The organism is Streptomyces similanensis (assembly GCF_039543625.1).
GTDB classification, from domain to species: domain Bacteria; phylum Actinomycetota; class Actinomycetes; order Streptomycetales; family Streptomycetaceae; genus Streptomyces; species Streptomyces similanensis.
This window is the reverse complement of the sequence record NZ_BAABKC010000070.1, coordinates 85,661-174,037: the sequence shown is the minus strand read 5'-3', so window position 1 is coordinate 174,037 and position 88,377 is coordinate 85,661. Positions and strand designations below refer to the sequence as shown.

At 72.5% G+C, this 88,377-nt stretch carries 70 protein-coding genes, 1 tRNA gene and 4 pseudogenes; 35 read left to right on the top strand and 40 right to left on the bottom strand.

Annotation, left to right across the window (positions count from 1 at the left end):
- Nucleotides 1–65 precede the first annotated feature (65 nt).
- Nucleotides 66–1,052, bottom strand: coding sequence for a heme o synthase (locus tag ABEB07_RS23605; RefSeq protein ID WP_425589064.1), 987 nt, complete (start codon nt 1,050–1,052; stop codon nt 66–68).
- A 444-nt stretch (nt 1,053–1,496) separates the two neighbouring features.
- On the opposite strand from ABEB07_RS23605, the gene tkt reads away from it, so the two are divergent.
- From tkt to pgl, 5 genes are read left to right on the top strand one after another with little or no spacing between them, the layout of a single operon-like run.
- The gene (gene tkt, locus ABEB07_RS23600; protein ID WP_345670164.1) at nt 1,497–3,584 is read left to right on the top strand and encodes a transketolase; all 2,088 of its coding nucleotides are present in this window, start codon (nt 1,497–1,499) and stop codon (nt 3,582–3,584) included.
- Between the two features lie 34 nt (nt 3,585–3,618).
- On the top strand, nt 3,619–4,737 hold the full coding sequence (tal, locus tag ABEB07_RS23595; RefSeq protein WP_176148503.1) for a transaldolase: 1,119 nt from the start codon (nt 3,619–3,621) through the stop codon (nt 4,735–4,737).
- Between the two features lie 4 nt (nt 4,738–4,741).
- On the top strand, nt 4,742–6,280 hold the full coding sequence (gene zwf, locus ABEB07_RS23590; RefSeq protein WP_164583848.1) for a glucose-6-phosphate dehydrogenase: 1,539 nt from the start codon (nt 4,742–4,744) through the stop codon (nt 6,278–6,280).
- Nucleotides 6,277–7,335 (top strand): glucose-6-phosphate dehydrogenase assembly protein OpcA, encoded by a 1,059-nt coding sequence (opcA, locus tag ABEB07_RS23585; protein ID WP_345670162.1) that lies wholly within the window; start codon nt 6,277–6,279, stop codon nt 7,333–7,335. Before zwf ends, opcA begins: the two co-directional genes overlap by 4 nt.
- Nucleotides 7,332–8,114, top strand: a complete 783-nt coding sequence (gene pgl, locus ABEB07_RS23580; RefSeq protein WP_345670161.1) for a 6-phosphogluconolactonase — start codon at nt 7,332–7,334, stop codon at nt 8,112–8,114. The genes opcA and pgl overlap by 4 nt, the downstream gene beginning before the upstream one ends.
- 233 nt (nt 8,115–8,347) lie before the next feature.
- Here the strand turns inward: pgl and ABEB07_RS23575 are convergent, their stop codons facing one another.
- From ABEB07_RS23575 to uvrC, 10 genes are all read right to left on the bottom strand, one after another.
- Nucleotides 8,348–9,571 (bottom strand): MFS transporter, encoded by a 1,224-nt coding sequence (locus ABEB07_RS23575; RefSeq protein ID WP_345670160.1) that lies wholly within the window; start codon nt 9,569–9,571, stop codon nt 8,348–8,350.
- Between the two features lie 136 nt (nt 9,572–9,707).
- On the bottom strand, nt 9,708–10,043 hold the full coding sequence (locus tag ABEB07_RS23570; RefSeq protein WP_006349936.1) for an RNA polymerase-binding protein RbpA: 336 nt from the start codon (nt 10,041–10,043) through the stop codon (nt 9,708–9,710).
- A gap of 246 nt (nt 10,044–10,289) precedes the next feature.
- Complete coding sequence (gene secG, locus ABEB07_RS23565; protein WP_176151902.1) at nt 10,290–10,520, bottom strand: preprotein translocase subunit SecG; 231 nt, start codon at nt 10,518–10,520, stop codon at nt 10,290–10,292.
- Nucleotides 10,521–10,688: 168 nt separating this feature from the next.
- Nucleotides 10,689–11,465, bottom strand: coding sequence for a triose-phosphate isomerase (gene tpiA / locus ABEB07_RS23560; RefSeq protein WP_164586660.1), 777 nt, complete (start codon nt 11,463–11,465; stop codon nt 10,689–10,691).
- 6 nt (nt 11,466–11,471) lie between these two features.
- Nucleotides 11,472–12,683 (bottom strand): phosphoglycerate kinase, encoded by a 1,212-nt coding sequence (locus tag ABEB07_RS23555; protein ID WP_345670156.1) that lies wholly within the window; start codon nt 12,681–12,683, stop codon nt 11,472–11,474.
- Between the two features lie 235 nt (nt 12,684–12,918).
- Nucleotides 12,919–13,926 (bottom strand): type I glyceraldehyde-3-phosphate dehydrogenase, encoded by a 1,008-nt coding sequence (gene gap / locus ABEB07_RS23550; RefSeq protein WP_164588666.1) that lies wholly within the window; start codon nt 13,924–13,926, stop codon nt 12,919–12,921.
- A 1,129-nt stretch (nt 13,927–15,055) separates the two neighbouring features.
- Entirely contained in the window at nt 15,056–16,045 is a 990-nt protein-coding gene (gene whiA / locus ABEB07_RS23545; protein WP_176148508.1) for a DNA-binding protein WhiA, read from the bottom strand.
- Complete coding sequence (locus tag ABEB07_RS23540; RefSeq protein ID WP_345670155.1) at nt 16,036–17,130, bottom strand: gluconeogenesis factor YvcK family protein; 1,095 nt, start codon at nt 17,128–17,130, stop codon at nt 16,036–16,038. The genes whiA and ABEB07_RS23540 overlap by 10 nt, the downstream gene beginning before the upstream one ends.
- Nucleotides 17,127–18,131, bottom strand: coding sequence for an RNase adapter RapZ (rapZ, locus tag ABEB07_RS23535; RefSeq protein WP_176148510.1), 1,005 nt, complete (start codon nt 18,129–18,131; stop codon nt 17,127–17,129). Before rapZ ends, ABEB07_RS23540 begins: the two co-directional genes overlap by 4 nt.
- A gap of 14 nt (nt 18,132–18,145) precedes the next feature.
- Entirely contained in the window at nt 18,146–20,224 is a 2,079-nt protein-coding gene (gene uvrC / locus ABEB07_RS23530; protein WP_345670154.1) for an excinuclease ABC subunit UvrC, read from the bottom strand.
- A gap of 371 nt (nt 20,225–20,595) precedes the next feature.
- Here uvrC and ABEB07_RS23525 point away from each other — a divergent pair, with 371 nt between their 5' ends.
- Complete coding sequence (locus ABEB07_RS23525; RefSeq protein ID WP_176148512.1) at nt 20,596–21,543, top strand: hypothetical protein; 948 nt, start codon at nt 20,596–20,598, stop codon at nt 21,541–21,543.
- Between the two features lie 52 nt (nt 21,544–21,595).
- On the opposite strand, the gene ABEB07_RS23520 is transcribed toward ABEB07_RS23525, so the two are convergent.
- Nucleotides 21,596–22,018 carry a Rieske (2Fe-2S) protein gene (locus ABEB07_RS23520; RefSeq protein WP_176148513.1) on the bottom strand — a complete coding sequence of 141 codons (423 nt, stop codon included), beginning with the start codon at nt 22,016–22,018 and terminating at the stop codon, nt 21,596–21,598.
- 233 nt (nt 22,019–22,251) lie between these two features.
- On the opposite strand from ABEB07_RS23520, the gene ABEB07_RS23515 reads away from it, so the two are divergent.
- Nucleotides 22,252–23,163 carry a carbohydrate kinase family protein gene (locus ABEB07_RS23515; protein ID WP_345670153.1) on the top strand — a complete coding sequence of 304 codons (912 nt, stop codon included), beginning with the start codon at nt 22,252–22,254 and terminating at the stop codon, nt 23,161–23,163.
- Between the two features lie 112 nt (nt 23,164–23,275).
- On the opposite strand, the gene uvrA is transcribed toward ABEB07_RS23515, so the two are convergent.
- Nucleotides 23,276–26,287: an excinuclease ABC subunit UvrA gene (gene uvrA / locus ABEB07_RS23510; RefSeq protein ID WP_345670152.1), complete on the bottom strand. Its 3,012-nt coding sequence runs from the start codon at nt 26,285–26,287 to the stop codon at nt 23,276–23,278.
- A 234-nt stretch (nt 26,288–26,521) separates the two neighbouring features.
- Between uvrA and ABEB07_RS23505 the strand changes: the two genes are divergently transcribed.
- Complete coding sequence (locus ABEB07_RS23505; protein WP_176148516.1) at nt 26,522–27,208, top strand: maleylpyruvate isomerase family mycothiol-dependent enzyme; 687 nt, start codon at nt 26,522–26,524, stop codon at nt 27,206–27,208.
- A gap of 43 nt (nt 27,209–27,251) precedes the next feature.
- Complete coding sequence (locus ABEB07_RS23500) at nt 27,252–27,908, top strand: MBL fold metallo-hydrolase (RefSeq protein ID WP_345670150.1); 657 nt, start codon at nt 27,252–27,254, stop codon at nt 27,906–27,908.
- 240 nt (nt 27,909–28,148) lie between these two features.
- Here ABEB07_RS23500 and aroQ read toward each other — a convergent pair whose 3' ends face one another.
- The 7 genes from aroQ to ABEB07_RS23465 all read right to left on the bottom strand — a co-directional run bounded on the left by aroQ (nt 28,149) and on the right by ABEB07_RS23465 (nt 37,552).
- A complete protein-coding gene (gene aroQ / locus ABEB07_RS23495; protein ID WP_345670149.1) occupies nt 28,149–28,622 on the bottom strand; it encodes a type II 3-dehydroquinate dehydratase in 474 nt (157 codons plus the stop codon).
- Between the two features lie 111 nt (nt 28,623–28,733).
- Nucleotides 28,734–29,834, bottom strand: coding sequence for a calcium:cation antiporter (locus ABEB07_RS23490; protein ID WP_176148518.1), 1,101 nt, complete (start codon nt 29,832–29,834; stop codon nt 28,734–28,736).
- A 160-nt stretch (nt 29,835–29,994) separates the two neighbouring features.
- Complete coding sequence (locus ABEB07_RS23485; RefSeq protein ID WP_164589367.1) at nt 29,995–31,008, bottom strand: TerC family protein; 1,014 nt, start codon at nt 31,006–31,008, stop codon at nt 29,995–29,997.
- Between the two features lie 263 nt (nt 31,009–31,271).
- Nucleotides 31,272–33,473, bottom strand: coding sequence for a TerD family protein (locus ABEB07_RS23480; protein WP_345670148.1), 2,202 nt, complete (start codon nt 33,471–33,473; stop codon nt 31,272–31,274).
- 123 nt (nt 33,474–33,596) lie between these two features.
- On the bottom strand, nt 33,597–34,175 hold the full coding sequence (locus tag ABEB07_RS23475; RefSeq protein WP_164585307.1) for a TerD family protein: 579 nt from the start codon (nt 34,173–34,175) through the stop codon (nt 33,597–33,599).
- A gap of 154 nt (nt 34,176–34,329) precedes the next feature.
- The gene (gene uvrB / locus ABEB07_RS23470) at nt 34,330–36,486 is read right to left on the bottom strand and encodes an excinuclease ABC subunit UvrB (protein ID WP_164585306.1); all 2,157 of its coding nucleotides are present in this window, start codon (nt 36,484–36,486) and stop codon (nt 34,330–34,332) included.
- A 49-nt stretch (nt 36,487–36,535) separates the two neighbouring features.
- Nucleotides 36,536–37,552, bottom strand: coding sequence for an MHYT domain-containing protein (locus ABEB07_RS23465; RefSeq protein ID WP_345670147.1), 1,017 nt, complete (start codon nt 37,550–37,552; stop codon nt 36,536–36,538).
- Nucleotides 37,553–37,844: 292 nt separating this feature from the next.
- On the opposite strand from ABEB07_RS23465, the gene ABEB07_RS23460 reads away from it, so the two are divergent.
- Together ABEB07_RS23460 and ABEB07_RS23455 are read left to right on the top strand one after the other, a co-directional pair.
- Entirely contained in the window at nt 37,845–38,717 is an 873-nt protein-coding gene (locus ABEB07_RS23460; RefSeq protein WP_345670146.1) for a glycerophosphodiester phosphodiesterase, read from the top strand.
- Nucleotides 38,718–38,785: 68 nt separating this feature from the next.
- Nucleotides 38,786–39,361 carry a methylated-DNA--[protein]-cysteine S-methyltransferase gene (locus tag ABEB07_RS23455; RefSeq protein ID WP_345670144.1) on the top strand — a complete coding sequence of 192 codons (576 nt, stop codon included), beginning with the start codon at nt 38,786–38,788 and terminating at the stop codon, nt 39,359–39,361.
- A gap of 44 nt (nt 39,362–39,405) precedes the next feature.
- Here the strand turns inward: ABEB07_RS23455 and ABEB07_RS23450 are convergent, their stop codons facing one another.
- Entirely contained in the window at nt 39,406–39,849 is a 444-nt protein-coding gene (locus ABEB07_RS23450; RefSeq protein WP_176148523.1) for a VOC family protein, read from the bottom strand.
- Between the two features lie 98 nt (nt 39,850–39,947).
- On the opposite strand from ABEB07_RS23450, the gene ABEB07_RS23445 reads away from it, so the two are divergent.
- Nucleotides 39,948–40,853, top strand: coding sequence for a pseudouridine-5'-phosphate glycosidase (locus ABEB07_RS23445; RefSeq protein ID WP_345670143.1), 906 nt, complete (start codon nt 39,948–39,950; stop codon nt 40,851–40,853).
- Nucleotides 40,838–41,794, top strand: coding sequence for a carbohydrate kinase family protein (locus ABEB07_RS23440; RefSeq protein ID WP_345670170.1), 957 nt, complete (start codon nt 40,838–40,840; stop codon nt 41,792–41,794). The genes ABEB07_RS23445 and ABEB07_RS23440 overlap by 16 nt, the downstream gene beginning before the upstream one ends.
- Before the next feature lie 278 nt (nt 41,795–42,072).
- Here the strand turns inward: ABEB07_RS23440 and ABEB07_RS23435 are convergent, their stop codons facing one another.
- Nucleotides 42,073–42,708 (bottom strand): nucleoside/nucleotide kinase family protein, encoded by a 636-nt coding sequence (locus ABEB07_RS23435; RefSeq protein WP_345670142.1) that lies wholly within the window; start codon nt 42,706–42,708, stop codon nt 42,073–42,075.
- Between the two features lie 277 nt (nt 42,709–42,985).
- On the opposite strand from ABEB07_RS23435, the gene ABEB07_RS23430 reads away from it, so the two are divergent.
- Together ABEB07_RS23430 and ABEB07_RS23425 are read left to right on the top strand one after the other, a co-directional pair.
- On the top strand, nt 42,986–43,681 hold the full coding sequence (locus tag ABEB07_RS23430) for a DUF2293 domain-containing protein (protein WP_345670141.1): 696 nt from the start codon (nt 42,986–42,988) through the stop codon (nt 43,679–43,681).
- 314 nt (nt 43,682–43,995) lie between these two features.
- Entirely contained in the window at nt 43,996–45,483 is a 1,488-nt protein-coding gene (locus tag ABEB07_RS23425; RefSeq protein WP_345670139.1) for a glutamate synthase subunit beta, read from the top strand.
- Between the two features lie 74 nt (nt 45,484–45,557).
- On the opposite strand, the gene ABEB07_RS23420 is transcribed toward ABEB07_RS23425, so the two are convergent.
- From ABEB07_RS23420 to ABEB07_RS23410, 3 genes are all read right to left on the bottom strand, one after another.
- Entirely contained in the window at nt 45,558–46,388 is an 831-nt protein-coding gene (locus tag ABEB07_RS23420; protein ID WP_345670137.1) for an SAM-dependent methyltransferase, read from the bottom strand.
- A 135-nt stretch (nt 46,389–46,523) separates the two neighbouring features.
- Nucleotides 46,524–46,799, bottom strand: coding sequence for a DUF397 domain-containing protein (locus tag ABEB07_RS23415; RefSeq protein WP_176148529.1), 276 nt, complete (start codon nt 46,797–46,799; stop codon nt 46,524–46,526).
- Nucleotides 46,800–47,660 carry a helix-turn-helix domain-containing protein gene (locus ABEB07_RS23410; protein ID WP_164587975.1) on the bottom strand — a complete coding sequence of 287 codons (861 nt, stop codon included), beginning with the start codon at nt 47,658–47,660 and terminating at the stop codon, nt 46,800–46,802.
- A 202-nt stretch (nt 47,661–47,862) separates the two neighbouring features.
- Between ABEB07_RS23410 and ABEB07_RS23405 the strand changes: the two are divergent.
- The 3 genes and pseudogenes from ABEB07_RS23405 to ABEB07_RS23395 form a co-directional block, all read left to right on the top strand.
- A pseudogene (locus ABEB07_RS23405) lies at nt 47,863–48,367 on the top strand (ATP-binding protein); the annotation flags it as partial.
- A gap of 508 nt (nt 48,368–48,875) precedes the next feature.
- Nucleotides 48,876–49,418, top strand: a complete 543-nt coding sequence (locus ABEB07_RS23400; protein ID WP_345670136.1) for a hypothetical protein — start codon at nt 48,876–48,878, stop codon at nt 49,416–49,418.
- Between the two features lie 253 nt (nt 49,419–49,671).
- Complete coding sequence (locus ABEB07_RS23395) at nt 49,672–51,597, top strand: ABC transporter ATP-binding protein (RefSeq protein ID WP_176148532.1); 1,926 nt, start codon at nt 49,672–49,674, stop codon at nt 51,595–51,597.
- A gap of 61 nt (nt 51,598–51,658) precedes the next feature.
- On the opposite strand, the gene ABEB07_RS23390 is transcribed toward ABEB07_RS23395, so the two are convergent.
- Nucleotides 51,659–51,844: a hypothetical protein gene (locus ABEB07_RS23390; RefSeq protein WP_164589266.1), complete on the bottom strand. Its 186-nt coding sequence runs from the start codon at nt 51,842–51,844 to the stop codon at nt 51,659–51,661.
- Nucleotides 51,845–52,019: 175 nt separating this feature from the next.
- Complete coding sequence (locus ABEB07_RS23385; protein WP_425589063.1) at nt 52,020–52,784, bottom strand: uracil-DNA glycosylase; 765 nt, start codon at nt 52,782–52,784, stop codon at nt 52,020–52,022.
- Nucleotides 52,785–52,839: 55 nt separating this feature from the next.
- Between ABEB07_RS23385 and ABEB07_RS23380 the strand changes: the two genes are divergently transcribed.
- Nucleotides 52,840–53,427 (top strand): RNA-binding S4 domain-containing protein, encoded by a 588-nt coding sequence (locus ABEB07_RS23380; protein ID WP_345670135.1) that lies wholly within the window; start codon nt 52,840–52,842, stop codon nt 53,425–53,427.
- 109 nt (nt 53,428–53,536) lie between these two features.
- Here ABEB07_RS23380 and ABEB07_RS23375 read toward each other — a convergent pair.
- Nucleotides 53,537–53,965, bottom strand: a pseudogene (locus ABEB07_RS23375) (MarR family transcriptional regulator); the annotation flags it as partial.
- A gap of 14 nt (nt 53,966–53,979) precedes the next feature.
- On the opposite strand from ABEB07_RS23375, the pseudogene ABEB07_RS23370 reads away from it, so the two are divergent.
- A pseudogene (locus tag ABEB07_RS23370) lies at nt 53,980–54,300 on the top strand (DUF4097 family beta strand repeat-containing protein); the annotation flags it as partial.
- A 90-nt stretch (nt 54,301–54,390) separates the two neighbouring features.
- On the opposite strand, the gene ABEB07_RS23365 reads toward ABEB07_RS23370, so the two are convergent.
- The 6 genes from ABEB07_RS23365 to rpsA form a co-directional block, all read right to left on the bottom strand.
- Entirely contained in the window at nt 54,391–54,801 is a 411-nt protein-coding gene (locus ABEB07_RS23365; protein WP_176148535.1) for a DoxX family protein, read from the bottom strand.
- A 63-nt stretch (nt 54,802–54,864) separates the two neighbouring features.
- Complete coding sequence (locus tag ABEB07_RS23360; RefSeq protein WP_164588402.1) at nt 54,865–55,557, bottom strand: class I SAM-dependent methyltransferase; 693 nt, start codon at nt 55,555–55,557, stop codon at nt 54,865–54,867.
- A 144-nt stretch (nt 55,558–55,701) separates the two neighbouring features.
- Nucleotides 55,702–56,082, bottom strand: coding sequence for a tetratricopeptide repeat protein (locus ABEB07_RS23355; protein WP_164588403.1), 381 nt, complete (start codon nt 56,080–56,082; stop codon nt 55,702–55,704).
- A 116-nt stretch (nt 56,083–56,198) separates the two neighbouring features.
- On the bottom strand, nt 56,199–56,801 hold the full coding sequence (gene coaE, locus ABEB07_RS23350) for a dephospho-CoA kinase (protein WP_345670134.1): 603 nt from the start codon (nt 56,799–56,801) through the stop codon (nt 56,199–56,201).
- Nucleotides 56,802–56,872: 71 nt separating this feature from the next.
- The gene (locus ABEB07_RS23345) at nt 56,873–57,811 is read right to left on the bottom strand and encodes a PAC2 family protein (protein ID WP_164588405.1); all 939 of its coding nucleotides are present in this window, start codon (nt 57,809–57,811) and stop codon (nt 56,873–56,875) included.
- A 232-nt stretch (nt 57,812–58,043) separates the two neighbouring features.
- Nucleotides 58,044–59,537 (bottom strand): 30S ribosomal protein S1, encoded by a 1,494-nt coding sequence (rpsA, locus tag ABEB07_RS23340; protein ID WP_164588406.1) that lies wholly within the window; start codon nt 59,535–59,537, stop codon nt 58,044–58,046.
- Nucleotides 59,538–59,909: 372 nt separating this feature from the next.
- On the opposite strand from rpsA, the gene ABEB07_RS23335 reads away from it, so the two are divergent.
- Nucleotides 59,910–60,728, top strand: coding sequence for a class I SAM-dependent methyltransferase (locus tag ABEB07_RS23335; RefSeq protein ID WP_345670168.1), 819 nt, complete (start codon nt 59,910–59,912; stop codon nt 60,726–60,728).
- A gap of 126 nt (nt 60,729–60,854) precedes the next feature.
- Entirely contained in the window at nt 60,855–63,590 is a 2,736-nt protein-coding gene (locus ABEB07_RS23330) for an ATP-dependent RNA helicase (RefSeq protein WP_345670133.1), read from the top strand.
- Nucleotides 63,591–63,656: 66 nt separating this feature from the next.
- On the opposite strand, the gene ABEB07_RS23325 is transcribed toward ABEB07_RS23330, so the two are convergent.
- Nucleotides 63,657–65,498 carry a lytic transglycosylase domain-containing protein gene (locus ABEB07_RS23325; RefSeq protein ID WP_345670132.1) on the bottom strand — a complete coding sequence of 614 codons (1,842 nt, stop codon included), beginning with the start codon at nt 65,496–65,498 and terminating at the stop codon, nt 63,657–63,659.
- Between the two features lie 282 nt (nt 65,499–65,780).
- On the opposite strand from ABEB07_RS23325, the pseudogene ABEB07_RS23320 reads away from it, so the two are divergent.
- A pseudogene (locus tag ABEB07_RS23320) lies at nt 65,781–66,702 on the top strand (DUF4184 family protein).
- Nucleotides 66,703–67,302: 600 nt separating this feature from the next.
- Here the strand turns inward: ABEB07_RS23320 and polA are convergent.
- Nucleotides 67,303–70,029: a DNA polymerase I gene (gene polA, locus ABEB07_RS23315; protein WP_345670131.1), complete on the bottom strand. Its 2,727-nt coding sequence runs from the start codon at nt 70,027–70,029 to the stop codon at nt 67,303–67,305.
- A 280-nt stretch (nt 70,030–70,309) separates the two neighbouring features.
- On the opposite strand from polA, the gene ABEB07_RS23310 reads away from it, so the two are divergent.
- From ABEB07_RS23310 to ABEB07_RS23270, 9 genes are all read left to right on the top strand, one after another.
- The gene (locus ABEB07_RS23310) at nt 70,310–72,589 is read left to right on the top strand and encodes an FdhF/YdeP family oxidoreductase (protein ID WP_345670130.1); all 2,280 of its coding nucleotides are present in this window, start codon (nt 70,310–70,312) and stop codon (nt 72,587–72,589) included.
- Nucleotides 72,590–72,640: 51 nt separating this feature from the next.
- Nucleotides 72,641–73,123: a hotdog fold thioesterase gene (locus tag ABEB07_RS23305; protein WP_164583395.1), complete on the top strand. Its 483-nt coding sequence runs from the start codon at nt 72,641–72,643 to the stop codon at nt 73,121–73,123.
- 657 nt (nt 73,124–73,780) lie between these two features.
- Nucleotides 73,781–74,044, top strand: a complete 264-nt coding sequence (locus tag ABEB07_RS23300) for a hypothetical protein (RefSeq protein WP_345670129.1) — start codon at nt 73,781–73,783, stop codon at nt 74,042–74,044.
- Complete coding sequence (locus ABEB07_RS23295; protein WP_345670128.1) at nt 74,041–74,946, top strand: hypothetical protein; 906 nt, start codon at nt 74,041–74,043, stop codon at nt 74,944–74,946. The genes ABEB07_RS23300 and ABEB07_RS23295 overlap by 4 nt, the downstream gene beginning before the upstream one ends.
- 2 nt (nt 74,947–74,948) lie before the next feature.
- Nucleotides 74,949–76,184, top strand: a complete 1,236-nt coding sequence (locus ABEB07_RS23290) for a branched-chain amino acid ABC transporter substrate-binding protein (RefSeq protein ID WP_164589231.1) — start codon at nt 74,949–74,951, stop codon at nt 76,182–76,184.
- Nucleotides 76,185–76,296: 112 nt separating this feature from the next.
- Nucleotides 76,297–77,229: a branched-chain amino acid ABC transporter permease gene (locus ABEB07_RS23285; protein WP_164589232.1), complete on the top strand. Its 933-nt coding sequence runs from the start codon at nt 76,297–76,299 to the stop codon at nt 77,227–77,229.
- Nucleotides 77,230–77,234: 5 nt separating this feature from the next.
- Complete coding sequence (locus tag ABEB07_RS23280; RefSeq protein WP_345670127.1) at nt 77,235–79,064, top strand: branched-chain amino acid ABC transporter permease; 1,830 nt, start codon at nt 77,235–77,237, stop codon at nt 79,062–79,064.
- Between the two features lie 5 nt (nt 79,065–79,069).
- Entirely contained in the window at nt 79,070–80,068 is a 999-nt protein-coding gene (locus ABEB07_RS23275; RefSeq protein ID WP_176148543.1) for an ABC transporter ATP-binding protein, read from the top strand.
- On the top strand, nt 80,065–80,781 hold the full coding sequence (locus ABEB07_RS23270; protein WP_164589235.1) for an ABC transporter ATP-binding protein: 717 nt from the start codon (nt 80,065–80,067) through the stop codon (nt 80,779–80,781). Before ABEB07_RS23275 ends, ABEB07_RS23270 begins: the two co-directional genes overlap by 4 nt.
- A gap of 97 nt (nt 80,782–80,878) precedes the next feature.
- Here the strand turns inward: ABEB07_RS23270 and ABEB07_RS23265 are convergent, their stop codons facing one another.
- Nucleotides 80,879–81,553, bottom strand: coding sequence for an ANTAR domain-containing response regulator (locus tag ABEB07_RS23265; RefSeq protein WP_176148544.1), 675 nt, complete (start codon nt 81,551–81,553; stop codon nt 80,879–80,881).
- Between the two features lie 104 nt (nt 81,554–81,657).
- Here ABEB07_RS23265 and ABEB07_RS23260 point away from each other — a divergent pair.
- Nucleotides 81,658–81,732: transfer RNA gene (locus ABEB07_RS23260), tRNA-Leu, on the top strand.
- A 105-nt stretch (nt 81,733–81,837) separates the two neighbouring features.
- A complete protein-coding gene (locus tag ABEB07_RS23255; protein WP_345670125.1) occupies nt 81,838–82,590 on the top strand; it encodes a transcriptional regulator in 753 nt (250 codons plus the stop codon).
- Nucleotides 82,591–82,597: 7 nt separating this feature from the next.
- Here ABEB07_RS23255 and pyk read toward each other — a convergent pair whose 3' ends face one another.
- Both pyk and ABEB07_RS23245 read right to left on the bottom strand, forming a co-directional pair.
- Nucleotides 82,598–84,034 (bottom strand): pyruvate kinase, encoded by a 1,437-nt coding sequence (pyk, locus tag ABEB07_RS23250; RefSeq protein ID WP_345670123.1) that lies wholly within the window; start codon nt 84,032–84,034, stop codon nt 82,598–82,600.
- Between the two features lie 172 nt (nt 84,035–84,206).
- On the bottom strand, nt 84,207–84,938 hold the full coding sequence (locus ABEB07_RS23245) for an SIMPL domain-containing protein (protein ID WP_345670122.1): 732 nt from the start codon (nt 84,936–84,938) through the stop codon (nt 84,207–84,209).
- A 151-nt stretch (nt 84,939–85,089) separates the two neighbouring features.
- On the opposite strand from ABEB07_RS23245, the gene ABEB07_RS23240 reads away from it, so the two are divergent.
- Entirely contained in the window at nt 85,090–86,910 is a 1,821-nt protein-coding gene (locus ABEB07_RS23240) for a bifunctional metallophosphatase/5'-nucleotidase (protein ID WP_345670120.1), read from the top strand.
- A 77-nt stretch (nt 86,911–86,987) separates the two neighbouring features.
- Here the strand turns inward: ABEB07_RS23240 and ABEB07_RS23235 are convergent.
- A partial coding sequence (locus ABEB07_RS23235; protein WP_345670118.1) for a lysine N(6)-hydroxylase/L-ornithine N(5)-oxygenase family protein occupies nt 86,988–88,377 on the bottom strand: 1,390 nt, incomplete at its 5' end.

The following is an 88,377-nucleotide window of genomic DNA, read 5'->3' as shown; positions in this document are numbered from 1 at the left end:
CGAGTTCTACCAGCCCGGACCGGCCCACCATGGAGCCTCGACAAGATCCGAACCCCGAACAGTCCCTAGCGCAGGAAGGGGTCCACCGCGACGGCCACGAAGAGGATCGACACGTAGGTGATCGACCAGTGGAACAGCCGCATCTCCTTCAGCTTGCCGCCCGTCACCTCGGCCTTGGCACGGTTCTGGAGGCCGTGCGCCTCCCACAGCCAGAAGCCGCCGGCCGCCAGCGCCACCACCGTGTAGAACCAGCCGGTGTAACCGAGCGGGGTCAGCAGCAGCGAGACCAGCACCATCACCCAGCTGTAGATCACGATCTGCCGGGCGACCACCTTGTTGGAGGCGATGACGGGCAGCATCGGCACGCCCACGCGCGCGTAGTCCTCCCTGACCTTCATGGACAGCGGCCAGTAGTGCGGCGGCGTCCAGAAGAACATGACGAGGAACAGGACGACCGGCGCCCACGACATGGAGTTGGTGACCGCGGACCAGCCGATCAGGACGGGCAGGCAGCCGGCGATCCCGCCCCAGACGATGTTCTGCGACGTACGCCGTTTGAGGATCATCGTGTAGACGACGACGTAGAAGAGGAGCGCTCCGAGCGACAGCCAGGCGGACAGCCAGTTGACGGTGAACCCGAACAGCAGCGTCGAGACGACCGCCAGCGTGATGCCGAAGGCGAGGCACTCGCGCGGGCTCACCATGCCGGTCACCAGCGGCCGCTGCGCGGTGCGGTCCATCAGCGCGTCGATGTCCCGGTCGATGTACATGTTCAGCGCGTTCGCGCCGCCCGCCGAGAGATAGCCGCCGAGGCAGGTGAGCAGCACCAGACCGAGGTCGGGCACACCCTGCTGGGCGAGGAACATCACCGGAACGGTGGTGATCAGCAGCAACTCGATGATCCGTGGCTTGGTCAGCGCCACGAACGCCTTGACACGGGCCCCGAACGGCCGGTGGCTCGGGCTCTGGCCTGCACCGAGTAGTCCCTCCCCCACGACATTAAGGGTCTGGGAGGGACCCCCAGGACGGGATTCGACGGCCGTCACGCACACCCCTGACAGAGACTCCCAGCGAGCCCCGCCGATGTGCACCGACGGTGAAGGCTCGCGCGTACCACGCCACTGTAGACGTTGCCCAGACCCGGGCATTCGCGGGGGTCGGGTCGTGTTGGCCGCGCCCCGCGCGCCGGTGCCGCCGAGCGGGTCGCCGGACGCCGGAACGCGTGTTCCGGAACGCGGCGGGAACGGTGTTCCGAAGGGCGCGCGACAGCTCGATTGAGCGATCGGATGAGCGGGTCCGTATTCAGTTGCCGAATACGCTCCCGGCCCAGTCGGCAGGCGGATTTCACAGAGTCCCGGCACTCTGGAATGACGCGAAAAAACGCACGTCTTTACGAGGGTAGGCTCAACAACGGCCGGCCGACGCGGAGAACGCCGGCAGCCGGTGCGCGGGCACGTGCACCGGCATCCGACAGTGGAGAGGAGCCCTGAGCCAGGGTGAGCACCAAGCCGACCACCACAGACCTCGAGTGGACCGAATTGGACCAGCGTGCGGTGGACACCGCGCGTGTCCTGGCCGCCGATGCCGTACAGAAGGTCGGAAACGGCCATCCGGGTACGGCCATGAGCCTCGCTCCCGCCGCCTACACCCTGTTCCAGAAGGTGATGCGGCACGACCCGGCGGACACGCAGTGGGTGGGACGCGACCGTTTCGTGCTGTCCGCGGGCCACTCCTCCCTGACCCTCTACACCCAGCTGTACCTGGGCGGCTTCGGCCTGGAGCTGGACGACCTGAAGGCGTTCCGCACCTGGGGCTCGAAGACCCCGGGCCACCCCGAGTACGGGCACACCCGGGGCGTGGAGACCACGACCGGCCCGCTGGGCCAGGGTGTCGCCAACGCGGTGGGCATGGCGATGGCCGCCCGCTACGAGCGCGGTCTGTTCGACCCGGAGGCCGCCCGCGGCGACTCCCCGTTCGACCACTTCATCTTCTGCGTCGCCGGTGACGGCTGCCTCCAGGAGGGCATCTCGGCGGAGGCGTCGTCGATGGCCGGCCACCAGAAGCTGGGCAACCTGATCCTGCTGTGGGACGACAACCACATCTCGATCGAGGGCGACACCGAGACGGCCGTCTCCGAGGACACCGCCAAGCGCTACGAGGCCTACGGCTGGCACGTGCAGCGCGTGGAGCCGAAGGCGGACGGCGACCTGGACCCGGCGGCGATCTTCGCCGCGATCCAGGAGGCCAAGGCCGTCACCGACCGGCCGTCCTTCATCGCGATGCGCTCGATCATCGCCTGGCCCGCCCCGAACGCGCAGAACACCGAGGCCGCGCACGGCTCGGCGCTGGGCGACGAGGAGGTCGCGGCCACCAAGCGCGTCCTCGGCTTCGACCCGGACAAGACGTTCGAGGTCGCCGACGAGGTCCTCGCCCACACCCGCGGCGCGCTGGAGCGCGGCCGCGAGCTGCGCGCCGAGTGGGACAAGTCGTACCAGGCCTGGCGCGAGGCCAACCCCGAGCGCGCCGCCGAGTACGACCGCGTCGCCCGGGGCGAGCTGCCGGCCGGCTGGGACGAGAAGATCCCGGTGTTCGAGACCGGCAAGTCCGTGGCCACGCGTGCCGCCTCCGGCAAGGTGCTCCAGGCGCTCGGCGAGGTCGTCCCCGAGCTGTGGGGCGGCTCCGCCGACCTGGCCGGCTCGAACAACACGACGATCGACAAGACGTCGTCGTTCCTGCCCGAGGGCAACCCGCTGCCCGAGGCGAACCCGTACGGGCGCACCGTCCACTTCGGCATCCGCGAGCACTCGATGGGCGCGGAGCTGAACGGCATCACGCTGCACGGCAACACCCGCGCCTACGGCGGCACCTTCCTCGTCTTCTCGGACTACATGCGCAACGCGGTGCGCCTGTCCGCGCTGATGCACCTGCCGGTGACGTACGTGTGGACGCACGATTCCATCGGTCTGGGCGAGGACGGCCCCACCCACCAGCCGGTCGAGCACCTGGCCTCGCTGCGCGCCATCCCCGGCCTGAACGTGGTCCGCCCGGCCGACGCCAACGAGACCGCCATCGCCTGGCGCGAGATCCACCGGCGCTGGACGAAGGAGTACGGCAAGGGCGCCCCGCACGCGCTGGCGCTGACCCGGCAGGGCGTGCCGACGTACGAGGCGAACGACGACGCGGCCAAGGGCGGCTACGTACTGCTGGAGGCCGAGGGCGGCGAGCCGCAGGTCATCCTGATCGCCACCGGTTCCGAGGTGCACGTCGCCGTCGAGGCGCGCGAGCAGCTCCAGGCCGACGGCGTGCCCACCCGGGTGGTGTCGATGCCGTCCGTCGAGTGGTTCGAGGAGCAGGACCAGGGGTACCGGGAGAGCGTGCTGCCGCCGGCCGTGCGGGCGCGTGTCGCGGTCGAGGCGGGCGTCGGACTGACCTGGCACAAGTACGTCGGGGACGCCGGACGCATCGTCTCGCTGGAGCACTTCGGCGCCTCCGCCGACGCCAAGGTGCTCTTCCGCGAGTTCGGTTTCACCGCCGAGAACGTGGCCGCCAAGGCCCGCGAATCCCTCACCGCCGCCCAGCGCTGACGCTCACATACGACACGTAGGAGATGCATTTTCCATGACAGACGCACTGAAGCGCCTCTCCGATGAAGGCGTCGCGATCTGGCTGGACGACCTGTCGCGCAAGCGGATCACGTCCGGCAACCTCGCCGAGCTGATCGACCAGCAGCACGTCGTGGGCGTCACCACCAACCCGACGATCTTCCAGAAGGCGATCTCGCAGGGCGACGGCTACGACCAGCAGCTGTCGGACCTGGCCGCCCGCGAGGTGACCGTCGAAGAGGCCATCCGCATGATCACCACGGCGGACGTCCGGGACGCCGCCGACATCCTGCGGCCGGTCTTCGACGCCACCGACGGCCAGGACGGCCGGGTCTCCATCGAGGTCGACCCGCGCCTGGCGCACAACACCAAGGCGACGGTCGCCGAAGCCCGCCAGCTGGCCTGGCTGGTGGACCGCCCCAACACGCTCATCAAGATCCCGGCCACCGAGGCGGGTCTGCCGGCGATCGCCGAGACCATCGGCAACGGCATCAGCGTCAACGTCACGCTGATCTTCTCGCTGGAGCGCTACCGCAAGGTCATGGACGCGTACCTGACCGGCCTGGAGAAGGCCAAGGAGCGCGGCCTGGACCTGTCCGAGATCCACTCGGTGGCGTCGTTCTTCGTGTCCCGGGTGGACACCGAGATCGACCGGCGCATCGACGAGATGGGCACCGACGAGGCCAAGGCCCTGCGCGGCAAGGCGGGCGTGGCCAACGCGCGCCTGGCCTACCAGGCCTACGAGGAGGTCTTCTCCTCGGACCGCTGGGACGCGCTGGAGAACGCGGGCGCGAACAAGCAGCGTCCGCTGTGGGCCTCCACCGGCGTCAAGGACAAGGCGTACAAGGACACCATGTACGTCGAGGAACTGGTCGCGCCGAACACGGTCAACACCATGCCGGAGGCCACCCTGGAGGCCACCGACGACCACGGGGAGATCCGCGGCGACGCCGTCACGGGCACCTACGAGCAGGCCCGCACCGACCTGGACGCCCTGGAGAAGATCGGCATCTCCTACGACGAGATCGTCCGGGTCCTGGAGGACGAGGGCGTCGACAAGTTCGAGGGCTCCTGGAACGACCTGCTGAAGTCGACCGAGGCGGAGCTCAAGCGCCTCGCCCCCGCGAAGGGCTGACACCTTGTCATCCCGTTCCGGTACCGGGGCGAACCCGCTCCGTGACCCCGCGGACCGACGGCTCCCGCGCATCGCGGGGCCGTCGGGCCTGGTCATCTTCGGCGTCACGGGCGACCTGTCCCGCAAGAAGCTGATGCCGGCCGTCTACGACCTCGCCAACCGGGGTCTGCTGCCGCCGGGCTTCTCGCTGGTCGGCTTCGCCCGCCGCGACTGGGAGGACGAGGACTTCGCCCAGGTCGTGCACGACGCCGTCAAGGAGCACGCGCGCACGCCGTTCCGCGAGGAGGTCTGGCAGCAGCTCAGCCAGGGCATGCGCTTCGTGCAGGGCACCTTCGACGACGACGAGGCGTTCGAACGGCTGCGCGGCACGATCGACGAGCTGGACAAGGCGCAGGGGACGGGCGGCAACTTCGCCTTCTACCTGTCCGTGCCGCCGAAGTCGTTCCCGGTCGTCATCCAGCAGCTGAAGAAGCACGACCTGGCCGACCAGTCGGGCGGCTCCTGGCGGCGCGCGGTCATCGAGAAGCCGTTCGGCCACGACCTGAGGTCGGCCGAAGAGCTGAACGCGATCGTGCACGAGGTGTTCGCGCCGGACCAGGTGTTCCGGATCGACCACTACCTGGGCAAGGAGACCGTCCAGAACATCCTGGCGCTGCGCTTCGCCAACCAGATGTTCGAGCCCATATGGAACCGGTCCTTCGTGGACCACGTGCAGATCACGATGGCCGAGGACATCGGCATCGGCGGCCGGGCCGGCTACTACGACGGCATCGGCGCCGCCCGTGACGTCATCCAGAACCACCTGCTCCAGCTGCTGGCGCTCACCGCGATGGAGGAGCCCTCCTCGTTCGACGCGGACGCGCTCGCGGCGGAGAAGGAGAAGGTGCTCGGCGCGGTCCGGCTGCCCGACGACCTGGGCGCGCACACGGTGCGCGGCCAGTACGCGGCCGGCTGGCAGGGCGGCGAGAAGGTGATCGGCTACCTCGAAGAGGACGGCATCGACGAGAAGTCGAAGACCGACACCTACGCGGCCGTGAAGCTCGGGATCGACAACCGCCGCTGGGCGGGCGTCCCCTTCTACCTGCGCACCGGCAAGCGCCTCGGCCGGCGGGTCACCGAGATCGCGGTGGTCTTCCAGCGCGCCCCGCACTCCCCCTTCGACACCACCGCCACCGAGGAACTCGGGCAGAACGCGGTCGTCATCCGCGTCCAGCCCGACGAGGGCGTGACGGTGCGCTTCGGCTCCAAGGTGCCCGGCACGTCGATGGAGATCCGGGACGTGTCGATGGACTTCGCCTACGGCGAGTCCTTCACCGAGTCCAGCCCCGAGGCCTACGAGCGGCTCATCCTCGACGTGCTGCTGGGCGACTCCAACCTCTTCCCGCGCACGGAGGAGGTCGAGCTGTCCTGGAAGATCCTCGACCCGATCGAGGAGTACTGGGACGAGCACGGCAGGCCCGCGCAGTACCCGTCGGGCACGTGGGGCCCGACCGAGGCGGACGAGATGCTCGCACGAGACGGACGGAGCTGGCGCCGGCCATGAAGATCGATCTGACGGACACCACGGCCGGAAAGATCAACAAGGCGTTGGTCGAGGGCCGCCGCGCGATCGGCACCCCCGCCGTCGGCATGGTGCTCACCCTGGTCATCGTCACCGACGAGGAGAACGCCTACGACGCCCTGAAGGCGGCCGGCGACGCCTCCCGCGAGCACCCCTCGCGCACCCTGGTCGTCATCCGCCGCGTCTCGCGCACCCTGCGCGACCGCACCACCTCGCGGCTGGACGCCGAGGTGCGGGTGGGCGCGGAGGCCGGCACCGGCGAGACGGTGGTGCTGCGGATGTACGGCGAGGTCTCCGACCACGCCCAGTCGGTGGTGCTGCCGCTGCTGCTGCCGGACGCGCCGGTCGTCGTGTGGTGGCCGGTGGACGCCCCGCTCGACCCGGCCAGCGACCCGCTGGGCGCCCTGGCCCAGCGCCGGGTCACCGACACCTACACCTCCGCGGACCCGGTACGGGAGCTGACGGCGCGGGCCGCGGCCTACGCCCCCGGCGACACCGACCTGTCCTGGACCCGGATCACGCCCTGGCGCTCGATGCTGGCGGCGGCCCTGGACCAGGTGACCTGCGAGGTCGGCGCCGTCGAGGTGGAGGGCGAGGAGTCCAACCCGAGTTGTGAGCTGCTGGCGATGTGGCTCGCGGACCGGCTGGGCGTGCCGGTCCGGCGGACCCTGTCCGCCGGACCGGGCCTGACCGCGGTCCGGATGGACACGAGCTGCGGGGCGATCCGGCTGGACCGTGCCGACGGCCGGCTGGCGACCCTGTCCATCGAGGGCCAGCCCGAGCGCGCGGTGGCGCTCAAGCGCCGCGACACGGCCGAGCTGATCGCCGAGGAGCTGCGCCGCCTCGACCCGGACGACACGTACGCGTCGGCGCTGCGCTTCGGCGTGGACCGGCTCGGCGACGGCGACCGGGGATCCGCCGAGCAGGGGCCGGTGGCGATCGCCACGCCCGAGGAGGACGCGGTGAAGGTGCCCGCGCGCCGGGCCGCCGCCAAGACGGCCCGCAAGGCCCCGACCCGGAAGGCGACGGCGAAGTGAGCACCCCGCAGCTGGTCGTCCACCGCGACAAGGAGCTGATGGCGCAGGCCGCCGCGGCCCGCCTGATCACGAAGATCGTCGACGCGCAGGCGTCGACGGGCTCGGCGGACGTGGTCCTGACCGGCGGTCGCAACGGCAACGGCGTGCTGGCCGCGCTGGCCGCCGCGCCCGCCCGCGACGCGATCGACTGGGGCCGTCTGGACCTGTGGTGGGGCGACGAACGGTTCCTGCCGGAGGGCGACCCCGAGCGCAACGTCACGCAGGCCCGCGAGGCGCTGCTGGACTCCGTGCCGCTGGACCCGAAGCGCGTGCACGTCATGCCCGCGTCGGACGGTCCGTACGGAGGGGACGTGGAGGCCGCGGCGGACGCCTACGCCGAGGAGCTGGCCCGCGCGGCCGGCCCCGAGAACCACGGCGCGGTGCCCGCCTTCGACGTCCTGATGCTGGGCGTCGGTCCGGACACTCACGTCGCCTCCCTCTTCCCGGAGCACCCGGGCGTACGGGAGACCGAGCGCACGGTGATCGGCGTCCACGGCTCGCCGAAGCCGCCGCCCACCCGCGTCTCCCTCACCCTCCCCGCGATCCGCTCGGCCCGTGAGGTCTGGCTGCTGGCGGCGGGCGAGGACAAGGCGAACGCGGTGGCCATGGCCCTCTCGGGCGCCGGCGAACTCCAGGCCCCCGCTGCGGGCGCCCGGGGCCGCGCCCGCACCCTGTGGCTCCTGGACACACCGGCGGCATCCCAACTCCCGAGAAGCCTGTACCCCCCGGCCTCGGCCTGACCAGCCCCCCGCCCCCGCCTCAACAGCCCGTCCGGCGTTTGAGGACGAGGCCGTTCAGGCCGACAGCGGGGGTCTGAGGGCGGTACGCCGTTCCCCGCCCCCGCCTCAGCAGCCCGTCCGGCGTTCGAGGACGAGGCCGTTCGGGCCGAAGCGGGGGTCTGGGGGCTGCAGCCCCCAGGGACGGGACGGGTAGGGGCGGCGGGGGCGGAAACCCCCGCCGCTCCTTCCTCGTCTCAGCCGCCGCCGGCTATCAGCACGGCGACGGACAGCACGAAGAACCCGGCCGCGAGCAACGCCGGCGTGTTCAACCCCCAGGCGGTGGCCACGACACCGCCGAGCACCGCCCCGAGCGGCGCCCCCGCCACGGCGAGCGTCCGAAACGCCGCACTGACCCGCCCCAGCATCCCCGCGGGACTCCGCTGCTGCATCAACGTCGTCGTGTTGACGTTCCACACCATCCCCATCACCCCGAACACCGCCATCGCCCCCACCAGCGCGGCGAGTTGACGCACCGACCCCATGACGACCAGCGCACCGGTCTGCACCGCCCCCGCCACCAGCACGGCCCGGATCCGCCCCAGCCGCGTCACCACCCACCCGTTGACCGCTCCCCCGGCCAGGCTCCCCACCGTGTAGGCGGTCATCGCCGCCGCGTATCCCCCGGGCCCGGCCCGCAGCCAGCCGGTCACGAGCACCACCAGAGCGGCGATGAGGGCGCCCATCCCGACGTTGCACAGGGCGGTGGCGGCGCACAGCGCCCGCAGGGACCGGTCCCGGCCGAGCACCCGCAGCCCCTCGGCGATCTCGCCGCGCAGGGTGCTGCCCCGCGGCCGTCGCGCCCGCTCGGGCGCGCAGACCCGCAGCGAGGCCACCAGCGCCGCGGCCACCAGGAAGGTGACGGCGTCGGCGGCGAAGGGCGCGGCCGCGCCGGCGGCGAGCAGCAGGGGCACCACCGGTCCGCCGAGCAGTCCGCCCGCGACGCGCTGTCCGGTCATCAGCCGGGCGTTGGCGCCGCCGAGCGCCGCGCGGTCCACCAGGGCGGGCAGCAGGGCCGTCGCCGCGTTGTCGAAGAGGGTCTGGAGCGTGGTGAGCGCGAAGGCCAGGCAGATCAGCAGGGCGATCGAGGCGTGGCCGAGGGCGACGGCCACCGCGAAGCCGCCGACCAGCACGGCCCGTACCGCGTCCACCGTCCACATCGCCCGCCGCTGGTCCACCCGGTCGGCGACGGCGCCGCCGAGCAGCCCGAACAGGAGCCAGGGCAGATAGCCGCAGGCGGTGACCGAGACGATGAGCAGCGGCTCGTCGGTCAGGGAGGCGGCGAGCAGGGGCAGCGCGGCCGTGCGCAGCGCGTCGCCGAAGCTGGACAGCACGGCGGCGCTCCACAGCCGTCCGAACGCCCCGCCCCACGCGGGCCGTACCGCGCTCTCGGCCGGTTCAGCCGCGTCGATCGTCGTCACCGTCGTCCCCCTCACGATTCGCCCGATGCGCAAACCGTAGAGGGCACCACTGACAATCAGGCCGCGACGGCCGGCCGCCCGGGGCGGCAAGGAGGTCCGGCGCCACGCCCGTGGGCGTCCGACCGGACGTCAACTCCTAGATCTCGCCGCGCAGTTTGGCGAGGGCCTCGGCGAGGATGGCCTCGCCGTCCGCGTCGCTGCGCCGCTCCCGTACGTACGCCAGGTGCGTCTTGTACGGCTCGGTGCGCGGCGGGTCCGGCGGGTTGTCCTGGTCCTGGCCGGCCGGGAATCCACAGCGCGGGCAGTCCCAGGTGTCGGGGACCTGCGCGTCGCTGGCGAAGCTCGGCTGGGTCTCGTGCCCGTTGGAGCACCAGAAGGAGATGCGCAGGCGCGGGGCGGACTCGCCGCGCTCGGCCTCGCCCATCGGCCCCGCACCGACCCGGCTTCCCCGGATCGCGTTGCCACTTGCCACGGTCGTAACTCCCTGCGTGATGGTGCCGCGAAGCGAGTCGGCGTTTCTCTTCGCTGCGAGCGCCTCAGTCTACGTAAGGCCCAACGCGCGTCCAGTGATGGGAGTTACCGCCTCCCGTACACAGACGCAAGCCCCATGATAGGCCGCGCCCTGGAGCGCGTACCGACCATGGGGCCTTACGTACGGGAATGTGCGGTGTCCGCCGCGCCGTGACGAACCGTTCGGCGCGGTCCGGTGTGCGGCGCGTCAGCCGTTCGACTTCATGACGATGCCGAGCACGATGATGCACGCGAGCCACAGCAGACCGATCACCACGGTGATGCGGTCGAGGTTGCGCTCGGCGACCGAGGAGCCGCCGACGGACGACTGCATGCCGCCGCCGAACATGTCGGAGAGGCCGCCGCCCTTCCCCTTGTGCATCAGCACCAGCAGCATCAGCAGCAGGCTGAAGACGATCAGGGCGATCGAGAACCCCAAAACCACGGCTGGACCAACTTCCTCGGATTCGGATGGACGACAGGGGCCCGGCAGGTGTCACGCGGACCAGCCGCGCGCCGACACGCTTGCCGCGCCCCCGCAAGGGTACGACGGATCGCCGCTACCGCATACTCACAGCTCGGCCCGCCTTCCGGCGCACCGTCGCGCTCACTGCTCGCGGAAGCGGACGATCTTGACGAACTCGTCGGCGTCCAGCGAGGCGCCGCCGACCAGGGCGCCGTCGATGTCGGCCTGGCCCATGATCTCGGCGACGTTGCCCGACTTCACGGAGCCGCCGTACTGGATGCGGACCCGGTCGGCCACGTCCTGCGAGTACAGCTCGGCGAGCTTGCCGCGGATGGCGGCGCAGACCTCCTGGGCGTCCTCGGCGCCGCAGACCTTGCCGGTGCCGATGGCCCACACCGGCTCGTAGGCGATGACGACGGTCTCGGCCTGCTCGGCCGGGAGGTCCTTCAGACCGCCCTCGACCTGGGCGAGGGTGTGGGAGACGTGGTTGCCCGCCTCGCGGACGTCCAGTTCCTCGCCGACGCACAGGATCGGGGTGATGCCGTGCTTGTAGGCGGCCTTGACCTTGGCGTTGACGATCTCGTCGGTCTCGTCGTGGTACTGGCGGCGCTCGGAGTGGCCGATGGCCACGTAGGTGCACTTGAGCTTCGCGAGCATCGGGCCGGAGATCTCGCCGGTGTAGGCGCCGGAGTCGTGCTGCGAGATGTCCTGGGCGCCGTACTTGATCTTGAGCTTGTCGCCGTCGACCAGGGTCTGCACGGAGCGCAGGTCGGTGAAGGGCGGCAGAACGGCGACCTCTACGGCGTCGTAGTCCTTGTCGGCCAGGGCGAAGGCGAGCTTCTGGACGTGCGCGATGGCCTCGAGGTGGTTGAGGTTCATCTTCCAGTTGCCCGCCATCAGCGGCGTGCGGGTGGTCATTGAGGTTCAGTCCTCCAGTGCGGCGAGGCCGGGGAGCGTCTTGCCCTCAAGGTATTCGAGGGAGGCGCCGCCGCCGGTCGAGATGTGGCCGAATGCGGTCTCGTCGAAGCCCAGGGTGCGCACGGCCGCGGCGGAGTCGCCGCCGCCGACGACCGAGAAGCCGTCCGAGTCGACCAGTGCCTGGGCGACCGCCTTGGTGCCCTCGGCGTAGTCGGGGTGCTCGAAGACGCCCATCGGACCGTTCCAGAAGACGGTCGCGGCGTCGGCGAGCTTCGCGGCGTACTGCTCCCGGGTCCTCGGGCCGATGTCCAGGCCCTCCTGGTCGGCGGGGATCTTGTCCGCGTCGACCACGGTGTGGTCGGTCGGCGCCTTGGTCTTCAGGTCCGGGAACTCCCGGGAGACCACGACGTCGACGGGGAGCACCAGCTCCACGCCCTGCTTCTCGGCGCGCTCCAGGTACTCCTTGACGGCCGGGACCTGGTCCTCCTGGAGGAGCGAGATGCCGACCTCGTAGCCCTTGGCCTTGAGGAAGGTGTAGGCCATGCCGCCGCCGATGAGCAGCCGGTCGGCCTTGCCGATCAACTGGTCGATGACGGCGAGCTTGTCGGAGACCTTGGCGCCGCCGAGGGCGACGACGTAGGGCCGCTTGACGTCCTCGGTGAGCTTCTTCAGGACGCCGACCTCGGTGGTGATGAGGTAGCCGGCGTAGTGCGGCAGGCGGGCCGGCAGGTCGTACACCGAGGCGTGCTTGCGGTGCACCGCGCCGAAGCCGTCGCCGACGTAGACGTCCGCGAGGGCGGCGAGGGCGTCGGCGAACTCGCCGCGCTCGGTGTCGTCCTTGGCGGTCTCGCCGGGGTTGAAGCGCAGGTTCTCGATGACCGCGACCTGGCCGGGCTGGAGGCCGTCCACGGCGTCGTGGGCGGCGGGGCCGACGGTGTCCTGGGCGAAGGCCACGGGGGCGCCCAGGAGTTCGCCGAGGCGCTCGGCGGCGGGCAGCAGCGAGAAGGCGGGGTCCGGGGCGCCCTTGGGGCGGCCGAGGTGCGAGGCCACGACCACCTTGGCGCCCGCCTCGGCGAGGGCCTTGACGGTGGGCAGGACGGCGCGGATGCGGCCGTCGTCGGTGATGACACCGTCGGCCAGCGGGACGTTGAGGTCGGCGCGGACGAAGACCCGCTTGCCGTTCACGCCTTCGGAGAGAAGTTCGTCGATCGTCTTCATGGATGGGACTCCTGGAGGAGGTGGCTCTTGATCGTACGAGGGCTGGTCGATCCGCACGCGCGCCGGGGTCGCGCACCGGCTGTGCGAGCGGGCTCGCGCACGGTGCTGGGCCGGCGTCGCGCACCGGCGGCGGGCCGGGATGGTGGCCCGGCCCGCCGCACGCGCGTCAGGGCTCGGGCGGCGCGTGGTGCGCGGCCCGAGCCCTGATCTCACATCGAGATGCCTGCCCTGCCGGTCAGAGCTGGTTGCCGATGAAGACGGTGAGGTCGACGAGGCGGTTGGAGTAGCCCCACTCGTTGTCGTACCAGCCGATGACCTTCACGTTCTTGCCGTCCTGGACCATGGTCAGGGACGAGTCGAAGGTGCAGGACGCCGGGGCGTTGACGATGTCGGAGGAGACGATCGGGTCCTCCGTGTACTCGAGGATGCCCTTGAGCTCGCCCTCGGCGGCCTTCTGGAAGGCGGCGTTGACCTCTTCCTTGGTGACCTCGCGGGACAGCTCGACGACCAGGTCGGTGACCGAGCCGGTGGGGACCGGGACGCGCATCGCGATGCCGTCCAGCTTGCCCTTGAGCTGCGGCAGCACCAGGGCGGTGGCCTTGGCGGCGCCGGTGGTGGTCGGGATGATGTTCTCGGCGGCGGCGCGGGCGCGGCGCAGGTCCTTGTGCGGGAAGTCCAGGATCCGCTGGTCGTTCGTGTACGCGTGCACCGTCGTCATCAGACCGCGGACGATGCCGAAGTTCTCGTCGAGGATCTTCGCCATGGGCGCCACACAGTTGGTGGTGCAGGAGGCGTTGGAGATGACGTTGTCCGTGGCGGCGTCGTACTTGTCCTGGTTGACGCCCATCACGATGGTGACGTCCTCGTCCTTCGCCGGGGCGGAGATGAGGACCTTCTTGGCGCCGCCGGCGATGTGCTTCTCGGCGTCTTCCTTCTTGGTGAAGATGCCGGTGGACTCGATGACGATGTCGACGCCCAGTTCGCCCCACGGGATGTCGGCGGGGTTGCGCTCGGAGAGGACCTTGATGGTCTTCCCGTCGACGGTGATGGTGTCCTCGGTGTGCGTGACCTCCTGCTTGAGGCGGCCGAGGATGGTGTCGTACTTCAGCAGGTGAGCGGTTGTCGCGGTGTCACCCAGGTCGTTGACAGCCACGATCTCGATGTCTGCACCCTGCTCCAGCAGCGCGCGGAAGTAGTTACGACCGATGCGGCCAAAGCCGTTGATGCCTACGCGGATCGTCACGAACCGATCTCCTCGTTGGTACGCCGGCTGCGACACCGGCGAGCTGTATTGGGATGTCCCCGACCAACCCCGACCCTACCCCTCCGAGACCCCCCGAGTGACATTCGGACGCCCCTCGGAAAGCGGGGTTCTCCGTACCCGACAGTAGAGATACGGGGCGCTCGCACGAGCATCCGATTCACTCCTATTCGCTACGGATGTCGGTGACGGGTTGACCGCATTGGTCACTCTTTCGTGAGCGTGTCGGCTCACATGAGAAGCGTCGTGTCCGGCGCCTTCGCCGGGGTCGTCGGGCGGGCCTCCGGCGGGGTGCGCCGGCGGCCGGAACCGAGCGGTTCGGCGCGGGCCTCGACGGCCGCTCGGCCGTCTCCGGAGACGGTCCGCCGGCCGTCCGGTCCGCGCCAGGGGGCGGGTGCCCCGAACAGCGCACGAACACGCATGAATGATCGGAAACGTGCCTTCGCCCGGCCGGACCCGGCGTTGGTGGACGAGGACACGGGAGGGACGGAAGGCGGGCGAGCCGGTGACGGGAAAGGGCCCCTGTCGGGGTGGGGGCCCGCGCGTGTCCGAATCGGTCCGTGTGGATGGCCGAGGTCACGGCGTGTCGCTGATCGGGCCTGCGGCCCCGGCGCCCCAACGGGCCGCGCTGGTGGGCGATCCATGGGGGCGGCGTGGACGGTGCGGCGGGCCACCGGTGGCCGAGGCTGGTGGCCGGTGCCGGGGCCGGGGCCGGGGCCGGGGCCGGGGCCGGGGCCGGGGCCGGGGCCGGTGGGGACCGTACTGGCGGCCGGAGGCACCCGGGCGGCCGATGTGCGCACGCCGTGGAGTGGGGGAAGGGGTGCCCGGCGACGATCCGGAACCGCCTCGGCGGACGAGTGGACGCCCCCGCCGGACCGGATGGTCCCGAGGGCCGTGGGGGATTCGTCGCGCCTCATGGGCGCGGGGGCCGGGGGCCCAGCACCCGCGTCCCCCGCAACAGTGGCCGCGAGGCCCCCGCGTCACCGTCGGGCACCGGGGCTGCCGCGTGGGCGTCAGCCCGTGCGGCCGCCTGGCCCACCCCGGCCGCCGGGCAGCCCGCGGCGTCGGCCCGTGCGGGTGCCGTGGGGCGCCGTAGCGCGCCGTGGAGGCGTCAGCCCGCGAGGTTGTCCGCGAGTTCCTCGGAGAGGTTCGCCTCGGTGCTCGGGATGCCGAGGTCGGAGGCGCGCTTGTCGGCCATGGCGAGCAGCCGGCGGATGCGGCCGGCGACGGCGTCCTTGGTCAGCGGCGGGTCGGCGAGCGCGCCCAGTTCCTCCAGGGAGGCCTGCTTGTGCTCCATGCGCAGCCGCCCGGCCGCAGCGAGGTGCTCGGGGACGTCGTCGCCGAGGATCTCCAGCGCCCGCTGCACCCGCGCGCCCGCGGCGACCGCGGCGCGCGCCGAACGGCGCAGGTTGGCGTCGTCGAAGTTGGCCAGCCGGTTCGCCGTGGCGCGCACCTCGCGCCGCATCCGCCGCTCCTCCCAGGCGAGCACCGACTCGTGCGCGCCGAGGCGGGTCAACAGGGCGCCGATGGCGTCACCGTCACGGACGACGACCCGGTCCACTCCCCGCACCTCGCGGGCCTTCGCCGCGATGGAGAGCCGGCGGGCGGCGCCGACCAGGGCGAGCGCGGCCTCGGGGCCGGGGCAGGTCACCTCCAGCGACGAGGAACGGCCCGGCTCGGTGAGCGAACCGTGCGCCAGGAAGGCTCCGCGCCAGGCGGCCTCCGCGTCGCAGGTGGCCCCCGAGACCACCTGCGGGGGCAGACCGCGGATCGGGCGGCCCCGGCCGTCGACGAGCCCGGTCTGACGGGCCAGTTGGTCGCCGCCGGCGACGACGCGCACGACGTAGCGCGAGCCGCGGCGCAGCCCGCCCGGGGCCATCACGATCAGTTCGGAACTGTGCCCGAAGATCTCCAGGATGTCCCGCTTCAGGCGCCGGGCCGCCATCGCGGTGTCCAGTTCCGCCTCGATCACGATGCGCCCGCTGACCAGATGGAGGCCGCCGGCGAACCGCAGAATGGCGGAGACCTCCGCCTTCCTGCAGCAGGTCCGGGTGACGGGGAGTCGAGAGATCTCGTCCTTCACCGCTGCCGTCATCGCCATGGGCCGATCCTTCCATGCATCCGAAAAATACGGTCGTACGCGGCGGCCAGCAGCTCCGGGTCGTGCCGCGGAGTTCCGTCCCTCCGGGCCACCGGTGCCAGCTCGACCGCGGCGCCGAACCGCTTGGCGGCCTCGGTGAGGACTTCGCGGTCGGGCACGGCGGCCTCGTCGGCCAGCACCACGTCCAGGGCGAGTTTAGGGGCGTGTCGTCCCAAAACCTCCAAATGACGCTGCGGGGAGAAGCCGTCGGTTTCTCCCGGCTGCGGAGCGAGGTTCAGTGAGAGTACCCGGCGCGCCTTGGTCTCGGTGAGCGCGTCCAGCAGCTCGGGGACCAGCAGGTGCGGAATGACGGAGGAGAACCAGGAGCCGGGTCCGAGCACCACCCAGTCCGCGTCCAGGACCGCCTCGACGGCCTCCGGCACCGCGGGCGGGTCGTGCGGCACGAGGTGCACCGACTGGACCTCGCCCGGCGTGAGCGCGACGGTCGCCTGACCGCGGACGGTGTCGACGTCGTCGGGCCGCTCCGCGTCGTGCCCCTTGACCAGGGCCTGGAGCTCCAGCGGCACCGCGGACATGGGCAGCACCCGGCCGTGCGCGCCGAGCAGCTTGCCCACCAGGTCAAGGGCCTGGACGTGGTCGCCGAGCTGCTCCCACAGGGCGACGATCAGCACATTGCCGACCGCGTGGTCGTGCAGGTCGCCCTGGGAGGTGAAGCGGTGCTGGATGACCCGGGCCCAGGTCTGGCCCCAGTCGTCGTCGCCGCACAGCGCGGCCAGCGCCTTGCGCAGGTCGCCGGGCGGCAGCACGCCCAGTTCGTCGCGCAGCCGGCCGCTGGAGCCGCCGTCGTCGGCCACGGTGACGACGGCGGTGAGGTCGCCGGTGATCCGGCGCAGCGCGGCGAGCGAGGCGGACAGGCCCATGCCGCCGCCGAGGGCGACCACCTTGTCCCGGGCGCCCCGGCGGCGCGGCCGGTAGCCGCGGGCCTCGGCGAGGCGGGCCGCGCGCGGCTCGGCCGACTGGCGGGCCGCGCGCGACTCGGGCACCACCCGGCGCAGCCGGCTCAGCCGACGGGAACGTCCGGTCACTCGCGCCCCATGTCCCGGTGGACGACGACGGTCTCCACGCCCTCGGCCGCGAGCCGTGCGGCGAGCTTCTCCGACATGGCCACCGAGCGGTGCTTGCCGCCCGTGCAGCCGATGGCGATGGTCACGTAGCGCTTGCCCTCGCGGCGGTAGCCGGCCGCGACGAGCCTGAGCAGTTCGGCGTAGCGGTCGAGGAACTCCTTGGCGCCGGGCTGGTTGAAGACGTAGGCGGCGACCTCCTCGTTGACGCCGGTGAAGGGGCGCAGTTCCGGGACCCAGTGCGGGTTGGGCAGGAACCGCATGTCGGCGACCAGGTCGGCGTCGACCGGGAGGCCGTACTTGAAGCCGAACGACATCACCGTGGCCCGCAGCTCGGGCTCCTCCTCGCCGGCGAACTGGGCGTCCATCTTGGCGCGCAGCTCGTGCACGTTGAGGCTGGAGGTGTCGATGACGAGGTCGGCGTCGCCGCGCAGTTCGCGCAGCAGTTCGCGTTCGGCGGCGATGCCGTCGACGATGCGGCCGTCGCCCTGGAGGGGGTGGGGGCGGCGCACCGACTCGAAGCGGCGCACGAGCGCGTCGTCGGAGGATTCCAGGAAGACGATCCGCCGGGTGACGTGCTTGGCCTCCAGGTCCGCCAGGGACTCGCGCAGGTTGTCGAAGAAGCGCCGGCCGCGGACGTCGACGACGACCGCGATCCGCGCGACGTTGCCCTGCGAGCGGGCCCCGAGCTCCACCATGGTGGGGATCAGCGCGGGCGGCAGGTTGTCCACGACGAACCAGCCGAGGTCCTCCAGACACTTGGCGGCCGTGGACCGGCCGGCTCCCGACATGCCGGAGATGATCACCAGCTCGGGGATGGCCGCGTCGGGGAAGCCCGCCGTGTCGATGCCCTGACTCACCTGTGCTCCGTACTCCTCCTGGACCGCGGGCTGCCGCTGGTCCTCGTGTGTCGCGTCCTGAGCCTGATCTCGTGCCGCTGCGGGCCGGCTCTCGTGCTCGGTCATGTCTCCTGCCCCCGTCACTCGTCCGGGGCGCCCGTGGGCACGGGCTCCCCCGCGGCGTCCGGAGTCGTCCCGTACGCCGTGTCCTGCACGTCTTCCATGATCTCTCCGGTCGCCGTGTTCACGGCGGGTGCGGCCGGGGCCGCCTGCGCGAGGGCGGCGGCGATCGTCTCGGCCGTCTTCAGTCCTATGCCGGGCACCTCGCGGATCTGGTCGACGGTGGCGGCGCGCAGCTTCTTCACCGACCCGAAGTGCTTGATCAGCGCGCGTTTGCGGGTGTCGCCCAGGCCGGGGACCTCGTCGAGGGGGCCGGCCCGGAACCGCTTGGCCCGCTTGGTGCGCTGGTAGCCGATGGCGAAGCGGTGGGCCTCGTCGCGGACGCGCTGGAGGAGGTACAGGCCCTCGCTGGTGCGGGGCAGGACGACCGGGTCGTCCTCGCCGGGCACCCACACCTCCTCCAGGCGCTTGGCCAGGCCGCAGACGGCTATGTCGTCGATGCCCAGCTCGTCCAGCGCCCGCTGCGCCGCGGCGACCTGGGGCTGTCCGCCGTCGACGACGACGAGCTGGGGCGGGTAGGCGAACCGCTTGGGCCGCCCGTCGTCCTCGGCGAGGTCCGCGAGGGGTGAACCGTCGGCGGTCAGGATCTCGCCGTCGGCGGCGGCGTCCGTCCCGTCCCCGGCCCACTCGCCGGTCTTCTCCTTCTCGGCCAGGTAGCGCCGGAAGCGGCGGGTGATGACCTCGTGCATGGAGCGGACGTCGTCCTGGCCCTGGAAGCCCTTGATCTGGAAGCGGCGGTACTCGCTCTTGCGCTGGAGACCGTCCTCGAAGACGACCATGGACGCCACGACGTCGTCGCCCTGGAGGTGGGAGATGTCGTAGCACTCGACGCGCAGCGGGGCGCTGTCCAGGCCGAGCGCCTCGGCGATCTCCTCCAGGGCGCGCGAGCGGGTGGTCAGGTCGGAGGCGCGCTTGGTCTTGTGCAGGGCGAGCGCCTGCTGCGCGTTGCGCTGCACCGTCTCCATCAGGGCCTTCTTGTCGCCGCGCTGCGGGATGCGCAGCGAGACGCCGGAGCCGCGGCGGTCGGTGAGCCACTGCTGGACCGGTTCGAGGGGGTCGGGCAGGGCCGGGACCAGGACCTCCTTGGGGACGGCGTCCCCGCTCTCCTCGCCGTAGAGCTGTTGCAGGGCGTGCTCGACGAGGGCGCCGGTCGTGACCTCCTCGACCTTGTCGGTGACCCAGCCGCGCTGTCCGCGCACCCGTCCGCCGCGCACGTGGAAGATCTGGACGGCGGCCTCCAGCTCGTCCTCGGCCACGGCGATGAGGTCGGCGTCGGTCGCGTCGGCGAGCACGACCGCGCTCTTCTCCATGGCCTTCTTCAGGGCGCCGATGTCGTCGCGCAGGCGGGCGGCCCGTTCGTACTCCATCTCCTCGGCCGCCCGCGTCATCCGCTCCTCCAGACGGCGCAGGTAGGCGCCGGTGCGGCCGGCCATGAAGTCGCAGAACTCCTCCGCCAGCTCCCGGTGGTCCTCGGCGGAGACGCGGCCGACGCAGGGGGCGGAGCACTTGCCGATGTAGCCGAGCAGGCAGGGCCGGCCGGTGCGGGCGGCGTTCTTGAAGACGCCGGCCGAGCAGGTGCGCACCGGGAAGACGCGCAGCAGCAGGTCGACGGTGTCGCGGATGGCCCACGCGTGCCCGTACGGACCGAAGTAGCGCACGCCCTTCTTCTTGTGGCCGCGCATGACCTGGACGCGCGGGAACTGCTCGTTCATCGTCACCGCGAGGTACGGGTAGCTCTTGTCGTCGCGGTACTTGACGTTGAACCGGGGGTCGTACTCCTTGATCCAGGAGTACTCCAGCTGGAGGGCCTCGACCTCCGTGGACACCACGGTCCATTCCACGGACGCGGCGGTGGTGACCATGGTGCGGGTGCGCGGGTGGAGGTTGGCCAGGTCCTGGAAGTAGTTCGCCAGGCGCTGGCGCAGACTCTTCGCCTTTCCGACGTAGATCACCCGGCGGTGTTCGTCGCGGAACCTGTAGACCCCGGGCGTGTCCGGGATCTCTCCCGGCTTGGGGCGGTAGCTGGAGGGGTCGGCCATGTCTCACACCCTACTGGCGGGGACCGACAGCGCGGCGAGCCTGTGGACAACCTGGGCCGCGGCGCCCCCGACGGCCGTACTGATGTGCGACTACCTGCTGTGACCAGCGCTCCTCGCTGGGTGCGCGAGCGTGGCGGACGGCGGCCGGGGCGGCCGTCGCCGGGGGTGCGGACTCGGCCAGGAGTGGGCCGCCGGGGGCCGCAGGTGTTGTCGGGGCTTGGTCAACACGCTTCAATGCGGGGGAAGTCGGGGCCGGGACGGCGCACGGATGTGAAGAAGCCCTCCGCCCACGCCGCACGCCGGCCGGTGACCCCGGCGACTCGTGCGAACGGACCGGCCGGCCGCCCATACCTTCACAGAGAGGCCCGTCCATGCCGTACGCCCCCCAGCAGGCGGACGTCGCCACAGCGGAACTGGACTCGGCCCTGCGCGGCGGTCCCTTCCATGTGGCGCTGCGTGCCGCGATCGCCGCCCGCGGGCTGCCGTTGCAGCGTGTGCGGCACCATCTGACCCGCTACGGGGTCAGCGTCGGGGTCACCAGTCTGAGCTACTGGCAGCAGGGCGCCCGGCGGCCGCAGCGCCCGGAGTCGCTGCGGGCCGTGCGGGCCCTGGAGGAGATACTGCGGCTGCCGGAGGAGTCGCTGATCCGGCTGCTGGCCGAGTCCGGGCAGCCGCCGGCCGGCCCGCGGCCCGCCGGCCGCTCCTACCGGTCCCTGGTGGAGGCGTCGGACGTGCTGTGCGGGCTGCTGGCGGCCCTGGACGCCTCGCCCGAGGACGCGCCGCAGACGCTCGGGCACCACGAGCGGGTACGGGTCGGGGCGCACCGGGAGCTGGCCGGGCGCGAGTCGGAGCACATCGTGCGCGCCCACCGGGACGGCGTGGACCGTTTCGTGGCGGTCCACCACGGCGATCCGGGGTGCGCGCCGGAGCGGATGGCCGTGCACGCGCTGGAGAACTGCCGTACCGGACGGGTGCGGTGGCACCACGAGACGGGCGTGCTCGTGGCCGAGCTGCTCTTCGACACCCGGCTGCGGTCCGGGGACACGTTCGTGTTCCGGCACGCCGTCGAGGACGGCACCGCGGGGGTGGCGCACGAGTACGTCCGGGGCTCCGGCTCGGCGGGCGGGCAGTACGCCCTCCAGGTGCGCTTCGCCGCCGGCGCCCTGCCGGTGCGCTGCCACCGGTTCACCCAGCAGTCGCCCGCCGCGCCGCGCGGCGGGCGGCAGGATCTCCCGGTGAGCGAGCGGCACCGTTCGGTGCACCTGGTCGAGCCGCGGGTGCGGCCGGGGATGGTGGGGATCGGCTGGGAGTGGGAGTGAGGGGCCGCCGCCAGGGGGACGGGCGGCCGGGAGGCGGAGCCTGCGGGGCGGGTCAGGCGCCCGGTCCGGCGACGACCTTGCCGCCCTTCGCGTGCACCGGCAGCTCCGCCAGCGGCTGGGTGGCCGGTGACCGCACCACCTCGCCGGTGGTGGCGTCGAACTCGCTGCCGTGGCAGGGGCAGACCAGGGTGGTGCCCTGGAGCTTGTTGATCGCGCACCCCGCGTGCGTGCAGATCGAGCTGAACGCCTTCAGCGCGCCGCTCGCGTCCTTGCTGACGACCACGTTGTGGTCCCGGTACAGCTTGGCGCCGCCCTTGGGGATCGCGCTCTCGGCGCCGAGGTCGACGGGGGCCGTGGGCGCCGAGGGGCCGGCACCGCCGCCCGGCCCGCAGGCGGCGAGTCCGAGCCCGGCGACGGGCGTCAGGGCCGCTCCTCGGATGATCGTACGGCGGCTCGCGGAGGGACGGCCGGTCATGGGGCGCTCCACTGGTCGGGCGGGTTGTGCACGCCGACGATACCCACCGCGCCGGCCGTGCCCCGGGACCGGGGTCGGGGTCCCTTCTCCGTACGAAGGGGACGGCTTTCCGTACGAAGGAGACGGCCCCCTCGCCCTGCCGGGCCGCGTCGCCGTACGGTGCCAGTGCCCCGCTGCTCCGTCCGGCGCGCCTCGCGCGGCGCCCGCGCACCCCGAGAGAGGAAGACCCGCCCGTGATCGTCGTCGCCGGTGAGGCCCTGATCGACCTGGTTCCACAGGGCGCGGGCGCGCTCGCGGACCTCAAGCCGGCGCTCGGCGGCGGCCCGTACAACACGGCCGTCGCACTCGGCCGGCTCGGCTCCCCCGCGGCCTTCTGCTCCCGCCTCTCCCGTGACGCCTTCGGCCGGGCCCTGCTGGACGGGCTGCGGCGCGCGGGAGTGGACGTCCGCGCCGTGCAGCGCGGCGCCGAGCCGACCACGCTGGCCCTCGCGACGGTCGGCGACGACGGCTCCGCCGCCTACTCGTTCTACGTCGACGGGACCGCCGACCGGCTGTTCGAGACACCCGCCGCACTGCCCGCGGGCGTCCGCGCGGTGTCCTTCGGCACCTGCTCGCTGGTGCTGGAGCCGGGCGCGAGCGCGTACGAGGAGCTGATGCGCGGAGCCGCCGCCGAGGGCGTGTTCACCGCGCTGGACCCGAACATCCGGGCCGGGCTGATCCCGGACACGGACGCCTACCGGGCGCGTTTTCGCGGGTGGCTGCCGTCGGTGTCGCTGCTCAAGCTCTCCGCGGAGGACGCGCGGTGGCTGGGCGGGACGCCGCGCGAGTGGCTGGCGGCCGGACCCTCGGCCGTCGTGATCACGCACGGCGGCGACGGGCTGACCGCGTACACGGCGGACGGCGCTGAGTATGCCGTGCCGGGCGAGAAGACCGAGGTCGTGGACACGATCGGCGCGGGCGACACGGTGAACGCGGCCCTGCTGCACGGTCTGGCCGCCCTGGACGCGCTGCGCGCGGACGACCTCGTGGGACTGGGCGCCGCCGGCTGGACCCGGCTGCTGCGGTTCGCGGCCCGGGCGGCGGCGCTCACCTGTTCGCGTGCGGGCGCCGAGCCGCCGTACGCCGCGGAGGTGGGCGAGCTGTGACGGCGCCGCCGCCCGACGCGCCGCCGCCCGACGCGCGAACGGCGCCCCGCGGGAGTCCCCCCCGGGGCGCCGTTCGCGTGTTCCGCCCGGCGAGGTCATGAACCTCGCGGGCTCAGGCCTTGCGGGCCCGCGTCGCCTTCTTCGCGGGCGTCGCCTTCTTGCTCGCCGTGCCCTCGGCCGTGCGGGCCGTGGCGGTCTTGCGGGTGGTGGCCGCCGCCACTGCCTTCTTCGCGGCGGCCTTGCGCGGCGCCTTCACCGCCTTGACCGGCTCGGCGTCGCTGATGCGGTCACCGAGGATGTCCCGGAGGAACTTGCCGGTGTGGCTGGACGGGACCGCGGCGACCTGCTCGGGCGTGCCTTCGGCGACGACCAGACCGCCGCCCGCGCCGCCCTCCGGGCCCATGTCCACGACCCAGTCGGCGGTCTTGATCACATCGAGGTTGTGCTCGATGACGATGACCGTGTTGCCCTTGTCGACCAGGCCGGACAGGACCTTCAGCAGCTTGCTGATGTCCTCGAAGTGCAGACCGGTGGTCGGCTCGTCCAGCACGTAGACCGTGCGTCCGGTGGAGCGGCGCTGGAGCTCGCTGGCGAGCTTGACGCGCTGCGCCTCGCCGCCGGAGAGCGTGGTCGCGGACTGGCCGAGCCGGACGTAGCCCAGGCCCACGTCCTTGAGGGTGTTCAGGTGCCGGGCGATCGCCGGAACCGCCTCGAAGAAGTCGGTGGCCTCCTCGATCGGCATGTTCAGCACGTCGGCGATGGACTTGCCCTTGTAGTGGACCTCCAGGGTCTCCCGGTTGTACCGGGCGCCGTGGCAGACCTCGCACGGGACGTAGACGTCCGGGAGGAAGTTCATCTCGATCTTGATGGTGCCGTCGCCGGCGCAGTTCTCGCACCGGCCGCCCTTGACGTTGAAGGAGAAGCGGCCGGGCAGGTAGCCGCGGACCTTCGCCTCGGTGGTCTCGGCGAACAGCTTGCGGACGTGGTCGAAGACGCCGGTGTACGTCGCCGGGTTGGACCGCGGGGTGCGGCCGATGGGCGACTGGTCGACGTGCACGACCTTGTCCACGAGGTCGTCGCCGTCCACGCGCGTGTGCCGCCCGGGCACGTTGCGGGCGCCGTTCAGCTCGCGGGCCAGGTGCGTGTACAGGATGTCGTTGACCAGGGTCGACTTCCCGGAGCCGGACACGCCGGTGACGGCCGTGAAGACGCCCAGCGGGAAGGAGATGTCGATGTCCTGGAGGTTGTTCTCCCGGGCGCCGCGCACCGTGATCCGCCGGGACGGGTCGAGCGGGCGCCGCACGTCCGGCAGCGGGATGGACTTCTTGCCCGCGAGGTACAGACCGGTCTGCGACTCGGCGTTGGCGAGCAGTTCCTTCAGGGAGCCGCTGTGCACGACCTTGCCGCCGTGCTCGCCCGCGCCGGGGCCGATGTCGACGATCCAGTCGGCGACCTTGATGGTGTCCTCGTCGTGCTCGACGACGATGAGCGTGTTGCCCATGTCGCGCAGCCGCACCAGCGTCTCGATCAGCCGGTGGTTGTCGCGCTGGTGCAGGCCGATGGACGGCTCGTCCAGCACGTACAGGACGCCGACGAGGCCGGAGCCGATCTGGGTGGCCAGGCGGATGCGCTGGGCCTCGCCGCCGGAGAGGGTGCCGGCCGCGCGGTTCAGCGACAGGTAGTCCAGGCCGACGTCGACCAGGAAGCGCAGCCGCTCGTTGACCTCCTTGAGCACCCGCTCGGCGATCTTCTTGTCGCGGGCGGTCAGCTTCAGTTCGCCCAGGAAGTCCGCGCAGTCGCTGATCGACATGGCGGAGATCTCGGCGATGGACTTGCCCATGAGGGTGACCGCGAGGACGACGGGCTTGAGGCGGGTGCCCTCGCAGGTGGGGCAGGGCACCTCGCGCATGTAGCCCTCGAAGCGCTCGCGGCTGGCGTCGCTCTCGGCCTCGCTGTGCCGGCGCTTGACGAAGGGCACCGCGCCCTCGAACGGCGTGGTGTACACCCGCTCGCGCCCGTACCGGTTGCGGTAGCGGACCTCGATCTGGGTCTTGTGGCCGTACAGCAGGGCCTTCTTGGCGCGCTGGGGCAGGCCCGCGAAGGGGATGTCGGTCCGGAAGCCGAGCGCATCGGCGAGGGCGCCGATCAGCCGGCTGAAGTAGTCCTTGGTGTGCCCGTGCGACCAGGGGTGGATGGCGCCCTCGTCGAGGGACTTGTCCTCGTCGGGAACGATCAGCTCCGGGTCGACCTCCATGCGGGTGCCGATGCCGGTGCACTCGGGGCAGGCGCCGAAGGGCGAGTTGAAGGAGAAGGAGCGGGGCTCCAGCTCCTCGAAGGACAGGTCGTCGTACGGGCAGTACAGGTGCTCGGAGAACATGCGCTCGCGCTCGGGGTCGTCCTCGGGGAGGTCGACGAAGTCGAGCACGACCATGCCGCCGGACAGGCCGAGGGCGGTCTCGACGGAGTCGGTGAGGCGGCGCTTGGCCGAGTCCTTCACGGTGAGGCGGTCGATGACCACCTCGATGGTGTGCTTCTCCTGCTTCTTCAGCGTGGGCGGGCTGGACAGCTGGACGGTCTCGCCGTCCACCCGCGCGCGGGAGTAGCCCTTGGTCTGGAGATCGGCGAACAGGTCGACGAACTCGCCCTTGCGCTCGCGCACCAGCGGCGAGAGCACCTGGAAGCGGCTGCCCTCGGGCAGCTCCAGGACCCGGTCGACGATGGCCTGCGGCGACTGGCGGGAGATCGGCCGGCCGCACTCGGGGCAATGGGGCTTGCCGATGCGGGCGAACAGCAGCCGCAGGTAGTCGTAGACCTCGGTGATGGTGCCGACCGTGGAGCGCGGGTTGCGCGAGGTCGACTTCTGGTCGATGGAGACCGCCGGGGAGAGGCCCTCGATGAAGTCGACGTCCGGCTTGTCCATCTGCCCGAGGAACTGCCGGGCGTAGGAGGAGAGCGACTCCACGTAGCGCCGCTGGCCCTCGGCGAAGATCGTGTCGAAGGCCAGGGAGGACTTGCCCGACCCGGACAGGCCCGTGAAGACGATGAGCGAGTCACGAGGCAGGTCGAGCGAGACGTTCTTCAGGTTGTGCTCGCGCGCGCCACGGACGATGAGACGGTCGGCCACGCCGGTCCGCACCTTTCTTGAGAGAAGTGACAGGGGCGGGGCCCCCGTGCTTCTTCAGACTAGGGGGAGCCACTGACAACGCCGGGTGGATTTCCCGGATGCGCCCGAGTACTCAACAATCCCCGGCTCTCCAGCATGCCCGACGCCGCACTCGACCATATAGCACGTGCATTCGATTTACGGCCGTGGTTGGTCGGCTTCACCCGAAGGAGTGGCACGGCTAGGGTCGGCGCCATGATGGATCACGCGCGCGACCTGGAGTCTGTACACCTCGCCACCGAACGACTGCTGACCGCAGTCGGTGAACTGGACAACGCGGCTGTGACCGACCAGTCACGTCTGCCCGGCTGGACCCGCGGCCATGTCCTCGCCCACCTGGCCCGCAACGCGGACGCGCTCGTGAACGTCCTCCAGGGCCGGCCCATGTACGCCTCCGCCGCGGACCGGGACGCCGACATCGAGCGCGACGCGCCGCGCCCCCTGGACGCCCAGCTCGCCGATCTGCGGGCGAGCGCGGACCGGTTCCGGGCCGCGGGAGCCGCGCCGGCCGACTGGTCGCGCACCGTGGAGCTGCGAGGCGGGGTCACCGACTCCGCGGCCCGGATTCCCTTCCGGCGCTGGGCGGAGGTCGGGCTGCACCACGTGGACCTCGGGATCGGCTACGAGCTGGAGGATCTCCCGGCGGAGTTCACGCGGCGGGAGACCGACTTCCTCGCCGAGCGGTTCGCCGGCCACGCCGACGTGGCGCCGACCCTGCTGACGGACGGCACGCGCACGTGGCGCACGGGCCGCGCGGCCGCCGAGCCGGAGGTCACCGTCACCGGCGGCGCCGCCGACCTGCTCGGCTGGCTCGCCGGACGCCGGGACGGCTCCGCGCTCACGGTGGAGCGGGGCGCCCTTCCCGCGCTGCCGCCGCTGTAGTCCGGGCCTGCCGGGGGCCGTTGACCGCTATAGGCTGACCGCCATGACGTACAGCGGAGAGGTGCGGGTCGGCGGCCCGGCGGACGTGCATGAGCTGAAGGACCTGATGATCACCAAGATCGCGGTCGGTCCGATGGACAACAACGCCTATCTGCTGCGCTGCCGGGCCACGGACGAGCAATTGCTGATCGACGCGGCCAACGAGGCGCACACCCTGCTCGGCACGATCGGCGACGACGGCATCGCCTCGGTCGTCACCACCCACCGGCACGGCGACCACTGGCAGGCGCTGGCCGAGGTGGTGGCGGCCACCGGCGCGCACACGTACGCGGGCCGCGACGACGTCGAGGGCATCCCCGTGCCGACCGACGTCCCGGTCGACGACGGGGACACGATCCGGGTCGGGCAGGTGGAACTCACCGCCCGCCATCTCGTCGGCCACACCCCCGGCTCGATCGCGCTCGTCTACGACGACCCGCACGGGCACCCGCACGTGTTCACGGGCGACTGCCTCTTCCCCGGCGGCGTCGGCAACACCCACAAGGACCCGAAGGCGTTCGCCGGCCTGCTCCACGACGTGGAGACGAAGATCTTCGACGCCCTGCCGGACGAGACCTGGGTCTATCCCGGCCACGGCGACGACACCACGCTGGGCGCGGAGCGCCCGCACCTGCCGGAGTGGCGCGCACGCGGGTGGTGAGCCGCGCGCGAGCGGGCGCGGGACATCCTGGGGGCGTGCAGCGGGGGCGCGGGAGGCGGGGGCGCGCACACCCCGTGTGAAGGCCACGCACGCGCCGGTCGCCCGCAGGCGCTCCCCATCCGCTCGTCCGCGCGGTGGACTGAGGGCAGTCCGCGCAGGTCGACGGCCCTGCGCGGCACGGGCCCGGCCGTCGGTCTCATTCCCCGTCCTCGACCGGCGGCCCCGGCCCGGCCGGTCTTTCTACGCGTCCGCCCGCGCCGCTTCGGCCAGCGTCGCCACCCGCTCCACCGCGAAGGCGTATCCCTGCACCCCGCAGCCGGCGATGACTCCGTCGGCGCGCAGCGACACGTAGGAGTGGTGGCGGAAGGTCTCGCGCCGGTGGACGTTGGAGATGTGGACCTCGACGACGGGCAGGCCGTCGCAGGCGTTGAGCGCGTCCAGGATCGCCACGGAGGTGTGCGAGTAGGCGGCGGGGTTGATGACGACGCCGCAGTGGTGCAGCCGCGCCTCGTGGATCCAGTCGATCAGCTCGCCCTCGTGGTTGGACTGCCGGAAGTCCACGGTGCCGCCGTGCGCGGCCGCCGTCCTGGCGCACAGGGCCTCGATGTCCGCGAGGGTGTCGGGACCGTAGATCTCCGGCTGCCGCTGACCGAGCAGGTTCAGGTTGGGGCCGTTGAGAATCATGATCGGGGCGCTGGCCAGGGTGCGGGGCACGGTTCCTCCATGTCCGTTCGGGGTCCGTTCGGGCGTACGACGGCCCGCCGGGGCCGCCGCTCGCCCCCGGTCTATCACGGCCCGCCGGCCCCGCCGCGGGCGCGGGAAGCCCTAGGGATTGATGGCCAGTTCCAGGTAGGCCGCGAAGATGACCAGGTGGACGCCGCCCTGGAGGGGGGTGGCCCGGCCCGGCACCACGGTCAGCGAGCCGACCACCACCGTGAGCAGGAGCAGCAGCATGTGGGTGGAGCCGAGGCCGAGCACCAGGGGCCCGGGGAGCCATACGGAGGCCAGGGCGACGGCCGGGATGGTCAGGCCGATGCTGGCCATGGCGGAGCCGAGGGCGAGGTTGAGGCTGGTCTGCATCCGGTCGCGCCGGGCGGAGCGCAGCGCGGCGATGGTCTCGGGCAGCAGCACCAGCAAGGCGATGATCACACCGACCACGGCGTGGTGCAGCCCGGCCGCGGCCACTCCGGACTCGATGGTCGGCGAGACGCTCTTGGCCAGTCCGACGACGCCGACCAGGGCGAGCCCGAGCAGGGCCAGGCTGGTCCAGGCCGTGCGCGCCGAGGGGCGCTCCGCGTGGTGGTCGGAGGTGATCACGTCGCCCTGCCGGGTGATCGGCAGGAAGTAGTCGCGGTGCCGCACGGTCAGGGTGGCCACGAACAGGCCGTAGAGGATCAGTGAGGACAGGGCCGCGAAGGTGAGCTGGACGCCGGAGAACTCCGGGCCCGGCTTGCTGGTGGTGAACGTCGGCAGGACCAGGCTGAGGGTGGCCAGGGTCGCCACGGTGCCGAGGGCGGCGATGGTGCCCTCGGCGTTGAAGACGGCCGTGCCGTGCCGCATCGAGGCGACCAGGAGGCAGACTCCGATCACGCCGTTGCAGGTGATCATCACCGCCGCGAAGACCGTGTCCCGGGCCAGGGTGGCGCTCTTGTCGCCGCCGTCGGCCATCAGGGTCACGATCAGGGCGACCTCGATGACGGTGACGGCGACGGCGAGGACCAGGGAGCCGAAGGGTTCGCCGACCCGGTGGGCGACCATCTCGGCGTGGTGCACGGCCGCCAGCACCGATCCGGCGAGCACCAGGGTCACCAGGACGACGACCGCGACGGGCAGGCCGCGTCCCCACGTCAGTGCCAGCAGGACGACCGCGAGCACCGGCACGGCGGTCGTCCACGCCCTCATGAGCGCCCTGAGCCGCGTGATCATATTGCGATCGTCGCAGAGGGCCGGTGGCTTCGCATTCCGGTCGCCGCCCTCGGGCGGGGCCCCCGCGCCGTCGTGGCGCGGGGACCGGTGGCCTTCCGCCGCGGTGCGGGGCGGGGGCCCGTGACCGGCGGGGGCCGGGCGGGCGTTGCCGTCCCGGCGCTCAGACATCGACGCTCTCCTTCGCGGCGCTGTCGCCCCGGTCTTCCGCCACCTCCTCGGCTGCGGACTTCTTCCTGGTGGCCAGCAGGCTGGTGGCCGTGGTGACGGCCAGGACCACGCAGATCACGCCGAGGGAGACGGCGGTGCTGATCTCCGGGACATGGACGCCGGACTCGTGCAGCGCGTGCAGCACCAGCTTGACGCCGATGAAGCCGAGGATCACCGACAGGCCGTACGACAGGTGGACCAGCTTCTTCAGCAGGCCGCCGATGAGGAAGTACAGCTGCCGCAGACCCATCAGGGCGAAGGCGTTGGCGGTGAAGACGATGTACGGGTCCTGGGTCAGGCCGAAGATCGCCGGGATGGAGTCGAGGGCGAACAGCACGTCGGTGGTGCCGATCGCGAGCATGACGACCAGCATCGGGGTCATCACGCGCTTGCCGTTCTCCCGGATCCACAGCTTGGTGCCGTGGTACCGGTCGGCCACGCCGAAGCGGCGCTCGGCGGCCCTGAGCAGCTTGTTCTCCTCGAACTCCTCGTCCTCCGGGTCGGACCCGCCGGCCCGGGCCTCCTGGATCAGCTTCCAGGCGGTCCAGATCAGGAAGGCGCCGAAGAGGTAGAACACCCACGAGAAGTTCGCGAGGACGGCGGCTCCCGCCGCGATGAACGCGGCGCGCAGCACCAGGGCTATGAGGACGCCGACCAGCAGCACGCGCTGCTGGTAGTGCGAGGGCACGGCGAACTTCGCCATGATCAGGACGAAGACGAAGAGGTTGTCGACGCTCAGCGACTTCTCGGTGATGAAGCCGGCGAAGAACTCGCCGGCCGGCCGGCCTCCGGCGAAGAGGAGCAGGCCGAGCCCGAAGAGGCCGGCCAGGGTGATCCAGACGACGGTCCAGATCCCGGCTTCCTTGAGGGACACGTCGTGGGGCTTGCGGCCGATGAAGAAGTCGACCGCGATCAGGGCGGCCAGGCCGACGATGGTCAGGACCCACAGGGTCGTCGAGACATCCATTGCGCCTCCGGCAGGTGCGTACGTCATGGCAGATGTGTCAGCGGCGTCGCTGCCGGAGGTCTCTTCCGCCCGGAGTCCGGGCCGGCGCCCCGGGATCCGCTCGGATCCGTGCTGACGGGTGCGCCGCAGGCGATGGGAGTACTCCCCTCCGTACGGAAGACAGTACCCCAATCACCAAGGAATGGTAAAGAGGAAGGCAAAGGAAAGATCAAAAGTGCAGCTCAGGGTCACTTTACTTACCCTTGGCGTACGACTGCCCGCAGTCAGCGACCCAGGGCCCGGCGGGCGGCGGCGACCTCCGCGAGGACCTGCCGCAGCACCTGGCTGCCCCCGGGGACACGAGGCGGCTCGTACGTCCACGCGTGCCCGACCCAGGGGTCGGCGAGGTGGTCGTCGGGGACCGGCGTCAGCCGCAGCAGCGACCGCCACAGTGGGTCCAGCAGCGGGCCGTAGCCGGCCGCGTCCTCCCGGGCGGCGACCATCATCAGATGGACGCCGACGGACGGGCCCTCGTCCGCCAGATAGCGCAGCCGGGTCACCGCGCGGTCGTCGAAGCCGTGCGGGAAGTCGTTGACGATCAGCAGCTGCTCGGAGGTGTCGTAGCCCGGCGGCAGCGCGTCCGAGGCGCCGCCGCGCACCGCCATCTGCACCAGGTCCACCCGCGTGGTCAGCCGGCTCAGGACGTCCGCGACACCGGCGGCGCCGCTCGCGGGCGCGCCCGCGAGCACACCCGCTTCCACCAGTGGCGCCAGGGCCCGCGCGGCGGAGCCGGCCGGATCGATGACGTGCACGCCGAACTCGCCCGCCGGGTACACGGCGAGCAGCCGCGCGGCCAGGGACACGGCCGTCTCCATCGCCAGGCGGCGCGGATCGGCGCCGTCGGCGGACGCCCCGTCGAACCCGCCCGAGCCGCCGCCGTCGATCCACAGGCCGCGTTCCAGCGGCAGCCGGATCAGCATGGGGATGCGCAGGTCGGGCGCCTCCGACAGGTGGAGGTCGCCGAGGCGGGCGGCCATCGGTATCTCCATCGGCGCCCGGTAGCCGTGCCAGACGGGGTTGTCCCAGCCGGCGTAGGCCGGCGGCAGGGCGGGCTCCACCACCTCCGACTCGGCGGTCAGCTGGGCCAGGTCGCGGTCGAGGGCCTCCCTGGCCCGGTCGACCAGCTCGGTGTGCCGGGCGCGTGCCGTCTCCCGTGCCGCGTCGCCCTGGCCCCCGATCCGGCTGCGCGGGTCGGACAGGGCCTCGTCCAGCTCCTTCTCCCTGCGCGAGTCGGCGAAGTCGACGGCGCTGCGGTAGGCGGCCACGGTCCGGGCCAGGTCCTCGAACATGCCCCAGACCTGGTTGTAGAGCCGTTCGTCCATGGTCCAGCCCGTCGCGTCCCCGGCGACCGGCCGCGCGGGCCGGCCGGGCTCGGCCGAGGGTGCGGCCTGCGGGGGCGCGGGCGGGGCGGTGGTCCGCCGCCGTGGGTGCTGGTAGTCGATCGGTCCGCCCGGGGCGGCGGAGGCGGTCGCCGCCGGGCGGGCGGCCTCGGCGATGTCCGGGCCCGGCCCCGGGGAGCCGCCCGGGACAGGGGTCTGCGGGGTTGTGTCGGCCGGGTGGGAGGGCTGCGGGGCCGCGCCGTCCTGGTGGGGCGGCCGCGGGGCCGGCGCCGGGTGCGCCGGGACGCCGGCGCCCTGGCTGTCGTGCGGTGGCGACGGCTGGGCCGGTACGGACCCGAGTGGCGTGTCCGAGGGCGGCGTGACGGACGGGCCGGCCTGGGGTGGCGTGGCCGCCGGGGCGGGCCGGTCGGGGGGTGCCGTCGGCGAGCCCGTGGGCGCGGTCGTCCGGGTGGCGCTCTGCGGGGCCGTCGCGGTGGGCCGGGGCGGGCGGTCGGAGTCCGCCGGGGGCGGCGGCGGGGCGGGCACCGAGCGGGCCGGGCCCTGGGCCACCGCCTCCTCGACGGTGCGCGCCAGGCGGTGCGCCTCCGGGAGGCCCTGGTCGGTGAGGAGTTCGGCGAGGCCGCCGGCGTAGCCCTGGCCGACCGCGCGCACCTTCCAGGCGTCCTGTCTGCGGTAGAGCTCCAGGGCGATCACGGCGGACTCGGCGTCCAGGCCGGTGATCGTGTAGTCGGCGAGCGCGGCGCCGGACGGACCGGCGACCGCGACGAAGGGGGCGGCGACCGCGCCGAAGCGGGCCGGGCCGCCCGGCCCGGCGGGCAGGGCGAGCAGCACGTCGACGCGGTGCACGGTCTCCGGCAGCGCCGCCAGGTCGACGGCGAGCCGGTGTTCGGCGGCGGCCCGGCGGGGAACCTCGAGTCCGGGCAGGGCGGGGGCGCCGGGGTGGGCCACCCGGTCGGCGCCGCTCACCCTGCCGTTCTCGTCGGCGGCCGCCAGGGCGGCCACGACCGGCGTGCCGGCCGAGATCCGGACTTCGAGGCGCTCCTCGGAGAGCGGGTGGTTCTGCCCCCGCACCAGCTCGGCCGTCATGGCCTTCTCCCCCTGTGCCGTGCCGTGCCGTGTCGTGTGCCGTGCCGCCCGCCGCGGCGTCCTCGCGAGGTGCGGCGCCGCGGCCTCCTGCGAGGTGCGGGTCCTACGGGTTTCCGCGGGTTCCTACAGGTGCGGCCAGATCGCCGGCATCAGGTCCTGGAAGGTGCGGCCGTTGGCCGGGGCGCCGAGAGCCGTCATCGACCAGCCGGTCCCCGCGCGGTGCACCTTCGCCATCACCTGCGCGGTGTAGTCGCCGCCGCCGGCCAGGGTGTAGCGGGCGAGTTCCTGTCCGTTGGTCTCGTCGACCAGACGGCAGAAGGCGTTCTGCACCTCCTGGAAGGTCTGCCCCGTGAAGGAGTTCACGGTGAAGACGATCTGGTCGATGTGCACCGGGACGCGCTGGAGGTCGACGAGGATGGCCTCGTCGTCGCCGCCCTGGCCGACGCCGCCGACCAGGTTGTCCCCGGTGTGCCGCACGGAGCCGTCGTCGCTCACCAGGTGGCGGAAGAAGACGACGTCGACCGGCTCCTTGCCGGCGAAGAGCACCGCGGAGGCGTCCAGGTCGATCTCCCGCGTGCGCGAGCCGAACAGGCCCCGGCGCGGGGCCGCCTGCCAGCCGAGACCCATACGGACCGCGCTCAGGCTGCCCCCGTCGTTCTTCTGCAGACTGATGGCCTGACCCTTGGTCAAGTTGACGGTCACGGCTGCTTCCCCTCTCGGACTACGCCCCTGTTGCCGCGGATTGCGCGGTTGACCAGAACCCTACGCAGACGCCCTGGCCGCGCCACGGCCGGTGCGCACTTTGTGTCGGTCTTGCAACACAGCGCGTACCAGGGCGTACCGGCCTCTTCCCGGATCAGGCCAGGCCGGCCTCCCGCATCTGGCGCAGCTCCTTCTTCATCTCCGAGACCTCGTCGCGCAGCCGGGCCGCGACCTCGAACTGCAGCTCGGCCGCGGCGGCGCGCATCCGCTCGGTCATCTGCTCGATCTGCTCGGCGAGCTGGGCCGCCGGGCGGTCGGTCGGCACGGTCTCCGCCGCCTTGCCCTTGGCGGACTTGCCCGCCTTGGCGCCCTTGCCGCCCTTGAGCGTCTGGTCGCCGAGGGAGGGCACGGGAGCCTTGGCGCCCTTGCCGTCCTTGGTCTTGCGGTAGCCGGTGCCGAGCAGCTGCTCGGTGTCGACCTCCTCGCGCGCGATCTGCGCGACGATGTCGTTGATCTTCTTGCGCAGCGGCTGCGGGTCGATGCCGTTCGCCTTGTTGTAGGCGATCTGCTTCTCCCGGCGGCGGTTGGTCTCGTCGATGGCCTTCGCCATCGCCGGGGTGATCTTGTCCGCGTACATGTGGACCTGGCCGGAGACGTTGCGCGCCGCGCGGCCGATGGTCTGGATGAGCGAGGTGCCGGAGCGCAGGAAGCCCTCCTTGTCGGCGTCGAGGATCGCCACCAGGGACACCTCGGGCAGGTCCAGGCCCTCGCGCAGCAGGTTGATGCCGACCAGGACGTCGTACTCGCCGGAGCGCAGTTCGCGCAGCAGCTCGATACGGCGCAGGGTGTCGACGTCGCTGTGCAGGTAACGGACCTGGATGCCCAGCTCCAGGAAGTAGTCCGTGAGGTCCTCGGCCATCTTCTTGGTGAGGGTGGTGACCAGGACGCGCTCGTCCTTCTCGGTGCGCTCGCGGATCTCGTGCACCAGGTCGTCGATCTGGCCCTCGGTGGGCTTGACGACGACCTCGGGGTCGACGAGGCCGGTGGGGCGGATGATCTGCTCGACCTGGCCGTCGGAGCGGGACAGCTCGTACTGGCCGGGGGTGGCCGACAGGTACACCGTCTGGTCGATGCGCTCCTGGAACTCCTCCCACTTCAGCGGGCGGTTGTCCAGGGCGGAGGGCAGCCGGAAGCCGTGGTCCACGAGGGTGCGCTTGCGGGAGGCGTCGCCCTCGTACATCGCGCCGATCTGGGGGACGGTGACGTGCGACTCGTCGATGACGAGCAGGAAGTCCTCCGGGAAGTAGTCGAGCAGGGTGTTGGGCGGGGTGCCGGGGGCGCGGTCGTCGAAGTGCATCGAGTAGTTCTCCACGCCGGAGCAGGTGCCGATCTGGCGGAGCATCTCGATGTCGTAGGTGGTGCGCATGCGCAGCCGCTGGGCCTCCAGCAGCTTGCCCTGCTTCTCCAGCTCGGTCAGGCGCTCGCCCAGCTCCTTCTCGATGCCGTTGACCGCGCGCTCCATGCGCTCGGGGCCGGCGACGTAGTGGGAGGCCGGGAAGACGTAGAGCTGCTGGTCGTCGCTGATGATCTCGCCGGTGAGCGGGTGCAGAGTGGACAGCGCCTCGATCTCGTCGCCGAACATCTCGATGCGGACGGCCAGCTCCTCGTAGACCGGGAAGATCTCGATGGTGTCGCCGCGCACCCGGAAGGTGCCCCGGCTGAAGGCCAGGTCGTTGCGCGTGTACTGGATGTCGACGAAGCGGCGCAGCAGTTCGTCGCGGTCGAGTTCGTCGCCGACCCGGAGAGGGACCATGCGGTCGACGTACTCCTGCGGCGTGCCCAGGCCGTAGATGCAGGAGACGGAGGCGACCACGACGACGTCACGGCGGGTGAGCAGCGAGTTGGTCGCGGAGTGGCGCAGCCGTTCGACCTCCTCGTTGATCGAGGAGTCCTTCTCGATGTAGGTGTCCGACTGCGGGACGTACGCCTCGGGCTGGTAGTAGTCGTAGTACGAGACGAAGTACTCGACGGCGTTGTTGGGGAGCAGCTCGCGGAACTCGTTCGCCAGCTGGGCGGCCAGCGTCTTGTTCGGCGCCATGACGAGGGTCGGGCGCTGGAGCTTCTCGATCATCCACGCGGTGGTGGCGGACTTGCCGGTGCCGGTGGCGCCGAGCAGGACGACGTCCTTCTCGCCTGCCTGGACGCGCCGGGCGAGGTCGGCGATGGCCTTCGGCTGGTCGCCGCTGGGCTGGTAGGGGCTGACGACCTCGAAGGGCGCCACCGTGCGTTCGATCTGGGAAACGGGCCGCATGTCATCAACCGTACGACCCGCCACTGACAACGCGGTCCGATCAGGGATTTCACGGGGTGCGCGCGGTGCGCGGGCCGCGCCGCGCGGTGGCCCGGCGGGTGGTGTCGGGGCGGCCCGGCGAGCGGGTGGCGGGGGCGGCGGGCGCGGGATGCGTGAGGTGCGGCGCGGGCTGGACGGGGTGGGCGGACGGCGCCGGCTGGACGGCCTGCGGGGCGTGCGCGGGCGGTGCGGGGCGGGCTGCCTGGGTGGCCCGGGACAGGTGGGTGGCGTGGCTGACCGGTTCGCGCGCGGGCACGCCGGGCTTGTGCTCGGCCGGGGACCAGTCGCCCTTGCCCATGACCATCAGCGGGTCGAACAGCACGACGACGCCCGCCAGCAGCAGGAAGGCGAGCGGGCCGACCAGCATGGGGGCCAGCAGGGTGGCCGGGGACTCGCCGTCGACCGGGGCGCCGGCGGCGGGGTGCAGGTGGACGCTGAGGGCGGCCATGCCCGTGTAGTGCATGCCGCTGACGGCCAGGCCCATGACGCAGCTGGCGCCGACGCTCCACAGGAATCCCCTGACCTGGCCGGCCGCCCACAGGGCCGCGGTCGCGGCGACGACGGCGATGACGACGGAGGCGGAGACGGTCCAGACGTCGTACTCGAAGGCGCCGTCGAGCCGCATCCCGGCCATGCCCAGGTAGTGCATGGAGGCGACGCCCAGTCCGGTGATCGTGCCTCCGGTGAACAGCGCCGAGCCGCGCGCGCCCCGGTAGCCGACGATGAAGATTCCCACGCCGACCATGACGATGGCGACGATCAGGCTCGCGTACGTCGTCGGGCGGTCGTAGCGGATCGGCGCGCCGTGGACGGCGAAGCCCATCATCGCCACGAAGTGCATGGTCCAGATGCCCGAGCCGATCGCCGCCGAGGCGAGGGCGAGCCAGCCCGGCCGCCAGGAGTGGGCGACGAGCAGGGCGCGGGTGGTGCAGCGCAGGCCGAGGGCGCCGCCCAGGCAGGCCATGAGGTAGGCCACCAGCGGGGTGACCAGCCCGTAGCTGAATCCGTCGACCGTGCCGTCGTGCATGCGCGGTTGCCCTTCCGCCCTGTCGAGTCCCGGAACGTCCGGTACGCGCTGAAGTCGCCCCCCGCCCCCATGACCGTCCCGCGGTCCGGGTTGACGCAGAGAGTATGACCCCCACCGGAATGGTCGAACGATTATCCGGCAAAGAATCACGACCCCGTCGCAGATGTGCGACAGCGGTGAGCGGCCCGAACACCGGCCCCCGTTCCGGTGGCCCGGCCCCGTCCGGACCGCTTCGGTGACCATCTGCTGCCACCCTGATGCTGTCCGTGATCGCATGAGGCGAGGAGTACGTATGCACGCGCGCGCTGTTGCCGCCACGACGGCCGCTCTCCTGGGGACGCTGGCGCTGTCGCCCCCCTCCGAGGTGCGGGCGGCGGGGGCCGCCGGGCGGCCCGTGGTCGTCGCCCACCGGGGCGCCTGCGCCTACGCGCCGGAGAACACGCTGCCGGCCATCGACAAGGCGGCCGCGCTGGGCTTCTCCTGGATGGAGAACGACGTGCAGCGCACCAAGGACGGCCGGCTCGTCGTCCTGCACGACGACAGCCTGCGCCGGACGACCGACGTCGAGCGGGTCTTCCCGAACCGGTCGCCGTGGAAGGTGAAGGACTTCACGGCCGCCGAGATCGCCCGCCTGGACGCGGGCAGCTGGTTCTCCCCCGCGTACGCGGGCACCCGGGTGCCGACGCTCGACCAGTACATGCGCCGGATCGAGCACAACCACGAGAAGCTGCTCCTGGAGATCAAGAATCCCGAGCTGTATCCGGGCATCGAGCGGCAGACCCTGAAGCTGCTGCGCAACGACGGCTGGCTGGACCGTCCGCACCTGACCGGCCGGCTGATCGTGCAGAGCTTCAGCGCCGACAGCGTACGCACGGTGCACCGGCTCGCCCCCGCGGTCACCACCGCCTTCCTCGGCCGCCCCGGCACGGCGGAGCTGAGCCGGTACGCGGGCTTCACGGACATGATCAATCCGTCGTACGGCACCATCGGTTCCGCCTACGTCTCCGCCGTGCACCGGTTCACCGGGCCGCACGGCAGGCGGCTGAAGGTGTACACGTGGACGGTGGACGACGCGGCCCACGCCCGGACCGTCGCGGGGTACGGCGTGGACGGCGTCATCACCGACCGGCCGGACGTGGTGCGGTCGGCTCTGAAGGCCGCCTGAAACCGGCTCGGATCGGGTGAATCCGCAGGTCGCCGCCGATTGTCAGTGGTGGGCCGTACGGTTCTCGCATGGACAGCCACGAGTGGGACGAGCAGTCGGCCGAGGACGGCGGGCAGCAGGTCGTGTGGGCCGTGACCGACACCCGGATCGGCCCGCTGCTGCTGGCCGCGACGGCCGACGGCCTGGTCAACGTCGTCTTCCACGCCACGGACGAGGTACGCGAGCGGGCCCTCGGGCAGCTGGCGTCCCGGCTGGGCGCCGAGCCGGTCGAGGCGCCCGGCTCCCCGGTGCTGGCGCAGGCGACGGGCCAGCTGGAGGCGTACTTCGCCGGCGAGCGGCGGGACTTCGAGCTGCCCTTGGACTGGTCGCTGATATCGGGCTTCAACCGGCAGGTGCTGCGCGAACTGGCGTCGGGTGTGCCGTACGGCCAGGTCGTCGGGTACGGCGACCTGGCCCGGCGGGTCGGTCAGCCCCAGGCCGCCCAGGCGGTGGGCGTGGCCATGGGCTCCAACCCGCTGCCGCTGGTGGTGCCGTGTCACCGGGTGGTCGAGAGCGACGGCGGCATCGGCGGGTTCGGCGGCGGACTGGAGACCAAGCGGACGCTGCTCTCGCTGGAGGGAGTCCTGCCCGAACCGCTGTTCTGAGCGGCCTGTCCGAGCGGTCTGTCCGAGCGGTCTGTCCGAGCGGTCTAGTCGTAGTGCCGGGCCTCGAACACGTTCCCGTCCGGGTCGCGGAAGTAGAAGCTGCGGCGGGCGTCGCCGCGGGCGCCGGAGGAGTCGTAGGAGAAGTCGGAGACGGGGACGCCGTGTTCCCGCAGGCGGGTGCGCAGCGCGTCGAATGCCTCGGCGGGCAGTGCCAGGCAGACGTGGTGCACCGGGTGCCCGGCGCCGTCGGCCGCGCCGGGGAGCACGTCCATGCGCGGGGCCAGGTCGAGCGGGGCGAGGTCGAGGATCGTCTCCTCGTTGACGCGGACCGAGGGGAAGGACCTCTCGCCCGCGCGGAACTCGTCGACGCCGATCGGCTCCAGGCCGACCGCCCGCTCGTGGAAACGGGCGGCGGCGACCGGGTCGCGCACCCACAGGACGACGTGGTCCAGACGTGTCGTGTTGCCGTTCGTGCGGCTGTCGGTCATGGGTCCAGGCTGGTGCCGCTCCCGCCCCGCCGCAAGGGTTTGACCGGGTGCGCGGCCCGCCAGGGATGAGGGAGAGCCGACTGAGGGGAGGTGGGCACGTGCTGGTGGTGTCCGAAGAGGTGCGGGAGGCGCTCGCCGCGCGCCGTCCGGTGGTGGCCCTGGAATCCACGATCATCGCCCATGGGCTGCCGCGTCCGCGCAACTTACAGGTGGCGCTGGAGCTGGAGGACGCGGTACGCGAGGAGGGCGCCGTACCCGCGACGATCGCCGTGCTGGACGGGCGGCCCCACGTGGGCCTGGACAAGCGGCAGCTGGAGCGGGTCGCGAACGAGGACGGGATCCGCAAGCTGGGCCACCGAGACCTGCCTCTCGCCGTGGCCGCGGGGGCGAGCGGGGCGACGACCGTGTCGGCGACGGCCCGGCTGGCCGCGCTGGCGGGAGTCCGCGTGTTCGCGACGGGCGGGCTCGGCGGGGTGCACCGGCAGTGGACGGTGACGCAGGACGAGTCCGCCGACCTGGGACTGCTGGCGCGCACCCGGATCACGGTGGTGTGCGCGGGAGTGAAGTCGATCCTGGACGTGCCGGCCACCCTCCAGCGGCTGGAGACGCTGGGGGTCGCGGTGGCCGGGTACGGCACGGACCGCTTCCCCGGCTTCTACCTCAGCGACTCCGGTCATCCGGTGGACTGGACGCTGCGCACGCCCGAGGAGGTCGCCGAGGTCATGCGGGCGCAGAACGCGCTGCGCGGACCGGAGTCGGCGCTGATCGTCGCGAATCCGGTGCCCCTGGCGGAGCAGCTGGACCCCGGGCTGCACGCGCGCGTGCTCGCCGACGCGCTGGACGCGTGCGCGGCGGAGGGCGTCACCGGGCAGGCGGTCACCCCGTTCCTGCTGGACCATCTGGTGCGGCACACCGACGGCGCGTCCCTGCGTGCCAACCTGGCGGCGGTGCGCGGCAACGTGCGCCTGGCGGCCCGCGTCGCGACGGCCTGGGCGCGCGTGTGACGCCGGGCGGGGCGTTGCTGGTGGTGGGGGACGTGGTGACGGACGTGGTCGCCCGGCACCGGGGTGCGCTCGCGGCCGGTACCGACACCGCCGCCGCGATCCGGCTGGTGCCGGGCGGCGCGGGGGCCAACGTGGCCTGCTGGGCGGCCCACCGGGGGTGCCGGGACGTGCGGCTGCTGGGGCGGGTGGGCGCGGAGTCGGCGCTCTGGCACGAACGGGAGCTGGTCGCCTCGGGGGTGCGGGCCCGGCTCGTGGTGGATCGCGAGGCGCCGACCGGGACGGTGGTGTGCCTGGTCGACGCCGCGGCCGCGGCGGAGCGCACGTTCCTCACGGACAGCGGGGCGTCGCTGCGGCTGGCGCCCGGGGACTGGTCGGACGCGCTGCTCGACGGGGTGGCCCGGCTGCACCTGTCGGGTTATCTGCTGTTCTCCGCGTCGGGTCGGGCGCTGGTGGCGGTGGCCGTCGCGTCGGCACGCGCGCGTGGCGTGCCGGTGAGTCTGGACCCGGCCTCGGCCGGCTTCCTCGCCGTGCTGGGCGCCGGGCGGTTCCTGGAGCTGGTCGCGGGAGTGGACGTGCTGCTGCCGAGCCGGGACGAGGCGTGTCTGCTGGCCGGGGTGGCCGATCCGGCGTTCGCGGCGGCCGAGCTGAGCCGGCGCATACCGCTGGTGGTGGCTAAGCAGGGCGCGGACGGCGCGCTGGTGGCCCGGGGCGGCGCCGTACGCGCCCGGGTGCCTGCCCCGGCTGTGACGCCCCGGGACACCACGGGTGCCGGGGACGCCTTCACGGGAGCGTTCCTCGCCGCACTGCTCGGCGGGGCCGGGCCCGAGGAGGCGGCGGCGGAGGGCTGCCGGGCGGGCGCGCTCGCGGTGGGCCGGGTGGGCGGCCGTCCACCGCGGAACGACCCGACGGCCGAGGCCCGACAGGAGGCCTCCGACGGCTGAGACACCACGGGCGGGCGGGCAGCGGGTGAGGCGCCACGGGCGGCGCCCGGCGGCAGGGGCGGCACCCGGCGGCTGAGGCACCAGGAACGGCATCCGGCGGATGAGGCGCGAGGCGCGGCACCCAGCGGGTGAGGTGCCCCGGGCGGCACCCAGCGGCAGGGGCGTCAGGGGCGGAATCCGGCGGGTGAAGGGGCCACTGGTGGCACCCGGCGGCAGAGGTACCACGGGCCGCACCCGGCGGTTGGGGTGCCACGGGCGGTACCCGGCGGCTGGGCGAGTCAGTCGGCGCGCCAGGCCGGGTGGCGCGGGTCGTCGGCGCGGACCAGTACGTCCGCGGTGCCGGCCGGGTCGGTCTCGGCCTCGTAGCGTGCGAAGGCGGGCAGCGTCCAGTGCTCCGCCTCGGGGGTGCGGCGGCGCAGGGCGCCCGGGGAGAGCAGGAGATGGACGCTCAGGTCGAACGGGAACCAGTGCCGCAGCAGCAGGGGGCCGTGCAGCAACAGCACTCCGCCGGGCGGGAGGCCGACGTAGGCGCTGCGGGTGGCGCGGTCGGTGACCGGGTCCCGCAGGTCGGGCAGGACGCGCCCGTCGCCGCCGGGTTCGAGCGGGCCGAACACCTCGCGCCACAGCGCGCCGGTGTCGAGCCAGCCGTCGTAGTACGAGTCGACGTCCCGGTGGCCGTGTTCGAGGCGCAGGGAGGCCGGGCGCAGGAAGCTTTCGGCGTCGACGACCAGGGACGGGCGGCCGAGCGGGCGCAGCGCCTCGGCGACCCGGGCGGCCAGCTCGCCCGGGCGGGCGGCGGACGCGCCGTCGAGGGCGACGCGCGGCCAGGGGCTGCCATCGCCCGGTTCCAGGTCGAGCAGCCGCTCGGCCAGCAGGTCGCCGAGCCGTTCCCAAGTGATCGCTTCGAGTCGCACACGGCCATGATGCGCCCGGCGGGGGCAGGGGCGTGGCCGGGGTCGGCAGGGGTGCGCGCCGCCGGGGCCGGAGCAGGGACGTGGGCCGGGGTCGGCAAGCGTGCGCGCCGCCGGCGGGGGCCGGGCGGCGCAGGAGGGCGCGTGCATCGGGAGGCGGGGGCGCTGCCTCACAGCAGGAAGGCGGACGTGGCAGAGGACGGCAGGAAGGCGGACGTGGCAGAGGACGGCGCGTCAGGGAGCGAGTGCGTAAGGGGGCGGTGCGGGGAATGAACTCCGCATGGCCCGCCTGCCGACTCCCCCGTCCCGTCTCGGGCTTGTCGTCGTCCAGCCGTTGCGGGGCAAGCGCTGCGCCCGGTGCCGCCGGGGTCCACTGTCCCTGCTGGTGTTGGAGGAGGGCGTGCCCCGCTGTCTGGTCTGCGTCGATCTAGGGCATCTGGTGTTCCTGCCGCGCGGCGACACGGCGCTGACCCGGCGGTCCCGGGAGGAGAGCGCGCTGTCGGTCGTCGTCGTGCGGTTCAACCGGCGCAAGGGCCGGTACGAGCGGCAGGGCGTTCTGGTCGAGGAGCCGGCTCTCGTCCGGGCCGAGGCGCGGTGCCTGGCGGACGCCGAGGCGCGACGCCGTCGCCGGGCCCGCGACGCACGGCGACGGGCCGCCCAGGACATACGGTTCGCCGAGGCGTTCGCGGTGGAGATCGTGCGGCTGTTCCCGCGCTGCCCGCCGGACCGGGCCCGGGAGATCGCCGCGCACGCCTCGGTGCGCGGCAGCGGGCGGGTCGGCCGCAGCGCGGCGGGCCGGGCGCTGTCCGAGGGCGCGGTCGGCTGGGCGGTACGGGCGTCCGTACGGCATCTGGACACACCGTACGACCGGCTGCTGATGGACGGCGTGGTCCGGCCCAAGGCCCGGCAGCGGACGGCGGCGGCCGTCGACTCGGTGCTGCGGTCGTGGCGCGGGCCGGACCCGGCCGCCGCCTGACCACACCGCGCTCCCCCGGCGAGCCGACGGCACGCGGTCGCCCGCCACCTCACCGCACCGCGCACCCCCGACGGGCCGACGGCACGCGGTCGCCCGCCACCTCACCGCACCGCGCACCCCCGACGGGCCGACGGCACGCGGTCGCCCGCCACCTCACCGCACCGCGCACCCCCCGACGGCCCGGCAGCGCGCGGTCGTCCGCCGCCCGGGCCGCGTGGCCTGCGCTCGTGGCCCGGCGGACGTATCGTGACCGGAAGGGCGCCGCCCGAGGACGCGCAGACGCACGTGAGTACGAGTACGCGAGGGGGACGGCCATGGCCGATCCCAAGGGTTTCCTGTCCACGCCCCGGCAGGAGTGGCCGCGCAGGCCGGTCGAGGAGCGGGTGCGGGACTGGGACGAGGTGTACGTCCCCGGTGCGCTGCTGCCGATCATCAGCAAGCAGGCGGACCGCTGCATGGACTGCGGCGTCCCCTTCTGTCACCAGGCCTGTCCGCTCGGCAACCTGATCCCGGAGTGGAACGACCTGGTCTCGCGGGAGGACTGGCGGGCGGCGAGCGAACGACTGCACGCCACGAACAACTTCCCCGAGTTCACCGGCCGGTTGTGCCCGGCGCCGTGCGAGGCGGGCTGCGTGCTCGCGATCAACCAGCCGGCCGTCACCATCAAGAACGTCGAGTGCGCCATCGCCGACCGGGCCTGGGAGGAGGGTTTCGTCCCGCCGCGTCCGCCGGACCGGCTGTCGGGCCGGACGGTGGCGGTGATCGGCTCCGGACCGACCGGGCTCGCCGCAGCCCAGCAGCTGACCCGCGCGGGGCACACGGTCGCCGTGTACGAGAAGGACGACCGGCTCGGCGGGCTGATGCGCTACGGCATCCCCGCGTTCAAGATGGAGAAGCGACAGCTGGAACGGCGGCTGGAGCAGATGCGGGCCGAGGGGACCAAGTTCCGGGTGTCCACGGCGGTCGGGCGGGACGTCGGCGCGGCGGAGCTGCGGGCACGCCACGACGCCGTGGTGATCGCCACCGGAGCCACGGCCTGGCGTGAACTCGACATCCCGGGACGTGACCTGGCCGGTGTCCATCAGGCGATGGAGTACCTGCCGCTGTCCAACCGGGTGTGCGAGGGAGACCTCCAGGTCTCGCCGCTGTCCGCGGCCGGCCGGCACGTGGTCATCGTGGGCGGCGGCGACACGGGGGCCGACTGCCTCGGTACGGCGGTGCGCGAGGGCGCGGCGTCGGTGACCCAGCTCGACATCTACGCGCAGCCCGGCGCGGAGCGCGACGAGGACGCCGAGCCGTGGCCGACGTATCCGAAGGTCTACCGGCTCTCGGCGGCGCACCAGGAGGCCGGGGCGCTGCGGACGGCGCCCGCCGCCGACGCCGACGCGCGGCTGTTCGCGGCGTCGACGCTGCGCTTCACGGGGGACGAGGACGGGCACGTGCGGGAGCTGCACCTGGTGGAGGTGGACGCCGGGCGGCGTCCGCTGCCGGGCACCGAGCGCGTCCTGCCGGCCGATCTCGTGCTGCTCGCGCTCGGCTTCTCGGGGCCCGACCGGCGCGACGGCCTGATCGACCAGCTGGGGATCGCGCTCGCGCCGCGCGGCACGATCGTCCGGGACCCCGGCTTCGCGACGAACGTCCCCGGCGTGTTCGTCGCCGGGGACGCCGCGCGCGGGCAGTCGCTCATCGTGTGGGCGATCGCGGAGGGGCGGGCGGTGGCGGCGGCGGTGGACCGGCATCTGACGGGCGGTTCGCGACTGCCGACGCCGATCGGACCGTACGACCGCCCGATGATCGTCTGACCGGACCGCACCCTTGCACACGCGGCACGCGGGCACGCGCCCGCTATCCCTTTCAGGGGCTGCCGCTTTCCGGGCTACCGCTTGAGGGCCACCGCCCCGTAGCCCGCCATGACGCCGTCGTCCTGGCCCGGTACCGGCTCGCCCAGTTCCGGGTGCCAGTGGTGGAGCACCTCGACGCCGGGTTCGACGAGGTCCAGGCCGTCGAAGAAGCGGGCGAACTCGGCGCGGGAGCGCAGCGCCAGGGTGACGCCGGCCGCCCTGAGCTTCTCGGTGGCCTGTGCCGCCTCCTCCTCGGGGGTGAAGTCGGCGGTGGCGTGGGTCATCGTCAGACAGCTGCCGGAGGGCAGTTCGGACAGCAGCCGCCACACCAGGTCGTGCGCCCCGTCCTCGTCGGGGACGAAGTGGAGCAGCGCGATCAGGGACAGCGCCACGGGCCGGGTGAAGTCCAGGACCTCGCGCGCCCGTTCCAGGATGACGGCGGGATCGCGCACGTCGGCCTGGAGGTACTCGGTGACGCCCTCGGGCGTGCCGCGCAGCAGGGCCGCCGCGTGGGCCAGCACGATGGGGTCGTTGTCGCAGTAGACGACGCGGGCGTCGGGCGCGACCTCCTGGGCCACCTGGTGCAGGTTGGGCTCGGTCGGGATGCCGGTGCCGATGTCCAGGAACTGCCGTACGCCGTTGCCGGCCAGCCAGCGGGTGGCGCGGTGCATGAACGCGCGGTTCGCCCTGGCCACGATCGGCACCCGCGGGTTGATGGCCACCATCTGGCGGCCCATCTCCTCGTCGACCGGGTAGTTGTCCTTGCCTCCGAGGTACCAGTCGTACATGCGTGCGGGATGGGGCCTGCTGGTGTCGATCCGAGTCGCGTCCTGGCCGGCGTCGAGGCCGGCGTCCTGCCCGGTCATACGGCACTCCGTAAGCGTGTGTGGTCGAGGGGGGAAGCGGTGGTCGAGGGAACGGTGTCAGTGATCAAGTCAGTGCCAAGATTAGGAAGTTGAGCCAAGAAAAACAGTCAGCGCCGGTCAAGCGGTCAAGTTCGGTCAGGAGAGGAGGAAATCAGCCTCCCCGGCCTTGGCTCCCTGGATGAAGGCGGTCATCTCGTCGGTGGTGTAGATGAGTGCCGGCCCGTCCGGGTCGGTGGACTGGCGCACCGCTATCCGGCCGTCGGCCAGCTTCATCGCCTCCAGGCAGTTGCCTCCGTTGCCGCCGCTCCAGGGCTTGTGCCAGCCCTCGCTGCCCAGCTCCCGGGCGGGCATGCCGTTGTAGATCCGCTGGCCGCGGAGGAGCGGTCCCGGCTGGGACGTCATGCGATCCATTCACAACTCCTTGCGGAGATCCCGGAGGATCTCCTTCGTGCGATGTGCCGTGGCGGCCTGTGCCGCCATGCGGTCCATGACCTCGAGATGGGTCGCCACCTCGCTGCGCGCGTCCAGGTAGACGGCGCCGGTCAGGTACTCGCTGTAGACCATGTCCGGGAGTTCCGGCATGGCGAATCGGAACAGTACGAAGGGCCCGTACGTGCCGGGGTGCGGCCCCGCGGAGAACGGGGCGACCTGAAGCGTCACGTTGGGCAGCTTCGCGGCTTCGAGCAGCCGGTCGATCTGGGCGCGCATCACCTCCGGGCCGCCGACCGGGCGGCGCAGCGCGGTCTCGTCGAGCACGACCCAGAACCGGGGCGCGTCGGGCCGGGTGAGCAGGTCCTGGCGCCGCATGCGCAGCGCGACGTGGCGCTCGATGTCCTCGGGGCTGGTCTGGCCGACGGCGCCCGACTCGAGCACGCCGCGCGCGTAGTCCTCGGTCTGGAGCAGGCCGGGCACGAAGTGCGGCTCGTAGGACCGGATGAGCGAGGCGGCGCCCTCCAGGCTGACGTACATCGAGAACCAGCCCGGCAGGATGTCGTGGAACCGCTGCCACCAGCCGGGGCGGTTGGCGTCCTCGGCCAGCTGCACGAAGGCCTCGGCCTCGTCGTCCGGGATGCCGTACGCCTTCAGCAGGAGTTGCAGGTACGGGATCTTGAGGGCGACCTCGGCCATCTCCATGCGGCGGATCGTGGCGGGCGCGACCCTGAGGACGCGCGCGGCCTCCTCGCGCTTGAGTCCCGCGCGTTCGCGCAGGTCGAGCAGGCGCCGGCCGAGCACGACCTGCCCGACGGTCGGCGCGGACCGCGGTTCGCTCACGCTCCACCTCCACCAAAAAGTCCTGACAGGCCTGCGGCGCCACTCGAAGATCCATTCGAAGATCCGGGTGGATCCTCGCCGATCCGAACTGGCGCCGCGCGACGTGCTGTTGCGAGCAGTGTGCCACGGCCCTTCACCGCGTCATACAGCACTCTGCATTTTTCAGAGTGGCCCTTGCCAAGTGTTTGCGGCGGGGGCGATAGTGGCAAGCGTGATTCCGTCCCCGCCCTTAGGAACAGCCGCCACCGCGGGCCTCGCCGTCCCCGGCGCCCGCACGGCATCGGGCCCCGACGGGACCGTCGCCGAGCGCCGGTTCCGCTTCGAGCTGGCCGCGCATCCGGGTTCTCCGGCCCAGGCCAGACGCCTGACCAGGGCCCGGCTCACCGGCTGGTCGGTGTGCGAGGACACGTGTGACACGGCGACTCTGGTCGTCTCCGAGCTGGTCACCAACGCCATCGTGCACACGGCGAGCAGCCGTGTCGTCTGCGAGCTGTCCGACGGCCCCGACCTGGTGCGCATCGCCGTGCGCGACGAGGGCTGCGCCCCGGGCGAGCCGCACCCCTCCCCGCAGCGTCCGGAGGAGGAGCACGGCCGGGGCCTGATGCTGGTGGAGGCCCTGAGCCACGCCTGGGGCACGCGCGAGCACGGCTCGGGGCTCGTGGTGTGGGCGGAACTGCCGCGCACGGCCGCGGCGACGGCTCCTGCCGATGACACGGAGCCGGACGGCGAGCGCCGCGGGACGGAACTCGACGCCCGTCTCGGTTCTGCACCCGGACGCACCGGGAAGCACCCGTCGGAACGCGGCGAAAGCCACGGGACCGGATTCGGCACCGACCTCGGGACCGGACCCGGCGCCGACCTCGGGACCGGACCCGGCGCCGACCTCAGGACCGGACTCGGCGCCGACCTCGGGACCGGATCCGGCACCGACCCCAGGACCGGACTCGGCACCGACCTCGGGACCGGATCCGGCGAGCAGCGCGGGGCCGGCCGCGGGGCCGGGAGCGCACCCGGTGTCGGCCGTCAGGCCGGGCCCGGCGAGGACCGTACGGGCCGATCCGGCCGGGAGGTCCGGGGCGACCTCGGCTGGGGCGCGCCCCAGCCGACGCCGGAGCGGCCCGCGCATCCGCACCGGGAGACCGAGGACTCCGCACGGACCGGCCGCACCGCGCGGCACGGCGCATCGCACGCGACGACACACGGAACGGGGGCCGTATGGCTGTGAGCGGTGGCTCCGGCTCGGGACCGGTACTGAGCTTGGACACGCTCGTACGCCTGGGGCGCGAGACGCGCACGCCCGGCGCATCGGACGGCCGCGTGCGACCCGGCGGCGCCGGCCCGGCCGAGGAAGCGGGACCGGGGGACCCGCCCGCGCGGACCGCACCCTCCGGCGGAGCGCGCAGGCTGCCGCTGCCCGCGGGCATGACGCTTCCCCTGGGCTTCGACGCCGTGGCCGTGCCCGCCCACCTCGGCCCCTCGCTGATGCCGCGGCTGCCTCGTGTGGGCTGCGTCTACGCCGACGAGACGCACTGGTGGTGGATCGTCCCGGCCGACTCCGACTACGCCCTGCGGTGGCCCGACGCCGCGCACTACGCCACCGGCGCGGTGCTCCCGGACGCCCCGCACCCGGACCGGCTCCCCACCCTGGTCCACCGGCCGTCCGGCACCGTGCCCTACACCCCGCCGATCCCGCTCTACCTGGCCCTGTGCCGGGTGACGGGCACGACCCCGGTCTGGTCGCGCCCGGTCAGCGCCTGAAGCCGACGCGCCGCACACCGGCGGGCCCGGCGACCGCGCGGCGCGGGAACCGTGCGGCACCTGAGCCGTGCGAGCGCCCGGGCGGCGGCCGGCCGTACGCGCCCGCGCGCTCCGGCCGCCCGGTCACGCGCCCTGCCGTGCACGGTCCCGCCCCGCGATAGTGGCCTCCATTCACGATCGGGGGAGGCCATCGGTGGAGCTGAGGCGCGGGCGACGCGACGGGAAGACGAAACCCACGACACCCGCACCCGAGGTGTCCGACTCCGAGAGCCTGCTCTTCGGCGGCCCGCTGCGCTACGACACCGGCTGGAGCCAGCACAACGACGCCTTCCTGGAGTTGAACTTCCGGGGCATGGTGCGGCGGCTGCCCGGACTGCTGGCCGCCAGCTTCCGGCTGGCCCGGCAAGCCGACCCGCGGGCCACGAACACGGTGCTGGCCGCCGAGGCGGTGCGCGGCGCCGCGCAGGCCGTCAGTCTGCTCGCCGTCAACAGCGTGCTCAGCCGGGTGATCGGCGGCGGCGCGCTGGAGGAGCGGCTGCGCGGGGCCGTGCCCGCGCTGGTCGTCATGGCGGCGGTGGCGCTGGTCGGCGCGCTGCTGCGGGCCGCCTCGACGCACGCCACCGGCCGGCTGGAGCCGAAGGTCGAGCGGGTGGCGACCGAGCTGTACCTGGAGCGGGCGGCGGGGGTGGAGCTGGCCGCGATCGAGGACCACGCCTTCCACAAGCTGCTGGACACCGCGCAGTACGGGGCCGCGTCCGCCCGCAGGATGATCATGTACGGCACGCGTGTGGTGAACGCGATGATCTCGCTGATCGCGGCGGCGGGCGTGCTGACCGTGCTGCACTGGGCGCTGCTGCCGCTGCTGGTGACGATGACCCTGCCGAGCGCGTGGAGCGCGCTGACCAACGCCCGGCGGCGCTACGAGTCCTTCCACGTCTGGGTGCAGCACGCGCGGGCGGGACACCTGCTCAGCGGTCTGCTCACCGAGCCGGCGGCGGCCCCGGAGATCCGGGTGCACGGCGTGGGGCCGTTCCTGCTGCGGCACTACCGCCAGATGTCGGAGACCGCCGAGGCGGAGCAGGCCCGGCTGGCCCGGCTGGCGGCCCGTACGGGCCTTTTCGCGGCGGGCTGGACGGGGCTGGCGACGGTGGCGACGTACGCGACGCTGGGCGGGCTGCTGCTGGCCGGTGCGATGGCGCTGTCCGTGGCCGGTACGGCGGTCATCGCGATCCGGACCGGCTCGGCGAGCCTGGACACCCTCGTCCTGGAGGTCAACCAGCTGCACGAGGAGGCCCTGTTCGTGGGCGATCTGCAGCGCCTGTACACCGAGGCGGCGAAACGGGCGATCCCGGCCGGCGGCGAGCCGCTGCCCGAGGACCCGCGCGAGATCCGCTTCGAACATGTGACCTTCGGCTACCCGGCCGACTCGGGGGCGGCCCGGCCGGCCCTTGACGACGTGTCGCTGACCATCCCGCTGGGCCGGATCGTGGCCCTGGTCGGCGAGAACGGCTCCGGCAAGACGACCCTGGTCAAACTGCTCGCCGGGCTCTACACCCCGGACAAGGGGCAGATCCTGTGGGACGGCGTGGACGCGGCGGACGCGGACCGGCACGCGCTCGCGGAGCGGATCGCGATGGTGGCGCAGGACTTCAAGCGCTGGCCGTTCACCGCGCGGGTCAATGTGGCGGTGGGCCGGTCCTCGGCGGCGCCCACCGACCAGCGGGTGGCCGCGGCGGTCGCCGACGCGGGCGCTCAGGAGGTGGTCGCGGATCTGCCGCGCGGTCTGGACACGCTGCTGGCGCGGAACTTCAGCGGCGGGCACGAGCTGTCCGGCGGCCAGTGGCAGCGGCTGGGCATCGCGCGGGCCGCCTACCGGCGCGGCCGGATCCTGATCGTGGACGAGCCGACGGCCGCGCTGGACGCCCGCGCCGAACTGGAGGTGTTCGAACGGATCCGGGGGCTGGCGGACAGCGGGCAGACGGTGGTGCTGATCACGCACCGGCTGGCGTCCGTGCGCCACGCCGATCTGGTGCACGTCCTCGACCAGGGCCGGCTGGTGGAGTCCGGCCCGCCGGAGGAGCTGCTGGCCGCCGGCGGTCTGTACGCGGAGCTGTACGCGCTCCAGGCGGAGCAGTTCGCGGCGAAGGTCCCCGCCCCGGCCGCCCCGGAGGCGGGCTGACGTCGGGCGCACCCGAGAGTCGTGTTCACGTCACCCTTGAAGCCGTCGCCGCCCGCACCGCTCAGGCACTCACGTCACCGCCGTCGCCGCCGCGCACGACCACCAGGAAGGTGTCCGTCGCGAGGTCCATCACGACCTCGGCCGGCAGGCCCTCCAGACGCCGCGCATGCGCGAATTCCTCCGCCGGCCACGATCCGCGCGGACCGCCGGCGGGAAAGCGCTCGAGCACTGTTCGTCGCCCGTTCACCCTGCACCTCCACAATGTCGTACTCGGAGATTTAAACGCCAAGCATGGGGTGAACGGCGCGGTCGGTGACGCTACTGAGACGTACTCGACACGAGTTCCATGCCAAAAGTGCGTCCGACCTCACACTTCTGGCGTAATCGATCACTTTCCGCACTGTTTCGGGAACACCTGGTGCTCATGGAGCGCCGGCGTCGCCGGGCGGTGTGGTCGGCAGGCCCGCGGTCCGGGCCGCCGTGCGCAGCACCTCGCGGAGCATCTCGGCGGTGAGCCGGCCGGTGAAGGTGTTGCGCTGGCTGACGTGGAAGCAGCCGAACACATCGAGGCCGCCGAGACCGTCGCGCCCGTCGAGCGGGACACGGGCGCCGTGGGCGAAGGCGGGGCGCGGGCGGGGCACCGTCCAGCCGGCCGCCGCGAACGCGGGCAGCGCGGCCTGCCAGCCGAAGGCGCCCAGGACGACGACCGACCGGAGGGTGGGGCGCAGCAGGTGCAGCTCCTGCACCAGCCAGGGGCGGCAGGTGTCCCGTTCTCCGGGGGTCGGCTTGTTGGCGGGCGGGGCGCAGTGCACGGGCGACGTGACCCGCACTCCGCGCAGTTCCAGTCCGTCGTCGGCGGAGACGGCGGTGGGCTGCGAGGCGAGACCCAGGTCGTGGAGCGCCTGGTAGAGGACGTCTCCGGAACGGTCCCCGGTGAACATCCGGCCGGTGCGGTTGGCGCCGTGCGCGGCGGGGGCGAGGCCGACGATCAGCAGCCGGGCGTCCGGCGGACCGAAGCCGGGCACCGGCCGGCCCCAGTACGTCCAGTCGGTGAACGCGGCCCGCTTGACGCGGGCCACCTCCTCCCGCCACTCCACCAGGCGCGGACAGGCCCGGCACTCGGTGATCCGCCCGTCGAGCGCGGCGAGGCTGCCGCTTTCCGTGTCCATAGCCCTGCCACTGCCCATGACTCCACCGTAAATTCGTGCGGCGCGGACGGCCCGCGCGACTAAGGTCGACGCCATGGCTTCCGAGGACGACATGGACCGTGGGCAGGACGACATGGGCCGTGGGCAGGACGGCGGCGGGATGAGCTCCGGGGACGGCAGCGGGGCGGGCTCCGCCGCCTCGTCCGCGAGCGCCGTGGACCCCCAGGTCGCCGCCGCGATCGCCGCCGCCGAGGCGGCCGGTCCGGCCGGCGGTGAGAGCGTGCGGATCGACAGCTGGATCTGGGCGGTCCGCTTGGTCAAGACCCGCTCCGTCGGCGCCACCGCCTGCCGGGGCGGCCACGTCCGGGTGAACGGCGAGCGGGTCAAGCCCGCCCACTCCGTCCGTGTCGGCGACGAGGTGCGGCTGCGGGGCGCCGAGGGGCGGGAGCGGATCGTCGTGGTCACCCGGCTGATCCGCAAGCGCGTCGGCGCCCCCGTGGCCGTGCAGTGCTACGTCGACAACTCCCCGCCGCCTCCGCCCCGCGAGGCCGTGGCCCCGATCGCGGTCCGCGACCGCGGCGCGGGCCGCCCCACCAAGCGGGACCGCCGTGAGCTGGAACGCCTGCGCGACATGGGCGGCCTCGACGGCCCCAGCGGCCCGGCCGGCCGCCCGGGCCGCTGACACCTACCGGCGACGACGGTCTTCGGCCGGGGGGGCTGCCCGCCGACCGCGTAGGCCCAGCCCGCCGCCGGTGCGCCCGCTCCTCGGGGCGGGGTTGTGGCGGGGGCGGCTATCCGTGGTCCGGCTGGGGCCGGGCGGTGTCGCCCGACGGGGTCGGCGCGCTGGTGTGGAGGACCGCGCGGGCCTGTTCGGCGGCGCGGACGATGCTCTCGCTGATGAAGTCGAGGAAGCGGGCGATGTTCTCCAGCCGGGTGGCGGCCGGTGTGTGGGGGCCGAGGACGGCGACCCCCTGGCGGGCGGTCTCGACGAGCTGGTCGTTCGAACGGGCGCTGGCCATCGTCGCCTGGTAGAAGAGTTCGTCGTCGACGACGTAGCGGTCGCGGCGGCGTTCGTCGCGTTCCCTGCGGATGAGGCTCTGGTCGTCCAGGAAGGCGATCGCCTTGGAGATGGACGCCGGGCTGACCTGGAGACGCCGGGCCAGCTCGGACGCGGTGAGGTGGCCCGCGTCGGTCAGAAACAGACAGGTCAGCACCTTGGCGGCCCGGCGCGTAGCGCCACATCAAGATCGACGAGGCGGAGAGCGTCCGCCTCACCGCGACCGAGGGCGACGTCGAGGTCGGCCGCCTCAACGGCCCGGCGGAGATCAGCACCGCGCGGGGCGACATCCGGATCGGCGAGGCTGTGCGCGGCACTGTCGTGCTGAGCACCCAGTCCGGCGGGATCTCGGTCGCGGCCGCCGCCGGCGTCTCGGCCGCCCTGGACGCCGGCGCCGGCTACGGCCGCGTCAGCAACGCCCTGAAGAACGACGGCGCCGTCGCACTCGACATCCGCGCCACCACCTCCCACGGCGACATCACCACGCGCAGCCTGTGAGGGAGCCGCACCGATGCCCCTCCTGGTGACCGCTCCCCGGGGCCGGTCCTCCATGGCCGGTCCCCGGCGGCCGCCTCCCCGTGGCCGGGGTCACGCGCGGCGGTGCGGCAGCAGGCGCAGCAGCTCGGCGTTGCGGTCGCGGCGGGCCCAGGCGACGAGGGCCAGGGGGACGATCAGGATGAGCGGGGTCGCCGCGTTCTCCCCGTCGAAGGCGGTGAGCTGGACGACGAACGCGCCCGCCATCAGCGCCCCCAGCGCCAGCGCCGCCACCGACTGGAGCACCGGGATCAGCAGGGCCACGGCGCCGGCCAGCTCCAGCGCGCCGATGGTGTACATGCCCGCGCTGCTCCAGCCCATCCGGTCGAAGGACTCCACCGCCGAGGGGTGCGCGATGAGCTTGGGCAGCGCGCTCGCGAAGGCGTAGAACAGGGCCAGCACGACCTGGACGACACGCAGGACGCGCAGTGCGGCGGACGGGGCGGGGGCGGCGGTCTCGGACATGGGTTCCTCCGGGAAGCGGTGTGTCGTGCTGTCGTGGAGGTAGACCGGGACGCGCCGGGAAAGTCATCGCACGGGCACCGCCCGCACCCAGATTCCGTCCTCCGTCAGAGAGCTGTCGACCCGGAGGCCCGCCTCCGCCAGCGCCTCCTCGAACTGCCCCGGGCTCAGCGGCCGGGACAGGAACGTCTGGGTCCAGGTGGCGTCCGGGAACTCGTACTCGGCGCGGACCGAGTTCACTCCGTCGCCGACCGGTTCGGCCGACAGCATCCGCACCGTGAAGCCGGCGGGATCGACCCGCTCGCGCGGCAGGTTCGTGTGGTAGTCCTGTCCCTCCCGCTGGATCAGCACACAGCCGCCCTCGGCGACATGCCGGGCGCAGGCGCGCAGCAGACCGCGCCGCACCTCGATGTCGCCCGCGTGCACGAGGAACGACGCGAGCATCACGACGTCGAAGGTCTCCCCCAGGTCCAGGTGCTCGATCGGGCCGCATATGGTCCGCGCGCCCCGCACCCGCTCCAGCATCTCGGGTGACTCGTCCACCGCCGTGACGGTGAAGCCGCGCTCCAGCAGCGGATGGGTCACGCGACCCACTCCGCAGCCCAGTTCCAGGATGTGCGCGCCCGCGGGCACGGCCGCGGCGATGATGTCCGGCTCGTCCCGCACCGGCATGCGGCTGTACAGCTCGACCGCGCAGCCGTCCGGGGTGATCGGCCCCGGCCCCGTCCCTCGGTAGCCCTGACGCGTTTTCAGTTCCATGCCCGGACAACGGCCCGCACCCGGACACCCGTTCCCCCCTCGCCCGTATTCACCCGTACGAGTGAGCGAAGGGTGGGAGAGGAGCAGGCGCGGCGTCCTCGGCCTGGCGCCGGACGCCTGGCATCGGGCGCCGGGCGAGGACGGTCAGGTGTCGAACCGGGCGCGTTGCAGGTACTCCGGGTTCGGGTCCAGCGCGGCGGCCAGCCGGAAGTGGCGCTTGGCCCGGTCGGGATGGCCCTGGCGCTCGTAGGTACGGCCGAGCGCGAAGTGCGCGAACGCGTTGTCCGGCTCGCGCTCCAGGACGATGGTGAACTCCAGCTCGGCGGGTCTGAGCTGCGCCGCGGCGAAGAAGGCACGCGCGCGCAGCAGGCGTGCCGCCGTGTTCTCGGGGTGCGCGGCGATGACGCCGTCGAGCAGCTTCACCGCGCCCCGCGGGTCGCGCGCGGCGAGCAGCTGCTCGGCGGCGCGGAAGTCGATGACATGCGTTTCCGGGGTACGTCCGGTCGAACCGCTGGTGTCGGGCACGGCAAAGTCCTTCCCTCACTGCGAGGGTTCAACGCCCCGTCCCGGCACCGCTATTCCGGGAGGGCTCCGGTGCCGCCGTTCCGGGAGGCGTCGGCACCGCTCCTGCGGGGCCGCGGTCAGGCGGCGTGTGCCCGCCGTTCCAGCCCGGCCCAGACCTCCGCCACCCGCTTGCGCAGCTCCTCCAGCGGCACGTCGTTGTCGATGACCACGTCGGCGATCTCGCGCCGCTTCTCCCGCGTCGCCTGGGCGGCCATGCGGGCGCGGGCGTCCTTCTCGGTCATGCCGCGCAGCCGTACGAGCCGGTCGAGCTGGGTCTCGGGCCGCGCGTCGACCACGATCACCAGGTCGTAGAGCGGGGCCAGGCCGTTCTCGGTCAGGAGCGGGACGTCGTGGACCACGACGGCGTCCTCGGCGGCGGCCTCCTCCAGCTCGCCGGCGCGGCCCCCGACCAGCGGGTGCACGATCGAGTTCAGCGCGGCCAGCTTCTCCGGGTCGGCGAAGACGATCGAGCCCAGCCGGGGCCGGTCCAGGCTGCCGTCCTCGGCGAGCACCTCCGGACCGAACGCCTCGACGACCGCCTCCAGACCGGGTGTGCCCGGGGCGACGACCTCGCGTGCGATGCGGTCGGCGTCGATCAGGACGGCGCCGTGCTCGACGAGCAGCCGCGACACCTCGCTCTTACCGGCTCCGATGCCCCCGGTCAGGCCTACCTTCAGCATGAGCGGCAGCTTAGGCCCTGCCCGCGGCGGCGCGTCCGCCGGGCCCGGCGGACGCCCCACGACCGCGCTCGCTAGCCGTCGCCCTCCCGCTCGGCGAGGAACTTCTCGAACTCGCGGCCGATCTCGTCGGCGGAGGGGATCTCGACGGGTTCGGCGAGCATGTTGCCCCGGGTCTCGGCGCCCGCGGCGGCGTCGTACTGGTGCTCCAGGCCCTGGACGAGGGCGGTCAGTTCCTCGTCGCCCTCCCGGATCTGCCGTTCGATCTCGGTCTGGGTGCGGTGGGCGTCGTTGCGCAGGGCGTGCGCGAGGCTGGGCAGGACCAGGCCGGTGGCCGAGGTGATGGCCTCCAGCGCGGTCAGCGCCGCGTCGGGGTAGGCGGACCGGGCGATGTAGTGCGGCACGTGCGCGGCGACGCCCAGGACGTCGTGCCCGGCCTCCATCAGGCGGTACTCCAGCAGCGCCTCGACGCTGCCCGGCACCTGTGCCTCCTCGAAGGGGCTGCGGTGGCCGGGGACGAGGTCGCTGCGGTTGCCGTGCGGGGTCAGCCCCACGGGGCGGGTGTGCGGGACGCCCATGGGGATGCCGTGGAAGTTCACCGACAGGCGGACGCCGAGCCGCTCCACGATCTGCCGCACGGCGGCCGCGAACCGCTCCCACTCCACGTCCGGCTCGGGGCCGGCCAGCAGCAGGAAGGGCGCGCCCGTGGCGTCCTGGACGAGGCGCACCTCGATGGTGGGCTCCTCGTAGTCGGTCCAGCGGTCGCGCTTGAAGGTCAGCAGCGGCCGGCGCGCCCGGTAGTCGACGAGCCGGTCGTGGTCGAAGCGCGCCACGACCTGGTGGGGCAGCGAGTCGAGGAGTCCGCCGACGATCTGGTCGCCGGTCTCGCCCGCGTCGATGTATCCGTCGAAGTGGTAGAGCATGACAAGGCCGGCCGACTCCTGGGCGAGCGCCATGTCGACGACTGCCAGGCCCTTCGGCTCCCATGTGTACAGACTCTGCGGATCAAGCACGGTGACCGCCCCTCCTCGTGTTCGTAGGTTCACAACGAGGAGCGGGGCGCGGGCATTCCCCAACGGGGCGGTCCGCCTTCAGGAGGCTTCACGTGGGGGAAGGGGTCGCGTGCGGAAGGAGGGGCGGTGGCCTGCTCGCGGCTCCGCGGCGGAGGCGTTCGCGCAACGGCTGCGGCCCGCACCCCAGTGGGGTGCGGGCCGCAGTCATCGGCTAGTGCCTAGCGGTGAGCATTCAGCTCTGGCCGCCGGCCAGCTTCTCGCGCAGCGCGGCAAGCGCCTCGTCCGAAGCCAGCGCACCGGAGGTGTCGCCACCCTCGGAGGAGTACGAACCGCCGCCGGACGCGGCCGGAGCGGCGGTCTCGCCACCCTCGGCAGCGGCCTTCTCGTCCGCCTCGCGGGACTTGATGACCTGCGCCTGGTGCTGCTCGAAGCGCTGCTGCGCCTCGGCGTACTGGGTCTCCCACGCCTCGCGCTGGGTCTCGTAGCCCTCGAGCCAGTCGTTGGTCTCGGGGTCGAAGCCCTCGGGGTAGATGTAGTTGCCCTGGTCGTCGTAGGACGCGGCCATGCCGTACAGGGTCGGGTCGAACTCGACCGCCGACGGGTCGGCGCCGAAGGACTCGTTGGCCTGCTTCAGCGAGAGGCTGATGCGACGGCGCTCGAGGTCGATGTCGATGACCTTGACGAAGATCTCGTCGTTGACCTGGACGACCTGCTCCGGGATCTCCACGTGGCGCTCGGCCAGCTCGGAGATGTGGACCAGACCCTCGATGCCCTCGTCCACGCGGACGAACGCACCGAACGGAACCAGCTTCGTGACCTTGCCGGGCACGACCTGGCCGATCTGGTGGGTGCGGGCGAACTGCTGCCACGGGTCTTCCTGGGTCGCCTTCAGCGACAGGGAGACGCGCTCGCGGTCCATGTCGACGTCCAGGACCTCGACCGTGACCTCCTGGCCGACCTCGACGACCTCGGAGGGGTGGTCGATGTGCTTCCAGGACAGCTCGGAGACGTGGACCAGACCGTCGACGCCACCCAGGTCCACGAAGGCACCGAAGTTGACGATCGAGGAGACCACGCCGGAGCGGACCTGACCCTTCTGGAGGGTCGTGAGGAACGTCTGGCGGACCTCGGACTGGGTCTGCTCCAGCCAGGCACGGCGGGACAGGACCACGTTGTTGCGGTTCTTGTCCAGCTCGATGATCTTCGCCTCGAGCTCCTTGCCCACGTAGGGCTGGAGGTCGCGGACACGGCGCATCTCGACCAGGGAGGCCGGGAGGAAGCCGCGGAGGCCGATGTCGAGGATGAGACCACCCTTGACGACCTCGATGACGGTACCGGTGACGATCCCGTCCTCTTCCTTGATCTTCTCGATGGTGCCCCAGGCACGCTCGTACTGGGCGCGCTTCTTCGAGAGGATCAGGCGGCCTTCCTTGTCCTCCTTCTGGAGGACGAGGGCCTCGATCTCGTCGCCCACGGCGACGACCTCGTTGGGGTCGACGTCGTGCTTGATCGAGAGCTCGCGGCTCGGGATGACACCTTCGGTCTTGTAACCGATGTCGAGCAGGACCTCGTCCCGGTCGACCTTCACGATGACGCCGTCGACGATGTCGCCGTCGTTGAAGTACTTGATCGTCTCGTCGATCGCGGCGAGGAAGGCTTCCTCGTTACCGATGTCGTTGACCGCTACCTGCGGAGTGGTGGCGGTGGTCTCGGTGCTGCTCGTCATGTGGGAAAGGGCTCCGGTACGGACATTGAAGTCGTAGGTACTGCTTGCGCCAGGAGCCCGTTTCGCTCTGAAGAAGCCGGACAGCCAAAGAAGCACCACGCAAAACCGCTGGTGGCGCCTCGAAAACCGAGGGGACATACAACAGACGCGAGCGCAGCCTGCTACGTCTGAGGAGCGCAGGCTCGCAGCGCAACTTGTAGCATACGGGGGCAGCCGGACAGGGTCAATGCGCGAAGCCGCACACGCGGGGCGGTTCACCGCATTTCCGGCACAGAACCTTTCTCCCGAGGCCACGCCGACACCAGGACATCCCTTCTCGCCGGCACGCCATGGGGGCGGGTTGGACGGAAGAGTACGACGAGGGAGCCGATCATCCAAGAGCCAGAGCCGTTCGAGACGTTCGAACCGGAGGCCACCCGCCGCGCGGCCGGCGTCACCGAGAGCACCCGGGCCAACCGGGGCTGGTGGGACCGGAACGCGGACGAGTACCAGGGCGAACACGGCACGTTCCTCGGCGACGACCGCTTCGTGTGGTGCCCCGAGGGGCTGGACGAGGTGGAGGCGGAGCTGCTCGGTCCGCCGGAGGAGCTGAAGGACAGGGACGTCCTGGAGATCGGCGCCGGCGCGGCCCAGTGCTCGCGCTGGCTGGTCGCGCAGGGCGCGCGCCCGGTGGCGCTGGACCTGTCCCACCGCCAGCTCCAGCACGCGCTGCGGATCGGCGGGCCGTTCCCGCTGGTGTGCGCGGACGCGGCGGCGCTGCCGTTCGCCGACGGCTCCTTCGACCTGGCGTGCTCCGCGTACGGGGCGCTGCCCTTCGTCGCCGATCCGCGGCTGGTGCTGCGCGAGGTGCGCCGGGTGCTGCGGCCGGGCGGGCGGTTCGTCTTCTCGGTGACGCATCCGATCCGCTGGGCCTTCCCGGACGAGCCGGGCCCGGAGGGGCTGTCGGTGTCCGCCTCCTACTTCGACCGCACGCCCTACGTCGAGCAGGACGACGAGGGACTGGCCGTCTACGTGGAGCACCACCGCACGCTGGGCGACCGGGTGCGCGACGTCGTGACCTCCGGCTTCCGTCTGGTGGACCTCATCGAGCCGGAGTGGCCCGACTGGAACACCTCCGAGTGGGGCGGCTGGTCGCCGCTGCGCGGGCATCTGATCCCGGGCACGGCGATCTTCGTGTGCGAGCGCGACTGACGCGGCGGAGCGGTGCGGGGGCTCCCGCACGGACACAGGGGGGTGTTTCCGCCGGCGGACGGCCTGCGGGACGGCTCGCGAACGGCGCCTTGAGGGCGCCGTTCGTCGTCGTACGACACTGGGGGCGTGATCCGTTACGACGCCCTGGAGGCGCTGCCCGTACGCGGCGCCCTGCCCGCACTCGACGAGGCGCTGGAGGGGCACGGCACCGCCGTGCTCGTCGCGCCGCCCGGCACCGGCAAGACGACGCTGGTGCCGCTGGCCCTGGCCGGGCTGCTGGGCGCGGGGCCGGCGCGGCGGGTGGTGGTGGCCGAGCCGCGGCGGATCGCGGCGCGGGCCGCGGCCCGGCGGATGGCGTGGCTGCTGGGCGAGAAGCCCGGCGAGAGCGTCGGCCACACGGTCCGCGGGGAACGGGTCGTCGGGCGGCACACGCGCGTGGAGGTCGTCACGACCGGTGTGCTGCTCCAGCGGCTCCAGGGCGACCAGGAGCTGGGCGGCATCGACGTGGTGGTGCTCGACGAGTGCCACGAGCGGCATCTGGACGCGGACACCGCGGCGGCGTTCCTGTGGGACGTGCGCGAGACGCTGCGGCCCGAGCTGCGGCTGGTGGCCGCGTCGGCGACCACGGACGCCGAGGGCTGGGCGCGGCTGCTGGGCGGGGCGCCGGTGGTCGAGGCGGCGGGCGTGGCGCATCCGGTGGAGGTGGTGTGGGCGCCGCCCGCGCGTCCGGTGCGGCCGCCGCACGGGCTGCGGGTGGATCCGGCGCTGCTGGCGCACGTGGCGTCGGTGGTGCGGCGGGCGCTGGCCGAGCGGTCCGGGGACGTGCTGTGCTTCCTGCCGGGGGTCGGGGAGATCGGGCGGGTGGCGGGGGCGCTCGGGGACCTCGGGGACGTGGAGGTGCTTCAGGTGCACGGGCGTGCGCCGGCGGACGTGCAGGAGGCGGTGCTCGCGCCGGGGCGGCGGCGCCGGGTGGTGCTGGCCACGTCCGTGGCGGAGTCCTCGCTGACGGTTCCCGGGGTGCGGGTGGTGGTCGACTCGGGGCTCGCGCGGGAGCCGCGGGTGGACCACGCGCGCGGGCTGAGCGCGCTGGCGACCGTACGGGCCTCGCAGGCGGCCGGGCGGCAGCGGGCGGGACGCGCGGGGCGTGAGGCGCCGGGGACGGTGTACCGGTGCTGGACGGAGGCGGAGGACGGGCGGCTGCCGCGGTTCCCGGCGCCGGAGATCAAGGTGGCGGAGCTGACCGCGTTCGCCCTCCAGACGGCCTGCTGGGGCGACCCGGACGCCGCCGGGCTGGCGCTGCTGGATCCGCCGCCGGGCGGGGCGATGGCGGCGGCGCGGGAGGTCCTGACCGCGGTGGGCGCGGTGGACGCCGCCGGGCGGGCCACCGGGCGCGGAACGCGGCTGGCGCGGCTCGGGGTGCATCCGCGGCTGGGTCGGGCGCTGCTGGACGCCGCCGCCCTCGGGGGCGGGGAGCGGGTCGCGGAGGCCGTCGCGCTGTTGAGCGAGGAGGCGCCGCGGGAGTACGGCGACGATCTCGTCGCCGCGGTGCGGACCGCTCGGCGCGGCGGCGACGCCTACGCGGCGCGGTGGCGCGGGGAGGTGCGGCGGCTGCGGGGCGCGGCGTCGGGAGCGGGACTCCCCGGCGTGCCCGGCCGGGACCCCGGTGCCGAGGTGAGCGTGGCGGCGCGAGAGGCGGATGGGGCGGGAGACCCGCCGACGGCCGCCGCCCCGCCCGAGGGCGCCGCGCGGCACGCCGCCGCGGGAGAGCAGAAGCCGAGGCCCCCGGCCGCCTCCCCCATCTCCGCCCCCGGTGGCGAAGGGCGGCGAAGCAGCGGAGACGGCCCAGGAACTGCCGGTCTCGCCGTCGGGGCCGGGCTCGGGCGGGGTTCGGACGAGTGGGTCGCCGGGGTGGTGGGGGCGCTGGCGTATCCCGAGCGGGTGGCCTGGCTGGACGGGGGGTCGTACGTGATGGCCTCCGGGACGCGGGCCGAGCTCGCCGAGGGGTCCGCGCTGCGGGGCGCGCCGTGGATCGTGGTCGCGGTGGCCGACCGTCCGCTCGGCCGGGCGCACGCGCGCGTGCGGCTCGCCGCCGCGATCGACGAGGACGTCGCCCGGTTCGCCGCCGGGGCGCTGTACGAGGAGCGGACGGAGGTCCACTGGTCGGACGGGGACGTCGTCGCGCGGCGGGTCGAACGGCTCGGGGCGGTGGAGCTGACGGCGCGCCCGCTCGCCGCCCCCGACCCCGCCCTCGTCCGCGAAGCGCTGCTCGACGGGCTGCGGCGGGAGGGCCTCGGACTGCTGCGGTGGCCGGCGGGGGGCGGTCTGCTGCGGCAGCGGCTCGCGTTCCTGCACCGCCGGCTCGGCGCGCCCTGGCCCGACGTCGGCGACGACGCGCTGCACGGGCGCGTGGACGAGTGGCTGGAGCCGGAGCTGAGCCGGGCCCGGCGGCGCGCGGACCTGGGGCGTGTGGACGCCGGGCAGGCGCTGGCCCGGCTGCTGCCCTGGGCGTCCGGTGCGGCGGCCCGGCTGGACGAACTCGCCCCGGAGCGGATCACCGTGCCCAGCGGGTCCGCGGTCCGCGTCGACTACACGGACCCGGAGCAGCCGGTGCTGGCGGTCAAGCTCCAGGAGATGTTCGGGCTGGAGCGGTCGCCGCTCGTCGCCGGGGCGCCGGTCCTCGTGCACCTGCTCTCCCCCGCGGGCCGCCCCGTCGCCGTCACCGCCGACCTCGCCTCCTTCTGGCGGGACGGCTACAAGGGCGTACGGGCGGAGCTGCGCGGCCGGTATCCGAAGCATCCCTGGCCCGAGGACCCGGCCACCGCGCGGCCCACCCGGCACACCAACGCACGGCTCGGACGGTGACGCGGAAGGGCGCCCTGCCGCCGTGGCGGAGGGCGCCCCTCGGTGCGCGTGACCGCGCCGGGCGGATTACGCGGAGGCCGTGGAACCGGTGGTGGTCGACGGGCTCGGGGCGGTCGACGGTTCGGTGTCCGTGCCGGGGCTCTGGCTCGGGCTCGGGTCGGGGCTCGCCGGGGTGCCGGCCGGCGCGACCCGGAGTTCGACGGTCAGCGTCGCGCCGCCGGCGGTGGTGACGCGGAGCAGGAACGTGCCGGTGGTGTCGTCGGCGTACAGCTTGGGCAGCTTCAGCACGCCCTTGGCATCGGTGCGCAGGTCCGTCAGGGTGCGGACCGGCTTGCCATCGGCGTCCTTGAAGTAGGGGCCCTTGGTGTTCGCGGTGGCGTCGTCGGCGGACTTGACCAGGGTGGCGGTGGCCGCGACCTTGCCGGCGGCGGCTTTCTCGTAGGTGGCCTTCAGCTCGACCTGGTCGGCGAACTCGCCGCCGGGGGCGCAGCTGAGCGGGGTGTCGCCGGTGCGGGCGAGGGCGTCGGCGGTGCGCTCGGTGACGGTCGCGCGGTAGTCAAGGCCCGTCACCGTGCGGCCGACGACCAGGGCGCGCACGGTGAACGTCCCGGTCTTCTCGCCCGCCTGGAGCGCGGGTGCGACGGCGACGCCGGAGGCGCCGGTGACGACCGTGGCGATCTTCTCGCCGCCGGTGAAGACGGTGTCGGTGTCGCCGGTGATCACGAACCGGACCCTGACCTTGGCGAGGGACTTGCCGGTCTTCGTCTCGGCGCGGGCGCTGATCCGCTGCGTGAACGCGTCGCCCGCCCGGGCGGTGAGCTGGGGCGTGTCCACGTCCTTGAGGTGGTCCACGATGTCGGTGCGGCTGGGCGGCAGGGTGGGCTTCGACGGCGCGGGGTCGGTCGGGTCCGGGGAGGGGCTGGTCCCGCCGCCGGGCTTGCCGGGCGTGCCGGGCGTGCTCGGCCCGCCGGACCCGTTCGGGGCGCCCGGGGTGCTCGGGGTGTCCGTGGCGGGGGTCGACGGGGACGACGGCCGGGGGGTCGTGCCGGGCGTGCCGGGGGTGGGGCCCGTGCCGCCGCGCTCGGACGGCACGGCGCCGGTGCCGTCGGGGATCGTGTGGGTGCCCCTGCGGTAGTACTCCATCCAGGACAGGACGGTGTTCAGGTAGTCCTCGGAGGCGTTGTAGCTGAGGATCGCCTTGCGCAGGTCGCGGGTGTCGGCCAGGTCCCAGCCGAAGCGGCACAGGTAGTGGCCGGTGGCGAGGGCGGCGTCGAAGACGTTGTTGGGGTCCTTCTTGCCGTCGCCGTTGCCGTCCCGGCCCGCCCACTTCCAGGTGGAGGGGATGAACTGCATGGGGCCGACGGCGCGGTCGTAGGTGCTGTCGTTGTCGTAGGCGCCGTGGTCGGTGTCGCTGATGTTGGCGAAGCCGACGCCGTTGAGGACCGGGCCGAGGATCGGGGTGATCGTCGTGCCGTCGGCGGTGACGCGGCCGCCGCCCGCGTGGCCGGACTCCACCTTGCCGATGGCGGCGAGCAGTTGCCAGGGCAGGTTGCAGCCCGGCTTGGCGGTGCGCAGCTCGGCCTCGGCCTTCTTGTACGCGGCGAGCACGGTGGCGGGGATGCCGGCCTCGGAGGGCGTGTCGGCGACCGGGAGGCCGACGGCGGTGGTGGGCGCGGGATTGGGGCTCTTCAGCGGGGGAAGCGCCGTGTAGTAGTGCGAGTTGCCGGTCGCGGTGTCGCCTGCGGCGGGCTGCTCGGGGGCGGGCGTCGCGCCGGCGGCGGTCGGTCTTCCCTGGCCGTCCGCCGTCACCCCCGGTGCCTCGGAAGCGGAGAGGGCCGCTACGGCCACCGCCGCCACGGCCGTGGTGGCCGCTCCCTTGTACAGCCTCCTGCCGAAATGCGCCGCCATGGAGTGAACCCCTCCCGTGGACGCCGAGCGTCCGTCCGTGCCTGTCTGTTCGCCCTGTTGTGACAGTTGACCCGCGGTATTGGTTGCCCTCGTGGAGCGATGCGTGTGTACGACCCAGGCGACCCTACGACAACTTCCTTTGCGACGGGACCGGTTGGTGCCCGGTTTTCACCGGTTGGCCACTTACTGTTGCGCGGGGCGCGGTGGTCCCGGGTCCCGCGTACTGGACGGCGCCGACCGACGGACCGCCCCTCCGGTCATGTCGCCTGCCTGGGGGTCGTGTTGCCGTTCACATTGAGTCATGCGGCGGCCGTGCTGCCCGCGGTGCGCGGGGACGGCACGGGGCGGGGCCGGCTGACGCCCGCGCTGCTGGTGGCGGGCTCCTTCGCGCCGGACCTGACCTACTACGCGGCGAGCGTCCTGCCCGGGGCGATGGGGTTCGGCGCGGTCACGCACTCCTTCGCCGGGGTGTTCACGGTGGACGTGCTGATCGCCTGGGCGCTGGGGGCGGCGTGGCTGCTGGTGCGCGAGCCGCTGGTGGCGCTGCTGCCGCCCGCCCGTCAGGGGCGCTGGGCGGCGCTGACGCGGTGCGGGGCGCCGCGCGCGCGGGTGCGGCCCGCCGTGGTGCCGTGGTGGTACGTCTCGGCGGTCCTCGGCGCGCTGACGCACGTGGTGTGGGACGCGTTCACGCATCTCGACCGGTGGGGGACGCGGGTGTTCCCGGTGCTGGACCGCTCGCTGCCGGGCGCGCCCCTGTACGGGTACGTGCAGTACGGCGGCTCTGCGGTCGCGGCGGTGGTGATCGCCGTGTTCGTGGTGCGCGTGCTGCGGCGGATGCCGGCGGGCGAGCCGTACGGGGTGCCCGCGCTGTCGCGACGGGACCGGTGGTGGGCCGCGGCGGTGATCGGCGGCTGCGCGGGCCTGGGGGGCGGTGCGGCGGGTGGCCCAGTGGTGGGGCGGGCGCGGCCCGTCGGCCGAGGTGCGCGACCTGGTGCCGGTGCTGTGCTTCGGCGCGGGCGCCGGACTGGTGGCGGGGCTGCTGGTCTGCGCCGCCGGGGTCAGGGTGTGGCGTCCGGCCGGCCGGGTCCGCGCCGGGGGCGGTGCGGGCGGTGCGGGTGGCGCGGGGGGCGGTCCGGGCGGGGCCGGCGTTGCGGTGGGCCGCTCGGACGGTCGGCGGCCGGGGGCGCCGCGACGAAGACCGTGACGGTGCGGACGGGGCCCGGCCGGGGCAGGCGGGCGAGGAACAGGGCGACGTAGCCGCGGCTGAGGTCCGCCCACAGGCGCCAGGGCGGCGGTTCGTGGAGCGGGAGGCGGCGGCGCAGGCCGGTCGCGGCGCGGCGCAGGGGGGCCGCGGGGTCGGTGGGGACGCGGGCGGTGCTTGCCGCGGCCGCGAGGGCCGGAACCGGCGGGAGCGGCGCGGCGGGGGCCGCGCCGACGGCTGTCTGGGATGCCGCCGGCCGGTGGTTGAGCATGCGTATACCCATGCCCGCATCCTGTCGGCCCGTCCTGCGGGCGGCGTCTTCGCGGGGGCCACGTGAGTGACGAGACGGAGGGGCGGGGGCCGGCCGGAACGGCCCGGTGGCCTGGGGAGGACTGGGCGCATCGGGGCGGGCCGGGGGGCGGGACGCGCCAGCTCTTCGCGGCCCCAGAAGGGCAGCCGCCCAGGACGGCAGCCGCCCGGAGCGACAGCCACCCGGAGAAGCAGCCGCCCGGAGCGACAGCACGCCGCCCCCGGGCCGGAGCGCACCGGCCCCGGGGCGGCCACGGGGGCGCGGGCCGTCTCCCCCGCGCGCCCCCGGAGGGGCTAGTGGGCCGCCGACTCCCAGTCGCGGCCGACGCCGACCGAGACGTCCAGGGGCGCCCGGAGGGTGACCGCGCCGGACATCTCGCGGCGGACGATCTCCTCGGTCGCCGCACGCTCGCCGGGGGCGATCTCCAGGACGATTTCGTCGTGCACCTGGAGGAGCATGCGGGACTTGAGGCCGGCCTCGCGCAGCGCCCGGTCCACGTTCAGCATGGCGATCTTGACGATGTCCGCCGCCGTGCCCTGGATCGGAGCGTTCAGCGCCATCCGCTCGGCCGCCTCGCGGCGCTGGCGGTTGTCGCTGTTGAGGTCGGGCAGGTAGCGGCGGCGGCCGAACAGCGTCGCCGTGTAGCCCGTGGCGCGCGCCTCGTCGACCGCGCGGCGCAGGTAGTCCCGTACGCCGCCGAACCGCTCGAAGTAGGCGTCCATCAGCGCGCGGGCCTCGGCCGCCTCGATGTTCAGCTGCTGGGAGAGGCCGAAGGCCGACAGCCCGTACGCCAGGCCGTACGACATCGCCTTGATCTTGCGGCGCATCTCCGCGTCCACCGCCGACCGGTCGACGCCGAAGACCTGCGAGGCGGCCGTGGTGTGCAGGTCCTCGCCGGAGGTGAACGCCTCGATCAGGCCCTCGTCCTCGGACAGGTGGGCCATCACCCGCAGCTCGATCTGGCTGTAGTCGGCGGTCATCAGCGACTCGAAGCCCTCGCCGACCACGAAGCCGCGGCGGATGGCCCGGCCCTCGTCGGTGCGGACCGGGATGTTCTGGAGGTTCGGCTCGGTGGAGGAGAGCCGGCCGGTCGCGGCGACGGTCTGGTTGAACGTCGTGTGGATCCGGCCGTCCGCCGCGATCGTCTTGATCAGGCCCTCCACGGTCACCCGGAGCTTGGCCTGCTCACGGTGGCGCAGCATGATCACCGGCAGCTCGTTGTCCGTCTGCGCGGCGAGCCAGGCCAGGGCGTCGGCGTCGGTGGTGTAGCCGGTCTTGGTCTTCTTGGTCTTCGGCAGGGCCAGCTCGCCGAACAGGACCTCCTGGAGCTGCTTGGGCGAGCCGAGGTTGAACTCGTGCCCGGCCGCCGCGTGCGCCTCCTTCACGGCCTGCTGCACCGCACCGGCGAACATCTGCTCCATGGCTTCGAGGTGCGCCCGGTCGGCGGCGATGCCGTGCCGCTCCATGCGGGCGAGCAGCGCGGAGGTGGGCAGCTCCATGTCGCGCAGCAGATCGGCCGCGCCGACCTCGTCGAGCCGGCCCTCGAACACCTCGCCGAGGTCGAGGATCGAGCGGGCCTGGATCATCAGCATCTCGGCCTCGGCGGCCTCGTCCGCGCCGAAGGCGAGCTGGCCGTCGGCCGCGGCGGCGGGCGCCAGCTCGCGGTGCAGGTACTCCAGGGACAGCGCGTCCAGCGCGAAGGAGCGGCGGCCCGGCTTGACCAGGTAGGCGGCGAGCGCGGTGTCCATGCGGACGCCCGCGACGCGCCAGCCGTGCTCGGCCATGACCCGCATCGCGCCCTTGGCGTCGTGGAACACCTTGGCGCGCTCCGCGTCGGCCAGCCAGGCCGCGAACGCGCTCTCGTCCGCCTCGTCCAGCTGCGCCGGGTCGAACCAGGCCGCGGCGCCGTCGGCGGCGGCGAGCGCGACCTCGGCGACCGAGCCCGCGCCCAGCGCCCAGGCGTCGACCGTGGCCACGCCCAGCGCGTCCGTGCCGTGCCCGGCCAGCCAGGGCGCCAGCTCGCCGGTTCCGAGCACCGTGCCGTCCAGTTCCACGCCGTCCGCCGCGATCGGGGTGGCCTCGGCCTCCTCGGCTCCCGGGTCGACGGCGAAGAGCCGCTCGCGCAGCGAGGGGTTGCGGATCTCCAGGGAGTCCAGGAGCGTGGCGACGGCCTTGCGGTCGTACGCCGTCCTGGCGAGGTCGGTGACCGTCTTCGGCAGCTCCACCTCCCGCTCCAGCTCGGTGAGGCGGCGGTTGAGCTTGACGGACTCCAGGTGGTCGCGGAGGTTCTGCCCGGCCTTGCCCTTGACCTCCTCGGCGCGCTCGACCAGCTCCGCGAACGAGCCGAACTGGTTGATCCACTTCGCGGCGGTCTTCTCGCCGACGCCGGGAATGCCGGGCAGGTTGTCGGACGGGTCGCCGCGCAGCGCCGCGAAGTCCGGGTACTGGGCCGGCGTCAGCCCGTACTTCTCGACGACCTTCTCCGGGGTGTACCGGGTCAGCTCGGAGACGCCCTTGGTCGGGTACAGCACCGTGGTGTGCTCGGAGACCAGCTGGAAGGAGTCGCGGTCGCCGGTGACGATCAGCACCTCGAAGCCCTCGGCCTCGGCCCGGGTGGCGAGCGTGGCGATGATGTCGTCGGCCTCGAAGCCCTCGACGGCGAAGCGCTCGGCGCGCATGGCGTCCAGCAGCTCGCCGATCAGCTGCACCTGGCCCTTGAACTCGTCGGGCGTCTTGGAGCGGTTCGCCTTGTACTCGGTGAACTCCTCCGAGCGCCACGTCTTGCGGGACACGTCGAACGCCACCGCGAAGTGCGTGGGCGCCTCGTCACGCAGGGTGTTGGCCAGCATCGACGCGAAGCCGTAGATCGCGTTCGTCGGCTGGCCCGTCGCGGTGGTGAAGTTCTCCGCGGGCAGCGCGAAGAACGCGCGGTAGGCCAGCGAGTGCCCGTCCATGAGCATGAGCCGGGGACGCGTACCGCCGGAGGTCTTGTCGGTCTTCTTCGATGCTGTCTCTGCCACGTCCCCGATCCTGCCACGGACCACTGACAGCCGGGACGCACCCGCCGCTGGGCCCGCCCGCCCCGCGGGCCGCGTCCTCCCTCCATTCCCCACCGCGCCCCTCCGTCCGCTCCCCCTCCGCCCCCTCCGCCCGGCCTCCGCCCCCTCCGCCCGGCCTCCGCCCGGCCTCCGGCGATGTCGGTGGTGCGTGGGAGGATCGGAGGACTCCGGGCGGAGGGACCGGCCGGAGGACACCACGCGCGCGGCCCGCACCGTGTGCGCCGTCGAAGGGGAGGGTGCGATGGCCACGAAGCCGCCCAAGGGCGATCCGGTTCAGGACGCGCCGCAGGTCGCCGAGCCCCAGCACGCGGCGGCGGGGCTCCCGGCCATCGGGCACACCCTGCGCATCGCCCAGCGGCAGATGGGCGTGCGCCGCACCGCGCTGACCCTGCTGCGGGTCAACCAGAAGGACGGCTTCGACTGCCCCGGCTGCGCCTGGCCCGAGCCGGAGCACCGGCACGCGGCGGAGTTCTGCGAGAACGGCGCGAAGGCGGTCGCCGAGGAGGCCACCCTGCGCCGGGTCACCCCGGAGTTCTTCGCCGCGCACACCGTGGCGGAGCTGGCCGGGCGCAGCGGCTACTGGCTGGGCCAGCAGGGCCGCCTCACCCACCCCATGTACCTGCCCGAGGGCGCCGACCGCTACGAGCCGGTCACCTGGGAGCGTGCCTTCGGCATCGTTGCCGAGGAGATCGCCGCCCTCGCCTCCCCCGACGAGGCCGTCTTCTACACCTCGGGCCGCACCAGCAACGAGGCCGCCTTCCTCTACCAGCTGTTCGCCCGCGAGCTGGGCACCAACAACCTGCCCGACTGCTCCAACATGTGCCACGAGTCCTCCGGCTCGGCGCTGTCGGAGACGCTCGGCGTCGGCAAGGGCAGCGTCCTGCTGGACGACCTCCACCAGGCCGACCTGATCATCGTGGCCGGCCAGAACCCGGGCACCAACCACCCCCGGATGCTCTCCGCGCTGGAGAAGGCCAAGGCGAACGGCGCGCGGATCATCAGCGTCAACCCGCTGCCCGAAGCGGGCCTGGAGCGCTTCAAGAACCCGCAGACGCCCAAGGGCCTCGCCGCCGGCGCCGCGCTCACCGACCTGTTCCTCCAGATCCGCATCGGCGGCGACCAGGCCCTCTTCCGCCTCCTCAACAAGCTGATCCTGGAGACCGGCGGCGCCGTCGACGAGCTGTTCGTGCGCGAGCACACCCACGGCTTCGAGGAGTTCGCCGAGGCCGCCCGCGCCGCCGACTGGGACGAGACGCTGAGGGCGACCGGCCTCACCCGCGCGGAGATCGACCGCGCCTTCGAGATGGTCCTCGCCTCGCAGCGCACCATCGTGTGCTGGGCGATGGGCCTGACCCAGCACAAGCACTCGGTGCCCACCATCCGCGAGGTCGTCAACTTCCTGCTGCTGCGCGGCAACATCGGGCGCACGGGCGCGGGCGTGTGCCCGGTGCGCGGCCACTCCAACGTGCAGGGCGACCGCACGATGGGCATCTTCGAACGGCCCGCCCCGGCCTTCCTGGACGCGCTGGAGAAGGAGTTCGGCTTCGCCCCGCCGCGCGAGCACGGCTACGACGTGGTGCGGGCCATCCGCGCCCTGCGCGACGGCGCGGCCAAGGTGTTCTTCGCCATGGGCGGCAACTTCGTCTCCGCCTCCCCCGACACCGACGTCACCGAGGCCGCCATGCGCCGGGCCCGGCTGACCGTGCACGTGTCCACCAAGCTCAACCGCTCCCACGTCGTCACCGGCGCGCGCGCCCTGATCCTGCCCACCCTCGGCCGCACCGAGCGCGACGTGCAGGCGGGCGGCGAGCAGTTCGTCACCGTCGAGGACTCCATGGGCATGGTGCACGCCTCCCGCGGCCGCCTGGAGCCCGCCGGCCGCCACCTGCTGTCCGAACCGGCCATCGTGGCCCGCTTGGCCCGCCGGGTGCTCGGCGCGGACAGCGTGGTGCCGTGGGAGGAGTTCGAGCGGGACTACGCCGCGATCCGCGACCGGATCGCCCGCGTCGTCCCCGGCTTCGAGGACTTCAACGCGCGCGTGGCCCGCCCCGGCGGCTTCGCGCTGCCGCACGGCCCGCGCGACGAGCGCCGCTTCCCGACGGCCACCGGCAAGGCCAACTTCACCGCCGCGCCGGTGGAGTACCCCGAGCTGCCCGAGGGCCGGCTGCTGTTGCAGACGCTGCGTTCGCACGACCAGTACAACACCACGATCTACGGCCTCGACGACCGCTACCGGGGCATCCGCGGCGGCCGGCGGGTGGTCCTGGTCAACCCCGAGGACGCGCGCGCCCTCGGACTGGCCGACGGGACGTACGTCGACCTCGTCGGCGAGTGGAAGGACGGGGTGGAGCGGCGCGCCCCCGGCTTCCGCCTCGTGCACTACCCGACGGCCCGGGGCTGCGCGGCGGCGTACTACCCGGAGACGAACGTCCTGGTGCCGCTGGACGCCACCGCGGACACCAGCAACACCCCGGCCAGCAAGTCCGTCGTGGTGCGTCTGGAACAATCGGCGACCGACTGAGCGCTTGCTCAGTCGAGTAGTGGCCGATCGACGACGGACGGAGCCGGTTCCATGGGCGAGCAGCACGAAGTGAAGTTCCCGCAAGAGGTCATCGACGAGTACGCCGCGCTCGGCGTCGATCTGCCCGCCCTGTTCTCCGCCGGGCACCTCGGCACCCGGATGGGCGTCCAGATCCTGGAGGCGTCCGCCGAGCGGGTCGTCGCCACCATGCCGGTGGAGGGCAACACCCAGCCGTACGGGCTGCTGCACGGCGGCGCCTCCGCCGTGCTGGCCGAGACGCTGGGCTCGGTCGGCGCGATGCTGCACGGCGGCAGCTCCAAGATCGCCGTCGGCGTCGACCTGAACTGCACCCATCACCGCGGGGTGCGCTCCGGTCTGGTCACGGGCGTGGCCACCCCGCTGCACCGGGGGCGGTCCACGGCGACGTACGAGGTCGTGATCAGCGACGAGCAGGGGCGGCGGGTGTGCAGCGCCCGGCTGACGTGTCTGCTGCGGGATCTGAACGCGGGCGAGCAGACGCCTGCGGCCGGCTGAACCCGGGCCCCTCGGTCACCGGTACGGCCGGGTGCCGGTGCGGCGGTGCCCGTGCGGGCGGGGCCCGAGCCGCGGAGGACGGCCGGCGTCACTCGGACAGGCACCCGAGTCCTGGGCCGTGCCCACCCGTTCCGCCCTGCGGAACGCCTGCCCACGGCTGGTACGGGAACGGGTGCCGGCCCACGGTTGGTACGGGTGCCGGGTGTCTGCCCACGGCCGGTACGGGTGCCGGGTGTCTGCCTACGGCTGGTACGGGAACGGGCGCGAGCCCATGACCGGTACGGGTGCCAGGTGTCTGCCCACGGCCGGTAGGGGTACGGGTGTCCGCCCGCGGCCGGTACAGGTACGGGCGCCAGCCCACGGCCGGTACGGGCACGGGAGCGAGCCCACGGCTCGTGCGGGTGCCTGCCCGGGGGGCTTGTGCGTTTCGTTGCCCGGCAGGTGCGCAGGTCCTAGTTTCGGAGCATGGGGGCGCGAGGAGTTGCGCGGTATGGGGGGACGGCTCTTGGGGGGCCGCTCGTCGCGGCGCTGCTGGCGGGCGCGGTGGTGGCCGGCTGCGCCGGACACGGCGGCGCACCCGCCCCGCCGTCCGCCGCCGCCCGGCCGTCCGCCCCGCCGTCCGTCGCCGATCGGCCGCCGTCACCGCCGTCACCTCGGGTGACGTCCCCGGCGCGGCTGTGCGCCGACGTCGTCGCCCACTGGGCGCGCGAGACGCTCGACGACGGCGTCTACGGCGACTACCAGTCGATGGGGCTGTCCAACGGGCAGTACGAGATCCTGCGCCGGATCGTGGCCGCCGCCCGCCCCGTGCGGCAGCGCCAAGGCGACCGGGCGGCAGATGAGTTGATCGTGCGTCGGGCGAACGCCGCCTGCGCCGAGCGGTACCGCGACGGCGCCCCCGGCAAGGGGCCGTGGCAGTGAGCGGCATCGGCCCGCTCGAACCGGGCGAGGACACCCGCGCCGAGGACACCCGCGCCGAGCACACCGGCGTCCCCGAGGACTCCCGCGCCCGCCGCCGCGACCGGCGCCGCCGCTTCGTCCTCGTCGCCGCCGTGCTCGTCGCCCTGCTGGCCGGCGTCGGATTCCTCCAGGCCGCCCGCACGCGGCAACTCCCGCGCCTCGCACCGCCGTCGCCCGCACCGCCGTACCCCTCGCAGGTGGTCGACGTCTCCTATCTGGACCCGGTGGCCACCCCGCGCGGCGCGCCGCCGGGCAGCTTCAGTTTCGCGCTGCTGGTGAGTGTGGAATCCGGGCCTCCGGTGACCGTGAGCGCGCTCGACCAGCCGTATGCGGGACTTTCCGTCACCTCCACGCCCCGTCCGCCCTTCCGGACGGCGGCGGGCACCGCACGCAAGATCGTCATCACCCTGCATGTCAGGGAATGCGGGAAAATTCCGGAGAATGCGGGACTTCCTTTCGTGGATGTAACACTGCGTAATACCCGCGCAATGGAGGTCCAGAGTTTCATCCTGGGGCCGCGGTATGCGCACGCCCTCTCCGAGGCGCTGCAAGTAGCCTGTGGCAACGTTTCCCAGTCATCACCAAAACACCTTACACACCTGAACACAGCCGGGCGCGTCCTGCGGGTTCTCAGAATGCGGACGGGGCGAATCGGCCTGAATTCCGCTGTTCCACCCGCCGAGTACCGCTCTGCAATACGTCGTGTCATAACAAGAACGTCACAGCATTGGTCAGACTCTCCTCCCCGTTCCCCACGCCCGCCTAGAGTCACCGCCAGTCACCGCACGGTCGGAAAATCTCTTCGGGCCGGCGCTCGACTCGGCCCCTTCCAGGGGGGAGGGCCGTGCAAGGGAAAGGACTGACCGTGCGTCAACGTTCGCTCATCGCCATCACCGCCGCGCTGGCTGCGGGAGCACTCACCCTCACCGCCTGTGGCTCCCGGGACGGAGACAAGAACTCCGACTCCGGTGACGGCGGCGGCGGAACCACCGTCACCATCGGCGTCGACGCCCCGCTGACCGGAGACCTGTCCGCCCTCGGCCTCGGCATCAAGAACTCCGCCGACCTCGCCGTCAAGACCGCGAACAAAAAGAACTACGTCAAGGGCGTCACCTTCAAACTCCAGGCCCGCGACGACCAGGCCCAGCCTTCTTCCGGCCAGCAGAACGCCGTCACCTTCGTTTCCGACAAGAGCGTTCTCGGTGTCGTCGGCCCGCTGAACTCCTCCGTCGCCGAATCGATGCAGAAGGTCTTCGACGACGCGAAACTGGTCGAGGTCTCCCCGGCCAACACCGGCCCCTCCCTCACCCAGGGCCCCGACTGGCGCACCAAGAAGGTCCGCCAGCACCCGTCGTACTTCCGTACCGCGACCACGGACGCCATCCAGGGCCCGTTCGCCGCCCAGTACGTCTACAACGACGCCAAGAAGAAGAAGGTCTTCGTCATCGACGACAAGAAGACCTACGGCGCCGGCCTCGCGGGCACCTTCACCGACGAGTTCAAGAAGCTCGGCGGCCAGGTCGTCGGCACCGAGCACATCAACCCCGACACCAAGGACTTCTCCGCGGTCGCCACCAAGGTGAAGAACTCCGGCGCCGACGTCGTCTACTACGGCGGCGAATACCCGCAGGCCGGCCCGCTCAGCAAGCAGATCAAGGCCGCCGGCGCCAAGATCCCGCTGGTCGGCGGCGACGGCATCAACGACGCCACCTACGCCAAGCTGGCCGGCCCCTCCGCCGCCGGCGACCTCGCCACCTCCGTCGGCGCCCCGGTCGAAAAGCTCGACTCCGCCAAGCAGTTCGTGGACGACTACAAGGCGGCCGGCTACAAGGAGGAGTACGCGGCCTACGGCGGCTACTCCTACGACTCCGCCTGGGCCATCATCGAGGCCGTCAAGAAGGTCGTCGACGACAACGGCGGCAAGCTCCCCGACGACGCCCGCGCCAAGGTCACCGAGGCCATGGCCAAGGTCTCCTTCGACGGTGTGACCGGCAAGGTCTCCTTCGACGAATACGGTGACGCGACCAACAAGCAGCTCACCGTCTACAAGGTCGACAACGGCGCCTTCGTGCCCGTGAAGTCGGGCACCTTCACCGGCTGACCCACACCCACACCGCTCAACAGCCGCGCGGGGCGTCGTTCCACTGGCGCCCCGCGCGGACTCACATCACGGTCACATCCGTCGAACGTCCGAAAGTCTCGGAGGACATGCGGTGAACGAACTGCCGCAGCAGCTGGTCAACGGCCTGCTACTGGGATCCATGTACGGGCTGGTCGCCATTGGCTACACGATGGTCTACGGCATCGTCCAGCTCATCAACTTCGCCCACGGCGAGATATTCATGACCGGCGCCTTCGGCGCCCTCACGGTCTACGTCTACATCCTGCCCGACGGCACCTCCATGTGGCTCGCGCTGCCCTGCATGCTGCTCGGCGCGATCATCGTCGCCGTCCTCGTCGCCATCGGGGCGGAACGGTTCGCCTACCGGCCCCTGCGCTCCGCCCCACGCCTCGCCCCCCTCATCACCGCCATCGGCCTCTCCCTCGCCCTCCAGCAGGCCGTCTGGGCGTGGTACCCCGACGCCAAGTCCGCCCGGCCCTTCCCGCAGATCCCCGGCGGCCCCTTCCACCTCGGCAGCGTCACCATCCAGACCGGCGACGTCTTCCTCCTCCTGGCCGCCCCCATCAGCATGGCCGTCCTCGGCTACTTCGTCATGAAGACCCGCACCGGACGCGGCATGCAGGCCACCGCCCAGGACCCCGACACCGCCAAACTCATGGGCGTCAACACCGACCGCATCATCGTCGTCGCCTTCGCCCTCGGCGCCGCCTTCGCCGCCGTCGGCGGCCTCGCCGACGGCCTCAAGTACGGCCAGATCGACTTCAAGATGGGCTTCATCCTCGGCCTCAAAGCCTTCACCGCGGCAGTCCTCGGCGGCATCGGCAACATCTACGGCGCCATGATCGGCGGCCTCGTCCTCGGCGTCGCCGAGACCCTCGCCACCGCCTACATCGCCGACATCCCCGGCATGGACAAGTTCGGCAGCAACACCTGGGCCGACGTCTGGGCCTTCGTACTCCTCATTCTCGTGCTCCTCTTCAGGCCCCAGGGCCTGCTCGGCGAGCGCGTCGCGGACAGGGCGTGACACCGATGACCACACAGACCACCGCACCCGAAACCCCCAGCACCCCCACCACCGGCACCCCCGCCACCGGCCTGATCGCCCTCCCCGAACACATCGGCCGCGCCCTCGCCACCGCCGGCGCCCTCCTCACCATCGCCGCCACCTTCCTCGCCTGGACCTGGACCGCCGACTTCCCCGGCGACCTCACCGTCTACGGCTACCCGGGCGGCCTCCAGGTCCTCGTCCTCATCGGCGGCGCCCTCACCACCCTCTTCGCCCTCTCCTCCTACGGCGTCAAGGGCCTCGGCTGGCTCGCCCCCGCCGGCGCCGACGCCGGCGTCAAACTCGCCGCACTCGCCACCTTCGCCACCGCCTGGTACACCGTCATCGCCATCAGCGTCGAACTCGGCGGCGTCGTCAACCTCGAACCCGGCGGCTACGTCGTCGCCGCCACCACCCTCGCCACCCTCCTCGGCGCCCTCGCCCTGCCCTTCAAGCGCCCCGCACCCGACCCCATCGACCCCGACAGCACCGGCTGGGAACAGTTCAGGCACCGCCTCGGCCACGGCTGGGACACCACCAAGGCCGTCTTCGCCGCCGACGCCCCCCGCCCCGTACGCGCCCTGCCGTCCTACGCCGAGATCCTCATCATCGTCGCCATCATGGCGCTCGGCCTCACCGTCTTCACCTACGGCATCGGCACCCCCTACGACGAACTCTTCGTCGGCTTCCTGATCATGGCCGGCTTCGGCTTCGCCGCCCTCAACAAGGCCGGCCTCATCGCCCACGCCTCCCAGATCACCGCCCGCCACCAGAACCTCTCCATCTGCGGCGCCTTCCTCGCCGCCGCCCTCTTCCCCTTCACCCAGACCGACGACAAATACGCCACCCTCGGCGTCTACATCCTCATCTTCGCCACCGTCGCCCTCGGCCTGAACATCGTCGTCGGCCTCGCCGGACTCCTCGACCTCGGCTACGTCGCCTTCCTCGGCGTCGGCGCCTACGCCGCCGCCCTCGTCTCCGGCTCCCCCAACTCCCCCTTCGACGTGCACTTCCCCTTCTGGGCAGCCGTCCTCGTCGGCGGCGCCGCCTCCCTCGTCTTCGGCGTCCTCATCGGCGCCCCCACCCTGCGCCTGCGCGGCGACTACCTCGCCATCGTCACCCTCGGCTTCGGAGAGATCTTCCGCATCACCGCCAACAACCTCGACGGCACCTCCGGACCCGACCTGACCAACGGCTCCAACGGCATCGCCTCCATCCCCAACCTCGACGTCCTCGGCTTCGACTTCGGCGCCCAGCACGACATGGGCGGCTTCACCATCGGCCGCTTCGCCAACTACTTCTTCCTGATGCTGCTCATCACCGCCGTCGTCGTCCTCGTCTTCCGGCGCAGCGGCAACTCCCGCATCGGCCGCGCCTGGGTCGCCATCCGCGAGGACGAGACCGCCGCCCTCGCCATGGGCATCAACGGCTTCCGCGTCAAGCTCATCGCCTTCGCCGTCGGCGCCTCCCTCGCCGGTCTCGCCGGCACCGTCCAGGCCCACGTCACCTACACCGTCACCCCCGAGCAGTACCTCTTCGCCGGCGCCGTACCGCCCAACTCCGCCTTCCTGCTCGCCGCCGTCGTCCTCGGCGGCATGGGCACCATCGCCGGCCCCCTCATCGGCGCCGCACTGCTCTTCCTCATCCCCAACAAGCTCCAGTTCCTCGGCAACTACCAGCTCTTCGCCTTCGGACTCGCCCTCATCCTGCTCATGCGCTTCCGCCCCGAGGGAATCGTCCCCAACCGACGCCGCCAACTGGAATTCCACGAAGAGGCCGACGCGCCCGCGGCCCTCGGCAAGACAGGGGCCTGACCACCATGACCACCGACACCACCGCCCAGGGCACCGCACCCGACGCCACCGCCCCCGGCACCACCGTCCTCGACGCACGCGGCGTCACCATGCGCTTCGGCGGCCTCACCGCCGTACGCGGCGTCGACCTCACCGTCGGCAGCGGCGAGATCGTCGGACTCATCGGCCCCAACGGCGCCGGCAAGACCACCTTCTTCAACTGCCTCACCGGCCTCTACGTCCCCACCGAAGGCGAAGTCCGCTACAAGGGCGCCGTCCTGCCGCCCAAATCCTTCAAGGTCACCGCGGCCGGCATCGCCCGCACCTTCCAGAACATCCGCCTCTTCGCCAACATGACGGTCCTGGAGAACGTCCTCGTCGGCCGCCACACCCGCACCAAGGAAGGCTTCTGGTCCGCCGTCCTGCGCGGCCCCGGCTTCCACAAGGCCGAAGCAGCCTCCCGCACACGCGCCATGGAACTCCTCGACTTCGTCGGCCTCGCCGACAAGGCCGACCACCTCGCCCGCAACCTCCCCTACGGCGAACAGCGCAAACTCGAGATCGCCCGCGCCCTCGCCAGCGAACCCGGCCTCCTCCTCCTGGACGAGCCCACCGCCGGCATGAACCCGCAGGAGACCCGCGCCACCGAAGAACTCGTCTTCGCCATCCGGGACATGGGCATCGCCATCCTCGTCATCGAGCACGACATGCGGTTCATCTTCAACCTCTGCGACCGCGTCGCCGTCCTCGTCCAGGGCGAAAAGCTCATCGAAGGCGACAGCGCCACCGTCCAGGGCGACGAACGCGTCATCGCCGCCTACCTCGGCGAACCCTTCGAAGGAGACCCCGGCGCCGAGGAGGCCGCCGAAGTCGCCCAGGCCGAGGCCCACGCGGCCGGCACCCGCGCCGAGACCGCCACCACGAAGGACACCGGCACGGCCACCGACACGGCCACAGACACGGCCACCGGCTCCACCGGCGCCACCGGGGACGACGCCACGCCCGGCAAGGAGAACCACCGATGACCACACTGCTCGAAGTCGAGGACCTGCGCGTCGCCTACGGCAAGATCGAGGCCGTCAAGGGCATCTCCTTCAAGGTCGAAGCCGGCCAGGTCGTCACCCTCATCGGCACCAACGGCGCCGGCAAGACCACCACCCTGCGCACCCTCTCCGGCCTCCTCAAGCCGGTCGGCGGACAGATCAGGTTCAACGGCAAGTCCCTCAAGAAGGTCCCCGCCCACCAGATCGTCTCCCTCGGCCTCGCCCACTCCCCCGAAGGCCGGCACATCTTCCCCCGCATGACCATCGAGGACAACCTCCGCCTCGGCGCCTTCCTCCGCAAGGACAGAAGCGCCATCGAGAAGGACATCCAGCGCGCCTACGACCTCTTCCCCATCCTCGGGGAACGCCGCAAGCAGGCCGCCGGCACCCTCTCCGGCGGCGAGCAGCAGATGCTCGCCATGGGCCGCGCCCTCATGTCCCAGCCCAAACTGCTCATGCTCGACGAACCCTCCATGGGCCTGTCCCCGATCATGATGCAGAAGATCATGGCGACCATCGCCGCGCTCAAATCCCAGGGCACCACCATCCTGCTCGTCGAACAGAACGCCCAGGCCGCCCTCTCCCTCGCCGACCAGGGCCACGTCATGGAGGTCGGCAGCATCGTTCTGTCCGGCACCGGACGCGACCTCCTGCACGACGAGTCGGTCCGCAAGGCCTACCTCGGCGAGGACTGAACACCACCCGACACACCAAGAGGCCCGCACCCCTACGCAAGGGATGCGGGCCTCTTCGGCACCTGTGCGGGGCGAGCCCGACCGGCTGCTACGCCGACTACTCCGGCTTCTCCGGCTTGCCGCCCTTGGCCGCCTTCTTCTCGTCGCTGTCCTGGATCACGGCCTCCGCCACCTGCTGCATCGACATACGACGGTCCATCGACGTCTTCTGGATCCAGCGGAACGCCGCCGGCTCACTCAACCCGTACTCCGTCTGGAGCACCGACTTCGCCCGGTCCACCAGCTTGCGCGTCTCCAGCCGCTGGGTGAGGTCGGCGACCTCCTTCTCCAGCTCCCTCAGCTCCGTGAACCGCGAGACGGCCATCTCGATCGCCGGCACCACATCGCTCTTGCTGAACGGCTTCACCAGATACGCCATCGCACCCGCGTCCCGCGCCCGCTCCACCAGATCGCGCTGCGAGAACGCCGTCAGCATCAGCACCGGCGCGATGCTCTCCTCGGCGATCCTCTCCGCCGCCGAGATGCCGTCGAGCTTCGGCATCTTCACGTCCAGGATCACCAGATCCGGCCGGTGCTCACGGGCCAGCTCCACCGCGCGCTCACCGTCCCCGGCCTCGCCGACGACGGAGTAGCCCTCCTCCTCCAGCATCTCTTTGAGATCCAGCCGGATCAGCGCCTCGTCCTCCGCGATGACGACACGGGTCGTCAACGGGGGCACATGCGACTTGTCGTCATCGGACACGTCCAGGGGCTGGGGCGACTCGGCGGTCACGGGGGCGCTCCTTGTTCCGGGGGAGGCAGATACTGCTCCCAAGAGCCTACCTAGCTGCGGTAAGGTAGGGCACGGCGGGTCGGAGTGGACCTTCGATTCGTTAGGCCCCGGTAGCCCAATTGGCAGCAGGCAATGGATTCAAAACCCATACAGTGTCGGTTCGAGTCCGACCCGGGGCACTTTTCCTTCGATTTCAAGGTCAGTTTTTAAAGCGGACGTCCACGTTCTGCTGAACATCCGCTTTTTGCTGCGTGTCGACGCGATCACTCTCCAAGAGTGTCCACATGTACGACCTCAGCACACGCAAGCGAGCCCTCGCGTTGGTCTCCCAGGGCCGCAGCCTGAACTCCGTCAGCAAGCAGACGGGGATCTCCCGCGCCGCCATCCGCTCTTGGCGAAGTCGCCTCGAACCATCGCCTCGTATGGCTCCCCCGCCGTCCGGGCCGCCCGCGGACGAGGCGGCGTACGCCTACCTGCTGGGCCTCTATCTGGGCGACGGATGCCTCAGTCCACACCGCCGCGGCCACTACCTGCGGATCGCCTGCGCCGACGCCTGGCCGGGGCTCGTCCAGCAGTGCAGGGAAACGATCACCCGCGTGCGTCCCGGTGTCGGCGTCTTCACCGTGCAGAAGCAGGGGTGCGTCATGGTGACCAGTTACCTCCGGGACTGGCCCCGATTGTTCCCCCAGCACGGCCCCGGCAGGAAGCACGAGCGGCGGATCGTGCTCGAAGAGTGGCAGCGGGCGATCGTCGACGCGTACCCCTGGGAGTTCGTGCGGGGGCTCATCCACTCCGATGGGTGTCGCATCACCAACTGGACCACCCGTGTGGTCGGCGGGGAGCGTAAGCGCTACGAGTATCCCCGGTACTTCTTCACCAACGTCTCCGACGACATCCGGCGGCTCTGCACCGACACCCTGGACCGGCTCGGCGTCGAGTGGACGCAGTGCACCCGCAACGGCAACCCGTACAACATCTCCGTCGCCAAGAAGGACTCCGTCGCCCTCATGGACGCCCACGTGGGCGCCAAGTACTGACGCTCCCCTACCGAGGGCTGTCGTCCTCTCCGATGCGGTGGACCCGGACCAGGTTGGTGGCGCCGGCGACCCCGGGCGGGGAGCCCGCGGTGATCACCACCACGTCGCCCTCGCGGCAGCGCCCGTGGCGCAGCAGGAGTTCGTCCACCTGCTCGACCATCGCGTCGGTGGAGTCGGCGTGCGGGCCGAGGAAGGTCTCGACGCCCCAGGACATGCTGAGCCGGGAGCGGGTGGCGGGTTCGGGGGTGAAGGCGAGGAGGGGGATGGGCGAGCGGTAGCGGGACAGGCGGCGGGCGGTGTCGCCGGACTGGGTGAAGGCGACGAGGAACTTCGCGCCGAGGAAGTCGCCGATCTCCGCCGCGGCGCGGGCGAGGGCGCCGCCCTGGGTGCGGGGTTTGTCGCGTTCGGTCAGCGGGGGCAGTCCTTTGGCGAGGATGTCCTCCTCGGCCGCGGCGACGATTCTCGCCATGGTGCGGACCGTCTGCACGGGGTGTTTGCCGATGCTGGTCTCGCCGGAGAGCATGACCGCGTCCGTGCCGTCGATGACGGCGTTGGCGACGTCGCTGGCTTCCGCGCGGGTGGGGCGGGCGTTGTCGATCATGGAGTCGAGCATCTGGGTGGCGACGATCACGGGTTTGGCGTTGCGCCGGGCGAGTTCGACGGCGCGTTTCTGGACGATGGGGACCTGTTCGAGGGGCATTTCGACGCCGAGGTCGCCGCGGGCGACCATGATGCCGTCGAAGGCGGCGACGATGTCCTCGGCGGCTTCCACGGCCTGGGGTTTCTCGATCTTGGCGATGACGGGGAGGCGGCGGCCCTCGTCGTCCATGATGCGGTGGACGTCGAGGACGTCGCGCGCGCCGCGGACGAACGACAGGGCGATGACGTCGCATCCGGTGCGCAGTGCCCAGCGCAGGTCGTCCTCGTCCTTCTTGGACAGGGCGGGGACGGAGACGGCGACGGCGGGGAGGTTGAGGCCCTTGTGGTCGGAGACCATGCCGCCTTCCCGCACTCGGGTGCGGACGCGGGGTCCGTCGACGGCGGTGACCTCCAGGGCGACCTTGCCGTCGTCGACGAGGATGCGGTCGCCGGGGGTGACGTCGTCGGCGAGGCCGGCGTAGGTGGTGCCGCAGGTGTGGCGGTCGCCCTCGACGCCTTCTTCGACGGTGATGGTGAAGGTGTCGCCGCGTTCGAGGAGGACGGGGCCTTCGCGGAAGCGGTCGAGGCGGATCTTGGGGCCTTGGAGGTCAGCGAGGACGCCGACGCTGCGGCCGGTCTCGTCGGCGGCGCGGCGTACGTGCCGGTAGCGCTCCTCGTGCTCGGCGTGGGTGCCGTGGCTGAGGTTGAGGCGGGCGACGTCCATTCCGGCGTCGACCAGGGCCTTGATCCGGTGGTAGGTGTCGGTGGCGGGCCCCAGGGTGCAGACGATCTTTGCTCGGCGCATGGTGTGAGCCTAGGCCTTACCGTTCGGTAGGAACTCGGTGTCGGGTTGCTGTCCAACGTCCTTTCGGTGAAGGGGAGTTGAAGGGGTGTTGACATTCGGCGGTGTGTGCGGGCGGGCACTCTCACGGGTGCCGGGGGTCTCCTTGAAGAGGCGTTCTCCGGTTCTGACGTGATTACAGTTTGGGCGGTTTCATGGTGAATCGCGCGTTGAGTTGCGCGTAGACGTGCTGCCGTTCGGGTTCGAGGTCGAGCGGGGGCGCCTCGTCCGGCGCGGCGGGGCCGCCGTAGCCTGCCATCGAGCGCATGCGCGCGCCGGGGGCGGGTGGGAGGGGCTGCGGGCCCTCGGCGCCGATGTCGGCGATCTCGACGAGGGCGTCGAGGGTGGTGCCGAGTGCTTCGGCGTATTCCCTGGCGCGCTGGACGGCCTCGCGGACGGCCTGCTGGCGGGCCTGTCGGCGGGCGGGTGAGTCGGGGCGCAGTTCCCACCAGGGGCCGTCCACTCGGGTGAGGTCCAAGTCGGCCAGTCGGGTGGTGAGTTCGCCGAGGGCGGTGAAGTCGGTGAGTTCGGCGGTGAGGCGGACGGCGCCGTGGTAGGTGCGGATGCGTTCGCCTCGGCCGTGGCGGACGAGTTCGGGGGTGACGGACAGGGCGCCGGTCTCGACGCGTTCGACCGCTGGACCGTAGGACCTGACGAGGTGGAGGACGGCGGCGTTGCGGCGGGTGAGGTCGTCGAGGGCGGAGCGGCGGTCGCGGCCGCGGGCGGAGACGGTGATGCCGATGCGGGCGATCTCGGGGTCGACTTCGAGGTGGGCTTCGCCGCGTACGGCGATGCGGGGGGCGTCGGGGGTGCCGTAGGGCGTGGCGGGGGCGGCCGGTTGTGATCGCTCTTCCGGGTGAAGGGTCATACGTCCCACTGTGTCACCCGCGGTGGGTCTCGCGGGGTGTCCGGTCATCAGATCGCAACCTGTCGGGGGTGTTGCGCTTCGCCATGTGCCGGTCAGAATCTACGCGCGTCCATCTACGCGCGTCGTTGATCTTTCCCGAGGAGAACCAGACATGGCGTTGAACCGCCGGAAGTTCCTGAAGAAGTCGGCCGTGACCGGGGCGGGGGTGGCCCTGACGGGTGCGGCGGCGGCGCCGGCGGCCGAGGCGGCCGAGTACGCGACGGGGGCGGCGCACCACCCGGGCAGGCAGCCCAAGCGGTACGCGCTGACCGTGCTGGGCACCACCGATCTGCATGGGCACGTCTTCAACTGGGACTACTTCAAGGACGCGGAGTACAAGGACGCGGCGGGCAACGCGCAGGGTCTGGCGCGGATCTCGACGCTGGTGAACGAGATCCGCCGGGAGCGGGGCCGGCACAACACGCTGCTGCTGGACGCGGGTGACACGATCCAGGGCACTCCGCTGACGTACTACTACGCGAAGGTGGACCCGATCACCGCCAAGGGCGGTCCGGTGCACCCGATGGCGCAGGCGATGAACGCGATCGGGTACGACGCGGCGGCGCTGGGCAACCACGAGTTCAACTACGGCATCGAGACGCTGCGCACGTTCGAGCGGCAGCTGGACTTCCCGCTGCTGGGCGCCAACGCGCTGGACGCGAAGACGCAGCGGCCGGCGTTCGCGCCGTACTTCATGAAGAAGTTCCAGGTGCACGGCGGTCCGCCGGTGAAGGTGGCGGTGCTGGGGCTGACCAACCCGGGCATCGCGATCTGGGACAAGGCGTATGTGCAGGGCAAGTTGACGTTCCCGGGGCTGGAGGAGCAGGCGGCCAAGTGGGTGCCGAAGCTGCGTTCGATGGGTGCGGACGTGGTGATCGTGTCGGCGCACTCGGGTACGTCGGGCACGTCGTCCTACGGTGACCAGTTGCCGTATGTGGAGGACGCGGCGGCGAACGTGGCCCGGCAGGTGCCGGGGATCGACGCGATCCTGGTGGGTCACGCGCATCTGGAGATCCCGGAGCTGAAGGTCGTCAACGAGAAGACGGGCCGGACGGTCGTGCTGTCGGAGCCGCTGTGCTACGCGGAGCGGCTCTCCGTCTTCGACATCGACCTGGTGTTCGAGAAGGGGCGGTGGCACGTGGAGTCGGTCGCGGCGTCGCTGCGCGACTCCCGCACGGTCGCCGACGACCCGCGCATCACCCGGCTGCTGAAGGACGAGCACGCGAAGGTCGTCACGTACGTCAACCAGGTGGTCGGACAGGCGACGGACACCCTGACGACGGTGGACGCCCGGTACAAGGACGCGCCGATCATCGACCTGATCACCAAGGTGCAGGAGGACGTGGTGAAGGCCGCGCTGGCCGGCACCGCGTACGCCGCGCTGCCGGTGATCGCGCAGGCCTCGCCGTTCTCGCGGACCTCGGAGATCCACGCGGGCGACGTGACGATCCGGGACCTGTCGAGCCTGTACGTGTACGACAACACGCTGGTCGCGAAGTTGCTGACGGGCGCGCAGGTGCGGGCGTACCTGGAGTACTCGGCGGAGTACTTCGCGCAGACGGCGGCGGGCGCGGCGGTCGACGTGGACAAGCTGACCAACGCGAACAACCGTCCGGACTACAACTACGACTACGTGTCGGGGCTGAAGTACGACATCGACGTCGCCCAGCCGGCCGGGTCGCGGATCAAGAACCTGACCTTCAACGGGGCGGCGCTGGACGACGCGCAGCAGTTCGTGCTGGCGGTGAACAACTACCGGGCCAACGGCGGCGGCGCGTTCCCGTACGTGGCGGCGGCCAAGGAGCTGTGGTCGGAGTCGACGGAGATCCGGACCCGGATCGCCGAGTGGGTGACGGCGAAGGGTGTGCTGGACCCGAAGGACTTCGCCTCGGTGGACTGGCGGCTGACGCGCGACGGCACGCCGGTGTTCTAGGGGCGCACGGGGTCCGGCGCGGCGGCGGCATGTCCGCGCCGCCGCCGGATCCCCGCACAGTGCTGAGGTGTGCGGCCTCAGATTCCGTCCGCCGAGGGGGTCAGCGCTCTGGCCCGGTGGGGGTGCGGGGTCCGGGGCCGCTGCTGTTGTTCGCGCAGGCCGAAGGTGGTGAAGGCGGTGCGGGCGGGCAGCGGGTAGGTGTCCTTGCCGGTCACCGTGTTGAGGATGGTGGCGCTGCGCCAGGCGGCGAGGCCGAGGTCGGGGGTGCCGACGCCGTGGGTGTGCAGTTCGGCGTTCTGGACGTGGACGTGGCAGCCGGCGGCGGCGACGGCGGGGTCCATGACGAGGCGGTGGCGCTCGTCGACGCGGGGGCGGCCCCGGCCGTCGTGGCGCAGGTGGGGGGCGAGGCCGTCCAGGAGCGGGGTGAGGGGGCGCCGGCGGTGGCCGGTGGCGAGGACGACGGCGTCGGTGGTGAGGCGGGTGCTCGCGCCCTGCTGGGTGTGTTCGAGGTGGAGTTCGATCGCGTGGGCGGGGCGGCGTTCGGCGGCGCGGACGCGGACGCCGGGGGTGAGGACGGTGTCGGGCCAGCCGCCGTGCAGGGTGCGGCGGTAGAGCTCGTCGTGGATGGCGGCGAGGGTGTCGGCGTCGATGGCCTTGTGCAGTTGCCACTGGGCGGGGACGAGCCGGTCGCGGACGGGTTCGGGCAGGGCGTGGAAGTAGCGGGTGTAGTCGGGGGTGAAGTGCTCCAGGCCGAGTTTGGAGTACTCCATGGGGGCGAACGCCTCGGTGCGGCCGATCCAGGTGAGGCGTTCGCGGCCGGCGGGGCGGTGGCGCAGCAGGTCGAGGAAGATCTCGGCGCCGGACTGTCCGGAGCCGACGACCGTGATGTGGCCGGCGGCCAGGAGGGTGTCGCGGTGGCCGAGGTAGTCGGCGGCGTGCACGACGGGGGCGCCGGGGGTGTTGAGCAGGGGGCGCAGTGGGGCGGGGACGTGGGGTTCGGTGCCGATGCCGAGGACGACGTGCCGGGTGTGGGCGCGGCCGGTGGAGGCGGCTCGGCCGTCGGCGTCGAGTCGGGTGAAGTCGACTTCGAAGAGGCGGTGTTCGGGGTGCCAGTGGACGGCGTCGACCTGGTGGCCGAAGTGGAGGGCGGGGAGGTGGTCGCACACCCAGCGGCAGTAGGCGTCGTATTCGGCGCGTTGGAGGTGGAGGCGTTCGGCGAAGTAGAAGGGGTAGAGCCGGTCGTGGGCGCGCAGGTAGTTGAGGAAGGACCAGTTGCTGGTGGGGTCGGCGAGGCTGACCAGGTCGGCGAGGAAGGGGACTTGGACGCGGGCGCCGTCGATGAGCAGGCCGGGGTGCCAGTGGAAGCGGGGGCGCTGTTCGTAGAAGGCGGTGGCCAGGCCGGTGAGGGGGTGGGCGAGGGCGGCCAGGGAGAGGTTGAACGGGCCGACGCCGATGCCGACGAGGTCG

Excerpts from the sequence above, each read along its gene's own strand:
- tal (WP_176148503.1), top strand. The coding sequence starts at position 3,619 with ATGACAGACGCACTGAAGCGCCTCTCCGATGAAGGCGTCGCGATCTGG.
- opcA (WP_345670162.1), top strand. The coding sequence starts at position 6,277 with ATGAAGATCGATCTGACGGACACCACGGCCGGAAAGATCAACAAGGCG.
- tpiA (WP_164586660.1), bottom strand. The coding sequence starts at position 11,465 with ATGACCACCCGCACGCCGCTGATGGCGGGCAACTGGAAGATGAACCTC.
- ABEB07_RS23555 (WP_345670156.1), bottom strand. The coding sequence starts at position 12,683 with ATGAAGACGATCGACGAACTTCTCTCCGAAGGCGTGAACGGCAAGCGG.
- whiA (WP_176148508.1), bottom strand. The coding sequence starts at position 16,045 with ATGGCGATGACGGCAGCGGTGAAGGACGAGATCTCTCGACTCCCCGTC.
- rapZ (WP_176148510.1), bottom strand. The coding sequence starts at position 18,131 with ATGACCGAGCACGAGAGCCGGCCCGCAGCGGCACGAGATCAGGCTCAG.
- uvrC (WP_345670154.1), bottom strand. The coding sequence starts at position 20,224 with ATGGCCGACCCCTCCAGCTACCGCCCCAAGCCGGGAGAGATCCCGGAC.
- ABEB07_RS23525 (WP_176148512.1), top strand. The coding sequence starts at position 20,596 with ATGCCGTACGCCCCCCAGCAGGCGGACGTCGCCACAGCGGAACTGGAC.
- ABEB07_RS23520 (WP_176148513.1), bottom strand. The coding sequence starts at position 22,018 with ATGACCGGCCGTCCCTCCGCGAGCCGCCGTACGATCATCCGAGGAGCG.
- ABEB07_RS23505 (WP_176148516.1), top strand. The coding sequence starts at position 26,522 with ATGATGGATCACGCGCGCGACCTGGAGTCTGTACACCTCGCCACCGAA.
- ABEB07_RS23500 (WP_345670150.1), top strand. The coding sequence starts at position 27,252 with ATGACGTACAGCGGAGAGGTGCGGGTCGGCGGCCCGGCGGACGTGCAT.
- ABEB07_RS23490 (WP_176148518.1), bottom strand. The coding sequence starts at position 29,834 with ATGATCACGCGGCTCAGGGCGCTCATGAGGGCGTGGACGACCGCCGTG.
- ABEB07_RS23485 (WP_164589367.1), bottom strand. The coding sequence starts at position 31,008 with ATGGATGTCTCGACGACCCTGTGGGTCCTGACCATCGTCGGCCTGGCC.
- ABEB07_RS23480 (WP_345670148.1), bottom strand. The coding sequence starts at position 33,473 with ATGACGGCCGAGCTGGTGCGGGGGCAGAACCACCCGCTCTCCGAGGAG.
- uvrB (WP_164585306.1), bottom strand. The coding sequence starts at position 36,486 with ATGCGGCCCGTTTCCCAGATCGAACGCACGGTGGCGCCCTTCGAGGTC.
- ABEB07_RS23465 (WP_345670147.1), bottom strand. The coding sequence starts at position 37,552 with ATGCACGACGGCACGGTCGACGGATTCAGCTACGGGCTGGTCACCCCG.
- ABEB07_RS23460 (WP_345670146.1), top strand. The coding sequence starts at position 37,845 with ATGCACGCGCGCGCTGTTGCCGCCACGACGGCCGCTCTCCTGGGGACG.
- ABEB07_RS23455 (WP_345670144.1), top strand. The coding sequence starts at position 38,786 with ATGGACAGCCACGAGTGGGACGAGCAGTCGGCCGAGGACGGCGGGCAG.
- ABEB07_RS23450 (WP_176148523.1), bottom strand. The coding sequence starts at position 39,849 with ATGACCGACAGCCGCACGAACGGCAACACGACACGTCTGGACCACGTC.
- ABEB07_RS23430 (WP_345670141.1), top strand. The coding sequence starts at position 42,986 with ATGGCCCGCCTGCCGACTCCCCCGTCCCGTCTCGGGCTTGTCGTCGTC.
- ABEB07_RS23425 (WP_345670139.1), top strand. The coding sequence starts at position 43,996 with ATGGCCGATCCCAAGGGTTTCCTGTCCACGCCCCGGCAGGAGTGGCCG.
- ABEB07_RS23420 (WP_345670137.1), bottom strand. The coding sequence starts at position 46,388 with ATGACCGGGCAGGACGCCGGCCTCGACGCCGGCCAGGACGCGACTCGG.
- ABEB07_RS23415 (WP_176148529.1), bottom strand. The coding sequence starts at position 46,799 with ATGGATCGCATGACGTCCCAGCCGGGACCGCTCCTCCGCGGCCAGCGG.
- ABEB07_RS23400 (WP_345670136.1), top strand. The coding sequence starts at position 48,876 with ATGGCTGTGAGCGGTGGCTCCGGCTCGGGACCGGTACTGAGCTTGGAC.
- ABEB07_RS23385 (WP_425589063.1), bottom strand. The coding sequence starts at position 52,784 with ATGGGCAGTGGCAGGGCTATGGACACGGAAAGCGGCAGCCTCGCCGCG.
- ABEB07_RS23380 (WP_345670135.1), top strand. The coding sequence starts at position 52,840 with ATGGCTTCCGAGGACGACATGGACCGTGGGCAGGACGACATGGGCCGT.
- ABEB07_RS23365 (WP_176148535.1), bottom strand. The coding sequence starts at position 54,801 with ATGTCCGAGACCGCCGCCCCCGCCCCGTCCGCCGCACTGCGCGTCCTG.
- ABEB07_RS23360 (WP_164588402.1), bottom strand. The coding sequence starts at position 55,557 with ATGGAACTGAAAACGCGTCAGGGCTACCGAGGGACGGGGCCGGGGCCG.
- coaE (WP_345670134.1), bottom strand. The coding sequence starts at position 56,801 with ATGCTGAAGGTAGGCCTGACCGGGGGCATCGGAGCCGGTAAGAGCGAG.
- rpsA (WP_164588406.1), bottom strand. The coding sequence starts at position 59,537 with ATGACGAGCAGCACCGAGACCACCGCCACCACTCCGCAGGTAGCGGTC.
- ABEB07_RS23325 (WP_345670132.1), bottom strand. The coding sequence starts at position 65,498 with ATGGCGGCGCATTTCGGCAGGAGGCTGTACAAGGGAGCGGCCACCACG.
- ABEB07_RS23310 (WP_345670130.1), top strand. The coding sequence starts at position 70,310 with ATGGCCACGAAGCCGCCCAAGGGCGATCCGGTTCAGGACGCGCCGCAG.
- ABEB07_RS23305 (WP_164583395.1), top strand. The coding sequence starts at position 72,641 with ATGGGCGAGCAGCACGAAGTGAAGTTCCCGCAAGAGGTCATCGACGAG.
- ABEB07_RS23280 (WP_345670127.1), top strand. The coding sequence starts at position 77,235 with ATGACCACACAGACCACCGCACCCGAAACCCCCAGCACCCCCACCACC.
- ABEB07_RS23275 (WP_176148543.1), top strand. The coding sequence starts at position 79,070 with ATGACCACCGACACCACCGCCCAGGGCACCGCACCCGACGCCACCGCC.
- ABEB07_RS23270 (WP_164589235.1), top strand. The coding sequence starts at position 80,065 with ATGACCACACTGCTCGAAGTCGAGGACCTGCGCGTCGCCTACGGCAAG.
- ABEB07_RS23255 (WP_345670125.1), top strand. The coding sequence starts at position 81,838 with ATGTACGACCTCAGCACACGCAAGCGAGCCCTCGCGTTGGTCTCCCAG.
- pyk (WP_345670123.1), bottom strand. The coding sequence starts at position 84,034 with ATGCGCCGAGCAAAGATCGTCTGCACCCTGGGGCCCGCCACCGACACC.
- ABEB07_RS23245 (WP_345670122.1), bottom strand. The coding sequence starts at position 84,938 with ATGACCCTTCACCCGGAAGAGCGATCACAACCGGCCGCCCCCGCCACG.
- ABEB07_RS23240 (WP_345670120.1), top strand. The coding sequence starts at position 85,090 with ATGGCGTTGAACCGCCGGAAGTTCCTGAAGAAGTCGGCCGTGACCGGG.